General features: G+C 72.0%; 108 protein-coding genes and 3 tRNA genes (1 of these 111 only partly in view). 46 read left to right on the top strand and 65 right to left on the bottom strand.

What is annotated here, in order from left to right; translation table 11 throughout:
- On the bottom strand, window positions 1-1,640 hold the 5' portion of the coding sequence (locus AC07AW_RS32435) for an ABC-F family ATP-binding cassette domain-containing protein (RefSeq protein ID WP_478819041.1). 166 nt of this gene lie to the left of the window's left edge; the window shows 1,640 of its 1,806 coding nt (coding positions 1-1,640); the start codon lies at window positions 1,638-1,640; its stop codon lies off the left edge, out of view.
- Window positions 1,641-1,873: 233 nt separating this feature from the next.
- On the opposite strand from AC07AW_RS32435, the gene AC07AW_RS32430 reads away from it, so the two are divergent.
- Window positions 1,874-2,851: an SMP-30/gluconolactonase/LRE family protein gene (locus tag AC07AW_RS32430; protein WP_478819040.1), complete on the top strand. Its 978-nt coding sequence runs from the start codon at window positions 1,874-1,876 to the stop codon at window positions 2,849-2,851.
- Between the two features lie 13 nt (window positions 2,852-2,864).
- Here AC07AW_RS32430 and AC07AW_RS32425 read toward each other — a convergent pair whose 3' ends face one another.
- The 6 genes from AC07AW_RS32425 to rsmI all read right to left on the bottom strand — a co-directional run bounded on the left by AC07AW_RS32425 (window position 2,865) and on the right by rsmI (window position 8,640).
- On the bottom strand, window positions 2,865-3,761 hold the full coding sequence (locus AC07AW_RS32425; protein WP_478819039.1) for a 4-(cytidine 5'-diphospho)-2-C-methyl-D-erythritol kinase: 897 nt from the start codon (window positions 3,759-3,761) through the stop codon (window positions 2,865-2,867).
- On the bottom strand, window positions 3,758-4,633 hold the full coding sequence (gene rsmA / locus AC07AW_RS32420; RefSeq protein ID WP_478819038.1) for a 16S rRNA (adenine(1518)-N(6)/adenine(1519)-N(6))-dimethyltransferase RsmA: 876 nt from the start codon (window positions 4,631-4,633) through the stop codon (window positions 3,758-3,760). Before rsmA ends, AC07AW_RS32425 begins: the two co-directional genes overlap by 4 nt.
- Window positions 4,634-4,852: 219 nt before the next feature.
- Window positions 4,853-6,163, bottom strand: a complete 1,311-nt coding sequence (locus tag AC07AW_RS32415; protein ID WP_478819037.1) for a ubiquitin-like domain-containing protein — start codon at window positions 6,161-6,163, stop codon at window positions 4,853-4,855.
- 106 nt (window positions 6,164-6,269) lie between these two features.
- Window positions 6,270-7,139 carry a TatD family hydrolase gene (locus tag AC07AW_RS32410; protein ID WP_369144709.1) on the bottom strand — a complete coding sequence of 290 codons (870 nt, stop codon included), beginning with the start codon at window positions 7,137-7,139 and terminating at the stop codon, window positions 6,270-6,272.
- Window positions 7,140-7,191: 52 nt separating this feature from the next.
- On the bottom strand, window positions 7,192-7,614 hold the full coding sequence (locus AC07AW_RS32405; protein ID WP_478819036.1) for a hypothetical protein: 423 nt from the start codon (window positions 7,612-7,614) through the stop codon (window positions 7,192-7,194).
- A 138-nt stretch (window positions 7,615-7,752) separates the two neighbouring features.
- Window positions 7,753-8,640 carry a 16S rRNA (cytidine(1402)-2'-O)-methyltransferase gene (gene rsmI, locus AC07AW_RS32400; protein WP_478819035.1) on the bottom strand — a complete coding sequence of 296 codons (888 nt, stop codon included), beginning with the start codon at window positions 8,638-8,640 and terminating at the stop codon, window positions 7,753-7,755.
- A gap of 52 nt (window positions 8,641-8,692) precedes the next feature.
- Here rsmI and AC07AW_RS32395 point away from each other — a divergent pair, with 52 nt between their 5' ends.
- The 4 genes from AC07AW_RS32395 (at window position 8,693) to AC07AW_RS32380 (ending at window position 13,637) form a co-directional block, all read left to right on the top strand.
- Window positions 8,693-10,447 carry a dolichyl-phosphate-mannose--protein mannosyltransferase gene (locus AC07AW_RS32395; protein WP_478819034.1) on the top strand — a complete coding sequence of 585 codons (1,755 nt, stop codon included), beginning with the start codon at window positions 8,693-8,695 and terminating at the stop codon, window positions 10,445-10,447.
- Between the two features lie 146 nt (window positions 10,448-10,593).
- The gene (locus AC07AW_RS32390; RefSeq protein WP_478819033.1) at window positions 10,594-12,237 is read left to right on the top strand and encodes a penicillin-binding transpeptidase domain-containing protein; all 1,644 of its coding nucleotides are present in this window, start codon (window positions 10,594-10,596) and stop codon (window positions 12,235-12,237) included.
- Window positions 12,238-12,303: 66 nt separating this feature from the next.
- Window positions 12,304-12,789: a YbaK/EbsC family protein gene (locus tag AC07AW_RS32385; RefSeq protein WP_478819032.1), complete on the top strand. Its 486-nt coding sequence runs from the start codon at window positions 12,304-12,306 to the stop codon at window positions 12,787-12,789.
- Window positions 12,786-13,637, top strand: coding sequence for an EamA family transporter (locus AC07AW_RS32380; RefSeq protein ID WP_478819031.1), 852 nt, complete (start codon window positions 12,786-12,788; stop codon window positions 13,635-13,637). The genes AC07AW_RS32385 and AC07AW_RS32380 overlap by 4 nt, the downstream gene beginning before the upstream one ends.
- A 21-nt stretch (window positions 13,638-13,658) precedes the next feature.
- On the opposite strand, the gene AC07AW_RS32375 is transcribed toward AC07AW_RS32380, so the two are convergent.
- Window positions 13,659-14,444 (bottom strand): SDR family NAD(P)-dependent oxidoreductase, encoded by a 786-nt coding sequence (locus tag AC07AW_RS32375; protein ID WP_478819030.1) that lies wholly within the window; start codon window positions 14,442-14,444, stop codon window positions 13,659-13,661.
- Between the two features lie 165 nt (window positions 14,445-14,609).
- On the opposite strand from AC07AW_RS32375, the gene AC07AW_RS32370 reads away from it, so the two are divergent.
- Entirely contained in the window at window positions 14,610-14,903 is a 294-nt protein-coding gene (locus AC07AW_RS32370) for a 2OG-Fe dioxygenase family protein (protein WP_478819029.1), read from the top strand.
- A gap of 74 nt (window positions 14,904-14,977) precedes the next feature.
- Window positions 14,978-15,595: a LysE family translocator gene (locus AC07AW_RS32365; RefSeq protein ID WP_478819028.1), complete on the top strand. Its 618-nt coding sequence runs from the start codon at window positions 14,978-14,980 to the stop codon at window positions 15,593-15,595.
- A gap of 55 nt (window positions 15,596-15,650) precedes the next feature.
- Here AC07AW_RS32365 and AC07AW_RS32360 read toward each other — a convergent pair whose 3' ends face one another.
- The 6 genes from AC07AW_RS32360 to AC07AW_RS32335 form a co-directional block, all read right to left on the bottom strand.
- Entirely contained in the window at window positions 15,651-16,145 is a 495-nt protein-coding gene (locus AC07AW_RS32360) for a YbaK/EbsC family protein (RefSeq protein WP_478819027.1), read from the bottom strand.
- A 319-nt stretch (window positions 16,146-16,464) separates the two neighbouring features.
- A complete protein-coding gene (locus AC07AW_RS32355; RefSeq protein WP_478819026.1) occupies window positions 16,465-17,667 on the bottom strand; it encodes a serine hydrolase domain-containing protein in 1,203 nt (400 codons plus the stop codon).
- 56 nt (window positions 17,668-17,723) lie between these two features.
- On the bottom strand, window positions 17,724-18,221 hold the full coding sequence (locus AC07AW_RS32350; protein WP_478819025.1) for an allene oxide cyclase barrel-like domain-containing protein: 498 nt from the start codon (window positions 18,219-18,221) through the stop codon (window positions 17,724-17,726).
- A 139-nt stretch (window positions 18,222-18,360) separates the two neighbouring features.
- Window positions 18,361-19,101, bottom strand: a complete 741-nt coding sequence (locus AC07AW_RS32345) for an energy-coupling factor ABC transporter ATP-binding protein (protein ID WP_478819024.1) — start codon at window positions 19,099-19,101, stop codon at window positions 18,361-18,363.
- On the bottom strand, window positions 19,098-19,859 hold the full coding sequence (cbiQ, locus tag AC07AW_RS32340; RefSeq protein WP_478819023.1) for a cobalt ECF transporter T component CbiQ: 762 nt from the start codon (window positions 19,857-19,859) through the stop codon (window positions 19,098-19,100). The genes AC07AW_RS32345 and cbiQ overlap by 4 nt, the downstream gene beginning before the upstream one ends.
- Before the next feature lies 1 nt (window position 19,860).
- Window positions 19,861-20,886, bottom strand: coding sequence for an energy-coupling factor ABC transporter permease (locus tag AC07AW_RS32335; protein WP_478819022.1), 1,026 nt, complete (start codon window positions 20,884-20,886; stop codon window positions 19,861-19,863).
- A gap of 177 nt (window positions 20,887-21,063) precedes the next feature.
- Here AC07AW_RS32335 and AC07AW_RS32330 point away from each other — a divergent pair, with 177 nt between their 5' ends.
- Complete coding sequence (locus AC07AW_RS32330) at window positions 21,064-21,423, top strand: SsgA family sporulation/cell division regulator (protein ID WP_478819021.1); 360 nt, start codon at window positions 21,064-21,066, stop codon at window positions 21,421-21,423.
- 28 nt (window positions 21,424-21,451) lie between these two features.
- Here AC07AW_RS32330 and AC07AW_RS32325 read toward each other — a convergent pair whose 3' ends face one another.
- On the bottom strand, window positions 21,452-23,611 hold the full coding sequence (locus AC07AW_RS32325) for an MMPL family transporter (RefSeq protein ID WP_478819020.1): 2,160 nt from the start codon (window positions 23,609-23,611) through the stop codon (window positions 21,452-21,454).
- A 105-nt stretch (window positions 23,612-23,716) separates the two neighbouring features.
- Complete coding sequence (locus AC07AW_RS32320) at window positions 23,717-24,289, bottom strand: TetR/AcrR family transcriptional regulator (RefSeq protein WP_478819019.1); 573 nt, start codon at window positions 24,287-24,289, stop codon at window positions 23,717-23,719.
- 163 nt (window positions 24,290-24,452) lie between these two features.
- Between AC07AW_RS32320 and AC07AW_RS32315 the strand changes: the two genes are divergently transcribed.
- Window positions 24,453-27,779 carry a S41 family peptidase gene (locus tag AC07AW_RS32315; RefSeq protein WP_478819018.1) on the top strand — a complete coding sequence of 1,109 codons (3,327 nt, stop codon included), beginning with the start codon at window positions 24,453-24,455 and terminating at the stop codon, window positions 27,777-27,779.
- On the opposite strand, the gene AC07AW_RS32310 is transcribed toward AC07AW_RS32315, so the two are convergent.
- Window positions 27,776-28,273 (bottom strand): GNAT family N-acetyltransferase, encoded by a 498-nt coding sequence (locus AC07AW_RS32310; protein WP_478819017.1) that lies wholly within the window; start codon window positions 28,271-28,273, stop codon window positions 27,776-27,778. The genes AC07AW_RS32315 and AC07AW_RS32310 overlap by 4 nt on opposite strands.
- A 109-nt stretch (window positions 28,274-28,382) precedes the next feature.
- On the opposite strand from AC07AW_RS32310, the gene AC07AW_RS32305 reads away from it, so the two are divergent.
- Window positions 28,383-30,521, top strand: coding sequence for a hypothetical protein (locus AC07AW_RS32305; protein ID WP_478819016.1), 2,139 nt, complete (start codon window positions 28,383-28,385; stop codon window positions 30,519-30,521).
- A 55-nt stretch (window positions 30,522-30,576) separates the two neighbouring features.
- Here the strand turns inward: AC07AW_RS32305 and AC07AW_RS32300 are convergent, their stop codons facing one another.
- The 4 genes from AC07AW_RS32300 to AC07AW_RS32285 form a co-directional block, all read right to left on the bottom strand.
- Window positions 30,577-30,759, bottom strand: a complete 183-nt coding sequence (locus AC07AW_RS32300) for a hypothetical protein (RefSeq protein ID WP_478819015.1) — start codon at window positions 30,757-30,759, stop codon at window positions 30,577-30,579.
- Window positions 30,760-30,871: 112 nt separating this feature from the next.
- Window positions 30,872-31,762 carry an SDR family oxidoreductase gene (locus AC07AW_RS32295; protein ID WP_478819014.1) on the bottom strand — a complete coding sequence of 297 codons (891 nt, stop codon included), beginning with the start codon at window positions 31,760-31,762 and terminating at the stop codon, window positions 30,872-30,874.
- Window positions 31,759-32,667 (bottom strand): alpha/beta fold hydrolase, encoded by a 909-nt coding sequence (locus tag AC07AW_RS32290; protein WP_478819013.1) that lies wholly within the window; start codon window positions 32,665-32,667, stop codon window positions 31,759-31,761. The genes AC07AW_RS32295 and AC07AW_RS32290 overlap by 4 nt, the downstream gene beginning before the upstream one ends.
- Window positions 32,664-34,202 (bottom strand): flavin-containing monooxygenase, encoded by a 1,539-nt coding sequence (locus AC07AW_RS32285; protein ID WP_478819012.1) that lies wholly within the window; start codon window positions 34,200-34,202, stop codon window positions 32,664-32,666. Before AC07AW_RS32285 ends, AC07AW_RS32290 begins: the two co-directional genes overlap by 4 nt.
- 223 nt (window positions 34,203-34,425) lie before the next feature.
- Between AC07AW_RS32285 and AC07AW_RS32280 the strand changes: the two genes are divergently transcribed.
- From AC07AW_RS32280 to AC07AW_RS32255, 6 genes are all read left to right on the top strand, one after another.
- A complete protein-coding gene (locus tag AC07AW_RS32280; protein ID WP_478819165.1) occupies window positions 34,426-35,055 on the top strand; it encodes a MerR family transcriptional regulator in 630 nt (209 codons plus the stop codon).
- A 78-nt stretch (window positions 35,056-35,133) separates the two neighbouring features.
- Window positions 35,134-35,742, top strand: a complete 609-nt coding sequence (locus tag AC07AW_RS32275; protein WP_478819011.1) for a hypothetical protein — start codon at window positions 35,134-35,136, stop codon at window positions 35,740-35,742.
- A gap of 5 nt (window positions 35,743-35,747) precedes the next feature.
- Entirely contained in the window at window positions 35,748-37,148 is a 1,401-nt protein-coding gene (locus tag AC07AW_RS32270) for a peptidoglycan-binding protein (protein ID WP_478819010.1), read from the top strand.
- A complete protein-coding gene (locus AC07AW_RS32265; protein WP_478819009.1) occupies window positions 37,145-37,846 on the top strand; it encodes an ABC transporter ATP-binding protein in 702 nt (233 codons plus the stop codon). The genes AC07AW_RS32270 and AC07AW_RS32265 overlap by 4 nt, the downstream gene beginning before the upstream one ends.
- Window positions 37,843-39,072: an ABC transporter permease gene (locus AC07AW_RS32260; protein ID WP_478819008.1), complete on the top strand. Its 1,230-nt coding sequence runs from the start codon at window positions 37,843-37,845 to the stop codon at window positions 39,070-39,072. The genes AC07AW_RS32265 and AC07AW_RS32260 overlap by 4 nt, the downstream gene beginning before the upstream one ends.
- Window positions 39,073-39,458: 386 nt before the next feature.
- Window positions 39,459-39,824, top strand: a complete 366-nt coding sequence (locus AC07AW_RS32255) for an SH3 domain-containing protein (protein WP_478819007.1) — start codon at window positions 39,459-39,461, stop codon at window positions 39,822-39,824.
- Here the strand turns inward: AC07AW_RS32255 and AC07AW_RS32250 are convergent.
- Together AC07AW_RS32250 and AC07AW_RS32245 are read right to left on the bottom strand one after the other, a co-directional pair.
- The gene (locus AC07AW_RS32250) at window positions 39,800-41,479 is read right to left on the bottom strand and encodes a HAMP domain-containing sensor histidine kinase (protein ID WP_478819006.1); all 1,680 of its coding nucleotides are present in this window, start codon (window positions 41,477-41,479) and stop codon (window positions 39,800-39,802) included. The two genes, AC07AW_RS32255 and AC07AW_RS32250, sit on opposite strands and share 25 nt — an antisense overlap.
- Window positions 41,476-42,180, bottom strand: coding sequence for a response regulator transcription factor (locus AC07AW_RS32245; RefSeq protein WP_478819005.1), 705 nt, complete (start codon window positions 42,178-42,180; stop codon window positions 41,476-41,478). The genes AC07AW_RS32250 and AC07AW_RS32245 overlap by 4 nt, the downstream gene beginning before the upstream one ends.
- Before the next feature lie 181 nt (window positions 42,181-42,361).
- Between AC07AW_RS32245 and AC07AW_RS32240 the strand changes: the two genes are divergently transcribed.
- Window positions 42,362-43,897 (top strand): recombinase family protein, encoded by a 1,536-nt coding sequence (locus tag AC07AW_RS32240; protein WP_478819004.1) that lies wholly within the window; start codon window positions 42,362-42,364, stop codon window positions 43,895-43,897.
- Window positions 43,898-44,417: 520 nt separating this feature from the next.
- Here the strand turns inward: AC07AW_RS32240 and AC07AW_RS32235 are convergent.
- Window positions 44,418-46,046: an ISL3 family transposase gene (locus AC07AW_RS32235; protein WP_478819003.1), complete on the bottom strand. Its 1,629-nt coding sequence runs from the start codon at window positions 46,044-46,046 to the stop codon at window positions 44,418-44,420.
- 247 nt (window positions 46,047-46,293) lie between these two features.
- On the opposite strand from AC07AW_RS32235, the gene AC07AW_RS32230 reads away from it, so the two are divergent.
- A complete protein-coding gene (locus AC07AW_RS32230) occupies window positions 46,294-46,497 on the top strand; it encodes a hypothetical protein (protein ID WP_478819002.1) in 204 nt (67 codons plus the stop codon).
- A gap of 59 nt (window positions 46,498-46,556) precedes the next feature.
- On the opposite strand, the gene AC07AW_RS32225 is transcribed toward AC07AW_RS32230, so the two are convergent.
- Window positions 46,557-47,027: an NUDIX domain-containing protein gene (locus tag AC07AW_RS32225; protein WP_478819001.1), complete on the bottom strand. Its 471-nt coding sequence runs from the start codon at window positions 47,025-47,027 to the stop codon at window positions 46,557-46,559.
- Between the two features lie 5 nt (window positions 47,028-47,032).
- Entirely contained in the window at window positions 47,033-47,773 is a 741-nt protein-coding gene (locus AC07AW_RS32220; RefSeq protein WP_478819000.1) for a helix-turn-helix domain-containing protein, read from the bottom strand.
- Between the two features lie 117 nt (window positions 47,774-47,890).
- On the opposite strand from AC07AW_RS32220, the gene AC07AW_RS32215 reads away from it, so the two are divergent.
- Window positions 47,891-48,085, top strand: a complete 195-nt coding sequence (locus AC07AW_RS32215) for a hypothetical protein (protein WP_478818999.1) — start codon at window positions 47,891-47,893, stop codon at window positions 48,083-48,085.
- Between the two features lie 263 nt (window positions 48,086-48,348).
- Here the strand turns inward: AC07AW_RS32215 and AC07AW_RS32210 are convergent, their stop codons facing one another.
- Window positions 48,349-49,152 (bottom strand): exodeoxyribonuclease III, encoded by an 804-nt coding sequence (locus AC07AW_RS32210; RefSeq protein ID WP_478818998.1) that lies wholly within the window; start codon window positions 49,150-49,152, stop codon window positions 48,349-48,351.
- A 50-nt stretch (window positions 49,153-49,202) separates the two neighbouring features.
- Here AC07AW_RS32210 and AC07AW_RS32205 point away from each other — a divergent pair, with 50 nt between their 5' ends.
- Window positions 49,203-49,682 carry a GNAT family N-acetyltransferase gene (locus AC07AW_RS32205; RefSeq protein ID WP_478818997.1) on the top strand — a complete coding sequence of 160 codons (480 nt, stop codon included), beginning with the start codon at window positions 49,203-49,205 and terminating at the stop codon, window positions 49,680-49,682.
- A gap of 102 nt (window positions 49,683-49,784) precedes the next feature.
- Here AC07AW_RS32205 and AC07AW_RS32200 read toward each other — a convergent pair.
- The 7 genes from AC07AW_RS32200 to galU all read right to left on the bottom strand — a co-directional run bounded on the left by AC07AW_RS32200 (window position 49,785) and on the right by galU (window position 55,097).
- Window positions 49,785-49,858: transfer RNA gene (locus AC07AW_RS32200), tRNA-Ala, on the bottom strand.
- A gap of 96 nt (window positions 49,859-49,954) precedes the next feature.
- Window positions 49,955-50,986 carry a divisome protein SepX/GlpR gene (gene sepX / locus AC07AW_RS32195; RefSeq protein WP_478818996.1) on the bottom strand — a complete coding sequence of 344 codons (1,032 nt, stop codon included), beginning with the start codon at window positions 50,984-50,986 and terminating at the stop codon, window positions 49,955-49,957.
- Window positions 50,987-51,123: 137 nt separating this feature from the next.
- The gene (locus tag AC07AW_RS32190; protein WP_478818995.1) at window positions 51,124-51,735 is read right to left on the bottom strand and encodes a GNAT family N-acetyltransferase; all 612 of its coding nucleotides are present in this window, start codon (window positions 51,733-51,735) and stop codon (window positions 51,124-51,126) included.
- Window positions 51,732-52,166 (bottom strand): MogA/MoaB family molybdenum cofactor biosynthesis protein, encoded by a 435-nt coding sequence (locus tag AC07AW_RS32185; protein WP_478819164.1) that lies wholly within the window; start codon window positions 52,164-52,166, stop codon window positions 51,732-51,734. The genes AC07AW_RS32190 and AC07AW_RS32185 overlap by 4 nt, the downstream gene beginning before the upstream one ends.
- 128 nt (window positions 52,167-52,294) lie before the next feature.
- Window positions 52,295-52,780, bottom strand: coding sequence for a cyclic pyranopterin monophosphate synthase MoaC (gene moaC / locus AC07AW_RS32180; protein WP_392157883.1), 486 nt, complete (start codon window positions 52,778-52,780; stop codon window positions 52,295-52,297).
- A 57-nt stretch (window positions 52,781-52,837) separates the two neighbouring features.
- Window positions 52,838-54,205, bottom strand: a complete 1,368-nt coding sequence (gene glp, locus AC07AW_RS32175) for a molybdotransferase-like divisome protein Glp (protein ID WP_478818994.1) — start codon at window positions 54,203-54,205, stop codon at window positions 52,838-52,840.
- Window positions 54,186-55,097: a UTP--glucose-1-phosphate uridylyltransferase GalU gene (galU, locus tag AC07AW_RS32170; protein WP_478818993.1), complete on the bottom strand. Its 912-nt coding sequence runs from the start codon at window positions 55,095-55,097 to the stop codon at window positions 54,186-54,188. Before galU ends, glp begins: the two co-directional genes overlap by 20 nt.
- Before the next feature lie 104 nt (window positions 55,098-55,201).
- On the opposite strand from galU, the gene AC07AW_RS32165 reads away from it, so the two are divergent.
- A complete protein-coding gene (locus AC07AW_RS32165) occupies window positions 55,202-55,801 on the top strand; it encodes a 5-formyltetrahydrofolate cyclo-ligase (RefSeq protein ID WP_478818992.1) in 600 nt (199 codons plus the stop codon).
- Here the strand turns inward: AC07AW_RS32165 and AC07AW_RS32160 are convergent.
- Complete coding sequence (locus AC07AW_RS32160) at window positions 55,785-58,538, bottom strand: penicillin acylase family protein (protein ID WP_478818991.1); 2,754 nt, start codon at window positions 58,536-58,538, stop codon at window positions 55,785-55,787. The two genes, AC07AW_RS32165 and AC07AW_RS32160, sit on opposite strands and share 17 nt — an antisense overlap.
- A 215-nt stretch (window positions 58,539-58,753) precedes the next feature.
- Between AC07AW_RS32160 and AC07AW_RS32155 the strand changes: the two genes are divergently transcribed.
- From AC07AW_RS32155 to mscL, 6 genes are all read left to right on the top strand, one after another.
- Window positions 58,754-60,322, top strand: coding sequence for a potassium/proton antiporter (locus tag AC07AW_RS32155; RefSeq protein ID WP_478819163.1), 1,569 nt, complete (start codon window positions 58,754-58,756; stop codon window positions 60,320-60,322).
- Window positions 60,323-60,574: 252 nt separating this feature from the next.
- Entirely contained in the window at window positions 60,575-61,855 is a 1,281-nt protein-coding gene (locus AC07AW_RS32150) for an MFS transporter (RefSeq protein ID WP_478818990.1), read from the top strand.
- Between the two features lie 68 nt (window positions 61,856-61,923).
- Window positions 61,924-62,259: an FmdB family zinc ribbon protein gene (locus AC07AW_RS32145; RefSeq protein WP_478818989.1), complete on the top strand. Its 336-nt coding sequence runs from the start codon at window positions 61,924-61,926 to the stop codon at window positions 62,257-62,259.
- Between the two features lie 87 nt (window positions 62,260-62,346).
- Window positions 62,347-63,192 carry an S-methyl-5'-thioadenosine phosphorylase gene (locus AC07AW_RS32140; RefSeq protein WP_478818988.1) on the top strand — a complete coding sequence of 282 codons (846 nt, stop codon included), beginning with the start codon at window positions 62,347-62,349 and terminating at the stop codon, window positions 63,190-63,192.
- Between the two features lie 180 nt (window positions 63,193-63,372).
- Window positions 63,373-63,882 carry a hypothetical protein gene (locus tag AC07AW_RS32135; protein ID WP_478818987.1) on the top strand — a complete coding sequence of 170 codons (510 nt, stop codon included), beginning with the start codon at window positions 63,373-63,375 and terminating at the stop codon, window positions 63,880-63,882.
- A gap of 114 nt (window positions 63,883-63,996) precedes the next feature.
- Window positions 63,997-64,518, top strand: a complete 522-nt coding sequence (gene mscL / locus AC07AW_RS32130; RefSeq protein ID WP_478818986.1) for a large conductance mechanosensitive channel protein MscL — start codon at window positions 63,997-63,999, stop codon at window positions 64,516-64,518.
- A 19-nt stretch (window positions 64,519-64,537) separates the two neighbouring features.
- Here the strand turns inward: mscL and AC07AW_RS32125 are convergent, their stop codons facing one another.
- From AC07AW_RS32125 to AC07AW_RS32095, 7 genes are all read right to left on the bottom strand, one after another.
- Window positions 64,538-64,762 carry a hypothetical protein gene (locus AC07AW_RS32125; RefSeq protein ID WP_116160477.1) on the bottom strand — a complete coding sequence of 75 codons (225 nt, stop codon included), beginning with the start codon at window positions 64,760-64,762 and terminating at the stop codon, window positions 64,538-64,540.
- Window positions 64,763-64,804: 42 nt separating this feature from the next.
- Entirely contained in the window at window positions 64,805-65,218 is a 414-nt protein-coding gene (locus tag AC07AW_RS32120; RefSeq protein WP_478819162.1) for a hypothetical protein, read from the bottom strand.
- A 5-nt stretch (window positions 65,219-65,223) separates the two neighbouring features.
- Entirely contained in the window at window positions 65,224-65,898 is a 675-nt protein-coding gene (locus tag AC07AW_RS32115; protein WP_478818985.1) for a QcrA and Rieske domain-containing protein, read from the bottom strand.
- Window positions 65,895-66,542, bottom strand: a complete 648-nt coding sequence (locus AC07AW_RS32110) for a 4Fe-4S dicluster domain-containing protein (protein ID WP_478818984.1) — start codon at window positions 66,540-66,542, stop codon at window positions 65,895-65,897. The genes AC07AW_RS32115 and AC07AW_RS32110 overlap by 4 nt, the downstream gene beginning before the upstream one ends.
- A 7-nt stretch (window positions 66,543-66,549) precedes the next feature.
- Complete coding sequence (locus AC07AW_RS32105; RefSeq protein ID WP_478818983.1) at window positions 66,550-68,862, bottom strand: molybdopterin oxidoreductase family protein; 2,313 nt, start codon at window positions 68,860-68,862, stop codon at window positions 66,550-66,552.
- A complete protein-coding gene (locus tag AC07AW_RS32100) occupies window positions 68,863-69,996 on the bottom strand; it encodes an MFS transporter (protein ID WP_478818982.1) in 1,134 nt (377 codons plus the stop codon). It lies immediately after the preceding gene.
- A 112-nt stretch (window positions 69,997-70,108) separates the two neighbouring features.
- The gene (locus AC07AW_RS32095; RefSeq protein WP_478818981.1) at window positions 70,109-71,530 is read right to left on the bottom strand and encodes a NarK family nitrate/nitrite MFS transporter; all 1,422 of its coding nucleotides are present in this window, start codon (window positions 71,528-71,530) and stop codon (window positions 70,109-70,111) included.
- Window positions 71,531-71,827: 297 nt separating this feature from the next.
- On the opposite strand from AC07AW_RS32095, the gene AC07AW_RS32090 reads away from it, so the two are divergent.
- The 6 genes from AC07AW_RS32090 to AC07AW_RS32065 all read left to right on the top strand — a co-directional run bounded on the left by AC07AW_RS32090 (window position 71,828) and on the right by AC07AW_RS32065 (window position 79,363).
- A complete protein-coding gene (locus tag AC07AW_RS32090) occupies window positions 71,828-73,006 on the top strand; it encodes a low temperature requirement protein A (protein WP_478818980.1) in 1,179 nt (392 codons plus the stop codon).
- Window positions 73,007-73,056: 50 nt separating this feature from the next.
- Window positions 73,057-75,621: an ATP-binding protein gene (locus AC07AW_RS32085; RefSeq protein WP_478818979.1), complete on the top strand. Its 2,565-nt coding sequence runs from the start codon at window positions 73,057-73,059 to the stop codon at window positions 75,619-75,621.
- A complete protein-coding gene (locus AC07AW_RS32080) occupies window positions 75,618-76,151 on the top strand; it encodes a P-loop nucleotide/nucleoside kinase family protein (protein ID WP_478818978.1) in 534 nt (177 codons plus the stop codon). Before AC07AW_RS32085 ends, AC07AW_RS32080 begins: the two co-directional genes overlap by 4 nt.
- 396 nt (window positions 76,152-76,547) lie before the next feature.
- On the top strand, window positions 76,548-77,333 hold the full coding sequence (locus tag AC07AW_RS32075; protein WP_478818977.1) for an SDR family oxidoreductase: 786 nt from the start codon (window positions 76,548-76,550) through the stop codon (window positions 77,331-77,333).
- A 38-nt stretch (window positions 77,334-77,371) separates the two neighbouring features.
- On the top strand, window positions 77,372-78,448 hold the full coding sequence (locus AC07AW_RS32070; protein ID WP_478818976.1) for a P1 family peptidase: 1,077 nt from the start codon (window positions 77,372-77,374) through the stop codon (window positions 78,446-78,448).
- Between the two features lie 72 nt (window positions 78,449-78,520).
- Entirely contained in the window at window positions 78,521-79,363 is an 843-nt protein-coding gene (locus tag AC07AW_RS32065) for a DUF6227 family protein (RefSeq protein WP_478818975.1), read from the top strand.
- Between the two features lie 28 nt (window positions 79,364-79,391).
- On the opposite strand, the gene AC07AW_RS32060 is transcribed toward AC07AW_RS32065, so the two are convergent.
- The gene (locus tag AC07AW_RS32060; protein WP_478818974.1) at window positions 79,392-80,465 is read right to left on the bottom strand and encodes a tetratricopeptide repeat-containing glycosyltransferase; all 1,074 of its coding nucleotides are present in this window, start codon (window positions 80,463-80,465) and stop codon (window positions 79,392-79,394) included.
- 315 nt (window positions 80,466-80,780) lie between these two features.
- Here AC07AW_RS32060 and AC07AW_RS32055 point away from each other — a divergent pair, with 315 nt between their 5' ends.
- The gene (locus AC07AW_RS32055; protein WP_478818973.1) at window positions 80,781-81,809 is read left to right on the top strand and encodes a hypothetical protein; all 1,029 of its coding nucleotides are present in this window, start codon (window positions 80,781-80,783) and stop codon (window positions 81,807-81,809) included.
- A gap of 86 nt (window positions 81,810-81,895) precedes the next feature.
- Here AC07AW_RS32055 and AC07AW_RS32050 read toward each other — a convergent pair whose 3' ends face one another.
- From AC07AW_RS32050 to AC07AW_RS32035, 4 genes are all read right to left on the bottom strand, one after another.
- The gene (locus AC07AW_RS32050) at window positions 81,896-83,965 is read right to left on the bottom strand and encodes a PTS fructose transporter subunit IIABC (RefSeq protein WP_478818972.1); all 2,070 of its coding nucleotides are present in this window, start codon (window positions 83,963-83,965) and stop codon (window positions 81,896-81,898) included.
- Window positions 83,962-84,915 (bottom strand): 1-phosphofructokinase, encoded by a 954-nt coding sequence (gene pfkB / locus AC07AW_RS32045; protein ID WP_478818971.1) that lies wholly within the window; start codon window positions 84,913-84,915, stop codon window positions 83,962-83,964. Before pfkB ends, AC07AW_RS32050 begins: the two co-directional genes overlap by 4 nt.
- Complete coding sequence (locus AC07AW_RS32040) at window positions 84,912-85,673, bottom strand: DeoR/GlpR family DNA-binding transcription regulator (RefSeq protein ID WP_478818970.1); 762 nt, start codon at window positions 85,671-85,673, stop codon at window positions 84,912-84,914. The genes pfkB and AC07AW_RS32040 overlap by 4 nt, the downstream gene beginning before the upstream one ends.
- A gap of 181 nt (window positions 85,674-85,854) precedes the next feature.
- Entirely contained in the window at window positions 85,855-87,384 is a 1,530-nt protein-coding gene (locus AC07AW_RS32035; protein ID WP_478818969.1) for an MFS transporter, read from the bottom strand.
- Window positions 87,385-87,446: 62 nt separating this feature from the next.
- Between AC07AW_RS32035 and AC07AW_RS32030 the strand changes: the two genes are divergently transcribed.
- A complete protein-coding gene (locus AC07AW_RS32030) occupies window positions 87,447-88,406 on the top strand; it encodes a helix-turn-helix transcriptional regulator (RefSeq protein ID WP_478818968.1) in 960 nt (319 codons plus the stop codon).
- Window positions 88,407-88,804: 398 nt separating this feature from the next.
- On the opposite strand, the gene AC07AW_RS32025 is transcribed toward AC07AW_RS32030, so the two are convergent.
- Entirely contained in the window at window positions 88,805-89,806 is a 1,002-nt protein-coding gene (locus tag AC07AW_RS32025) for a sigma-70 family RNA polymerase sigma factor (RefSeq protein WP_478818967.1), read from the bottom strand.
- A gap of 514 nt (window positions 89,807-90,320) precedes the next feature.
- On the opposite strand from AC07AW_RS32025, the gene AC07AW_RS32020 reads away from it, so the two are divergent.
- The gene (locus AC07AW_RS32020) at window positions 90,321-91,328 is read left to right on the top strand and encodes a questin oxidase family protein (RefSeq protein ID WP_478818966.1); all 1,008 of its coding nucleotides are present in this window, start codon (window positions 90,321-90,323) and stop codon (window positions 91,326-91,328) included.
- Window positions 91,329-91,401: 73 nt separating this feature from the next.
- On the opposite strand, the gene AC07AW_RS32015 is transcribed toward AC07AW_RS32020, so the two are convergent.
- Window positions 91,402-92,190 carry a dioxygenase family protein gene (locus AC07AW_RS32015; protein ID WP_478818965.1) on the bottom strand — a complete coding sequence of 263 codons (789 nt, stop codon included), beginning with the start codon at window positions 92,188-92,190 and terminating at the stop codon, window positions 91,402-91,404.
- An 81-nt stretch (window positions 92,191-92,271) separates the two neighbouring features.
- On the opposite strand from AC07AW_RS32015, the gene AC07AW_RS32010 reads away from it, so the two are divergent.
- A complete protein-coding gene (locus AC07AW_RS32010; protein WP_478818964.1) occupies window positions 92,272-92,778 on the top strand; it encodes a MarR family winged helix-turn-helix transcriptional regulator in 507 nt (168 codons plus the stop codon).
- 124 nt (window positions 92,779-92,902) lie between these two features.
- On the opposite strand, the gene AC07AW_RS32005 is transcribed toward AC07AW_RS32010, so the two are convergent.
- Together AC07AW_RS32005 and AC07AW_RS32000 are read right to left on the bottom strand one after the other, a co-directional pair.
- The gene (locus AC07AW_RS32005; RefSeq protein ID WP_478818963.1) at window positions 92,903-94,432 is read right to left on the bottom strand and encodes an MFS transporter; all 1,530 of its coding nucleotides are present in this window, start codon (window positions 94,430-94,432) and stop codon (window positions 92,903-92,905) included.
- Between the two features lie 92 nt (window positions 94,433-94,524).
- Window positions 94,525-95,310: a TetR/AcrR family transcriptional regulator gene (locus tag AC07AW_RS32000; RefSeq protein ID WP_478818962.1), complete on the bottom strand. Its 786-nt coding sequence runs from the start codon at window positions 95,308-95,310 to the stop codon at window positions 94,525-94,527.
- A 292-nt stretch (window positions 95,311-95,602) separates the two neighbouring features.
- Here AC07AW_RS32000 and AC07AW_RS31995 point away from each other — a divergent pair, with 292 nt between their 5' ends.
- A complete protein-coding gene (locus AC07AW_RS31995) occupies window positions 95,603-96,886 on the top strand; it encodes a M6 family metalloprotease domain-containing protein (protein WP_478818961.1) in 1,284 nt (427 codons plus the stop codon).
- Here AC07AW_RS31995 and AC07AW_RS31990 read toward each other — a convergent pair.
- Entirely contained in the window at window positions 96,873-98,519 is a 1,647-nt protein-coding gene (locus tag AC07AW_RS31990; protein WP_478819161.1) for a class I adenylate-forming enzyme family protein, read from the bottom strand. The two genes, AC07AW_RS31995 and AC07AW_RS31990, sit on opposite strands and share 14 nt — an antisense overlap.
- Window positions 98,520-98,676: 157 nt before the next feature.
- Between AC07AW_RS31990 and AC07AW_RS31985 the strand changes: the two genes are divergently transcribed.
- Window positions 98,677-98,749, top strand: a tRNA-Arg gene (locus tag AC07AW_RS31985).
- 71 nt (window positions 98,750-98,820) lie between these two features.
- Here the strand turns inward: AC07AW_RS31985 and AC07AW_RS31980 are convergent.
- The 12 genes from AC07AW_RS31980 to AC07AW_RS31925 form a co-directional block, all read right to left on the bottom strand.
- A complete protein-coding gene (locus AC07AW_RS31980) occupies window positions 98,821-99,966 on the bottom strand; it encodes a tyrosine-type recombinase/integrase (RefSeq protein ID WP_478818960.1) in 1,146 nt (381 codons plus the stop codon).
- On the bottom strand, window positions 99,966-100,169 hold the full coding sequence (locus tag AC07AW_RS31975; protein ID WP_402316204.1) for a helix-turn-helix domain-containing protein: 204 nt from the start codon (window positions 100,167-100,169) through the stop codon (window positions 99,966-99,968). The genes AC07AW_RS31980 and AC07AW_RS31975 overlap by 1 nt, the downstream gene beginning before the upstream one ends.
- Window positions 100,170-100,171: 2 nt before the next feature.
- Entirely contained in the window at window positions 100,172-101,569 is a 1,398-nt protein-coding gene (repSA, locus tag AC07AW_RS31970) for a replication initiator protein RepSA (RefSeq protein ID WP_478818959.1), read from the bottom strand.
- Complete coding sequence (locus tag AC07AW_RS31965) at window positions 101,566-101,805, bottom strand: hypothetical protein (protein WP_478818958.1); 240 nt, start codon at window positions 101,803-101,805, stop codon at window positions 101,566-101,568. Before AC07AW_RS31965 ends, repSA begins: the two co-directional genes overlap by 4 nt.
- A gap of 5 nt (window positions 101,806-101,810) precedes the next feature.
- Window positions 101,811-101,993, bottom strand: a complete 183-nt coding sequence (locus tag AC07AW_RS31960; RefSeq protein ID WP_478818957.1) for a hypothetical protein — start codon at window positions 101,991-101,993, stop codon at window positions 101,811-101,813.
- Between the two features lie 91 nt (window positions 101,994-102,084).
- Complete coding sequence (locus tag AC07AW_RS31955) at window positions 102,085-102,630, bottom strand: GGDEF domain-containing protein (protein ID WP_478819160.1); 546 nt, start codon at window positions 102,628-102,630, stop codon at window positions 102,085-102,087.
- A 5-nt stretch (window positions 102,631-102,635) separates the two neighbouring features.
- On the bottom strand, window positions 102,636-102,965 hold the full coding sequence (locus tag AC07AW_RS31950) for a SpdD-like protein (protein WP_478818956.1): 330 nt from the start codon (window positions 102,963-102,965) through the stop codon (window positions 102,636-102,638).
- A 12-nt stretch (window positions 102,966-102,977) separates the two neighbouring features.
- The gene (locus tag AC07AW_RS31945) at window positions 102,978-103,133 is read right to left on the bottom strand and encodes a hypothetical protein (RefSeq protein WP_314619884.1); all 156 of its coding nucleotides are present in this window, start codon (window positions 103,131-103,133) and stop codon (window positions 102,978-102,980) included.
- A 20-nt stretch (window positions 103,134-103,153) separates the two neighbouring features.
- A complete protein-coding gene (locus tag AC07AW_RS31940; protein ID WP_478818955.1) occupies window positions 103,154-103,342 on the bottom strand; it encodes a mobile element transfer protein in 189 nt (62 codons plus the stop codon).
- Window positions 103,343-103,361: 19 nt separating this feature from the next.
- A complete protein-coding gene (locus AC07AW_RS31935) occupies window positions 103,362-104,069 on the bottom strand; it encodes a DUF2637 domain-containing protein (RefSeq protein ID WP_478818954.1) in 708 nt (235 codons plus the stop codon).
- 75 nt (window positions 104,070-104,144) lie between these two features.
- Complete coding sequence (locus tag AC07AW_RS31930) at window positions 104,145-105,494, bottom strand: FtsK/SpoIIIE domain-containing protein (RefSeq protein WP_478818953.1); 1,350 nt, start codon at window positions 105,492-105,494, stop codon at window positions 104,145-104,147.
- 2 nt (window positions 105,495-105,496) lie between these two features.
- Window positions 105,497-105,829: an SCO3933 family regulatory protein gene (locus AC07AW_RS31925; RefSeq protein ID WP_478818952.1), complete on the bottom strand. Its 333-nt coding sequence runs from the start codon at window positions 105,827-105,829 to the stop codon at window positions 105,497-105,499.
- Window positions 105,830-105,982: 153 nt separating this feature from the next.
- Here AC07AW_RS31925 and AC07AW_RS31920 point away from each other — a divergent pair, with 153 nt between their 5' ends.
- Window positions 105,983-106,777: a GntR family transcriptional regulator gene (locus AC07AW_RS31920; RefSeq protein ID WP_478818951.1), complete on the top strand. Its 795-nt coding sequence runs from the start codon at window positions 105,983-105,985 to the stop codon at window positions 106,775-106,777.
- Window positions 106,774-107,454, top strand: a complete 681-nt coding sequence (locus tag AC07AW_RS31915; RefSeq protein WP_478818950.1) for a YdcF family protein — start codon at window positions 106,774-106,776, stop codon at window positions 107,452-107,454. Before AC07AW_RS31920 ends, AC07AW_RS31915 begins: the two co-directional genes overlap by 4 nt.
- Window positions 107,455-107,934: 480 nt before the next feature.
- Here the strand turns inward: AC07AW_RS31915 and AC07AW_RS31910 are convergent, their stop codons facing one another.
- On the bottom strand, window positions 107,935-108,294 hold the full coding sequence (locus tag AC07AW_RS31910) for a DUF732 domain-containing protein (RefSeq protein ID WP_478818949.1): 360 nt from the start codon (window positions 108,292-108,294) through the stop codon (window positions 107,935-107,937).
- Between the two features lie 650 nt (window positions 108,295-108,944).
- Here AC07AW_RS31910 and AC07AW_RS31905 point away from each other — a divergent pair.
- The 5 genes from AC07AW_RS31905 to AC07AW_RS31885 all read left to right on the top strand — a co-directional run bounded on the left by AC07AW_RS31905 (window position 108,945) and on the right by AC07AW_RS31885 (window position 111,323).
- Window positions 108,945-109,340 (top strand): hypothetical protein, encoded by a 396-nt coding sequence (locus tag AC07AW_RS31905; RefSeq protein WP_478818948.1) that lies wholly within the window; start codon window positions 108,945-108,947, stop codon window positions 109,338-109,340.
- A 101-nt stretch (window positions 109,341-109,441) separates the two neighbouring features.
- Window positions 109,442-109,530: transfer RNA gene (locus tag AC07AW_RS31900), tRNA-Arg, on the top strand.
- Window positions 109,531-109,592: 62 nt separating this feature from the next.
- Entirely contained in the window at window positions 109,593-109,976 is a 384-nt protein-coding gene (locus AC07AW_RS31895) for a BlaI/MecI/CopY family transcriptional regulator (RefSeq protein WP_478818947.1), read from the top strand.
- 4 nt (window positions 109,977-109,980) lie between these two features.
- A complete protein-coding gene (locus AC07AW_RS31890; protein ID WP_478818946.1) occupies window positions 109,981-110,901 on the top strand; it encodes a M56 family metallopeptidase in 921 nt (306 codons plus the stop codon).
- Window positions 110,902-110,957: 56 nt separating this feature from the next.
- On the top strand, window positions 110,958-111,323 hold the full coding sequence (locus AC07AW_RS31885; protein ID WP_478818945.1) for a hypothetical protein: 366 nt from the start codon (window positions 110,958-110,960) through the stop codon (window positions 111,321-111,323).
- Window positions 111,324-111,414: the final 91 nt, after the last annotated feature.

Here is a 111,414-nt window from a genome sequence, read left to right as displayed (position 1 = left end):
CGCTCGACCTTCTGCAGCTCCTTCTTCGCGGCGCGGGCGTCCGCGGCGGAGACGCCGGGCTTCTGCTGCGCGGGCGCGGCTGCGGGCGCCGGGACCGACGCCTCGATCATCTTCTGACGCCGCTCCAGGTACTCGTCGATGCCGCGCGGCAGCATCCGCAGGGTCCTGTCGCCGAGCAGCGCGAACGTCCGGTCCGTGGTGCGCTCGATGAAGAACCGGTCGTGGGAGATGACGACCATGGAGCCCGGCCAGCCGTCGAGGAGGTCCTCCAGCTGGGTCAGGGTCTCGATGTCGAGGTCGTTGGTGGGCTCGTCGAGGAAGAGGACGTTCGGCTCGTCCATCAGGAGACGGAGCAGCTGGAGGCGGCGGCGCTCACCACCGGAGAGGTCGCCGACGGGCGTCCACTGCTTCTCCTTGGAGAAGCCGAACTGCTCGCACAGCTGACCGGCGGTCATCTCGCGGCCCTTGCCGAGGTCGACGCGGTCGCGGATCTGCTGCACGGCCTCCAGGACGCGCAGCGTGGCGGGGAGTTCGGTGACGTCCTGCGAGAGGTAGGCGAGCCGGACGGTCTTGCCGACGACGATCTTCCCGGCGGCGGGCTGCTGCTCGCCCTGGCTGACGGCCGCCTCCGCGAGCGCCCGCAGGAGTGAGGTCTTGCCCGCGCCGTTGACGCCGACGAGGCCGATGCGGTCGCCGGGGCCGAGCTGCCAGGTGAGGTGCTTGAGCAGCTCCTTGGGGCCGGCGGTGATGCTCACGTCCTCCAGGTCGAAGACCGTCTTGCCGAGGCGGGCGTTGGCGAACTTCATCAGCTCGGACGTGTCGCGCGGCGGCGGCACATCGGCGATCAGCTCGTTCGCGGCCTCGATGCGGTAGCGCGGCTTGGAGGTACGGGCGGGGGCGCCGCGCCGCAGCCAGGCCAGCTCCTTGCGCATCAGGTTCTGCCGCTTGACCTCCTCCGTGGCGGCGATCCGCTCCCGCTCGGCCCGGGCGAAGACGTAGTCGGAGTAGCCGCCCTCGTACTCGTGGACGTCACCGCGCTGCACGTCCCACATGCGGGTGCAGACCTGGTCGAGGAACCAGCGGTCGTGGGTGACGCAGACGAGCGCCGAGCGGCGCTCCTGGAGGTGCTTGGCGAGCCAGGCGATGCCCTCGACGTCGAGGTGGTTGGTGGGCTCGTCGAGGACGATCAGGTCCTGGTCCTCGATGAGCAGCTTGGCGAGCGCGATGCGCCGCCGCTCGCCGCCGGAGAGCGGGCCGATGATCGTGTCGAGGCCCTGCTCGAAGCCGGGCAGGTCGAGCCCGCCGAAGAGGCCGGTGAGCACGTCGCGGATCTTGGCGCTGCCCGCCCACTCGTGGTCGGCCATGACGCCGATGACCTCGTGCCGGATGGTGGCCTTCGGGTCGAGGGAGTCGTGCTGGGTGAGCACCCCGAGGCGGAGCCCGCCGCTGTGGGTGACGCGGCCGGTGTCGGCCTCCTCCAGCTTGGCGAGCATCCGGATGAGGGTGGTCTTGCCGTCGCCGTTGCGTCCGACGACCCCGATCCGGTCCCCTTCGGAGACGCCGAGCGAGACCCCGTCGAGCAGGGCACGGGTGCCGTACACCTTGCTGACGGCCTCGACATTGACCAGGTTGACGGCCACGTTCACTCCTGTACGGGGGATCGATCGACGTTCAAGGGTACGTCGCCGCACGGACCGCCCCGGGCGCCCGCCGCCACCCGGTGCGGGCGCCGCTCCCCCGCCGCGCCGCGCGCTGCCAACCGGCCCCATGGCGTCGGCCACGTGGGCGACCTCCCGGCCACGGCTGCCGTGCTCCCCGGCCGGCGAACCGCGAGCCTCTCCTCAGGTCACCCGCACCCCCACAGGAGAAGCCCATGTCGAGACGCCCGCGTCTGGCCGCCGTCGCCGTCGCCACCGCCGCCCTCACCGTGCTCGCCACAGGCCCCGCGTCGGCCGCCGATCCGACCGTGTCCGATCCCCGGATCGTCGCCCACTTCGACTTCGACGCCGGGGAGACCCCGGAGAACATCGCCCTCGAACCCGACGGCTCGGCGGTCATGACCTTCGCCTTCGCCCACAAGGTGGTGCGGGTCGGCAGGGACGGGTCCGGGCCGACGGACCTCGCGGTCCTCCCCACGGTGACCGACCCGCCGGGGGCCCTGGTCACGGGCCTCGCCCGCGCCCACGACGGCACCCTGTACGTCAACTACGTCACCGGCACCGACGAGGAGAACGGCATCTGGCGCATCCGCCCCGACGGCAGCGCGCCCCAGCGGGTCGTGAAGGTGCCCGTCGACGGCTTCCCGAACGGCCTCGCCCTCGACGAGAAGTGCGGCACCCTGTACACCGCCGACTCGGCACGCGGCGTCGTGTGGAGCGCGCCGGTGCCGAACGGGGACACGGAGGTGGAGGCGACGCTCTGGGCCACCGGAGCCAAGCTCCAGCCGTCCGAGGAGATCCCCTACGGCGCCAACGGCCTGAAGGTCCACGACGGTGCCGTCTGGGTGTCCAACTCCGCGCAGAGCACCCTGCTCCGCATCCCGTTCAAGAAGGACCGGACCGCGGGCCCGATCCAGACCAGGGCGACCGGAATCGGCGGGATCGACGACTTCGCCTTCACCGGGCACGGCGACACGGTCCTGGCCGCGCGGGTCACGGAGAACAAGCTCGAACTCGTCCGCCCCGACGGCACCCACAAGACCGTCCTCACCGGCACGGACGGCCTCGACAGCCCGACCTCGGTGGCGGTCCGCGCCAAGACCGTCTACGTCCCCAGCGCGGCCTACTTCGACACCACCGAGACCCCGGACCCGAACCTCCTCCTGGCCCGTATCTCCAGGAACAAGCTCTAGGTCCCGTCCGCCCCTAGCCCAGGACGACCGCGCCCGGCGCCGGTGACGTCGCCACGCGGGCCGTGCGGCAGGTGCCGGATGCGGTGAGGGCGGCGGCGACCGCGGCCGCCGTCTCCGCGTCCTTCACCAGGAACGCCGTCGTCGGGCCCGAGCCGGAGACCAGGGCCGCGAGCGCACCCGCCTCGGTGCCGGCCGTCAGGGTCGCGGCGAGCGAGGGGCGCAGGGAGAGCGCCGGTGCCTGGAGGTCGTTGGCGAGGGTGGTGGCGAGGGCGGTGGTGTCGCCGGTCGCCAGGGCCTCCAGGAGCGCCGCTGAGGCGGCGGGCTCGGGGACCTCGACGCCCTCGGCGAGACGGTCGAACTCGCCGTACACCGCCGGGGTGGAAAGCCCGCCGTCGGCGACGGCGAACACCCAGTGGAAGGTGCCCCCGACCGGCAGCTCCGTCAGCTTCTCGCCCCGCCCGGTGCCGAGCGCCGCCCCGCCGACCAGGCTGAACGGCACGTCCGAGCCGAGCTCGGCGCAGATCTCCAGGAGTACCTCGCGGGGCGTGTCAAGGCCCCAGAGCGCATCACAGGCGAGCAGCGCGCCCGCGCCGTCCGCGCTGCCGCCCGCCATGCCGCCGGCGACCGGGATGTCCTTCTTGATGTGCAGGTGCACGTCCGGGGAGACGCCGTGCCGGGCGGCGAGCAGCTCGGCGGCGCGCGCGGCGAGGTTGCTGCGGTCCAGCGGCACCTTGTCGGCGTCCGGGCCCTCGCAGGTGATCGTCAGCGCCTCGGCGGGGGTGGCGGTCACCTCGTCGTACAGGGAGACGGCGAGGAAGACGTTCGCCAGGTCGTGGAAGCCGTCGGGGCGGGCCGCGCCGACCGCGAGCTGCACATTGACCTTGGCGGGGACACGTACGGTCACGCTCACTGCTGCTTCGCCTCCGCGATCCGCGCGAACTCCTCCACCGTCAGCGACTCGCCCCGCGCCTGCGGCGAGATCCCGGCCTTCACCAGGGCCTCCTCGGCGGCGGCCGGCGAGCCCGCCCAGTTCGCGAGGGCCGCGCGCAGGGTCTTGCGGCGCTGTGCGAAGGCCGCGTCGACGACCGCGAAGACCTCCTGCCGGGTGGCGGTGGTCGCGAGCGGTTCGGTGCGGCGGACGAGGGAGACCAGGCCGGAGTCGACGTTCGGCGCGGGCCAGAAGACGTTGCGGCCGATGGCGCCGGCGCGCTTGACCTCGGCGTACCAGTTGGCCTTGACGGAGGGGACTCCGTACACCTTGTTCCCGGGCTTCGCGGCGAGCCGGTCGGCGACCTCGGCCTGGACCATGACGAGGGTCCGCTCGATGGTCGGGAACCGCTCCAGCATGTGGAGCAGGACGGGCACGGCCACGTTGTACGGCAGGTTCGCGACGAGCGCGGTCGGCGGCGGGCCCGGGAGCTCCTCGACGTGCATCGCGTCGGAGTGGACGAGCGCGAAGCGGTCCTTCTTCTGCGGCATGCGGGCGGCGATGGTGGCCGGGAGGGCGGCGGCGAGGATGTCGTCGATCTCGACGGCCGTCACGCGGTCCGCAGCCTCCAGGAGGGCCAGGGTGAGGGAGCCGAGTCCGGGCCCCACCTCCACGACCACGTCCTCGGGCCGCACCTCGGCCGTGCGGACGATCCGCCGGACGGTGTTGGCGTCGATGACGAAGTTCTGGCCCTTCTGCTTCGTGGGGCGCACGCCGAGGGCGGCGGCCAGCTCACGGATGTCGGCGGGGCCGAGGAGGGCGTCGGGGCTTTCGGGGCCGGTGGTGGTGCTCACCGGTACAGCGTACGGGGCCCGGGTGGGGCCGACCTACGGCTCACCGGTCCGGCCCCGCCCCGCCGGCCCGTGTGCTCACCGCTCCCGCCCCGCCGCAGCCAGCCCCGCGTCCTCACCGGTCCGGTCCCGCCTCGCCGACCCCGCGTACTCACCGGTCCGGCCCCACCCCGCCGACCCCGCGTGCTCACCGGTCCGGCCCCGCCCCGCCCGCCCGCGTGCTCAGCTGTACAGCCGCCGCCCGCAGTGGGGCCACGGGCTCGCCCCCCGCTGCACGTACAGCTTCTTCGCGCGGAAGGTCTGCTCGGCGGCGGACGCGTTCTGGGCGGTGCCGCTGCCGCCGAGGGCCTGCCAGGTGCCGGGGTCGAACTGGTAGAGCCCGCCGTACGTCCCCGAGGGGTCGACCGCGTTCGGGCGGCCGCCGGACTCGCAGGCGGCGAGCGCGCCCCAGTCCAGGCCGTCGGCGCCGGCGACGGAGGTGGGCAGCGGCCGGGTGCCGATCCGCACCTTGCGGCTGACGGGCTCGCGGACGATCTCCTCGCCGGTCCTGCGGGGCCGCTGACTGACGCCGTTGACCGTGCGCAGGCTGTACGTGACGCGGCGGACGCCCGGGACGCCCTGCCGTTCGACGACCTCGGTGCCGGCGAACAGCTCGGGGTCGCGGACCTGCTCGACGGCGTACGGGACGGACTCCTCCCGCACCTGCCGGGAGCCGGTGATCCGCAGCACGTTCACGGTCTGGCCGTCGCGGGGGAAGGAGCCGGCCGGGACGGAGGTGGTGTCCTGCCCGGAGAGCGTGATCCCGGCCTCGGCGAGGGCCTCCCGGACGGTGGCGGCGTTCGTACGGACTGTCCGCTCGCGCCCGTCGGCCAGGAAGGTGACGGCCCGCTCGGTGCGGACGTCGAGGGCGAGGCCCTGGCGGGAGATCGTGGCCCCGCGGGAGGCCGAGAGGTAGGCGCCCTCGGCGCGGACGCCGAGCTGGCGCAGCGCCCCCTCGACGGTCCCGGCGGTCGTCCAGACCTGGCGGCGCTGCCCGTCGAGGGTGAGGGCGACCGGCCGCCCGTACCGGACGACGATCTCGTCGCCGCTGGCCAGGGCCTCGCCGGGGGCGGGGGCGACGATGTCGTGCTCGCCGACGGCGACGCCCTCGTCGGCGAGGAGTTCCCGCACGTCGTCGGCGAAGGTGTGGAGGGTGCGGGGGGTGCCGTCGACGGTGAGCTCGACGGCCTTGTCGTCGGCGACGAAGGCGCTGGTGCCGCCGGCGAGGAAGGCGACGACGAGGGCCTGCGGGACGAGTTTCCGCAGGCCCTCGCCCGTACCGCCGGATGTCTTGCGGCGGCGGGCGGCCCGTCGGCCGCCGCCGCGGGAGCCCTGACCGGGGACGGCGGCGGGGGCGGGGGCGGGGGCGGGGGCGGGGGCGGGCACAACGCTTGGCACCACGAGGGGCGCCGCCTGCGTCGGCTGCTCGTGCACGGGCAGGGTCGCGGCCGCGCCCCGCCGCCCGGCTCGGTGACTGCCCTGGGAAGTACTCACGAGGCCGGGACCCTAGTCCCGGCCGCCGTCACTCTCCCGAACGACCCGACTACGACACGTAACCGTTATGGATCGGTAATGCGCGGTGGCCGGCTCGGCGGTCGGCTCAGTAGTCGAAGGCGCGGGCCGTGTTCACGGCGATCGCCTCGGCCAGCTCGTTCTCCCCGATCCCGCGGACCTCGGCCATGGCCCGGACGGTGACCGGGATCAGGTACGGGGCGTTCGGGCGGCCCCGGAAGGGCGCCGGGGTGAGGAAGGGGGCGTCGGTCTCGACGAGGACCAGCTCCAGGGGGGCGATCGCGAGCGCGTCCCGCAGCGGCTGGGCGTTCTTGAAGGTGACGTTGCCGGCGAAGGACATGTAGTAGCCCTTGGCGGCGCAGATCTCGGCCATGGCGGCGTCGCCGGAGTAGCAGTGGAAGACGGTCCGCTCGGGGGCGCCCTCCTCGTCCAGGACGCGCAGCACGTCGGCGTGGGCCTCCCGGTCGTGGATGACGAGCGCCTTGCCGTGCCGCTTGGCGATCTCGATGTGGGCGCGGAAGGAACGCTCCTGCGCGGCGATGCCCTCGGGTCCCGTACGGAAGAAGTCGAGGCCGGTCTCGCCGACGCCGCGGACGTACGGCAGGGCCGCGAGCCGGTCGATCTCGGTGAGGGCGTCGTCGAGGGCCGCGTCGCCGCCGCCCTGCCGGGCGCCCTGGCGGGACCAGCCGTCGGGGTCCCCGAGGACGATCCTGGGGGCCTCGTTGGGGTGCAGCGCGACGGCGGCGTGCACGTTCTCGTGGGCGGCGGCCGTCTCGGCGGCCCACTGCGAGCCCTTCACGTCGCAGCCGACCTGGACGACCGTGGTCACGCCGACGGCGGCGGCCTTGACGAGGGCCTCCTCGACGGTCCCGGACTGCAGGTCCATGTGGGTGTGCGAGTCCGCGACCTCCACGAGGAGGGGTTCGGGCAGCGGGGGCGGGGCGTCCTTGGCACTCATGGCCCCGATCGTACGAGGGCCATGAGTGCCGGCGCGCGGGGTCGGGCGTGGACTACTGGTGACGTCTGAAGGGGTGGAAGAGGTCCGACAGGTGCCAGTGATGCGGCACCGGCGGCTTCTCGGGGACGTCGTCCTCGGTCAGCTCCTGGCCGATGGGTCCGGCCGGTGAGACGGGCTTCGTCGCCCGCGCCCCCTGGTGGTGCTTCTCGGTCGCGGCGATCAGGTCGATGACCGACGACACCTGCCCCGCCCGCATGATGCGGACGACGTGCCCGCCGCAGTTCATGCAGGTGGGGCTGGACAGCGGGGACGGAACCCGCTCTCCAGCGGCCTTGTAGACGACGAATTCCTGGCCGGCGGCGTCGACGTGGTGCTCGATGTCGTACGCCTGCTCCCAGCCGTATCCACAGCGCATGCAGGCGAAGGCGTACGCCTCATGGGCGACGGATATGCCGGTGCCGGTGATCTCGCTCATGCCAGCTCCTCTCCACTGATCAGTGGACGCCTTTTCGGGCCGGAGCGCATCAGCGGGGGACGAACCATGGAAGGCTCTTTGGCGTTCCCTTGCCAAGCGCCCTAGGAAGAGTCCCGGCGCCGGGTTCGGCTTTGCTTTTTAGATTAGTCCTTTACCGATTCCGGGGCCCGACGCAGCCGCGTTCTTTGCCGCGACCACGGCATCGAACACCTCCCGCTTGGGAAGTCCCGCCTCCGCGGCGACGGCGGCGATCGCCTCCTTGCGGCGCTCCCCCGCCTCCTCGCGCACCCGCACCCTGCGCACCAGCTCCTCCGCGTCGAGCTCGGCGGGGCCGGTCTCCGGGGCACCCTCGACGACGACGGTGATCTCGCCGCGTACGCCCTCGGCGGCCCAGGCGGCCAGCTCGGCCAGCGGGCCGCGCTTGACCTCCTCGTACGTCTTGGTCAGCTCGCGGCAGACGGCGGCCCGGCGCTCGCCGCCGAAGACCTCGGCCATCGCGGCGAGGGTGTCGTCGAGCCGGTGCGGGGCCTCGAAGTAGACGAGGGTCCGCCGCTCGTCCGCGACCTCGCGGAGGCGGCCAAGGCGCTCGCCGGCCTTCCTCGGCAGGAAGCCCTCGAAGCAGAAGCGGTCCACGGGGAGACCGGAGAGGGCGAGCGCGGTGAGCACGGCGGACGGGCCGGGGACGGCCGTCACCTTGATGTCCTGCTCGACGGCGGCGGCGACCAGCCGGTAGCCGGGGTCCGAGACGGACGGCATGCCCGCGTCGGTCACGAGCAGCACCCGCGCCCCGCCGACCAGCGCCTCGACCAGTTCGGGCGTACGGGCGGACTCGTTGCCCTCGAAGTACGAGACGACCCGGCCCGTGGTGTGGATGCCGAGCGCCCGGGTGAGGCCGCGCAGCCTCCGGGTGTCCTCGGCGGCCACGATGTCCGCGCTCTCCAGTTCGGCGGCGAGGCGGGGCGGGGCGTCCGCGATGTCACCGATGGGGGTCCCTGCGAGTACCAGCGTTCCTGTCACACGGGACATCCTCCCAGCCCGGACAGGCGACTCGCACAGGCACAGTCCCTACGATGGCGCGGTGACCAGTACCGCACCCGAGGCCCTGGAGGGCCAGCACCCCATGGCGGCGCCCGTGGCAGAGCCCTCTTCCTGGCAGCAGAGGCTGCGGCGCTTCGGCTACACGCCGCCCGGCCCGGACGCCGCGCCGATCGGGCTGCGCGAGCGGCTCGTCCCCTCGTACACCCGGCCGTCCGAGCGGACGTGGTCGCTGCTCGGCATCGGCCCCGGCGGCGCCGACCGGCTGTGGCGGCTGATGGCCTGGGGCGGTCCGCTCCTGGTCACGGCGGTCGCGGGCCTGCTGCGGTTCTGGAACCTGGGCAAGCCGCACGCGGTGATATTCGACGAGACGTACTACGCCAAGGACTCCTGGGCCCTGATCAACCAGGGGTACGAGGGCGCCTGGCCGAAGGACATCGACAAGACGATCCTCACCGACCCCGGCTCGGTCCTGATCCCGACCGACCCGGGCTATGTCGTGCACCCGCCGATGGGCAAATGGGTGATCGGCGTCGGCGAGAAGCTCTTCGGCTTCGAGCCCTTCGGCTGGCGCTTCATGGTCGCGCTCCTCGGCACGCTGTCGGTGCTGATGCTGTGCCGGATCGGCCGCCGCCTGTTCCGCTCGACGTTCCTGGGCTGTCTGGCGGGCCTGCTGCTCGCCGTCGACGGACTGCACTTCGTGATGAGCCGCACCGCGCTGCTCGACCAGGTGCTGATGTTCTTCGTGCTGGCCGCCTTCGGCTGCCTGGTCCTGGACCGGGACCGGACGAGGAAGCGGCTCGCGGCCGCGCTCCCCGAGGACGAGGAGGGGGTCCTGCGGCCGGACGCGGAGATCGCGGAGACCCTGCGCCTGGGCTGGCGGCCGTGGCGGATCGCGGCCGGCGTGTCCCTCGGCCTCGCGGCGGCGACCAAGTGGAACGGCCTGTACGTGATGGTCGCCTTCGGTCTGCTGACGGTGCTGTGGGACGTGGGCGCCCGGCGCACCTCGGGCGCGGTCCGCCCGTACGCCGCCGTGATCAAGAAGGACCTGGTCCCGGCGTTCGTGTCGGTGGTGCCGGTGGCGATCGGGACGTACCTGGCGACGTGGACCGGCTGGCTGGTCACCGACAAGGGCTACTTCCGCCACTGGGCCGAGGACCACGACAAGGCGGTCGGCGGCGGCACCTGGGGCTGGCTCCCGGACTGGCTGCGCAGCCTCTGGCACTACGAGTCCGAGGTGTACACCTTCCACGTCGGCCTGACCTCGCCGCACACCTACCAGTCGAACCCCTGGTCGTGGATCGTCCTCGGCCGCCCCGTCTCGTACTTCTACGAGTCCCCGGCCCCCGGCACGGCCGGCTGCCCGGTCACGGCGAAGGAGAAGTGCGCCCAGGAGGTCCTGGCCCTCGGCACCCCGCTCCTCTGGTGGGCCGCCTACTTCGCGATCCTCTACGTCCTGTGGCGCTGGGCCTTCCGCCGCGACTGGCGCGCGGGCGCGATCGCCTGTGGCGTCGCGGCCGGCTGGCTCCCCTGGTTCCTCTACCAGGAACGCACCATCTTCCTTTTCTACGCGGTCGTCTTCGTGCCTTTCCTGTGCCTGGCGGTGACCATGATGCTGGGCGCGATCATCGGCCCCCGAGGCTCCTCGGAAAGACGCCGCACTTTCGGCGCGGTGGCGGCGGGCTGCCTGGTCCTGCTCATCGTCTGGAATTTCATCTACTTCTGGCCCATCTACACCGGGACCCCGATTCCGATGGACCAGTGGCGGGCGCGTATGTGGCTCGACACCTGGGTGTAGCGGGGGAATTGCACGAGGAGGGCGCGACCGGTGGTCGCGCCCTCCTTCGTCTGTGGCGGGAGTGACGGATATGGCGAAAGTTGCTCGACACATGCTCTCCGTGACTGCTTGACTCGTCGGTCCACCTGGGGAGGGGAGGCGCAGTCATGCGCAGTGGAGTCAAGGTCTCGATCGTCGGGGGCGTGTTCCTCGTCGTGGCGAGCGGGGTCGGGTACGGGGGGTACAACCTCTGGAACGGGATCACCGGCGGCGGCTCGGGCGTGGAGAGCCGTTCCGAGTCCGCGCCGAGAACGGGGCCCGTCACCCCCGACGAGGTCACGGCCACCGCGAAGGACTTCCTGGCCGCCTGGGCCGCCGGGGAGTCGGACCGGGCGGCCCAGCTGACGAACGATCCGGTCTCGGCGGGGACCGCGGTCGCGGGCTACCGGGAGGGGGCGAAGGTCTCGAAGGCCGTCATCACGCCGGGGGCGGCCGTCGGGGCGACGGTGCCGTTCACGGTACGGGCGACCGTCACGTACGAGGGCGTGTCCAAGGACTGGTCGTACGCCTCCGAACTGACCGTGCTGCGCGGGCAGACCACCGGCCGCCCGCTCGTGAAGTGGCAGCCGGCGGTGCTGCATCCGAAGCTGACCGCGGCCGGCACCCTGCGGACGGGCGTCGCGAAGACCGCCGAGGTGAAGGCCGTCGACCAGGACGGCGTGGAGCTGACGGCGGCGAAGTACCCCTCGCTCGGGCCGGTCCTGGCCGAACTCCGCAAGCGGTACGGGTCGAAGGTCGACGGCACCCCCGGTGTCGAGACCTGGATCGACTCGGGGAGCGAGGGCGTCGCCGACACCCCCCTCCTCGTCCTGCGGAAGGGGAAGCCCGGCACCCTGAGGACCACCATCGACGCGGACGTCCAGGCGGCGGCCGAGAAGGCCGTCAAGCAGTACGCCCGCGCCTCGGTCGCCGCGATCGAGCCGTCCACGGGGGCGATACGGGCGGTCGCCAACAGCCCGGCCACCGAGTTCAACACCGCGCTCCAGGGCCAGCAGGCCCCCGGCTCCACGATGAAGATCGTCACGGCGGCGATGATGATGGAGCACGGTCTGGCCACCCCCACCACCAAGGTCGAGTGTCCGCCCGACGTCGTGTCGCGGAGCAGGACCTTCCAGAACCTCGACCGGTTCAGCATCGCCGACGGCACCCTCACCGACGCGTTCAGCCGCTCCTGCAACACCGCCTTCATCAAGGCGATCACCAAGCTCAGCGACAAGAACGTCGCGGACACCGCCCTCGGCACGACCGCACGCCGCTGGTTCGGCATCGGCGAGGAGTGGAACATCGGGGTCGGGGCCTGGGACGGTTCCGTCCCCGAGTCGGCCGGGAGCGAGACGCCCGCCTCGTACATCGGCCAGGGCAAGATCACGATGAGCGCCCTGAACGTCGCCTCGCTCTCCGCGACCGCGAAGAACGGCCGGTTCCTCCAGCCGTACCTGGTGGCGCGGGACCTCGACGACCGCGAGTTCGCCAAGGCGGAGCCGCTCCCCGGCGAGGTCGCCACGGGGCTGCGCCGGATGATGAAGGCCGCGGCGACGACGTCGCAGGGCACCGCGACGAACGCGATGGCCGGGGTCCCCTCCCCGAAGGGCGCGAAGACCGGCTCCGCCGAGCTCGACGGCCAGTCCACCTCCAACAGCTGGTTCACCGGCTACTCCGGCGACCTCGCGGCGGCGGCCGTCGTCCAGGCCGGCGGCCACGGCGGCGACGCGGCGGGCCCGGTGGTGGCGCGGGTCCTGAAGGCGGGGTGACCGGGGGCGCGGACAGGCCCGGAACCCGGTCGCGTGCCCCGTACACGGACCGCTAGCGTGCGGGGCATGACGACACACGCCGATGCGCACCCCCAGTTCGCCGCCGCGCTCCGGGACTTGGGTCTCGACGTCGAGATCCGCCGTTTCCCGGACGAGACCCGCACCGCCCAGCAGGCCGCCGAGGCCATCGGCTGCGCGGTCGGCGAGATCGTGAAGTCGCTGATCTTCGCGGCCGACGGGGTGCCGGTCCTCGTCCTGATGGACGGCGCGTCGCGGGTGGACGTCGAGCGGGTACGTCAGGAGCTGGGCGCCGGGAAGGTGACCCGGGCGGACGCGAAGGTGGTCCGGGAGACGACGGGGTACGCGATCGGGGGCGTGCCGCCGTTCGGGCACCGCACCCGGACGCGGGTCCTCGCCGACCGCGGCATCCTCGACCACGCCGCGGTGTGGGCGGCGGCGGGCACCCCGTACACGGTCTTCGCGATGGACCCGAAGACGCTGGTCACGCTGGCCGGCGGCACACTCGTGGACGTCCGCGAGCCCGCCGAGTGACCCCGCTCGTCACGCTCGCGGTCCTCGTCGCGGCCGTCACGCACGCCGGCTGGAACGCGATCGCGCACCACATCAAGGACCAGCTCCTCTCCTTCACGCTGATCTCCGGCGGCGGGGCGCTGATCGGCATGGTCGTGGCCTGCTTCGTGCCGCTGCCGGCGGCGGGGGCGTGGCCGTACCTGATCGCGTCGGCGCTGCTGCACATCGGCTACTACGCCCTGCTGATGCGGTCGTTCACGCTCGGGGACTTCGGCCAGATGTACCCGATCGCGCGCGGTACGGCCCCGCTCGTCGTGACCGTCATCGCGGCGGTCTTCCTCCACGAGGTGCCGGGCGGCTGGCAGTTGCTCGGGGTGGCGGTGGCCTGCGCGGGCCTGACGGGCCTGGCGCTGTGGGGCATCCGGGGCAAGGACGCCCGCCCGCACTGGCCGGCGCTGCTCGCGGCGGGCGCGACGGGTCTGTCGATCGCCCTGTACACGGTCGTCGACGGCGTCGGCGTCCGCGCCTCCGGCACCCCGCTGGGCTACATCGGGTGGCTGATGATCCTGGAGGGCCTCGCGATCCCGGCGTACGCCCTGTGGGCCCGCCGCGGGGCCCTCCTCCCCCAGCTCCGCCCGTACGCGGCCCGGGGGCTGCTCGGTGCGGCCCTCTCGGTCGCGGCGTACGCACTCGTCCTCTGGGCCCAGACCAAGGCCCCGCTGGCCCCGATCGCCGCCCTCCGCGAGTCCTCCATCATCGTGGGCGCGGCCATCGGCGCCCTGTTCTTCAAGGAACGCTTCGGCGCCCCGAGGGTCGCGGCGGCGGGTCTGATGGTGGTGGGCATCGGGCTGATGCTGCACGCGGGGTGACGGGCCGTCCCCCGGGAGGCCTCAGCCGTCCGCCAGCACCTCCGCGAAGTGCGTGTTCACCGCCAGGAGGCCGCCGTCCACGCGGAGGGTCGTGCCGGTGATCCAGGAGGCGTCCGTGGAGGCCAGGAAGGCGACCGCCGCCGCCACGTCCTCCGGGGTGCCGACGCGGCCCAGGGGGTAGACGCGGGCGGCGAGGGCCGAGAGGTCGGTCTCCCGGCCCGCCCAGGCCGTCGTCGCGATCGTGCCCGGGTTGATCTGGTTGACCCGGACCCCGCGCGGCGCCGCGTCGCCCGCCAGCGTCCGGGTCAGCGACGCCAGGCCCGCCTTGGCCGCGCTGTACGCGTGGCCGCCGAAGTCCGCCTCCGCGTTGACCGAGCCGATCGTCACGATCGCCCCGCGCCCGCCGGCCGCCGCGAGGTGCGGCAGCGCCGCCCGTGAGCAGCGGACGGCGCCCATCAGCGTGACGTCCAGCTGGCCGGTCCAGCCCTCGTCGGGTTCGTCCTCGAAGCGGTCCCGGTCGGCGGCGACGGGGGCCAGGGCGTTGTTCACGAGGACGTCCAGGCGGCCGAAGGTCGCCACCGCGTACGCGACGGCCTCGTCCACCGACGCCTGGTCGCCGACGTCGCAGCGCGCCGCCAACGCCCCGGGGAGTTCCTCCGCCGTCCGCCTCGCCGCCGCCTCGTCGATGTCCGTCACGAGGACCCGGGCGCCCTCCGCCGCGAGCCGCCGGGCGGTGGCCGCGCCGATGCCGCGCGCCGCGCCCGTGACCAGTACCGCGTACCCCTCGAAGCGTTTCGTGAGATCCATGGGCAGATCCCAGCATCCCGTGAAACCTTTTCGCAACACAGCGTTCATCGAATTCACGGACGAATACCCAGAGATGGCCAGAGAACGCGGACTCGCGGCCATTCGGCCAGGGCCGAAACTCTTTGACACCCGTCCGCCGCCGAGAGCACGATCCACCCCGACCATTTGCTTTTTGACCCAGGGGGAAACAATGGCTTCGCAGCAGCACGGGGGCGCCGCGACGGCGTCACCTTCGTCCTGATGGCGATGATCGGCCGCTCGAACGCCACCGGCGGCGAGAGCACCGTCTTCAACCTGGACAAGCAGCCGATGGAGAAGTTCTCCCTCACCGACGTCCTCGACGTGGCGCTCGTCAACGACGAGCGGGTCCACCACGGCGTCACGCCCATCGAGCAGATCGATCCCGCCGTCCCGGCCTCGCGCGACGTGCTCGTGATCACCTACCGTCACAAGCCGTAAGTGTCCGGTGCGCGGGGGGCGGCCACCACGGCGCCCCCCGCGCCCGTTTACCACCTGAGTGAGAAGACGGGAAAATGGGTCAGCTAATCGCCGTAGCGGTCATCACCATTCTGGCAGTCATCAGCCCCGGCGCGGACTTCGCGATGACCGTCCGGAACAGCTATTTGTACGGGCGGACCGCCGGCGTTCTCGCCGCCGTCGGTATTTCCCTGGGCGTTCTCGTGCACGTCGCCTACACCATGCTGGGCGTGGGACTTCTGGTGACCCGGACCCCGATGCTTTTCACGGCGATGAAACTGATCGGCGCCGCGTACCTGGTCTACATCGGGTACAAGACCTTCGTCACCAAGGCCCAGGTGGACATCGACCTGTCGAGCGACGCCGGCCTCTCGAAGGCGGGGGCGCTGCGCACCGGATTCCTGACGAACGCGCTCAACCCGAAGACCATGCTCTTCGTGCTGAGCACCTACACCCAGGTCGTCAGCGCCGACACCCCGCTCTTCCAGCAGATCGGCTACGGCCTCTTCATGTCGCTCGCGCACCTGGTCTGGTTCGCGCTCGCCGCGGTGCTCTTCTCCAACCAGTCCCTGCGCACCCGGCTGTTGCAGCGGCAGAGCGTCCTCAACAAGGTCATCGGGACCGTCCTCGTCGGCCTGGGCATGGTGCTCGCCCTCACACCGTCCATGGCCTGAGACGCGGTCGGGGAGAGACGGGGCCAGGAGGAGACGGGGCCGGGAGGAGACGCGGTCAGGAGGAGACCCGCTCCACCCGCGGCTCGGCGATCGTCCGGTAGTCCTCCGTGGCCAGGGCCAGCGAGCGGTCGAGGCGGGCGGCGTTGAAGAAGAACTCCGGGTGGACCAACAGGTCCGGGTCCACGATCAGTTCGAGGCGCTCGTCGAAGGCGAACGGCAGGATCGTGCCGCTCGGCGAGCCGGCGAGCTCCTCGGCGATCTCCGGGGAGGCGAAGGAGACGTACGTGCCGCCGTACAGCGCCTTCACGGCATTGAGGTCGATGCGCCGGTCGCCCGGTACGACGACCAGCGCGAAGCGCTTCTCCTTCTTGCCGATCTTCACCATGGCGATGATGCACTTGGCCGCCCGGTCGAGCGTGTGGCCGCGCAGCGCGCTGACCGCCTCGGTGGCGCCCTCGGGGGCGTGCTCGATCACCCGGTAGGCCGCGCCGCGCTCGTCGAGCAGGGCGAGCAGCTTCTCGTACGTGTCACCCGTGACGTCCGTGGTCATTCGGTTCCTCCCGCTTTCAACTGGTTTGGTTCTCCGGCGCGTTGACCCTACGCCTTTTGTCCATGTGCCGGAGCAGCGCGACACCCGCGCCGCGAGGAGAGCAGCCCGATGCTGCCGTACGTCTCCCAGAGCCGGCTGTCGGCTGTCCGGACCGTCCCGTATCCGGACCGCCGCAGCGGAATCTCGATCACCACGCACCCCCGTGCCCGCTCCACCGATCGGTGGAGCGGGCACACGGTATCGGCCAGCTGGCCGGGGAACGGCCCGGCGGTCGTTCACAATGTCAAGTCGCCGCCCGGGAGTTGACGAACTGCTCCGGTCAGCCCGTCACCGAGCGCACCGCGCGCACCAGGGCCTGGGCGCGCGGGTCGGCCGTGACCGTCTTGCGCATGCCGTTGGTGACGTACCCGAAGGCGATCCCGGCGTCCGCGTCGGCGAAGCCGAGGGAGCCGCCGCGGCCGGGGTGGCCGAAGGAGGAGGGGCCGAGGAGCGGGCAGGCCGGGCCGTGCAGCATGTGGCCGAGGCCGAAGCGCGTGCCGACGAGCAGCACCTTGTCCGCGCCCGCGGACTCCTCGGTGCGGGCGAGGGTCAGGGTGGCGGGGGCGAGGAGGCGCTCGGCGCCGTCGACGGGGCCCAGGGTGGCGGCGTAGAAACGGGCGAGGGCGCGGGCGGTGGCGACGCCCGCCGAGCCGGGCAGTTCGGCGGCCCGGTAGACGGGGTCGTTCTCGTCGGGCTTGGGGTCGATGACCCCGAAGGCGCGCCGGGTGAGGGAGGCGGGGTCCTGGTAGGCCTCGGTGACGGAGCGCTTGGGGCGGAGCTTGAGGGCGCCGCTGCCGGGCGGGTCGATCTCCTCGACGGGGCCGAGCCGGCCGACCCGGTGGGCCTCGGCCTCGGGCAGGCCTATCCACAGGTCGAGGCCGAGGGGGCCGGTGATCTCCTCGGCGACCCAGCGTCCGATGGTGCGGCCGGTGACCCGCTGGACGAGGCCGGAGAGCAGCCAGCTGAAGGTGTGGGCGTGGTAGCCGTGGGCGGTGCCGGGCTCCCAGACGGGGGCCTGGGCGGCGATCGCGGCCGTCGCCGTCGGGAGGTCGACCGCTTCGGCGAGGCTGAGGGGCCGGTCGAGGACGGGCACTCCGGCCCGGTGCGCGAGGAGCTGCCGTACGGTGACCCGGTCCTTGCCGTGGGCCTTGAACTCGGGCCAGTACGAGGCGACGGGGGCGTCCAGGTCGAGCAGGCCGCGCTGGTGCAGGAGCAGGGGGACGGCGGCGGAGACGCCCTTGGTGGCCGAGCGGACGACCTGGGCGGTGTCCGCCGTCCACGGGTCGGAGCCGTCGACATCCTTCATGCCCGCCCACAGGTCGACGACCTGCACGCCGTCCCGGTGGACGGCGACGGCCGCGCCGTGCTCGCCCCGCTGCTCGAAATTGCGCAGGAACGCGTCCCTGACCGGCTCCCAGCCCGCCGCCACCGTGCCCTGGACGTCCACCTGACCCACACTTCCTTTCGTACGACCGGCTCCCATGGTGCAACGCGAGGGGGAACGGTCGGATTCCGGGGTCGGGTGGACGTCGGGGGACGTCAGACGAGGTTGATCGTGAACGTCCTCACGCCATTCAGCAGCTCGGCGTGGACCGAGCCACGAGCCTTGTCGTACCTCCCGGTGCCGCCGGTGATCGCGTTGTCGAAGGAAGCGTCCGGGTCGAGGTAGTTGTAGAACATGCCCGCCACGACGAGCTGGCCGTCCGCGAGGGTGTAGGTCACGAGGCACTGCTCGGCTTCATCGTTGCCGCCCCGGGTGGTGGTGCAGGTGCCGTTGGTCTCGCCGACCTCGTTGCCGTCCAGGTCGGAGAGGATCGAGCGGACGACGACCCGATCGCCCTGCGAGACGACGCCGGGGGTGGTCGATACGGGGAAGCGGTGCACCTCCTGCACCACGCCCGTGAGGGTGATGACCCGGGCTTTGCCCGTGGTCTGGGCGGAACCGGTGTCCGTCGCGGCGCCGGCCGCGACAGAAGTGCAGGTGAGAAGGGTGACCAGCGTGGCCGCGCCGAGACAGGCGGCTCTGGTGGGGCGCATTATGCGACTCCTGAGGGTGATGTCCATGAAGGGGATCGAACGACGAACTGTCATCCGATTCCCTTCATAACCTCGGCTCCGCCGCCGCACGGAGCACCCCGGCACGACCCACCGGCATATCCAGCCGGTCGGACCAAGGTCAGGCCACGGAACTCGGGACGAAGCCGAACGGCAGCTCAAGGCGGTGCCGGGCCATCAGCTCCTCGTCCGAGAGGATCGCGGCGGTCGGGCCGTCCTCCGCGATCACGCCCTCGCTGAGGATCACCGAGCGGGGGCAGAGTTCCAGGGCGTACGGCAGGTCGTGGGTGACCATCAGGACGGTGACGTCGAGGGTGCGGAGGATGTCGGCGAGCTCGCGGCGCGAGGCGGGGTCCAGGTTGGAGGACGGCTCGTCGAGGACGAGGATCTCCGGCTCCATGGCGAGGACGGTCGCGACGGCGACCCGGCGGCGCTGCCCGAAGGACAGGTGGTGCGGGGGCCGGTCGGCGAACTCCGCCATCCCGACCCTCTCCAGTGCGCGCAGGACGACGGCTTCCAGCTCGGCGCCCCGGATCCCGGCCGCCGCAGGGCCGAAGGCCACGTCCTCGCGGACGGTCGGCATGAACAGCTGGTCGTCGGGGTCCTGGAAGACGATGCCGACCTTCCGCCGGATCTCGGCCATGTGCTTCTTGCCGACCGGGAGCCCGGCGACGGTGACGGTGCCCGCGCCGCCGGTGAGGATGCCGTTGAGGTGGAGGACGAGGGTGGTCTTGCCGGCGCCGTTGGGGCCGAGCAGGGCGACGCGCTCGCCGCGCCCGACGGTCAGGTCGACGCCGAAGAGGGCCTGGTGGCCGTCGGGGTACGCGTACGCGAGGCCGCGCACTTCCAGCGAGGCGGTCATAGGGTCCATCCCAGGAGGCAGATCAGGAGTGCGGTGAGCGGCAGCGCGGCGGCGTACGCCCACTGGGCGCGGGTGGCGGTCACCTCGTCGATGACCGGCATGGTGCCGCTGTAGCCGCGGCTGACCATGGCGAGGTGGACGCGTTCGCCGCGCTCGTACGAGCGGATGAAGAGCGCGCCCGCGGACTTGGCGAGGACGCCCCAGTGGCGGACGCCCTTCGCCTCGAAGCCGCGCGAGCGGCGGGCGACGGACATGCGGCGCATCTCGTCGGTGATGACGTCGCCGTACCGGATCATGAACGAGGCGATCTGGACGAGCAGCGGCGGCAGCTTGAGCCGCTGGAGTCCGAGGATCAGGGCCCGCAGTTCGGTGGTGGAGGCGAGGAGCACGGAGGCGGCGACGCCGAGGGTGCCCTTGGCGAGGACGTTCCAGGCGCCCCACAGGCCGGGGACGCTCAGGGAGACCCCGAGGACCTCCGTCTGCTCGCCGGGGACCACGAAGGGCATGAGCAGCGCGAAGGCGACGAACGGGATCTCGATGAGCAGCCGCTTGAGCAGGAAGCCGGCCGGGATCCGGGCCTGCGCGGCGACGGCCGCGAGGAGCGCGGCGTAGAGGGCGAAGGCCCAGACGGCCTCGCGGGGCGTCGAGACGACGACCACGACGAAGCCGAGGACGGCGGCGAGCTTGGTGTGCGGGGGCAGCTCGTGGACCGGCGAGTGCCCGTGCCGGTAGAGCTTGTGGGCGTGCCCCGCTCCCATGTCAGGCCTCCACGGCGGCGGCCTTGCGGCGGCGGACGACCCAGAAGGCGCCGGTGCCGGCGGCCAGGGTCGCGCCGACGCCGATGACACCGGCGAGGCCGCCGGAGAGGCGGGGGGCGTCGACGCCCTTGACGCCGTAGTCGGCGAGCGGGGAGTCCGCGGCGGCGTGCTCCTCGACGTTCTTGTCGATGCCCTGGTCGGCGGCGACCTTCTCCAGGCCGTCGGGGCTGGCGGAGGCGTAGAAGGAGACGAAGCCGGCGAGGACGAGGGCGGTGACCACGCCGCCGATCCACAGCTTCTTCGGGGAGCGGGCCGTGACCGGCGCCGAGGCGGGGACGGTGTCGACCAGTTCGCCGTCGACGCGGAGCTTGAGCGGCGCGGTCAGGCCGCGGGCGCCGTACACCAGGTCGGGGCGGACGGCGACGACGGCGCCGACGGTCAGCATGGTGATGACGGCCTCGCCGACGCCGATGAGGACGTGCACGCCGACCATGGCGGTGAGGACCTTGGAGACGGGGACGTCGGTGGTGCCGCCGATCGCGTAGATGAGCGTGAAGACGGCGGCCGCGGCCGGTACGGAGACGAGCGCGGCGGCGAAGGAGGCGAGGGTCACCGAGCGGCGGGTGCGCGGCAGGACGAGGACCAGGCCGCGGAAGAGGGCGTAGGCCACGACGACGGTGACGACGCCCATGACGGTGATGTTCACGCCGAGGGCGGTGAGGCCGCCGTCGGCGAAGAGGATGCCCTGCATGAGCAGGACGACGGCGATGCACAGGACGCCGGTCCAGGGCCCGACGAGGATCGCGGCGAGCGCTCCGCCGAGGAGGTGTCCGCTGGTCCCGGCGGCGACCGGGAAGTTCAGCATCTGGACGGCGAAGATGAAGGCCGCGACGAGGCCGGCGAGCGGGGCCGTCCTCTCGTCGAGTTCCTTACGGGCTCCGCGCAGGCCGACGGCGACGGCGCCGGCGGCGACGACACCGGCGGCGGCCGATACGGGGGCGTTGATGAATCCGTCAGGTACATGCACGTTCGGAATGATAAGGCGCTCCTGCAAAGAGCTTGCAAGAGCGCATCGGTCACAGGACGGCGGCGCTCGGATGCACGTGACCCCGCGCACACCTTCCGCCGCACACGCATGCGCCGCGCCGGTGACGGGAAGGCGTGGGACATTGGTAGAGAAGAGGACAAAGGTGAGGAGTCACCCATGGCCGCCGTAGACGATCGCGTAATCGACGACCATGCGAAGGGGCGGATCATCAGCGACGCCCCCCTCTCCCGCCCCGTCCCGGTGGCCCTCCGCTACGACCCCGGCTTCTCCCCCGCGACGGTCCGCTTCGTCTTCCCCGGCGCCGTCGAGTGGTCCTTCCCGCGCGCCCTCCTGGAGACGGGGATGCGCACGCCGACCCGCCGCGGCGACATCGGCGTCTGGCCCTGCGGCCGCGTCCAGACGGTCGTCGAGCTCCACCGGGACGACGGGGTGACGGTCGTACAGTTCGACACCACGGCGCTGCTCCGCTTCCTGAAGCACACGTACGCCGCCAGTACGTCGATGACGACACACTGACGGCGTACGGAACTCAGGCGCGAGGAGCTCAGACCTTCACGAGGTCCGGCTTCGCGGCGCCGGGCTCACCGGTGGACCCGGCGAGGCCCTCGCCCTCCACGTCCACGTTCGGCAGGACCCGGTCCAGCCACTTCGGCAGCCACCAGGCCTTGCGGCCGAGCAGCGCGAGGACGGCCGGGACGATCGCCATGCGGACCACGAAGGCGTCGAAGAGGACCGCCGCCGCGAGGCCGAAGCCGATCATCTTGACCATCTGGTCGTCCATGCCGATGAAGCCGGAGAAGACCGCGATCATGATGACCGCTGCGGCGGTGACCACCCGGGCGCTGTGCCGGAAGCCGGTCACGATCGCCTCGCCGGGACGCTCGCCGTGCACGTACGCCTCGCGCATCCGGGTGACGAGGAAGACCTCGTAGTCCATCGCCAGGCCGAAGACGACACCCACCATGAAGATCGGCATCATCGACATGATCGGGCCGGTCTGCTCGACCCCGAAGAGGCTGCCGAGCCAGCCCCACTGGAAGACCGCGACGACCGCGCCGAGGGCCGCGACCACCGAGAGCAGGAAGCCGAGGGCCGCCTTCAGCGGGACGAGGATCGAGCGGAAGACCAGGGTCAGGAGCACGAAGGCGAGGCCGACGACGAGCGCCAGGTACGGCACGAGCGCGTCGTTCATCTTCTGCGAGAAGTCGATGTTCATCGCGGTGGCGCCGGTGACGAGGACGTCGTCACCCGTGGCGTCGCGGATGTCGTGCACCAGGCCCTCGGTGGCGGTCGAGGACGGCCGGTCCTTCGGGACCACGGTGATCATCGCGGCGTCGCCGGCCTTGTTCGGGGTCGCCGGGGTGACCGCCGCCCAGCCGTCGAGGCCCTTGATCGTGGAGACCGTCCGGTCGGCGGTCGCCTTGTCGCCGTCCACGACGACGAGCAGCGGGCCGTTGAAGCCGGGGCCGAAGCCGTCGGACAGCGCGTCGTACGCCCGGCGCTCGGAGGTGGAGGTCGGCTTCACGCCGTCGTCCGGGAGGCCCATCTCCAGGGAGGCGGCGGGCACGGCGATCGCGCCGAGGCCGAGGACGCCGACGATCAGCACCATCAGCGGGCGGCGGATGACGAAGCGGGCCCAGCGGGTGCCGCCGTTGGGCTTGCCCTCGTCCTTCACGAGGCCCTTGCGCTGCTTGCGGCTGACGACCTTGTCGCCGGCGAAGCCGAGCAGGGCCGGGATGAGGGTGAGCGCGATGAGGACGGCGATCACGACCGTGCCGGCGGCGGCGAAGCCCATCTTCGTCAGCATCGGGATGTTGACGACGGCCAGGCCGACCAGGGCGATGACGACGGTGAGTCCGGCGAAGACGACGGCGGAGCCGGCGGTGCCGACCGCGCGCCCGGCGGCGTCCTCCTTCTCGCGGCCCTCGGCGAGCTCCGCACGGTAGCGGGAGACGATGAAGAGGGCGTAGTCGATGCCGACGGCGAGGCCGATCATCGACGCGAGCGTGGACGTGGTGGTGCCGAGGTCCAGGACGTTCGCGAGCGCGGTGATCGAGGAGACGCCGATGCCGACGCCGATGACGGCGGTGAGCAGCGGGAGCCCGGCCGCGACGAGCGAGCCGAAGGTGATGACGAGCACGATGCCCGCGAGGACGATGCCGATGGCCTCGCTCGCGCCCTGCTCGGGCATGGTCTGGAGCGCGTCGCCGCCGATCTCGACGGTCAGCCCCTTGCCCTGCGCGTGGTGCCCGGTGTCCTTGAGGGCCTCGCGCGTCTCGTCGGTCAGCTCCATGGCGTTGACCTTGTAGGAGACCGAGACGTAGGCGGTGGAGCCGTTCTGCGAGACGGCGTGCGCGGTGTACGGGTCGGTGACCTGGACGATCTGGTCCGAGCCGGACTTGAGCGCGGCGACGGTCTCCTCGACGACGGCCTTGTGCGCCGGGTCGGTCATCTTCTCGCCCTCGGGGGCCTTGAAGACGACGCGGGCGGTGGCCCCGTCGGCTCCGGCGCCCGGGAAGCGCTCTTCGAGCAGGTCGAAGGCGCGCTGGGCCTCGGTGCCGGGGATCGAGAAGGAGCTGGAGGTGGCGGTGGGCGCGGTGGCGGCACCGACGCCGGCGATCGCGAGGAGCGCCACCCAGAGGAGGGCGACGAGCCGTCGGCGCCGGAAGGCGGTGCGGCCCAATGTGTAGAGGAACGTGGCCACGGGGGCGTACTCCCAGTGTGGGGCGGGACAGGGCATGGGGAGCCGGCCCGACGGCGTGAGCGGTTCGTCGTCAGGTGGAGAAGGTGGAGCAGGGGTGGAGCGGGGTCAGGCGCCGAGTGAGGGGAGCACCACGGCGTCGAAGTAGGCGCTGAGGAAGGCGCGGTCGACCGGCCGATCGTCGATCAGCGGGCGGGCGATGAACGCACCGATCAGCATGTGCGGGACGAGCTTCAGCGCCGGGTTGTCGGCGGGGATCTCGCCCCTGCGGACCGCTCGGCGCAGCACCTCGTCGAGGCCGTTCATCTCGGGTTCGATGAGCAGCTCGCGCAGCGCCCGGTGCAGTTCGGGGTTGGTGTGGACGGCATGGGCGAGACCCCGCATCAGCGCGGCGTCCTTGTCCATCTGGCAGTCGTCGGTCCGGTCGAGCATCGCCTCGATGTCGCCGCGCAGCGAGCCGGTGTCGATCTCGTTGAGGTCGACGGGCTTGTTCGCGCGCAGCGCCCGGGCGACCAGCTCGGGCTTGCTCCCCCACTGGCGGTAGAGGGTGGCCTTGCTGGAGTGGGTGCGGGCGGCGACGGCGTCCATGGTGAGGGCGTCGTAGCCGACCTCGCGGAGGAGGTCGAGCACGGCCGCGTACAGCTCGGACTCCCGCTCGGGAGTGAGTCTGCTGCGTGCCATGGCCGGTCTCCGATCCGAACGAAACGGTTTCGTACACCAAGACGATATACCCATCCCCTCAGCGAAACGAAACCGTTTCGTACGTGTCCTGGGCCACACCCCACAGGACGCCCGCATACACGTACGAGTTGCCTCACCCCCTCCGCGCGGAAAGCATGAACAGGTGAGTGACGACGTCGCGTATCTCCGTTTTCCGCACCTCCACGACGACCTGCTGTGCTTCGCCGCCGAGGACGACCTGTGGCTCGCCCCGCTCGTCCCCGAGGGCCATCGCCCCGGCCGGGCCTGGCGCCTCACCGTCGACCGGACGCGGGTCGGACACCCGCGCTTCTCGCCGGACGGGCGGCACATCGCCTACACGAACTGGCGCAGCCTCGACCCCGAGATCCATCTCGTCCCCATCGACGGCGGCGCCGCCCGGCGCCTCACCTACTGGGGCTCCACCGACACCCGGGTCTGCGGCTGGACGCCCCCCGACAAGGACGGCCGCTCCGACATCCTCGCCGTCTCCTCGCACGGGCAGCCCTTCTCGTACTACTCCTGGGCCTACACCGTCCCCACCGACGGCTCCCCCGGCCTCCGCATGCCCTGGGGCCCCGTCTCCGACATAAGCGTCACCGACGACACGGCCGTCACCGGGCACGAGGGCGAGCGCCGCACACTCCTGCTCACCGGGAAGCCGCCGCACGAACCGGCCTCCTGGAAGCGCTACCTGGGCGGCGCCACCGGCCGCCTCTGGCTCCACGGGGAACGACTCCTCCCCGACCTCGGCGGCCACATCGACGCCCCCATGGCCGTCGGCGGGCGGATCGCCTTCCTCTCCGACCACGAGGGCATCGGCAACCTCTACTCCTGTCTGCCCGACGGCACCGACCTGCGCCGCCACACCGACCACGCCGACTTCTACGCCCGGCACGCCTCCAGCGACGGCCACCGGATCGTCTACCAGTGCGCCGGCGACCTGTGGATCGTCGACGCCCTCACCGCCGACTCCCGCCCCCGCCGGCTGGAGGTACGGCTCGGCGGCCAGCGCGTCGGCCGCCGCTGCTACCAGGTGCCGGCCGCCCACCACGTCGACGCGGTCTCCGTCGACGAGACCGGCCGGGCCTCCGCCGTCTCCGTACGCGGCAGCCTGTACTGGCTGACGCACCGCGACGGCCCCGCCCGCACCATCATCGACACCCCCGGCGTCCGGGTCCGGCTCCCCGAGATGCTCGGCAGCGGCGGCCAGGTCGCGTACGTCACCGACGCCGAGGGCGAGGACGCCGTCGAGGTCGCCTATCTGCCGCGCGCCAGCGGCGACCGGCCGCCCCGCAGGCTCGCCTCGGGCGACCTCGGCCGGGTCGAGGAAATGGTCTCCGACCCGGCCGGCGAGCGGCTCGCGATCGCCTCCCACGACGGCCGGCTCCTCCTCCTGACTGCGTCCGAAGATGCGGCTGCCGCCGCGGGCACAGAGGACTCCGACGGCGAGGTCACCGAACTGATCCGGTCCGTCAACGGGCCCGTCCGCGACCTCGCCTTCTCCCCCGACGGCGACTGGCTGACCTGGTCCCACCCCGGCATCGGCCGCTCCCTGCGCTCCATCAAGATGGCCCGGATCTCCGGCCCCGGCGCCCGCACCGTCGTCGACGTCACCAACGGCCGCTTCGAGGACGAGAACCCCGTCTTCACCCGGGACGGCCGCTACCTCGCCTTCCTCTCCTGGCGCGGCTTCGACCCGGTGTACGACGTGCACACCGGCGACCTGTCCTTCCCGCTCGGCTGCCGCCCCTACCTCGTCCCGCTCTCCTCCGCCACACCCTCCCCCTTCGCGCTGCTCCCCGACGGGCGCCCGGCGGCCGGCGGCCTCGACCCCACCGACGACGACACGGAGACCGGCGACGGCACGGTCACCGTCGAGATCGAGGGGCTCCCCGACCGGGTCACCCCCTTCCCGGTCGCCGCCTCCAAGTACTCGGCGCTGCACCCGGTCAGCGGCGGCGGCCTGGTCTGGCTGCGCTGGCCCATCTCCGGCGCGCTCGGCGAGACCTTCGCCAACCCGGCCGACACCTCGGGCAAGCCCACCCTGGAACACTTCTCCATCACCAAGGCACGCAAGAGCGAACTCGCCAAGGACCTCGACTGGTTCGCGGTCAGCGGCGACGGCACCCGGCTCGTCGTCGCCGACGACGGCGAACTGCGGGCCGTACCGGCCACCGAGTCCGGGGACGGCGACTCCACCGTCTATCTGGACCTGCGGCGCATCCTGCACGAGATCGACCCGGGCGCCGAGTGGCGACAGGCCTTCGACGAGGCCGGCCGGATCGTCCGCGCCTACTTCTGGGAACCGGACATGGGCGGGGTCGACTGGACGGCCGTCCTCGACCAGTACCGGCCGCTCGTCGAACGGGTCGCGTCCCCCGACGAGTTCGCCGACCTCCTCCGCGAGGTCATGGGCGAGCTCGGCACCTCGCACGCGTACGTCACACCCGCCCGCCGCAACGAGGGACCGCCGCACTACCAGCGGCCGATGGGCCTCCTCGGCGTCAACCTCGTGCCCCGGGAAGCCGGATGGACGGTCAAACGCATCCTCCCCGGCGAGTCCTCCGACTCCAAGGCCCGCTCCCCGCTCGCCGGCACCGGCATCCGCGAGGGCGCCGTCCTCACCCACGTCGACGGCCGGCCCGTGGACCCGGTCACCGGCCCGTACCCGCTGCTCTCCGGCACCGGCGGCACCACCGTCGAGCTCACCTTCACCCCCGCCGAGGGCGAGGGCCACGCCCGCCGCGTCGCCGTCGTCCCCCTCGTCGACGAACGGCCGCTGCGCTACCAGGACTGGGTCGCCAAACGCCGTGCGGTGGTCCGCGAGGTCAGCGGCGGCAAGTGCGGCTACCTCCACATCCCCGACCTGGGCGGCTCCGGCTGGGCCCAGTTCAACCGCGACCTGCGCATGGAGGTCTCCCGTCCGGCCCTCATCGTCGACGTACGCGGCAACGCCGGCGGCAACATCAGCGAACTCGTCATCGAGAAACTGACCCGCAAGATCCTCGGCTGGGACCTCACCCGCAACGCCCAGCCGGTCAGTTACGCCTCCAACGCCCCGCGCGGCCCCGTCGTCGCCCTCGCCGACGAGGCCACCTCCTCCGACGGCGACATGATCACCGCCGCGTTCAAGCTCCTCGGCCTCGGCCCGGTCGTCGGACAGCGCACCTGGGGCGGGGTCGTCGGCATGACCGGCCGCCACCGGCTCGGCGACGGCACCCAGATCACCGTGCCGATGAACGCGGCCTGGTTCCCCGAGTACGGCTGGTCCCTGGAGAACCACGGCGTCGAACCGGACCTCGCGATCCTCCGCACCCCCCTCGACTGGGCCGAGGGCCGGCACGCCCAGCTCGACGACGCGGTCCACGTCGCCCTCGCGCTCCTCACCGAGACCCCGGCGGCGAGCCCCCCGGCCTACGAGTCCCTCCCGGACCGCTCGCGCCCGAAACTGCCGCCGAGACCGTCCTAGACGGTCGTCAGGTCCAGTTCGTACGCGGTGCCCGGTTCGCCGTCGTCGAGCGTCACACCGCCGACGGCGCCGAACCCGGCCCGGGCGAGCACGGCGCTCGACGTGCCGTTGCCCAGCGCCACGAAGGCGGTCAGCCGGCTGAGCCCGTACTCCTCCACGGCCAGCCGGCAGACCTCCCGCACGCCCCGGGTGGCGAGCCCCCGCCCGGTCGCCTTCTCGGCGAGCCGGTAGCCGAGCTCGGCGCTGCCCGCGGCGGCGTCCACGCCGACGAGGTTGACCCGCCCGACGATCTCCCCGCCCTCGGCGACGAGCACATGGAAGTGGATCTCGCCCGCCTCCTGCGCCTCGATCAGCTCCCGGTGCCGGGCGTCGAACGCCGCGAAGTACGCGTCCCCCCGGTCGGGCACGCGCGCGGCGAAGAAGGCCCGGTTCTCCCGCTCGAAGGCGAGCAGGGCGGGTGCGTGGTCGGGGCGGAGACGCTCGAGTACGGCCATGGTGATCACCGTACGAAAATCAGCCACCCGGCACGTACAACTTTTCGGTCGGTCGCCTGTCTGACCGGGTGTGGCGCGCAGTGCGCCAATGCCTGGGAGGAAAACGACCGTGCCTCACGCCCGCTCGAACCACCGGCGCCTCGTCGCCGCCGTCACCACCGTTCTCGCCGTGACCCTCGGTGCGGGCGCACTGGCCGTGCCCGCGACGGCCGCCCCTTCGACTCCGGCGACCGTCACGGCGGACACCGCCGCGACCCCGTTCGCCTTCCCCAAGAACTCGCTCCTGGTCGACGCCGGGGTGAAGGGCTTCCTCACCCAGACCGTGGGCAGCACCACGAAGCGCTTCGCCTGGTACGGACAGGACACCGGGACCGGCTACGGCACCCGCACCTCCCTGCACTCGACGCGGACCGACGACTACCTGGTCCTCGTCGAGCACTACAAGGTCACGCTGCGGGACCTGACGACCATGTCGGTCCTCGAAGTCGCCCTCGACCCGCTGACCGGCTCCCCCGTGTACGTCGGCTCGGCCGCCGACGCCCTGTTCACCACCGTCGGCCCGGACCTGCGCAAGCACACCAAGGCGGGCGGCACCGTCCCCGTCGCCGGCCTGCCGACCGGGGCCACCTCGATCGCCGTCACGCCCGGCACCCCCGACGACGCCCTGGTCCAGTTCACCGTGGACGGCGTGAAGAAGTGGGGTCTGCTGAACCTCGCCACCGACACGATCGGCGGGATCCACGACCTCCCGGCGGGCGCCACCATCGGCGCCGTCTCCGCCACGCACGTCGCCTGGACCGTCGGCACCGGCACCAACGGCGAGGTGCCCGCGCTCTTCCTCCTGGACCGCGCCTCGGACACCGTCCAGGAGATCCCGGTCGTGGACGCGCCCGGCAGCCTCCGGGTCGACCTCGTCGGCGGCTGGGTGGTGTACGGCGACCCCGGCGCCTCCACCGCCGGCGCCCCGAGCCCGCTGTACGCCCTCACCGCGTACAACCCCGCCACCGAGGAGACGGTGAAGCTCCTCGACCACCTCACCTCGGCCGCCCCGGCCGGCGACGGCAGCCTGCACGTGCGGGGCGGCAGCCTGGCGCAGGGCGAGGGCATGTACAGGATCACGGCCGCCGGGAACGAGACCCCGGTCGTCACCCTGGAGGCGACCACCGGCGAGCCCACCGACCTCCGGATCACCGGCAACGACGTCCCCGCCCTGGTCGACCTCGACAAGAACAGCGGAAAGGCGAGGTTCACCTGGAACCTGTCCCGGCCGAACGCCGAGGTGAACCTGACCCTGCGGCACACCCGGACCGGGGAAGCCGAGATGTTCAACGACTACACGACGGACCGGCTGGCCACGGCCTTCGACTGGCAGGGCGAGTACAACGGCGCCTATACCTGGGAGCTCACCGCCCGCCCGCTCAACGGCATCGGCCCGACCGCGACCGCGACCGGCTCGTTCACGGTGACCCGCACGCCCAAGCCGCACGACTTCGACGACAACGGCGCACCCGACATCCTCCTCCGCGACGGCGCCGGCAACCTGTGGCGCGTGGACACCTCGTACGGCACCCGGCTCACGGCCGACCCCCGTCGGCTGATCGGCGGCGGCTGGCAGATCTACGACCGGATCGAGGCCACCGGGGACGTCGCGGGCTCGCCCGTCGGCGACCTCGTGGCCCGGGACAGGACGGGCGTCCTCTGGCTGTACCAGGGCAACGGGACCGGCGGCTTCGCCACCCGTACGAAGATCGGTGCCGGCTGGCAGATCTACAACCAGCTCGCCGGCGGCAGCGACCTCACCGGCGACGGCCGCGCCGACCTCGTCGCCACCGACAAGGCCGGCGACCTGTACCTCTACAAGGGCACGGGCAACGCCTCCGCCCCCTTCGCCGCCCGCAAGAAGATCGGCTTCGGCTGGGGCATCTACAACCAGCTGACGGCCGTCGGGAACATGGCGGGCGGCCCCGGCGGAGACCTCCTCGCCCGGGACGCGGCCGGTGTCCTCTGGCTGTACCTCGGCAAGGGGGACGGCACGTTCGCCTCCCGTACGAAGGTCGGCGCGGGCTGGAACGCGTACCAGCACCTCGTCGGCATCGGCGACGTCAACCGGGACAGCCGGGCCGACCTGGTCGCCTTCGGCTCGCAGGCCACGACCTTCTACCAGGGCACGGGTGACTGGGGTAACCCGATGTACGGCCCCCTGCCCACGACCCTGCCCCTCGGCGGCCCGTACAACAGCATCGCCTGACGCACGGAGGCGCACCCGGTCTCCCGGGTGCGCCTCCGTCAAGGACGGGCCGACGTCAGGCGTCGTAGTCCATGTCCATGCGGTCCTGGGCCTCCTGCTGGGCCCGGCGCGTCTCGTCCTCGGAGCGTTCACGGCCCTTGGAGGCACGCTCGGACGCCTCGTCCTTCGCCCCCTGCATCTTCTGCTTCGCCTGCTTCGCCTGCTGTGCCTTGTTCTGCATCTCGTCCTTGATGCCCATGCGGATTCACTCCTAGAAGGGTGTGAGGGGAACGGGGCGGGACTCCGCCCCTAGGGCCTCGATCAGACTGACATGTCAGGACATCGCACGCATGTCGATCGGTCACGGACGGCTACCGCGGGGAGGAGCCCTCCGCCCGCGCCTGCTCGTCCGCCGCACCGCCCGCGCCCACCAGGCCCCTGGAGACCGAGCTCAGGCGCGGCTCGAAGCGCCGCATCTCGCGCTGCCCGACCGTGGCGATCAGGCTCGGCAGGTAGCCGCGGACCGACTGCATCCCGCGCAGCCACCACTGCGCGTACACATGGGCCGAGCGCCGCTCGATGCCCGCCACGATCCGGTCCACCGCCGGGCCGAGGGGGTACGTGCGGTTCGAGGGCCACGGCAGCCGCTGCCGCAGCTCCTTCATCACGTCGTCCTGGTCCGCGCCCCGCACCATGTCGGTGTCGGTCCACGACAGATAGCCGACGCCGACCTTCACGCCCTTGTACGCGACCTCGGCGCGCAGGCTGTGCGCGAAGGCCTCGACGCCCGACTTGGAGGCGCAGTACGCCGTCATCATCGGGGCCGGGGTGATGGCCGCGAGCGAGGCGATCTGGAGGAAGTACCCCCGGGACTCCATGAGGACCGGCAGGAACGCCCGGCCCGTCACCGCGCCGCCGATCAGGTTGACCTCGATGACCCGCCGCCAGGCGTCCGGGTCGGAGTCGACGAACGGGCCGCCCGCCGCGACACCGGCGTTGGCGACGACGATGTCGACCTTCCCGAACCGCTCCTTCACCTCGGCCGCGACCCGGGCCATCGCCTCGTGGTCGGTGACGTCGGCGTGCCACCAGTCGGCCTCGGTGTGCAGCCGCCCGGCGACCTCCTTGAGCTGCTCCGGCTCCAGGCCGACCAGCGCGATCTTCGCGCCGCGCGCGGAGAGCTTGCGGGCGAGGAGCTCCCCGACACCGCGAGCCCCACCGGTGACGACCGCGACCTGCCCTTCCAGGCTCACCCTGCTCATGCCCCTGCCTCCTCGTTCTCCTTCACGCCCAGGTACGTGAGGGTCAGTTCACGGATCTGCGCGGTGACGGCCTCGGGGGCCTCCACCGGTGTCATGTGGCCCATGCCCGCCAGCTGGACGAGGCCCGTGCAGTGCGGCAGCGCCTCCGCCATCACATGGGAGTGGACGGGCGGGGTGAGCCGGTCGGCGGTGCCGACGAGCACGGCCACCGGCAGCCGCAGCTCGCGCAGGCCCGCTTCGAGGTCGAGGCCCGCCAGGACCTGCGACCAGCCGTGGCGGGCGCCGCGCGGGCAGGCGTGCACGATCCGGGCGCAGGCCTCGACCCGCTCCGGTGCCGAACCCGGTCCCATCGTCGCGTACTTCAGGATCTTCTTCGAGACGGCGTTGACCGGGCCGAGCGGTGCCTTCGCGCCGAGGACGGCCTTGGTCAGCCGGGTGCGAAGCCCGCCGGGCCGGAGCGGTACGACGGTGGCCTCGGCGGTCAGCCGGGAGGGGCCGGTGGAGCAGAGCAGGACGGCGGCGGCGTGCTGGCGGAAGCCGGGCCGCGCGGCGGCCGCCATGATCGTCATGCCGCCCATGGAGTGGCCGGCGAGGACGGCCCGCTCGCCGGGGCCGAGGGTGGCCGCGAGCACGGCCTCCAGGTCGTCGGCGAGCGCGGTGGTCGCATAGCCCCCCGATGCGGGGGCGGGCGACCGGCCGTGGCCGCGCTGGTCGTAGGCGATGACCCGGTGGTCGGCGGCGAGGGCCCGTATCTGCTCGGTCCAGAAGGCGATCGAGCAGGTCCAGCCGTGCGAGAGGACGACGGCGGGCGCGCCTTCGGGGCCGTACACCTCGACGTGGATCGGGGTGCCGTCGGCGGAGACGGCGGTCAGCGCGCGGGGGGCGGGAAGGCTCTGGAGCGTCACTTGGCGGTCTCCTTCTTCCGGGTGGTACGGGCGGGCTCGGGGGCCGGCTTGGGGGCGCGGATCACCTCGTACTCGGAGAGGTCGACCTGCCGGGTCTCGCGCCGGAACTCGGCCGTGGTGCCGGGCCACAGGGTGGTGTTGCGGCCACTGGCGTCGAGGTACCAGCTGTTGCAGCCGCCCGACTTCCACACGGTCCGCTCCATCCGGGTCTGGACCTTGCGGTTCCAGGCGCCGACGGCGGAGGGCCGGACGGCGAGGGCGGTGCGGCCTCCCAGCCCCGTGGGAGTGAGCAGAGCCAGCTGGCGGAGGTAGTCGGCCATGTAGTTCAGCTGGGACTCGATCATGAGGATCATGGAGGAGTTCCCGAGGCCGGTGTTCGGCCCGATGATCATCATGAGGTTGGGGAAGCCGCCGGCCGTGGCCCCGCGCAGCACCTGGACCCCGTCCTTCCAGGACTCGGCGAGCGTGTGCCCCTCGGCGCCGACGACGCGTTCGGCGATCGGGATGTCGGTGACGTGGAACCCGGTGCCGAAGACGATCGCGTCGACCTCGGTCTCGGTGCCGTCGGCGGCGACCACGGTCGAGCCGCGGACCTCGCGGAGGCCGGCGGCGACGACGTCCACATTGGGCTGGGCGAGCGCCGGGTAGTACGTGTTGGAGAGCAGGATCCGCTTGCAGCCGATGCGGTACGAGGGCGTCAGCTTGGCCCGCAGCTCCGGGTCCTTGATGGAGCGCGCGATGTTGGCCTTGGCGAGCTTTTCGACGAGGCCGAGTTCGTTCGGGTGCTTGGTGAAGGCGCCGACCTGGAGCTCGCGGATGCCCCAGAGGATGCCCCGGCGGAGGGTCGCGGTGGCCGGGAGCGTGCGGTGGAGCCAGCGCTCGGGGCCGCTGATGGCGCGGTCCATGCGGGGCATGACCCACGGGGGCGTGCGCTGGAAGAGGGTGAGCTTCCCGACCTCGCGCTGGATCTCGGGCACGATCTGGATGGCGGAGGCGCCGGTGCCGACCATGGCGACGCGCTTGCCGCGCAGGTCGTAGTCGTGGTCCCACTGCGCCGAGTGGAAGACCTTGCCGGGGAAGTCGGCGAGGCCCGGGATGTCGGGGATCTTCGGGTCGGAGAGCGGTCCGGCGGCGGAGACGAGGACCTCGGCGCTGAAGGTGCCGCCGCTGGTCTCGATCTCCCAGCGCAGCGTCTCCGCGTCCCAGCGCGCCTGGAGCATCTCGTGGTTGAGGCGCAGGTGCGGGCGGATCCCGAAGGTGTCGGTGACGTGCTCCAGGTAGGCGCGGATGTGGCGCTGTCCGGAGAAGGTCCGGGGCCAGTCGGGGTTGGGCGCGAAGGAGAAGGAGTAGAGGTGGGAGGGGACGTCGCAGGCGCAGCCGGGGTAGCTGTTGTCGCGCCAGGCGCCGCCCACGGAGTCGGCCCGCTCCAGGACGACGAAGTCGGTGATCCCTTCGCGGCGGAGCCGGACGGCGGCTCCGATGCCGCCGAATCCCGACCCGATCACCGCCACCCGTACGTGCTCGTGCTTCGCCATGCCGCCTCCCGTGCGCCCGGCCATGATTCCGCCAGCAATCACTGGCACAGTCGGGACTGTAGAGCAGCTCCATACCGAGCGGTAGGGGTACGACGAGGGAAAGTTACCGGCGGTACAACATAGGCTGGCGGGTGTGGCAGAAGGATCACGTCCCCAGACGGGCGCACAGGACGGCCCCCGCGAGGCGCCGAACGACGGCGCGCCCGCGCACCGCGAGTACCGCATGGAGGAACTGGCCTCCGCCGCCGGCATCACCGTGCGCACCCTGCGCTTCTACCGCGAGCGCGGCCTGATCCCGCCGCCCCGCCGCGAGGGCCGCATCGCCTGGTACGACGACAACCACCTGGCCCGGCTGCGCACCATCGCCGCCCTCCTGGAGCGCGGCCACACCCTCAACGGCATCGCCGACCTCACCACCGCCTTCGAGAGCGGCCGGAACGTCCGCGAGGTCCTCGCACTGCCCGCCCCCTCCGAGGAGGAGCCGGTCCGCCTCACCCCCGAGGAGCTCGCCGACCACTTCGCCGGCGAGGTCACCGCCGAGAACCTCGCCGCCGCGCTCGACCTCGGCTACCTCGTCACCGACGGCGAGGAGATCATCCACATCAGCCGCCGGCTGCTCGACGTCTCCGCCGCCCTCGTCCGCGAGGGCGTCCCGCTCGCCGAGGTCCTCAAGGCGGGCGCCCGCGTCCGCGAACACGCCGACGCCCTCGCCGAACTCTTCACCGAACTCCTGCGCACCCACGCGAAGGACGACGACCTGTGGCGGCTGCGCCCGCTCGCCAAGAGCGTGGTGGAGGCGGAGCTGTCGATGGCGCTCGACCGGCGGCTCAACCCCCAGGAACCGGCCTCATGATCGCCTGACAGGTTCTTCAAAAGTTCTTCATCACCCCCGTCCTACGGTCGCTCCACCTACCGAGGAACGGGAGAACCGATGAGGACGAACCGGGTGCTGCTGGCCGCCGCCGCGGCGGTCACGGTGTTCGCGCTGACCGGCTGCGGCGGTGGCGGAGGCGAAGGGGCCGGGAAGATCCCGACGGCCGGCGACGGCACCCCCTCCGCCGGTACGGGCAAGGGCAAGGCCGCGACCGGGAGCGGGAACAGCGGCGGCAAGGACGAGGTCGCCGCGTACGTCGAGTCCCAGCGGGCCTGGGTGAAGTGCCTGCGCGCCGGCGGCATCGACGCCCCCGACCCCGATGAGAACGGCCAGGTGGAGCTGCCCGACGGCCGCGCGATCAAGAACAGCCCGACCCTCCGCAAGACCCTGGAGACGTGCAGCAGGAACCAGATGGCCGTCCCCGAGGAGATCGAGCGCCGGACCGCGCCCAAGCTCACCCCCGAACAGATCAAGCTGCGCTTCAAGTTCGCCGAGTGCATGCAGAAGAACGGCGCGCCCGACTTCCCCGACCCCGAGCCCGACGGCAACAACTACGGCGACGTGCAGTGGAACCAGGACTCGGCCGGCGCCAAGCAGGCCGGGCGGATCTGCCGCCCGGTCATCGGCGAGCCCGCCGATGAGGACCTGGGCTCGGGCAAGGGCTGAGAGCGATGAGCGGAGCCGGTACCGAGACGGGCGCGAAGGCGGTGAACCCGGTGGAGCCGACGGATCCCGTGGATCCGGTGCAGGAGGGGACGGCTCCCCCGCGGAACCCGGGACGCCGCCGGCGGAACCGTACGATCCTCGTCGCGGCCGTCGCGGTGGTGGCGGCGGTCGCCGCCGCGGGCCGGCTGGGCCTCGGCGGCGGGGAGGAGAAACCCCCGTCCGCGCCCCCGCGCGCGGGCTCGACCGTCGCCGTCACCCGCACGAGCCTCGCCGAACGGACCTCGGTCGAGGGCACGTTGGGGTACGGGGCCGAGGTCCCGCTGCCGGTCAAGGCGACCGGCACCGTCACCTGGCTCCCCGAGCCCGGCGCGACGGCCGAACGCGGCGACACCCTGCTGCGGGTGGACGACCGGCCGGTGGTGCTCCTTTACGGCACGCTGCCGATGTACCGCGACCTGGGCATGACGCCCGGCACCCCGCCCCCGGACACCACGGGGACCACGGGGACCACGGGGACCACGACCCCTCCGGCGTCGGGGGGCGCCGGAGGCAAGACCGGAGGCACGGACGGCGGTACGACCGGCGGTACAGACGGCAGTACGGACGGCGGTACGGACGGCGGTACGGACGGCGGTACGGACGGCGGTACGACCGGCGGCAAGGGGAAGAACACCGACACGCCCCCGCCCTCCCCTCCCCCGCAGCCGATGCGCGGCATGGACGTCCTCCAGTTCGAGTCCAACCTCGCCGCGCTCGGCTACACCGGCTTCACCGTCGACGAGAGGTTCACCTCCGGCACCGAACGGGCCGTCAAGCGCTGGCAGAAGTCCCTCGACCTCCCGGAGACCGGCCGCGTGGGCCTCGGGGACCTCATCTACTCCACCGGCCGGGTCCGCCTCGGCCAGGCCGGCGTACGGCTCGGCGGCCCGGCCGGCGAGAACGCGCTCACCTACACCGGCACGAGCCGCAAGGTCGTCGTCAACGCCTCGGCGGCGGAGGCCTCCTGGGCCGTGCGCGGCACCGAGCTCACCGTCAAGCTGCCCGACGGGAACCCCGTGAAGGGCGAGGTGGCGTCCGTCGGCAGACAGGCGACCGCCCCCGGCGGCGACGGCGGGACCGGCGGAGGCGGCGCGCCGACCGTCCCGGTCACGATCACCCTCGCCGACCAGCGGGCCCTCGGCCGCCTGGAGAGCGGCCCCGTCACCGTCGAGTACGTGGGCCGGAAGCGCGAGAACGTGCTCGCCGTGCCGGTCGCCGCGCTGGTGGCACTGGCCGAGGGCGGGCACGGCCTGGAGACGACCGACGGCCGCTTCGTCACGGCGAGGACCGGGCTCTTCGCCGACGGCCTGGTCGAGGTGAGCGGCCCGGCCGTCCGCGAGGGCCTGAAGGTGAGGATCCCCCAGTGAGCGAGGCGGTCGTGGAGTTCGACGCGGTCTCGAAGACCTACCCGGGCGGCGTGGCGGCCGTCCGGGACGTGAGCCTGCGGATCCACCGGGGCGAACTCGTCGCGATCGTCGGCCCGTCGGGCTCGGGCAAGTCCAGCATGCTCCACCTCATGGGCAGCCTGGACGTGCCCACGGCCGGCCATGTCCTGGTCGACGGCCACGACGTGGCGGAGCTGACCGACCGGGAGGTGGCCGCGCTGCGGGCCACCCGGATCGGCTTCGTCTTCCAGCAGTTCCACCTGGCGGTCGGCGTCCCGGTCCTGGACGCGGTCGCCGACGGCCTGCTGTACGCCGGGATCCCGCTGCGCCGCCGCCGGGCGCGCGCGGCGGCGGCCCTGGCCCGGGTCGGGCTCGGCCACCGCGTCCACCACCTGCCGCACCAGCTCTCCGGCGGCGAGCGCCAACGGGTGGCCATGGCGCGGGCGGTGGTCGGCGGACCCGCGGTCCTGCTGGCCGACGAGCCGACGGGGAACCTGGACTCCGCGTCGGGGGCGGCCGTCCTGGCGCTCCTGCGGGAGCTGCACGCCTCGGGCACGACCGTCGTCGTCATCACCCACGACCGGGAGATCGCGGCCGCCCTCCCCCGCCGTATCGAGATGCGCGACGGCCGGGTGGTCGCGGACACCTCCACGGAACCCGCGATCGGAGCGCACGGATGATCCCCGCCCCCCGAGGCCGGCGCACCGGGCGGCGGAGCACCGTCCTGCGTCCGGCCCGGCTGCGCCCCGCCGACGTCGTCCGGCTCGGCGGCACCGGCCTGCGGACCCGCCCGCTGCGGGTGTTCCTCTCCGCGCTCGGCATCGCGATCGGCGTCGCCGCCATGATCGCGGTGGTCGGCATCTCCGGCTCGGGCCAGGCGGAGGTGGACCGCCGGCTCGACGCGCTCGGCACCAACCTCCTGCGGGTCGAGCCCGGCGTCACCGTGGGCGGCCGGGAGACGAAGCTCCCGGCTGAGGCCGTGCGCATGATCGACCGCATCCCGCCGGTCCGGGAGGTGGCCGCCACCGGCGCGATCGACGCGAAGGTCTACCGCAACGAGCGGATCGCGGTCGGTCGCACCGGCTCCCTCGCCGTCCTGGCGGCGGACGACGGCCTGCTCCCGGCGGTCGGCGGCCGGGTGCGCCGGGGCCGCTGGCTGGACGCGGCGACCGAGCGCTACCCGGCGGTCGTGCTCGGCGCGACGGCCGCCCAGCGGCTCGATGTGTACACGCCGGGGACCCGGCTGTGGATCGGCGGCCGCTGGTTCTCCCTGGTCGGCGTCCTCGACCCCGTACCGCTGGCTCCGGAGCTGGACGGCGCGGCGCTCGTCGGCGAGCCGGCGGCCCGGACGTACCTGCGGTTCGACGGCCATCCCTCGACGGTCTACGTCCGCACCGAGGACAGCGCCGTCGCGGCGGTACGGGCGGTGCTGCCGGCCACGGCGAACCCGGCGAAGCCCGCCGAGGTGCAGGTCTCACGGCCGTCGGACGCGCTCGCGGCCCGCGAGGCCACCGAGTCGACGCTGACCGGTCTGCTCCTCGGCCTCGGCGGCGTCGCGCTGCTCGTCGGCGGGGTCGGCGTCGGGAACACGATGGTGATCTCCGTCCTCGAACGCCGCCCGGAGATCGGGCTGCGCCGGGCGCTCGGCGCCACCCGGGGCCAGATCCGCACCCAGTTCGTCACGGAGTCCCTGCTCCTGTCGGTGATCGGCGGCCTCGGCGGGACCGTCCTCGGGACGGTGATCACCGCCGCGTACGCGGTGAGCCGGGGCTGGCCGACGGTCGTCCCGGTGTGGGCGACGGCGGCCGGGGTGGGGGCGACCCTGGTGATCGGGATGATCGCGGGGCTCTATCCGGCGGTACGGGCGAGCCGTCTGGCGCCGACGGTGGCCCTGTCCGGCACCTGACGCGCGCGGCCCGCCGGAAGCGGCCAACCCGGCCCGGGGACCGTCCCGGACCGGGTTGGCCGCTTCCCGCCGTTTCCCGCCGTTTGCCTCAGGGGACGGATTCCGGAATTCCGGCGGACCGGAAGCGAATTACCCGCTCCCCAGGTCCCCGTCACGCGCTCCGCGAGCCCGGCGACCGGAGGACGGAAGGCCCTCCGGGCGCCGCCCGCATTACTCCCGAAATACTGCGTCGTCCCCGCCGGATATCCACCACCGAAAAGAAGCCGACACCGTGTCCGCCCATTGAACGATTTCTCCCCGCCGGGCAATTCTTTCCCCGCACTCGAACGAACCCGCCCGTCCGGCGCACCGCCGGGCGGGAACGACCACGAGTTCAGGAGAGATCGATGCCTCTTCGGACGAAACTCGCCGCGGTGGCCCTCGGCGCCGTCGCGGCCACCGGCGGCCTGGTCCTGCCGGCCACGGCGGCCGTGGCCGCCCCGGAAGGTGCCGCCGCCTGCTACAACCCCGGCTGGTCCAACAGGGACGGCCGGGCCGGCGGCACCAACACCGACTACGTGAACATCCGCAGCGGCCCGACGACCGAGTGCGTCGCGCTCGGCCAGGCGCAGGCGAGCCACGGCCTCACCCTGCACTGCTGGGTGGCCGGCCAGGACGGCACGTGGTCGCACGTCCGCGACAACACCACCGGCATCTCGGGCTGGATCAAGGACAGCCTGCTGAACGGCTACGGGTCCAACGTCCCGTGCTGATCCCGCACCCCGCCGCCGGCCCCGCCCCGCGGGGCCGGCAGCACCACCGTGAACACGGACCCCACGCCCACCTCGGACGTCACCTCGACGGCGCCGTGGTGGTCCGCCACGATCTGCCGGGCGATCGAGAGTCCGAGCCCGCTGCCGCCGGTGGCCCGCCCGCGCGCCGCGTCCGCCCGCCAGAAGCGGTCGAAGAGGTATGGCAGATCGGCGGCCGGGATGCCGCTGCCGGTGTCCCTGACGGCGATCCGCACCCTCTCGTCCCGCTCGTCCAGTTCGAGCCGCACACGGCCACCGGGGGCCGTGTGCCGCACCGCGTTGCCGACGAGGTTCCCGAGGGCCTGGCGCAGCCGGTCCGGGTCCCCGTCCAGCCGTACGGTGGCGGGGCCGGGTCCCGTCACCTCCAGGGCGACCCCGGCCGCCGCGGCCCGGGCGCTGTGCGCGGTCCGGCAGGCCTCGACCAGCTCCCGCGCGTCCAGGGGCCTGCGGTGGTACGTGAGGGCGCCCGCCTCGGCGAGCGCGAGGTCCTGGAGGTCGTCCACGATCCGCTGCTGGAGCAGCACCTCCTCGTGGAGCGAGTCGAGCAGCTCGGCGTCGGCCTCCAGGACGCCGTCCCGGAGCGCCTCCAGATAGCCGCGCAGGTTGGCGAGGGGGGTGCGCAGCTCGTGGGCGATGTCGCCGACGAGCCGGCGCTGCCGCTCCTCGCTGTCCTGGAGGGAGCCGGCCATCCGGTTGAAGGACCGGCCGAGCTCCGCGATCTCGTCCTTGCCGGCGGCGGGCACCCTGCGCCCCAGGTCGCCCTCGCCGAGCCCCTGGGAGGCCGCCGTGAGGGCGCGTACGGGGCGCAGGACGGCCCGGCCGAGGAGCAGCGCGCTGGCGAGCACGGCGGCGGCCACTCCGGCGGCGACGAGCGCGGTGGGGCCGGCGGCGAGGGTCTGCCCGGCGTCGTCGACGGCGCCGAGCCGCACGGTCAGCGGCTGCGGGCCGACGGCGGCGGTGCGCTCGGTGAAGACCCGGCGCAGGCAGGCGAGGGCTTCGGTGTTCGCCGTGGCGCGGCAGGACTGGGCCGCGTCGATGTCGGCCCGGCTCGGGGCCCCCGAGCCGCGGTCGGCGCAGGGCGTGCCCGCCGGGGTGTTCCCGCCGCTCTGGTAGAGCGGCATGCCGAACTTGCCGCGCAGGACGGTGACCTGCTGTCCGAGCCGGGTCAGGCAGGCCGCGTAGGTGACGTTGGCGCCGTAGCTCGTGATCACGGAGGGCGTCACCTTGCGCATCGAGCCGGCCTCCCAGGCCGCGGGGAACTCCAGCTCGGGCCTCGGGTCGACGAGGAGCGCGGGCGCGGTGCTGCCGGGGCGCGGGTCGCGGCCGAGGAGGGTGTCGGAGTCGGCGATCTGGCCCTGCCGGTCGGTGCTGATCCGGATGCGCTGCCCGGTCTCCTCGGCGAGGGTGCGGACGGTGGCGGCGACGCCCTCCCAGGTGCCGTGGCCGGCGCCGTAGGCGCGCAGCCGCTCGGTGATGGCGGCGATGGACTGGCGGTCGGCGGCGGCGGACTCGCGGACCTGTCCGGTGAGCTGCCGCAGGGTCAGCCAGGCGGTGGCGCCGCTGGCGGCCACGGCGACGAGCAGGACGAGCGAGAAGACCCGCAGCCGGAAGCTCACGCGGTCGGCTCCCCGTCCGCGAGCCGGTATCCCCGCCCGTACACGGTCTCCAGATGCCGGGGCCGGGCCGGATCGGCCTCCATCTTCAGCCGGAGGTTGCGGACGTGGACGTCGACCGTGCGCTCCAGGACGTCGCTGTCGAAGCCGAAGACCCGCTCGATGATCTGCGCGCGGGTGAAGACCCGGCCCGGCTCGCGGGCCAGGACCTCCAGGAGGGAGAACTCCTTCGAGGTCAGGGCCACCGGCCGGCCGGCGACCCGGACCTCGAAGCGGGCGGTGTCGAGTTCGACCTCGCCGACCCGCAGCAGCTCGTCGCGGGCGGCCGCGCCGGTCGCCCGGGACCGCCGGAGCAGGGCGCGGACCCGGGCGGTGAGCTCTCGGGGGCTGTACGGCTTGGTGAGGTAGTCGTCGGCGCCGAGGTCGAGGCCGAGGAGCATGTCCTCCTCGGTGCTGCGGGCGGTGAGCAGCAGGATCGGGACGTCGGATCCCTCGGAGCGCAGAATGCGGCACACGTCGAGCCCGTCGACGAAAGGCAGCATCACGTCGAGGACGACGAGATCAGGCCGGACGGAACGCACCCGTTCCAATGCGGAACGCCCGTCGGCGACCACCTGGACGGTATTCCCCTCCCGCTCCAGATAGATCCGAATCAGCCGTGACTGCTTTTCGTCGTCCTCGGCGATGAGAATGCGCGCGCTCAACGATGCCCCCACCCGGTCCCGTCAATGGCACAGCACCGTACCGCGTACTAGACCTCGTAAACGGCGGTCACGGGCGCGTGATCGCTCCACCGCTCCTCGTGGACTAGTGAGCAATTTGATAGTCGACCCACAGTACAGCCGACATGAAGATACAGTTAGCTCCGAAAGGGGGGCAATCCGTATGATTAATACGAATAATGACTGCTCGGGGTTACGGGCACTCATCGCGGTCCGACTGAGCGTCAGGTCCGACGAATCGACATCACCCAAGCGCCAGCGGGAAGCCGGTCTGGCGGAGGCCAGACGCCTGGGGGCCGAGGTCGTCGGCTACGCGGAGGATCTGGACGTCTCCGCCACCAGGACGACTCCGTTCGAACGGCCGGAACTGGGCGAGTGGCTGGCCAGATCCGACGACTTCGACGTCATCATCTGGTGGCGGCTCGACCGCGCCGTCCGCTCCATGGGAGACATGGCCGAGCTGACGCGCTGGGCGAAGCGCCACGGCAAGCGCCTGGTCTTCGCGGAGGGCCCGGGAGGCAGCTCCCTCGAACTGGACATGACCTCGATCATGTCCGAATTGATCATCATGCTGCTGGCCTTCGCCGCTCAGATGGAGAGCCAGGCCATCAAGGAGCGCGTCACGAGTGCCAATGCGGCGCTGCGGGCCATGGGGCGGTACTCCGGAGGGATCCCTCCGTACGGATACATGCCCGTGCAGCGTCCAGCAGGCGAGGGGTGGACCTTATCCCAGGACTCGCAGCGCGTCGAAGCCATCGAGACGATGATCCGGATGCTGCTGGACGGCGGCGCCCCGAACGCCATCGCGTTCCATCTGAACAGCGAGGGCATCCTGACGCCTCGCGACTGGAACGACGTTCGGCAGGGGCGGACCCCGAAGGGGCGCAAGTGGGTCGGCCAGACCGTCAAGCGTGTACTTCTGTCCCCGTCACTCCTCGGCCACCAGACCTACGCGGGGTCCGTCGTCCGGGACCGCAACGGCCTGCCGGTGAGCATTACCGCCGACCCGATCCTGACACGGGACCGGTTCGAGGAGATCACGGCTGCCCTCGGTGAGCGCCCCAAGGGGGCAGCCGGGACCCGAAAGGACTCGGGCGCGCTCCTGCTCGGCGTCCTGCACTGCGCCTCCTGCAAGGGCCGCATGTACCGGGTCCCCGCACACAGCTACTCGGTGTACGTATGCCGGGCCCGCACCAAGGGACTCCCCTGCGAGGCTCCGGCAGCCATCAAGACCGACTGGGTGGAGGATTACGCGGAACGGGAGTTCCTGAAGGAGTGGGGAGGCTTCCCCGTGCTGGAGCAGGTGACGTACCCCGGCTACGACCCCCGCCCCGAACTGGAGGAGATCACCACCGAACTCCGTGAGCTGTACGCCGTTCGCGAATCCAGGCGATCACGTGTGGGCCTCGCCATCTGGCAGGAGCAGGTGGACGCTCTGGAGGGCCGCGCCGAGGTCCTCGAAGCGACTCCGGTACAGAAGGAACGCACGGAGCTGGTTCCCACAGGAAAGACCTACGCCGACTACTGGAGGATCGCCGACGCCCGGGAACGGCGCTTCATGCTGCTCGACACCGGAACCCGCCTGGAGTGCGCGAAGGGCCAGCGAGGGGGACGCCCGGCGGACATGAAACGCCGTGCACTGGAACGTCTGTCGATCGACTTCCCTCGGTCGAGAGAACGGCAGCGGCGGACGGCCTGAGCACCACTCGCGACTCCCACACAGCGGCGGAGTGATGACGGAGTGAGTTCATCGGGTCGTTTGGGTTCAGGCACGGATTCCGTGAAGGTGACCAAGAGTCGGTTACGGTCTGTGGTCGGCCGGAGTCTTGCTCGGAGGCTGTGCTGGGCGGATCTCTGTGCGCGAGAATGCTCGGCATGACGACTTGAAGAGCACCGGCCGGGCGACAACATTGGCGAAAGGTCGGGAGCTGGGACACGTTTCCCGACGGCGATCGACGCCTCTGCGCGGTCTGCGGAACGCCGGTCTGTTCGTACCAGTACCGCTTCCATCCGCCCGAGTCCTCGATGTTCGAGCGGTGCATAGGACTCGTCTGGTGTTCCACTTGCCGGATCTACTCCGGCAACATGGTGTACGTCCCGCGGAAGCGAGTCCTGGTCGACCTCCTCGCGTCTCTTCCTCCTGAGCAGCGAGAACGGCTTCTACGTTTGGAGACGCGACTGATCGAGTTCCTGGACCGCCAGGCCCGAGGCGCCAGAGGTTAGGGTCGGCGGCTGGCCGCGATCAGAAGGAGCCGCTTGCGCAGTAGCGGAAGTTTTGCTCTGCCGAACATGCTGCGCTTGAGGGCTTTCAGGTCGTTGACGCGGCCTTCGACGGGGCCGGAGGACCACTCGGTACTCATGCCGAAGACGACGGCGTCGAGGTCGGTGATCAGCCCGGCGGCGAAGGAGGCCAGGCCGCACTCTTCGTCGGCGCAGACATCGGCGATCCATCCGCGCAGCCGTTCTCCTTCACGGTTGGTCATGACGGTCGCGAACGTCCGGACGTGGGTGGTGGCGGCTGTGAGCTCGGGCGAGCGGGCCAGCAACGTCTTGAGCCGCAGTTGGTCGTCGTTGCGTAGATGGTTGGGGTGGCTCATGATCCAGCGGGTGGCTTCGCGGGGCGAGGGCGGCCGGGCCATCGGCGGACGGTTGGCTGCGGGTCGGCGTCCGGGACGCAGCGGATGGACATAGTCGCGGAGGGTGCTGTAGGCGCAGCGGGCCCAGAGTTCTTGCAGCTCGCGGTGGAGGCTCGACAGGTTCGTGCAGCCCTCGGCGATCCGTTGCTCCAGGTAAGGCCGGTAGCGGTCGAGTTTGCTGGTCCGGTCTTGCCATTGGCCGTGCAGCATCGCCTCCGGGCTGGCGGCGCGAGCGTACTTCCGCACCGTGTTGCGGCCCAGCCCGAGCCGGCGGGCGACTTCGCGCAGGCTCAGGCCCTGCTCGACCTGGGCCCGGACCGCGGCGTGGGTGTCGCGGAGCCGGTCGAGGAACTTCCCCGCTGGGTAGGGCTCGGATGGCTCCTGGCCGACGGAAGTCGGCACAGGCCCGGGTTCGGGTTCGGGTTCGGGCGAAGGTTCCGGTTCGACGAGGTCGCGGAGGAGAACGCGGTGGTGGGAGACCAGGCGTTCGACGGCTTCGCCGAGGTTGTGCCACACATGCCATTTATCTGCGCAGTGCTGGGCCTGCGGGGCGCCGGTGCGAGCACCCTCGGCGAAGAACGCCGCGCGGTCGCGGCAGACAATCTCGACGCCGGGGTGCTCGCGCAGCCATGCGGCCAAGGTCTCGGCCTCGCGGTCGGGCAGCAGGTCCAGGGGCTGGTGGGTCTCGCAGTCGATCAGGATCGTGCCGTACCGGCGGCCCTTTCTGGTCGCGAACTCGTCCACTCCCAGCACCCGCGGCACCGCCCAGACCGGCTCCGGCAGCGCCATCACCACGCGCAACACGGTCATCCGGCTGACCATGCTGCCCAGCACCAGCCCCAGCCGGGCCACCGCGCGAGCAGCCAGAACGACACCAAGAGCACCGATGATCCGCTGCAGGACGGGCGTTCGCCGACCATAACGGCTGGTCAGCCCCTCGACCTGCTCGGCGAAGGTCACCCTCGCGCAGGCGCTGTTGTCGCAGAACAGCCGGCGCACCGACAACTCGATGAGTACCGGCTGGGTGCCGACTGGAGCATCGGCGATCCTGCGTCCGTAGCGGCTGTGCACCCGCATCGACGATGCCCCGCACCCCGAACAGGCGGCCGTTGTCCCGTCCTTCGTGCTCGCCGCGATCCGCAGCACGCCGCTCTCCACCACCACGCGTTCCACCAGCACCGTCACCAGGTGCGGGAACACCAACTCCAGCAAGGTCTCACACGACCGAAGGATGATGCCCAGAATGACGGAGCGTCACCGGCGCATGGAAGCACGATCCACTTCACGGAATCCGTGCCTGAACCCATTCACCCCGATAAAAACATGACGGAGTGACGGTTCTCCCTACCTTTTTGATTGCGCATAGAAAAGTAAGAGAAAAACAGATCAGGGGGTTTCTGTGGGGAGCTATCCCATGCCCCAGAGGTTGGCCATCCATGCCGGGTAGGGTCACGGCACCATGGAGCATCTGCGCGAGAGTCTGGACCGCGACATCCTGGAGCAACGGATCACCTCTGCGCTCATGCCGATCCGTGAAGCATTGGACTGCACGCTTCATGAAGCGATCGACATCTTCGCGCGGCGATACGAGGAGCTTCGTCGTGATCGTCCGGACGACTTCACTCTGAGGCGGGAGGACTACGGCCAGGGCTTCTACTCCTGATGAACCGCTGGCCGGTGCACGTAGTCGGCTGGGCAGTGACGCCACCGCAACCGGTAGCCCTACCCCAGGTACGGGGCGGCGCGGTGCTCCAGGAAGTGCCTGAGTCGTAGCCGCTGCGTGTGGTGCATGGGAAGCGAGTCGAGTTCTTCGGGCGCCACGAAGCGGAGTTCCGTGCTCTCGTCCGAGATGGCCAGGGCGCCGCCGACGGCTCGGGCGGTGAAGCAGACGTTGAACTGTCGGCGTACCTCTCCGTCGCTGTACGCGATGACGTGGCGGGGGTCGGTGTACGTGCCGACGAGTCCCGTGATCTCGACGTCCAGACCGGTCTCCTCCTTGACCTCTCGCACGGCCGTGCCGGGCAGGGAATCGTCCATGTCCATGGCTCCGCCCGGCAGCGCCCACAAGTCGTTGTCCCGGCGCCGCTGGAGAAGAACGCGCCCGTCCCCGTCGGTCACGACGGCGGAAGCTGCCACGACAAGGCTGTTCGGCCGGGGGGCGTTCGGATCGTCGTAGTACTCGGTTCGGGCCACGACGCTCAGCCTTCCACGGGGCGGGCCGTTTCCCATACGGCGTCGAAGCTCCCCGCGTAGGTGTCGAACATGCCCCCGTCGCCGTGGTGCCGGAGGTGCCACACGGGCGCGCCGTAGGCGTTGACGCCCCACACGTGAGCGTTGACCAGCATCTGATCGTCGGCGCGGTACAGGCTGTTGTAGAGGGTCGTTCCGTGGGTGCGCAGCTCGATGCCCGGTACGTCCGCGAGGGGCTGGTAGTGCAGGAGCGCGAGTCGGCAGCGGGATTCGATGCCGTGGCCGAATCTCTCTTCCCGTCCGCGCTGCTGGACGTTGGGGTCGTCGGCGTCACCCACCACGATGCGGACTGCGCATCCGTCGTCGGCCCGTTCGCGCAGGAGGTCGTTGAGGCGGGGGTACGCCTCGTGCAGGAAGACGGCCGCGTACACCAGCACGTCGATTCGCTGCCGTGCCTGAGAGAAGAGATCGACGAAGACCGACACGGGAAGATCCGCCCGTTGTCCGTACAAGGCGACGAGTTCGGGGCTCACGGCGCGTGCGGCACGCGCCTGCCGGAGTGCCGGCCACAGGGCATGCACGTCTTCTCCGAGCGCTTCCGCTGCCGCCAGTGCAGTTGCCCGGCGCGGAGTACGACCGAGGTTGACCCACCGTTCCACGGACTTGGGGTCGACGCCCGTGACATCGGCCAGAGCAGCGTGCGTCCAACCGCCAGCCTCCATGACGGCTCGAAGTCGCTCGTTCTGCATACTTTCGCCCCCTCGACTCCCGGACATCCCGAGGGACGTTCTACACGCGATGGGACGTCCCGAAGTGGGAAACGTACGAGGTTCCCCCGTCCTGATGACCGGCGCGACGATCGCGCCATGAGTGAGCCCACGCGCTACAGCACCCCACCGATCGAACTGCCGCTGGGCCTGGAGCGGGAACCGGACCCCGCCGAGGGGTGTGCGGGTTGCGCTGAGCTCGCCGCAGTGCGGGGCCGTGCTCGCGTCGTGGGCGACTGGTCGACCATCAGCGACTGCAACATCTTCATGCGGCGCCACCCCGAGGGGCACTGATGGTCACCTCGGCGGACATCGGGCAGCGTGTGGAAGACCGCGCGGGACGGGTCGGCATCCTGCGGGACGTGATCCTGGACTACGAGGACCCCGCCCGGCTCCCGAGCGAGCGCCAGAAGCGCCCTACGGCGTTCTTACGCCCCGAGAGCGGGGGCCGTGAGTGGCTGGTCCCGCCAGAAAGCGTGAACCGCGCTTAGCGCCCCCATGCGGCCCCGTCCGGCGGCGAGCAAGACAGCCGGGCGGGGCTTTTCCGCTGGCGGTGCCTACACGTCGAACACGGCGGTCACGGGCGCGTGATCACTCCACCGCTCCGCATGGCTCGCCGCCCGCTCCACGTACGCCTTCATGCAGCGCTCGGCCAAGCGAGGCGAACTGACGATCAGGTCAATCCGCCAGCCGCTGTCGTTGTCGAAGGCGCGCCCGCGGTAGGACCACCAGGAGTAGGGCCCCTCCTGCTCGGGGTGGAGCTGCCGGACGACGTCGACGTACCCCCCGTCCCCCTCCTCGAGAACCCGGCCGAGCCACTCCCGCTCCTCGGGCAGGAAGCCGGCGTTCTTCTTGTTGGCCTTCCAGTTCTTGAGGTCGGCCTCGCGGTGGGCGATGTTCCAGTCGCCGCAGACGACGACCTCGCGCCCGTCGGCGGCGGCGCGGGTCCTGAGCTCCTTGAGGTACGGCAGGAACTCGCCCATGAACCGGTACTTCTCGTCCTGGCGCTCGGTGCCGACCTCGCCGGAGGGCAGGTAGAGGCTGGCGACGGTCACACCGGGCAGGTCGGCCTCGACGTACCGGCCGCTGGAGTCGAACTCGGCGGACCCGAAGCCGATCCGTACGGCGTCGGGCTCGCGCCGCGTGTAGAGCGACACACCGGCACGGCCCTTGGCGGCGGCGGGGGCGTGGACGGTGAACCAGCCCTCGGGGCTCCGCACCTCCTCGGGCAGCTGCGCCTCCTCGGCGCGGACCTCCTGGAGGCAGACGGCATCGGCGGAGGTGCCGGCCAGCCACTCGACGAAGCCCTTCTTGGCGGCGGCACGGAGACCATTGACATTCACGGACGTCACAGTGAGCATCCCGGGAGAATACCGACACCCAGTGGCCGCATACATGTACGATCCACCGCATGAACATCCAGCCCACGCCCTATGACCACCCCGACGCCGTCAAACTCGACGACGCCGTCCAGGCGGAGTACGCCGTCCGCTACGGCGACGAGGGCGATGTCACACCGCTGGACGCCGGGATGTTCGTCCCGCCCCACGGCCTCTACCTCCTCGCGTACGACCCCGAGGGCCGGCCGGTCGCCACGGGCGGCTGGCGCACCCAGGACGCGAACGACGAGGGCTACGCGGACGGCGACGCCGAGCTGAAGCGCATGTACGTGATACCCGAGGCCCGCGGCCTCGGCCTGGCCCGCCGCATCCTCGCGGCCCTGGAATCCGACGCCCGCGCCGCCGGCCGCACCCGCATGGTCCTGGAGACCGGCACCGAGCAGCCGGAGGCCATCGCCCTCTACACCTCCAGCGGCTACGAGCCCTGCGCCAAGTTCGGCCACTACCGCCACCACGAACTGAGCCGCTGCTTCGCGAAGCCGCTGGTCTGACACCCCCGCTGACCCGCGCTCAGGAGGCGCGGGTCGGCACCCCGGTACCGGGAAAGCGAAAATCCCGCCCGATCTTGCGATCGGACGGGATTCCCGTGTCTGTGGACCTGTGGGGATTTGAACCCCAGACCCCCTCGATGCGAACGAGGTGCGCTACCAGACTGCGCCACAGGCCCTTGCGACGTGTGAAACATTAGCATCCCGATCGGGAAGAACAAAAATCGCTTCCCTCGCAGGTCAGCCGGGGGCCGTCGCGGGCCCCCGGCCGGGGGTCATTCGTTGGCCGCCCGGGGGCGGTCGTCGTCCGCGTACTGGTCGAAGAGCGGGGTGCGGCCGTGGTCGCGGCCGCGGCGGGGCGGGGTGGTGCGCTGGCGGGGCGCCGGGGACGGCGTGGGGGCCGGGTCGGCCACCGTGGAAGAGCGGGCCGCGCTCCAGGTCTCCGGGTCCGTGATGTCGATGCCGCTCGTGGCGCGCGGGGCCACCGGGGCGGTGACGTACGTGGGGAGCGGCACCGGGACCGGGTCCCAGCTGTCGCCGCGGGCCGGGCCGCGCTCGCGCTGCTGGTCCACCCACTCCGCGTGGTCGGTCTGCTCGACCAGGGCGCGCCGGTCCGCCTCCTGCGGGGAGACCGCCGGGACCGCGGGGGCCGTGTCGGCCTCCGGCTCCGGGGTCGGGGCCGGGCGCCGGCTCTCGCGCAGCCGGGCGGCGGCCGCTTCGGCGCGGCGCCGGTCCATCACGTACACGAAGCGGCGTCGTTCCTGGATCCGCAGGTGGACGATGTACGCGCTGAGGAGCAGCGCGGGGACCGCCGGGGCCCAGAGGAAGGCGACGCCGCCGACGGCCGCGACGACCGCGCCGAGGGTGAAGCCGGCGAAGAGGAGCGTCGTGGTCCGGCGGCGCCGGGCGAGGACCTTGCCGCGGCGGGCGCGCTCGGCGGCGGCTCCCTGGGCGGGCCGGGCCGGCGCGGGCGCCGGTTCCGGCTCGGGTTCCGGGAGTTCCAGGCGCGCTTCCGTCCTGGCCGCGGGCGCGGAGAAGGCCCGGACGTCGACCGAGCTCAGATGCTCGGTCTCCGCGTCCGGGTCCACGTCGGGCGTCGGTCCCTCCGCCGCAAGGTCCCGTTCCTTGAGCTCCTTGGCGTACCGGCGCTCCATGCCCGCCCGTCCGGAAAGCAGCCGGATGGCGGTGCTGAAGCGTTCCGTCGGACGGGCTTCGTTCAGCTCGTCCTGCCTGCGGAGCCACATCGGCACCAAGTAGGCGGCCCAGGCCCCGACGATGACTGCGTAGATGAGGCCGCTGCTGCTCACGCCTCACACGGTAGAGGGGTTCTGTAACACGCATCGGCCAATTGGCCCGGTGTGTCGCACGATCTGGCTGATATCACTGAACTTTTTTGTGATTGTTCCGATCGATTGACCGCCAACTGGCGATTAAATTCGAACACTTATTGCATTCTCGCGTGATGCCAGCGGCGCAGCAGCCCCTCCGGCACCTCCTCCGCCGTCAGCGCGAACACCAGATGGTCCCGCCACGCGCCGTCGATGTGGAGATAGCGGGGCCGGAGACCCTCCTCGCGGAAGCCGAGCTTCTCCACCACCCGGCGCGACGGCCCGTTCTCCGGGCGGATGCACACCTCCATGCGGTGCAGCCCCACCGCGCGGAAGCAGTGGTCGACGGCGAGCGCGACCGCCGTCGGCATCACCCCGCGCCCGGCCACCTCGCTGTCCACCCAGTACCCCACGTGCCCCGAGCACATCGAGCCCCAGGTGATCCCGGCGACCGTCAACTGGCCGACGAGCCGGCCCCGGTACTCGATCACGAACGGCAGCATCCGGCCGGCGTTCGCCTCCGACCGCAGATGGCGGACCATCTGACGGTACGTCGGCCGGTGCGCGACCGGGCCGCCCGGAGGCGCCGGCGGAACCGTCGCCTCCCAGGGCCGCAGCCACTCGCGGTTGCGCCGGTTCACCTCGCGCCAGGCCGCCTGGTCGCGCATCCTTATCGGTCGGAGCAGTACGTCGCCGTCGACGAGCACCACCGGCCAGGACGGGATCACGACGCTCTCGGGTGGTCGCCGCCGCGGATCTGGTCGACGGCGTGGCGCAGCAGCGGCTCCAGGACGGCGAGCCCGTCGCGCACCCCGCCCGGGGACCCCGGCAGGTTCACGATCAGCGTGGCGCCCGCGACCCCGGCCAGACCGCGCGAGAGCGCCGCCGTCGGGACCTTCTCGCGCCCGTACGCGCGGATCGCCTCGGGGATGCCCGGGATCTCCCGCTCCAGGACCCGGCGGGTCACCTCGGGCGTCTCGTCGGTGGGCGAGACGCCCGTACCGCCGGTCGTGACGATCACGTCGTACCCGGCGGCGACCCCGGCACGCAGGGCCGCCTCCACCGGCGCCCCGTCCGGCACGACCTGCGGGCCGTCCACGGCGAAACGCATCCGGGTCAGGCCCTCGGCGATCAGCGGACCGCCCTTGTCCTCGTACACCCCGGCCGAAGCCCGGTTGGAGGCGGTGACGACGAGCGCGCGGTAGGCCGCGGCCGGGACCTCCTCGGGCCCGGCGGACGGCTCCCGCTCCTCGTGCTCGTGGACGCCCGCCACCCGGCCCGCGCGCGTCACTTCTCGTCCCTCGTCCAGTGGCCCGACTTGCCGCCCGTCTTCTCCTCCACCCGTACGTCGGAGATGACCGCGCCCTTGTCGACCGCCTTCACCATGTCGACGACGGTCAGGGCGGCCACCGAGACCGCCGTGAGGGCCTCCATCTCGACGCCCGTGCGGTCCGTGGTCTTCACCGTCGCCAGGATCTCCACCGCGTCGTCCGTGACCGCCAGGTCCAGGGTGACGCCCGAGACGGCCAGCGGGTGGCAGAGCGGGATGAGGTCCGGGGTCTTCTTGGCGCCCATGATCCCGGCGATGCGGGCGGTGGCCAGCGCGTCGCCCTTCGGGACGCCCTCGCCACGCAGCAGCTCGATCACGCGCGGCGAGACCAGGACCCGCCCGCTGGCGCGGGCGGTGCGGGACGTGACGTCCTTCGCCGATACGTCGACCATGCGGGCCGCGCCCGCCTCGTCGATGTGGGTGAGACCTTGCTGCGTGCTCATGGCCGTGACACTCCCGGTCGCTGTGTGGGACTGCACCGTACCCCCACCCTGGCCCCCTCAGCCGAGGAGGACCACTTCCAGCTCGGCGCCCGGCTCCACGCTCTCCGTCTCCTCCGGGACCACGAGCAGGCAGTCCGCGTGCGCGAGGGCCGCGATCAGGTGGGAACCGGCACCGCCCACGGGTGTGACGGTGCCCGCCTCCCGGTCGTACGTGCCGCGCAGGAACTGGCGGCGGCCGGCCGGCGACGACAGGGCCTTGTCGGCGGCGAGGACCGCCCGCACCGTGGGCCGGTGCAGGTCCTCGACGCCCATGAGGGCGCGGATCGCGGGGCGCACGAACAACTCGAAGGAGACGTACGAGGAGACCGGGTTCCCCGGCAGGGCGAGCAGCGGGATCTGCTCGGCGCCGACCGCGCCGAAGCCCTGCGGCTTGCCCGGCTGCATGGCCAGCTTGCGGAAGTCGACCTGTCCGTCGGCGGTCAGCGCCTCCTTCACCACGTCGTAGGCGCCGACGCTCACCCCGCCGGTGGTCACGATCAGGTCGGCCCGGATGAGCTGGTCCTCGATGGTGGCGCGCAGCGACTCGGCGTCGTCGGCGACGGCCCCCACCCGGTAGGCCAGGGCGCCGGCGTCCCGCGCGGCGGCGGCGAGCGCGAAGCTGTTGGAGTCGTGGATCTGGCCCTCGCCCAGCGGCTCGCCGGGCTGGACGAGCTCGCTGCCGGTGGAGAGGACGACCACGCGGGGGCGGGGGCGGACCTTCACGCTGCCCCGGCCGATCGCGGCGAGCAGGCCGATCTGCGGCGGCCCGAGGACCGTGCCCGCCGCGAGGGCGAGCTCCCCGGCCCGGACGTCGCTGCCCGCCCTGCGGACATGCGCGCCGGCCTCGGCGGACCGGTGGACCCGGACCTCGCCGCCCGCGCCCTCGGGGGCGGTACTCGCGGCGGTCATGCCGGTGGCCGCGCCCCCGCCCGTACCGCCGTCGGTCCACTCGACGGGGACGACGGCCTCGGCGCCGGGCGGCAGCGGGGCGCCGGTCATGATCCGGGCGGCCTGGCCGGGGCCGACCTCGGGCAGGCCGCCGGCGCCCGCGGCGACGTCGCCGATGACGGTGAGGACGGCGGGGAACTCCTCGGTGGCCCCGGTGACATCGGCGACCCGGACCGCGTACCCGTCCATGGAGCTGTTGTCGAAGGGGGGCAGCGCGGCCGGCACCGTCACGTCCTCGACGAGGACGCAGCCCTGGGCGTCGAGGAGTTGCAGCTCGATCGGTTCGAGCGGGGAGACCGTCGCGAGGATGTCGGCGAGGTGCTCGTCCACCGACCACAGGCCGCGGGCCGGGCCCGCGCAGGGGTCCGCCGCGCCGCCCTCATGGTCATGGTCGTGTGCCGCGCTGCTGCTCAAGGTGCTACATCTCCTCGCTGACATATCTCCGGAGCCAGGCCCGGAAGTCCGGTCCCAGATCTTCACGTTCGCACGCGAGTCTGACAATGGCACGCAGATAGTCCCCGCGGTCGCCGGTGTCATAGCGGCGCCCCTTGAACACGACGCCGTGCACCGGGCCGCCGATCTTCTCGTCCCAGGCGAGTTTCTGCAGGGCGTCGGTCAGCTGGATCTCGCCGCCGCGGCCCGGTTCGGTCTCCCGCAGGGTGTCGAAGACGGCCGGATCCAGGACGTAACGGCCGATGATCGCGTAGTTGCTGGGCGCCTCGCCCGGATCCGGCTTCTCGACCAGGTCCGTCACCTTGACGACGTCCGAGTCGCCGGTGGGCTCCACCGCCGCGCAGCCGTAGAGGTGGATCTGGGAGGGCTCGACCTCCATCAGGGCGATGACGCTGCCGCCCTCCCGCTCCTGCACCTCCACCATCCGCGCGAGCAGCGGGTCGCGCGGGTCGATCAGGTCGTCGCCGAGGAGCACCGCGAAGGGCTGGTCGCCGACGTGCGGGGCGGCGCAGAGCACGGCGTGGCCGAGGCCGCGCGGGGCGCCCTGGCGGACGTAGTGCATGGTGGCGAGGTCGCTGGACTCCTGGACCTTGGAGAGGCGCTCCTCGTCGCCCTTCCGGATCAGAGCTTCCTCCAGCTCGTAGTTCCGGTCGAAATGGTCCTCCAGGGGCCGCTTGTTCCGGCCGGTGATCATCAGAACGTCCGAGAGCCCGGCCGCGACGGCCTCCTCGACGACGTACTGGATGGCCGGCTTGTCGACGACCGGCAGCATCTCCTTGGGGGTCGCCTTGGTCGCCGGCAGGAAGCGGGTGCCGAGACCGGCGGCGGGGATGACAGCCTTGCTGATCCGACCGAGCCTGGGGAACGACTGATTCATGCGGTGCACCTTAGCCGTTCGGAATGAGAGGAAGATGTGGCTTCGGTTAACTTCCTTCACATAAAGACAGTTACAAGAATTTCGTACATATACATGAGGCTGCCATGACACCTGAGATGTCCGAAAAGACCCTGCTGCGCAGCCGACTTCTGGCCGCCCGCGCCGCGCTGACCCCGGATTCCCTCACGGACACGGCCGAATCCCTCGCCCGGCAGGGAATGGAACTGGCCGAACTCGCCGGGGCGGCCACCGTCGCCGCCTATGTGTCGGTCGGCCGCGAACCGGGCACGCGCGCCCTGCTCGACGCCCTCCACGCGCGCGGGGTGCAGGTCCTGCTCCCCGTCCTGCTGCCCGACAACGACCTGGACTGGGCGGCGTACGAGGGACCGGAGGCGCTCGCGAAGGCCGGCCGCGGCCTGCTCGAACCGACCGGGCCCCGGCTCGGCCCCGAGGCGGTGTGCGCCGCCGACACCGTCCTGCTGCCGGGCCTCGCGGTCGACGGGCGCGGGATGCGGCTCGGGCGGGGCGGCGGCTCGTACGACCGGGTCCTCGCCCGGCTCGCACGCGCGGGCGTGGATCCGGCCCTGGTGGTGCTCCTCTACGCGGACGAGGTGGTCGCCCGGGTCCCGGAGGAACCGCACGACCACCCCGTGCACGCGGTGGTGACCCCGGAGGGGGTCACCCGCTTCAGGGCTTCAGCGTGAGCGTGTCCTTCGCCGCCGCGTCGACCGCCGCCTTGCCGTAGGCCCAGTCGTACAGCTCGCCCTTCGCCCAGGTGTCCGTCTGGTCGGTGTAGTTCGAGTGGAAGGCGTGCCCGGAGGCGCCGGTCAGGTTGACCCACCGGGACTTGTCCCAGTCGCCGACGTTCACGACCATCCGCATCGACGGCACCCAGATGACCTCGTAGCCGCCGGCGGCGTTCCAGCCGGTGGCGTCGACGGCCGCCTCGCCGCCGCCCAGGTTCCACGGGCCGCGGTTGAGGAGCTGCTGCACGACGCCGGGGCCCGCGGTGCCGAGGGTCTGGTTCTTCAGGGTCAGCTGGTGCAGCCGGCCCCAGCTCCAGGTGGAGACGTCCTTGCCGAGCTTGGCGGTCAGCTCCCAGCGGGCGTCCTTCATGGCGCGGGCGAGCAGCTGGTCACGGGTGTCGGTGGCCGGGTCCAGGCGGTCGGCGGGGGTCTTCCACCACTCGCTCTTCTCCTGCTTGAGGAGCGGGCGGACCACCTCGTACCAGCGGTCGCCGCCGTCCGGCTGCGCCGAGTCGGGGTCGCGCTGGCCGCACTCGCGGACGAGCTTGTTCTGCTCGTCGACCGGGCCGGTGGCGTCGGCCGGGCGGACGCTGATGCAGTCGCCCTCGGCGCGCACCTCCTTGGGCAGCTTGTTCCCGAAGGCGAGCTTGAGGACGTTGCGCCAGACCGCGTTGAAGTAGGCGGCGGCGGCCGAGTCGGGCTCCTGGGTGTAGTCCCAGCCTTCGAGGAGCTTCTGCGCCTCGCGGACGTACGGGTCGGAGATGTCGATCTTCAGCAGCAGCGGGTTGAGCAGGGTCGCGATCTCGCTGCGGTTGTCGGTCTGCATGGTCCGCATGTCGTCCGGCGAGATCTTGCCGCCGTCCTTGATCTTCGACTCGATGAGGTCGTTGATCCGCTGGCTGCGCGAGCCGTAGCCCCAGTCCTTGGTGAGCAGGTCGGGGTAGGTCTTCTGGTCGATCACGGCCTGGTTGGCGGTGACGATGTAGCCGCGCTCAGGGTTGTACTCGTAGGGCAGCTTCTCGAAGGGGATGTAGCCCTTCCATCGGTACGAGGAGTCCCAGCCGGGTGCGGGCAGGGTGCCGTCGCCCTTGGTCCGCTGCGGGATCCTGCCCGGGGACTGGTAGCCGATGTGGCCCTCGGTGTCGGCGTAGATCAGGTTCTGGGACGGCACCTCGAAGTACTTGGCGGCCGCCCGGAAGGTGGTGAAGTCCTTGGCGCGGTCGAGGGCGAAGATCGCGTCCATCGAGTGGCCGGGCTGGAGCGCGGTCCACTGGAGGGAGACGCCGTAGCCGGTGCCGCGGTCGGGAGCGGAGTTGCCGACGGGGGCCTTCTGGCCGACCTTCTCCAGTTCGGAGGCGCGGTCGGAGACGAGCGGGCCGCGGTCGGTGGAGCGGACGGTGATCCTGCGGTCCTCGCCGCCGGCGACCTTGATGATCTCCTCGCGGCTCTTGTAGGCCTTGACCTTGCCGTCGACGAGGTAGCCGTCGGGGCCGATCTTCTCCAGGTAGAGGTCGGTCACGTCGGCGCCGAGGTTGGTGAGGCCCCAGGCGATCTTGTCGTTGTGGCCGATGATCACGCCGGGCATGCCGGAGAAGGTGTAGCCGGCGACGTCGTAGCGGCAGGTGGCCGAGACCGAGCGGCAGTGCAGGCCCATCTGGTACCAGAGGGACGGCAGCTGGGGCGCGAGGTGCGGGTCGTTGGCGAGCAGCGGCCTGCCGGAGGTCGTGTACTTCCCGGCGACGACCCAGGAGTTCGAGCCGATGCCGTTGCCGTTCGGGCCGAGCAGGGCGGGGACGGTGTCGAGGACCTCGGAGAGCGCGCCGAGCTGGGAGGAGACGCCGCCGGAGGAGGAGCCGCCGGGGCCGGTGCCCGGGGTGTCCCCGGTGCTCGTCCCGTCGCCCTCGGTCGCGTCGGCCTTCGGGTCGAACTTCCCGGTGGACTCGTCGACCGCGCCCTTGTCCAGGATCGGCTGGTGGAGCGCGTACGGGTACTCCGGGTACAGCTCCTTGATCTGCTTGGCGCTCAGCCGGCTCGTCATCAGCGAGCGGTCGATCTCGTCCTGCATGTTGCCGCGCAGGTCCCAGGCCATCGCCTTGAGCCAGGCCACCGAGTCGACCGGGGTCCACGGCTCGATCGTGTAGTCGTTGGTGAGGCCGAGCGCCGCGTACTCGACGGAGATGTCCTTCGGGGCGCGGTCCTTGAGGTAGGCGTTGACGCCCTCCGCGTAGGCCTGGAGGTACTTCTTCGTCTCCGGCGACAGGACCGTGTCGTACTCCTGCTGCGCGACCCGCCGCCAGCCGAGGGTGCGCAGGAAGGCGTCGGTGTCGACCTGGCTCTCGCCGAACATCTCGGAGAGCCGGCCCGCGGTCACGTGCCGGCGGACGTCCATCTCGTAGAACCGGTCCTGCGCCTGGACGTAGCCCTGGGCACGGAAGAGGTCCGTCTCGTTGTCGGCGTAGATCTGCGGGACGCCGTTCGCGTCCCGCTTCACCTCGACGTCGGCGGAGAGCTTGTCGAGGCGGATCTCGCCGGTCGTCTGCGGGAACGAGGCCCGGACGGTGCTGACACCCCAGTAGCCGCCGAAGCCGATGCCCGCGACCAGTGCGAGGACCAGGACGACGAGGATCAGGCGGGCGCGCCGCCCTTTCTTCTTGGCGGTCTTCTTGTCGGGGGGCGCGGTCGTGTTGGAGGGCATCGCTGTCCTTCGAGGGGCAGGGTGGTCCTGGAGTACGGGAGCAACCTTAGGCGCAGCGTCCGGACGGCCCGGACGCGGTGTCAGGAAGAGAACCGTACTGATGAGCGAGGAGAAGCAAAGAGGGCGTCAAGAAAGCGTTAAAGATTAGGTAAGGTAACGAAGTACCTTGCCGCTGGAGGAACGATCCAGCCGCGCGTGAGGGGAAGGAACGGCCACTGACTGTCCACCAGCTCAACGAACTTCTGCTCGTCTGCTCCCTCGTCCTGCTCGTGGCCGTCGCGGCCGTACGGATCTCCTCCCGCAGCGGGCTCCCCAGCCTCCTGCTCTACCTGGGCATCGGCGTCGCCATCGGCCAGGACGGCATCGGCAACGTCGCCTTCGACAACGCGGAACTCACGCAGGTCATCGGCTACGCGGCCCTCGTCGTGATCCTCGCCGAGGGCGGTCTCGGCACGAAGTGGAAGGAGATCAAGCCGGCGCTGCCCGCCGCGGTCGTCCTCTCCACCGTCGGCGTCGCCGTCAGCGTCGGCATCACCGCCGCCGGCGCCCACTACCTCGTCGGCCTCGACTGGCGGCAGGCCCTGATCATCGGCGCCGTCGTCTCCTCCACCGACGCCGCCGCGGTCTTCTCGGTCCTGCGCAAGGTGCCCCTCCCCTCACGGGTCACCGGCGTCCTGGAGGCCGAGTCCGGCTTCAACGACGCCCCCGTCGTCATCCTCGTCGTCGCCTTCTCCACCGTCGGACCGGTCGACCACTGGTACCTGCTCATCGCCGAGATCGCCCTCGAACTCGCCATCGGCGTCGCCGTCGGCCTCGCCGTCGGCTTCGTCGGCGCCTACGGCCTGAAGCACATCGCCCTGCCCGCCTCCGGCCTGTACCCGATCGCCGTCATGGCCATCGCCGTCGTCGCGTACGCCGCCGGCGCCATGGCCCACGGCTCCGGCTTCCTCGCCGTCTACCTGGCCTCGATGGTCCTCGGCAACGCCAAGCTCCCCCACGCGCCCGCGAACCGCGGCTTCGCCGAAGGACTCGGCTGGATCGCCCAGATCGGCATGTTCGTCCTGCTCGGCCTGCTCGTCACCCCGCACGAGCTCGGCCACGACTTCTGGCCCGCCGTCGTCATCGGCCTCGTCCTGACCGTCGTCGCGCGGCCCATGGAGGTCCTGGTCAGCCTGCTGCCCTTCCGGATCCCCTGGCAGGAGCAGGCCCTGATGTCCTGGGCCGGCCTGCGCGGAGCCGTCCCCATCATCCTCGCCACCATCCCGCTGGTGTCGAAGATCGAGGGCAGCGAGCGGATCTTCAACATCGTCTTCGTCCTCGTCGTCGTCTACACCCTCGTCCAGGGCCCGACGCTGCCCTGGCTGGCCAAGGCCCTCAAGCTGGGCGACTCCGCCGAGGCCGCCGACCTCGGCGTCGAGTCCGCACCCCTGGAACGCCTCCGCGGACACCTGCTCTCCGTCACCGTCCCCGAGAGCTCCCGGATGCACGGCGTCGAGGTCGCCGAGCTGCGCCTCCCGGCCGGAGCCGCCGTCACCCTCGTCGTACGGGACGACGCCAGCTTCGTCCCCGGCCCCGCGACCGTCCTGCGGCACGGCGACGAACTCCTCGTCGTCGCCACCGACCCGGTGCGGGACGCCACCGAGCGGCGGCTGCGGGCCGTCGGACAGGGCGGCAAGCTCGCCGGCTGGCTCGGGACCGGGGGCGCCACGGCGGCCTCGGAACCCACGGCCACGAGCCGCTTCCACCTGCCGGGCAGCGGGCACCACAAGAAAACTCCCGGTTAATCCCAGGCATTAATTCAGGTGCGGGAGCGTTTTCCCAGGCGGGAAGACGCTCTTCCCTGTACCATGAAGGCACACCTGATCGAACCAACTCTGCCTGACGCAGAGCTGGCGCGACCGTATGGCGGCCGTGGCGCCCCTCCGCAGTGGGGCCGACCCGGTATCTACCGCAGTAACGCGCATGAGGACAGCTCTCGGCGACACCCGCACCACCGTGCAGGGAGCGCGCTACCAGGCGGCAGAAAGGCAAGGACCGTGGCGTCCACGGTCATCACGGACAAGCGGCCCGGCTACGGGCAGCTCCTGCGCACACCCGGTGCACTGTCCTTCCTGCTCCCCGGCTTCGCCGCCCGGCAGCCCTTCGCGATGCTGACCATCGGCATCGTCCTGCTCGTCCAGCACACCACCGGCTCCTTCGGCAGCGCCGGCGCCGTCGCCGCCGTCACCGGCGTCTCCATGGCGCTCTTCGCCCCGCAGAGCGGCAAGCTCGCCGACCGCTTCGGCCAGCGCGCCGTCCTGATCCCCGGCGTCCTCGTCCACACCGCCGCCGTCTCCCTGCTCGTCGCGCTCGCCCTGGCCGGCGCCCCGCTCTGGGCGCTGTTCCTGGCCGCCGTCCCCGCCGGCGCCTCCGTGCCCCAGGTCGGCCCGATGGTCCGCGCCCGCTGGGCCGCCAAGCTCGACGGCACCCCGCTGATGCCGACGGCCGCCGCCTTCGAATCCGTCACCGACGAGTTCACCTTCGTCGTCGGCCCCGTCCTCGCCACCGCCCTGTGCACCGGCGTCCACCCGGCCGCGGGCCTGATCGCCGAGGCCGCCCTCACCCTCGTCGGCGGCCTGTTCTTCGCCGCCCAACGCGCCACCCAGCCCGCGTACGGCCTGACCGCCGCCGCCGGACACCACGGCGGCGAGCCCCACCGCTCCGCCCTGTCGATCCCCGGCGTCCGCGTCCTCATCGTCGCCTTCCTCGGCATCGGCTCCGTCTTCGGCGGCATGCAGGTCTCCCTCACCGCCTTCACCGAGGAGATCGGCAACCCCGGCGCCAACGGCCTGCTGTACGGGATCTTCGCCGCCGGCAACATGCTCGCGGGCATCGCCATGGGCGCCGTCGCCTGGAAGACCGGCCCCCGCCGCCGCCTGATCCTGGGCTACGCCGGCCTCACCGTCGCCGCCTCCCTGCTGTGGACCGCCCACTCGGTGCTGCTCCTCGGCGCCCTGGGCCTCGTCGTCGGCCTGTGCATCGCCCCCGCCCTGATCACCGGCTACACCATCGTCGAGACCCTCATCCCGGCCTCGGCCCGTACCGAGGCCTTCACCTGGCTCACCGGCGCCGTCGCGCTCGGCCAGGCCGCGGCCGTCACCGTCGCCGGCCGCCTCGCCGACGCCCACGGCGCGAGCACCGGATTCCTGGTGCCCATGGCCGGTACCGCCCTCGCCCTCGCCACGCTGCTCGCCCTCCGCTCGCGGCTGAAGCCGCGCGAGGCGAGCCGGGTCGCCGCACGTGGTATCGGTCACCGCGTGCCCGTGGCGGTGGACTGAGCCCACGGAATACGTCACTATGGATCGTCGTTAGCACTCGATGAGTGTGAGTGCCAGGAGGAAGTCAAGTGCCGACCTACCAGTACCAGTGCACCGAGTGCGGCGAAGGCCTCGAGGCGGTGCAGAAGTTCACCGATGACGCCCTGACCGTGTGCCCCAGCTGCCAGGGACGCCTGAAGAAGGTGTTCTCGGCCGTCGGCATCGTCTTCAAGGGCTCCGGCTTCTACCGGAACGACAGCCGCGGCTCGTCGTCCAGCAGCTCGCCGGCCTCGTCGAAGTCCTCGACCACGTCGTCGTCCTCTTCTTCGTCGTCCTCTTCGTCGTCCTCGGACGCGAAGCCGGCCGCGTCGACCGCTTCCTCCTCCTCGACGTCCTCGTCGAGCACCGGAAGCTCGGCCGCCTAGCTCTTCCCTGTTTTTCGGCCGAGGGCCCCGTCGCCGCACGCGACGGGGCCCTCGGTGTTTCCGCACACCCTGCGTAGGGTGACCGGCATGGCCAACCATGACGTGTACGCGGACATCGGCGTGATCGGCGGCTCCGGCTTCTACTCGTTCCTCGAGGACGTCACCGAGGTGTCCGTCGACACCCCGTACGGCAGCCCCAGCGACTCCCTCTTCCTCGGCTCCCTCGCCGGCCGGCAGGTCGCCTTCCTCCCCCGGCACGGCCGCGGCCACACCCTCCCGCCGCACCGCATCAACTACCGCGCCAACCTCTGGGCCCTGCGCTCCGTCGGCGTACGGCAGGTCCTCGGGCCCTGCGCCGTCGGCGGACTGCGCGAGGAGTACGGCCCCGGCACGCTCGTCGTACCCGACCAGCTCGTCGACCGCACCAAGAGCCGGGCACAGACCTACTTCGACGGGGAGCGGCGGGCCGACGGGGCCCTCCCCCACGTCGTCCACGTGACCTTCGCCGACCCCTACTGCCCGGACGCGCGAAGGGTCGCGGTCAAGGCCGCCCGGGGACGCGGCTGGGAACCCGTCGACGGCGGCACCATGGTCGTCGTCGAGGGCCCCCGCTTCTCCACCCGCGCCGAGTCCCGCTGGCACGCCGCCGCCGGCTGGTCGGTCGTCGGCATGACCGGCCACCCCGAGGCCGTCCTCGCCCGCGAGCTGGGCCTCTGCTACGCCTCGCTCGCGCTCGTCACCGACCTGGACGCGGGCGCCGAGACCGGCGAGGGCGTCTCGCACACCGAGGTGCTGCGGGTGTTCGGCGAGAACGTGGGCCGGCTGCGGGAGGTCCTCTTCGACGCGGTGGCAGCACTGCCGTCGACGGTCGACCGGGACTGCCTGTGCACGCATGCGCACGACGGCTGGGACCTGGGGATCGAGCTGCCATAGGCCCCTGGGGGCGCTGCGGTAGGCCCCGGGGGTGCTGCCGTAGGTCCCCGGGGGCGCTTCCGCAAACCACCCCTGGGGGCGCTGCCTTAAACCACCCCTGGGGGTGGGGGAGTTGTCCACAGGTACGGAGTGATCCCCAGGCCGGAGCGGGGTCGTGGCGCAGCCGGGACAGTGGGCCGCATGACGACGAACCTCTCTTCCTCCGTCCCCGCACCCTGTACGGTGCCGCCCTTCGAACCGCTACGGGTGCGGGGCGCCCGGCACCGGCTGCGCAGGGCCCTGCGGCGGGGGCGACGCCTGCCGGCGCTGCTCCTGGCCCTGACCGCGGGCGCGCTGGCCCTCGCGCACACGAGCGCCCCGGCCGCACCCCCTCCCCCGGCGCCCGCCCGCGCGCGACCGCCCGCCGCCGTACCCCTGGTCTCCGCACCGGTACGGATCGCCGACGCCGCGACCGTACGGCTGCTGCGGCCCGGCGACCGGGTCGACGTCATCGCCGCGCCCAACTCGCCGCTGGGCGGGGAGGCTGAGGCCCGGGTGGTCGCGACGGGCGCCCGAGTGGCCGACGTTCCACGGCCGGGCGAGACTCGATCGGACGGAGGGGCGCTCGTCGTCCTGTCCGTACCCCGGTCGACGGCGGCGGCGCTGGCAGGTGCCGGTGTCACGTCCCAACTGGCGGTGACGGTGTGCTGATTCGCACTGACTCGCTGTCAAGTCACCGTCCCGTGTGTACGGATTGGACGCCTCTGCGCCGTTCACGGCCTAATGGCTCCGCACACAGCAGTACACGCGACGAAAGGCACCTCGGTGGCCGAGAAGAAGGAAAGTCTGCTGGGAGGCTTCAAGGCCTTCCTGATGCGGGGCAACGTGATCGACCTGGCGGTGGCGGTCGTCATCGGTGCCGCGTTCACGAACATCGTGAACTCGGTGGTCAAGGGCATCATCAACCCGGTCGTCGGCGCCTTCGGCACGAAGGACCTGGAGGGCTACGCGTCCTGCCTCAAGGACCCCTGCACGGTGGTCAACGGCGAGATGCAGGGCATCCAGATCCAGTGGGGCCTGGTCCTCAGCGCGGTGCTGAGCTTCGTGATCACCGCGGCCGTCGTCTACTTCCTCATGGTCCTGCCGATGGCGAAGATCCTCGCCAAGCGCGCCGCGCAGGAGAAGGCGAAGGAAGGCGTCGAGGAGGTCCTGGAGGTCAGCGAGCTGGAGGTGCTCAAGGAGATCCGCGACCACCTGGTCTCCCAGCGCGGCCCGTCCGTGAACAACTCGCACCCGGGCTCCGGGGTCGCGGGCGGTGGCAGCGCCGGGGCGCACTCCACCTCCTGACCGGCGCGGTAGGCCGGCTTCAGAGGTGGTGCGGCGGCTTCTCGTCGAGGAAGCGCGCGAGGTCGGCGGCGCTGTCGCCGCCGGCCGGAGGCCGCTCGCCCCACCCGCGGTCCGTGTCGTCCGCGGATTGCTGGTCCAGCGGATCGTCGAAGACGAGTACCGGCTTCTTCGGAGTGTTCTCGGGGCTGGACTTCATGCCGGGCTGCTTCGCGTCTCGCGGTCCGTGGGCGGGGGCGGTGCTCATCTCTCCAGACTACGCCCGCTCACCCGCCCCGGACCCCGCTGATCAGCGGTCTTTCGGGTCGATCAGCCAGAGGCCGAGGACCACCAGGAACGACAGGACGAGGAAGCCCGCGCCCCACCAGGCGGTGCCGGTGTCTCCCGTCATCCACTCGTCCACGACGATCGTCAGGCCCCACAGCTGGCCGATGATGACGGTCAGCGCCAGCGCGAGGCGGGCCGAGAGCTTCGAGGAGCGTTCCGGCTCCTGCTCCGTTCCCGCCCCGGGCCCCGGCCCGGTGTGCCGGATCCGGGGATCCCCGTACCCACTGGTGGGCCGGATCTGGGGGTACCGCTCGTGCACGGGCCGATTGAGCCGGGGCTGAGCGCTGCCCGGGGTGTAGGCGGGGCGAGGGGGGAGGGGGGCGGAGGGGGAGGGGGAGGGCCCCCCTGGGCTCTCCGGGTCCTTCGGGAACGGCATGTCGGTCATCCGCGCTCGCTCCTCTCGGGCCCGCGCCGCGTCTCGGAGGCCGCGCTCTCGCGCGTCTCCGCGTTCGCGCCCAGTCGGTCGCAGAGGGGGCTGCCCACGCCGCGCTGGCGGCAGTAGCCCTCCTGGAGGCTCTCGCCGGAGCGGGCGGTGCCGATGGCCCAGACGCTGCCGTCGACCTGCTCGATCAGGATCACCTTCGGCAGGCCGCGCGGGGGCGGTCCTGCGGTGACCTCTCCCGTACGGGCGTCGAAGATGCCCTCGTGGCAGGGGCAGTACAGCTCGCCCTCGCTCCCCCGTTCCTTGCGCCACAGGACGGCGCAGGCGAGGTGGGTGCAGACGGCGGAGTATCCGGCGAGGGTGCCGTCGTCCATGCGGACGGCGATCGCCCGGTCCTCGTCGCCGGGGTAGCGGAAGGCGAGCGACTCGCCGGGTTCGATCCGGTCGGCGATCTTCTTGATCTCGGGGAGGCCGTCGGGGTCGCCGTGCCGGTGCAGGATGCCGGAGGCGACGCCGATGCCGCCGACGGCGAGGCCGCCGGAGACGGTGGCGACGATCCGCAGGTAGTCGCGGCGGGTGGTCAGGGAGTCGGCGGCGATCCGGTCGTGGAGCGCTTCCTGGGCCGCGTCGGCGCGGGTGTCCGGCGCGGGCGGCTGGGGGTCGGTGACGCTCAACGGACGCCCTCCCGTCGCCCGCCGCCACCCTTGTTCGAGTTCGCTGCGCTCACATCCCTTCCGTTGATCTCGACGACGGGGAGGCCGCCGGGCACCGGCCACTGGACCTTGTCGGCGGGGACGACCATCGCGACTCCGGTGGTGACGGTGGTGCTGCCGAAGGTGAAGGAGTCGGCGACCTGGACGCCGGGGCGTTCGGCGCGGAGCTCGTCGAGGGTTCCGTAGAAGAGGGCGCCGGTGGGGCAGACGGTGGCGCACATCGGGGCGAGGCCGTAGGCGGTGCGGTCGTAGCAGAGGTTGCACTTCATCTGGAGCTTCGCCTGGAGGTCGATCTTGGGGACGCCGAACGGGCAGGCGTTGACGCAGTTGGCGCAGCCGATGCAGCGGGTGGTGTCGGCCTGCTGCACGACGCCGTCGGCGGTGACGAGGATCGCGTCGGCGGGGCAGACCTCGGCGCAGGGGGCGACGGGGTCCTCGCAGTGCATGCAGACGGTGGGGAGGGAGGCGACGGAGTGGCCCTCGTCGGGGTAGTCGAGGTGGATCATCGACTTGCCGCGGTGCGAGTCGCATTCGCGGCAGGCGGAGACGCAGGCCTGGCAGCCGATGCAGCGGCCCGGGTCGATGAAGATCGTGCGGCCCATCATGTGCGGGTCAGCTCCTCTCCGAGGTGCCGCGGCCCTGGGGTGCGGTGGGGGGCAGCGGGTCGGTGCGGGAGACCTGGGTCTCGGGGTAGGCCTGGTGTCCGGGGGCGGTGGGCGGGGCGGGGACCTCGTCGATGTGGTCGGCGGCCTCGATGCGGGCGGCGCACACCTTGTACTCGGGGATCTTGGAGCGCGGGTCGAGGGCGTCGATGGTGAGGGCGTTCGCCGCGGTGGGGACGGGCCAGTGGTAGGGGACGAAGACGGTGTCGGGGCGGATGGCCTCGGTGACGAGCGCGGGGAAGACCTCGCTGCCGCGGCGGGTGACGACGCGGACGGGGTCGCCGTTGCGGAAGCCGTGCGAGGGGTGGACCTCGACCCAGGGGCGGGGGGTCTGTTCGACGAGGGCGCCCAGGCGGCGGGTCTGGTTGCCGGAGAGGAAGTGGGCGACGGTGCGGCCGGTGGTGAGGGAGAGGGGGTATTCCTCGCTGTACGGGTCCATGGGCGGGTGCCATTCGACGACCTGCAGGTGGATCTTGCCGTCGGGGTGGTAGGTGCGGCCGTCCTCGAAGAGGCGGGGGGTGCCGGGGTGATCGGTGCTCGGGCAGGGCCAGGCGATGCCGCCGGTCTCCTCCAGGCGCTCGTACGTGATGCCGTAGTAGTCGTTGACCGTCCCGGCGGAGGCGGTGCGGAGCTCCTCGAAGACGGAGCGGGAGTCGGGGAAGGCGAACTTGTCGCCGGCGCCGAGCCGCTTGGCGAGTTCGCAGATGACCCAGGTGTCGGTGCGGACGCCGGCCGGGGGTTCCTGGGCCTTGTTGTGTTTGACGACCCGGGCCTCGGCGTTGGCCATGACGCCCTCGTCCTCGGCCCACACGGTGACGGGGAAGATCACGTGGGCGTTGGCGGCGGTCTCGGAGAGGAAGAAGTCGAACTGGGCGTGGAATTCGAGGGTGTCGTAGCCGTCCTTGACGGTGGCGTAGTTCGGGAGGGAGACGAAGGGGTTGTTGCAGATGCCGACGAGGCCGCGGATCTCCTGGCGCTGCATCTGCCAGACCATCTCCATCATGGAGGTGCCGGCGGGTGGGAGTTCGGCCTCGTCGATGCCCCAGATCTCGCAGATCTGGCGGCGGTGCTCGGGGTTGGTGATGGAGCGGCCGCCGGGGAGGAGGTCGGACTTCTGGCCGTGTTCGCGGCCGCCCTGGCCGTTGCCCTGGCCGGTGATGGTGCCGTAGCCGGCGCCGGGCTTGCCGATGTTCCCGGTGGCGACGCAGAGGTTGATGATCGAGAGGCAGTTCTCGACGCCCTGGGAGTGGTGCTCGACGCCGCGGGCGTGCCAGGCCATGGCGTTGCCGGCGTCGGCGAACATGCGGGCGACCTGGACGATCTGTTCCTCGGGGACGCCGCAGATCTCGGCGGACCGGGCGGGCGGGTAGTCGGCGGCGGTCCGTCTGACCTCGTCCCAGCCGGTGGTGTGGGCGGCGAGGTAGGCCTCGTCGGTGAGGCCTTCGGCGACGACGACGTGCAGGACGGCGTTGAAGAAGGCGGAGTCGGTGCCGGGTTTGAGGGCGACGTGGACGTCGGCGGTGCGGGCGATCGCGGTCTCGCGGGGGTCGACGACGACGAGGGTGGCGCCCCGGTCGCGGGCTCCCCACAGGTACTGGGTCATGACGGGGAAGCATTCGCCGACGTTGGAGCCGGCGATGAGGAGGCAGTCGGTGAGGAGGATGTCGGAGAAGGGGTTGCCGGCGCGGTCGATGCCGAAGGCGAGCTTGTTGGCTCCGGCGGCGGAGACCATGCAGAGGCGGCCGTTGTAGTCGACGTGCTTGGACTTGAGGGCGACGCGGGCGAACTTGCCGACGAGGTAGGTCTTCTCGGAGAAGAGGCTGGCGCCGCCGAGGAGCCCGAAGGAGTCGTTGCCGTGCTCGCCCTGGATGCGGCGGATCTCGGCGACGGTGTGGTCGAGGGCCTCCTCCCAGCTGACCTCCCGGAACTCCTCGTCGCGGTTGCGGCGCATGAGGGGGGCGGTGAGCCGGTCGGGGTGGTTGACCTGCTGGTAGGCGTTGATGCCCTTGGGGCAGAGCCGCATGCGGTTGATGTCGTGGTTGCGGGGTTCGACGCCGAAGACCTTGCCGTGGCGGTCGACGCGGAGGTACATGCCGCACTGGACGCCGCAGAAGCAGCAGTGGGTGGGGACGAGGGTCTCGCCGTTCTGGTCGGCGTGCCAGCGGTCGGCGGGGATGCCTCCGGCGTCGCGGAAGTTGCGGGTGCCGGGCGGGGCGAGGGAGGGGTCGAGCGGCAGCGCGCGGGAAGGGTCGGTCGCGGTCACTTACTTGAAGCCCTTCTTCACGTGGTCGAGGTAGGCGGTGCCGCGCAGGACGCGCTTGCAGCGGGGGCAGTACTCGGCCCACTCGTCGAAGCCGAGGTCGAGGTCGCGCATGGTGCCCTGGAGGTTCTCGACGTACGGGGCGGTGTCGATGGGCTCGTGGCAGCGGCGGCAGGTGAGGATCTCGTCCTCGTCCTTGCGGCGGGCGGTGTACTTGAACAGCTGCATGCCGACGGCGGCGGGCCGCTGGACGATGTGGAAGAACTTCCCGAAGGGGATGTAGATGAGGGTGAAGACGACGGACACCATGTGGAGGATCGCGAGGAACTCGTAGCCGCCGCCGTGCAGGAAGATCGACGAGAAGGTCAGCAGCAGGCCGGTCACCGAGATGACGATCAGGGCGATCAGCGGGACCAGGTCGTAGGCGAAGCGCTGGCCGGTGATGGCGCCCCGGTCCTTCATGCGGCGCCACAGGAAGTAGGAGGTGCCGGCGATGACGAGGACGGCGGCGATGTCGAGGCCGTGGAACATGAGCCAGCCGACGGCGTTGAGCGCGTCGAAGCCGATGATCTTGAAGCCCCAGATCCGCATCTCGTAGCCGGGGCCCGAGCCGGTGGAGGAGGTGAAGGTGAACCAGCCCCAGGTGAGGGGGAAGGTGATGGCGGCGGCGAGCAGACAGCCCCAGAAGATGAGCTGGTGGGCGGCCCAGCGGGCGTGCGAGCGGGCGCCGAGGAACTTCTGGAAGCCGAGGTAGGTGGCGATCATCCTGGGCAGGGCGGTGGGCGCCGTGCGGAAGTTCGCGGCGGAGAAGAAGGAGCGCCAGCCCTGGCGGAAGAGGCGGCGGGCGCCGGGTGCGGAGATCCAGACCGTGTAGCGGTAGGCGACGCCGAAGGCGAGGAAGACGGTGGCCACGGCGTAGGGCAGGAGTGCCGAGTCGAAGTCGCGGAGCAGGCGGCTGCCGAAGACGATCGCGAGGATCAGCAGGACGGAGACGGCGGTGCCGGCGAGGACGGCGCGGCGGCGCACGGCGGCGGGGGTCTGGGGTGCGGGGCCGTGGGCTGCCGGGAGGCCGGCCGCGGGGCCCGGGGCGGGGCCGGATTCGGGGGTCGGCTCGGCTGTCTTCGGTGGCTCGGTCACGCGGCCACGGTAAAGCCGTATGACCTATTTAGTCCTGTTTTGCCTGCTGCGGGGGTGACGCGTCGTTCAGACGGCGCGCAGCGGGGCGGGGCCTTTCTTCGAGGGAGCCGGTCTAGCTGGGCGCCTCGGCACCCCTGCGGGCGTAGAACCACCAGGTCACGACCGTGCAGCTGAGGTAGAAGGCGACGAATCCCCACATCGCGCTGGTCACGGCCACCGAGCCGAAGAGGGCCGGGATGAAGAAGAAACCGTAGGCGGCGATGGCCGAGGTGAAGCCGGTGACCGCGCCGGACTCCCTTTCCGCCTGCTTCAGGGCCGCGGCGTATTCCGGGGTGCCTTCGGTGAGGCCCTTGAGGTGGGTGCCGCGGAAGATGACCGGGATCTGGCGGAAGGTGGAGCCGTTGCCGATTCCGGAGAAGAAGAACGCGGCGAGGAAGCAGAGGAAGAAGCCGTGGAAGGAGCCGCCGTCACCGCCCGAGGGCAGGAAGGCGATCACTCCGACGATCGAGACGGCCATGCCGACGAAGGACAGGATCGTGACCCGGGCACCGCCCCACTTGTCCGCGATCCAGCCGCCGCCCCAGCGGGCCAGGGCGCCGACGGCGGGGCCCATCCAGGCGTACGTGGCGACCGAGTAGTCCGGGAACGTGGTCTTGATCAGCATCGGCAGGGCGGCGGCGAAGCCGATGAAGGAGCCGAAGGTGCCGACGTACAGCCAGGTCATCAGCCAGTTGTGCTTGCGCCTGAAGATGATCTTCTGCTGACGGAAGGGGGTCGACGCCACCTTCAGGTCGTTCTGGCCGAACCAGGCGACCGCGGCGAGGACGAGCAGCACCGGGACCCAGAGGAACGCGGCGTTCTGCAGGTGGACGGGGGTGCCGTCGGCCTTGTGCTGGGCGGAGCCGATCGCGATGGTCGACCAGGTGATGACGATCGGGGTCAGGAGCTGGACGACGGAGACGCCGAGGTTGCCGAGACCGCCGTTGATGCCGGTCGCGCTGCCCTTCCTCGCCTTCGGGAAGAAGAAGCCGATGTTCGCGAGGGAGGAGGCGAAGTTCGCGCCGCCGATGCCGCACAGGGCGGCGATGGCGACCATCACGGCGTACGGGGTCGTCGGGTCCTGGATGGCGATGCCGAGCCAGATCAGCGGCACGACGAGGACGGCCGTCGACAGCGCGGTGAAACGGCGCTGGCCGATCATCGGGCCGAGGAAGGTGTAGAAGATCCGGGCCGTGCCGCCGGTCAGGCCGGGGATGGCCGTCAGCCAGAACAGCTGCGAGGTCGAGAAGCCGAAGCCGACGTCCTTCAGGTTGGTCGCGGTGACCGACCACACCTGCCACACGACGAAGGCCACGAGCAGCGCCGGCACCGCGATCCACAGGTTCCGGGTGGCGACCTTCCTGCCGATGGACTTCCAGAAGAGCTCGTTCTCCGGCTCCCAGTCGGTGATCGGCCGGCCGGGACGGTACTGCTCCGTGTCGTACGAGGCGGATGACCGCCCGCCCGTTCTGCTGTCCTGGACTACGGAACTCATGGCGCTTCCCTGATGTTTCGGGACCGTGCTTCCTTGCCCTTCCAGGCTGCGCCGCCGCATCAGGGCGAGGTGAGTGCCGATGGTCGCCGGACGGGCGGGCCTTGGTCCCCTCAGCGGGAGGCCGGAGGAACCGGCAGCAGGCCGCTCCACCCGCGCCCTGGCCGCCGTACCGGACGCCCGGGCCGTCACGGAGCCCCTCGCCGACCGTCCCCGCGTCGCGGAGCTCGTGGCCGCGCGGTACGAGGAAAGGCGTGGCTTGCGAGCGGGCCCGCCGCCCGCTCTGCTGTGCTGGGGCGCATGACACAACCGTTCCTGCCCCTCACCGCCCGCTCCCGCGAGGAGTCGCACCGGGTCGCCACGTCCCTGGAGCTCTTCTTCGACCTGTGCTTCGTCGTGGCCGTCGCCCAGGCCGGCGCCGAACTCGTCCACGCGATCGCCGAGGGCCACGCGGGCCAGGGCATCCTCAACTACGCGATGGTCTTCTTCGCCATCTGGTGGGCCTGGATGAACTTCTCCTGGTTCGCCTCCGCGTACGACAACGACGACGTCCTCTACCGGGTCATCACCCTCGTCCAGATCGCCGGTGTGCTCGTGCTCGCCGCCGGCGTCTCGCGCGCCTTCGAGGAGCACGACTTCCTCGTCGTCTACCTCGGCTACCTCGTGATGCGCCTCGCGATGGCCTCGCAGTGGCTGCGCGCCGCCCACCACGCCACCGACCCGGCCGAGCGGACGATGTGCCGCCGGTACGCGGGCGGGGTCATCGCCGTCCAGGTCGGCTGGCTCGCGCTGGTCCTGGCGCCCGAGCCGGCCCGCCCGTGGGTCTTCCTGGTGATGGTGTTCGCCGAGCTGGCGGTTCCGCTGTACGCGGAGAAGGCCGTGGTCAGCGCCTGGCATCCGCACCACATCGCCGAACGGTACGGCCTGTTCACCATCATCGTGCTCGGTGAGACCGTCGCCGCCGCGACCGTCGCCGTGAAGACGGGCATCGCCGAGAACGACGCCCTCGGCGAGGTGCTCCCGATCGCCGCGGGCGGTCTGCTGCTGGTCTTCGCCGCCTGGTGGATCTACTTCGTCGTGCCCGCCCACGACCGGCTGACCTCCAGCCGCCAGGCCTTCCTGTGGGGCTACGGCCACTACGTGATCTTCGCGTCGGCGGCCGCCGTCGGCGCGGGTCTGGAGATCGCCGTGGAGCAGGCCGTGGGCGAGGCCCACATCTCCACGCTCGCCGCCTCCGCCGCCGTGACGATCCCGTCGGCCGTGTTCCTGCTGTCGGTGTGGCTGCTGCACGCCCGCTACTTCAAGGTCGGCATCGCCCAGCAAATGGTCCTTCCGGTCTCGTCGTTCCTGATCCTGATGTGCACGTTCGCGGGCCACTGGGCGGTGCTCGCGGCCGGGCTCGTCGCGGCGGCGACGGTGGCCGTCGGGGTCACCCTGACCGCCCGCAACCCCATCACGCGCACGCGGGCGACGGCCTGAGAGGCCCGGGAGGCTGGAGGATCCACCGTCCGCCGGGACACAATCCCCTCATGATCTTCCGCCTGCTCGGGCCGCTCACGATGGCCGACGCCACGGGCGTCCCGATCCCCGCCGTCGGCGGCCCCAAGGTCCGCGCCCTGCTCGTCCGGCTCCTCCTCGACGCGGGCAGGACCGTCCCGGTGGAGCGGCTCGTCGACGGGCTGTACGGGGACGAGCCCCCGGCCGGCGCCCAGGGCGCGCTCCAGGCCCAGGTCTCGCGGCTGCGCCGGGCCCTCCCGACGGGCGTGGCGGTGGAGTTCTCACCCGCCGGGTACCGGCTGGCCGTCGGGGATCCCGCGACGGACGTGGACGTCCTGCGGTTCGAGGCGCTGGCCCGGGAGGGTGCGCGGGCGGGCGCGGCGGGCGACCCCGGCCGCGCGGCCGGGCTGCTGCGGGAGGCCCTCGGACTCTGGCGGGGGCCGGCGCTGGCGGACGTACGGGACGCGCCGTTCGCGGCGGGCCAGGCGGCCCGGCTGGACGCGCTGCGGCTGGACGCGGTGGAGGAGTGGGCGGCCGCCGAGCTGACCGTCGGTGGTGACTCGGCCGTCCTCGTACGGGAGTTGGAGTGGTCGACCCGGGAGCAGCCGCTGCGGGAACGGTTGCGGGGCCTGCAGATGCGGGCGCTCGGCGCGGCGGGCCGGCAGGCGGAGGCGCTCGCCGTGTACGAGGAGGTGCGGGCGGCCCTGGCCGAGGAGCTGGGGGCCGATCCGTCGCCGGAACTGTCCGCCGTACATCTGGAATTGCTGCGGGGCGGGGGGTCGCCCTCGCCGTCGGCGTGGGCGTCGGCATCGGCATCGGCATCGCCCTCGCCCTCGCCGTCGCCGTCGCCGTCGCCGGAGTGGAAGTCCCCTCCGCTCCCCACGCCGCTGACGGACTTCGTGGGCCGCGGGCGGGAACGGGAGCGCCTGACCGGCCTGATGGCGGCCGCGCGGCTCGTGACCCTGGTGGGCCCGGGCGGCGCGGGCAAGACGCGCCTGGCCCTGGAAGTGGGAGCGGGGCTGCCGGGGGAAGTGCGGTTCGTGGACCTGGGGGTGGTGGGGGGCAGGGGCGACGCTGACGGTTCGTCCGGCGAGGTCGCGGAAGCGTTCGCCGCCGCGCTCGCGGTGCGGGGTGCGGCGCGGCTCGAAGCGGCCCTCGCCGGGCGGCCGGTGGTGCTGATCGTGGACAACTGCGAGCACGTCGTCGTGGAGACGGCCGTGCTCGTACGGCGTCTGCTGGCCGCCTGTCCGGATCTGCGGGTCCTGACGACGAGCCGTGAGGCCCTCGGGATCACCGGGGAGTCCCTGCTGCCGCTCGGCGCGCTGGCTCCCGAGGCGGCGGAGGAGCTGTTCGTACGGCGGGCCGCGGCGGTCAGGCCGGGATTCACGGGGCACGCGCGCGTGGCGGAGCTCTGCGCGGGCCTCGACGGGCTGCCGCTCGCCGTCGAGCTGGCGGCGGCCCGGCTGCGGACGCTGTCCGTGGAGGAGCTGGCGGACGGGCTCGGCGAGCGGTTCGAGCTGCTGTCGCGCGGGGACCGCACCGCGCCGGAGCGGCACCGCACGCTGCGGGCCGTGGTGGAGTGGAGCTGGTCGCTCCTCGAACCCGGCGAACGGGAACTGGCGGCGCGGCTCTCGGTGTTCCGGGGCGGGGCGACGGCGGAGGCGGTGAGCCGGGTGTGCGGGGCGGGCGCGGGAGCGCTGGCGTCGCTCGTGGAGAAGTCGCTGGTGGAGGTACGGGACGACGGCCGGTACCGGATGCTGGAGACGATCCGGGCGTACGCCGCCGAACGGCTCACGGCCGGGGACCCGGCGCCGGCCGCGCACCACGCGTACTACCGGGAGCTCGCCGAGGCCGCCGATCCCGAACTGCGCGGCCCCGCCCAGCTGGAGTGGCTGGCGCGGCTCGACGCGGAGGACGCGAACCTGCGGGCGGCGCTGCGGCGGGGCACGCCGGAGGAGGGGCTGCGGCTCGTGGCGGCGCTCAGCCCGTACTGGTGGCTGCGCGGGCTGCGGGGCAGGGTGGCGGCGCCGGTCGCGGAGCTCCTGGACCGGGTGGAGCCGACGGCGGAACGGGGCGAGGAGTACGCGCTGTGCGTCCTCGCGGCGGGCCTCCGGGAGGGCGAACACGTCGACCGGGCCCGGGGGTTCCTCGCCGCGGGTACGGCTCCGCTGCGGCAGCCGTACACGGCGTTCCTCTGGTCGACGTCCGTGGGCCCGGTGGAGGGCCTGCGGCTCGGCGAGGACGCCTGGTCCCGGTCGCTGGGGCTCGTGGGCCGCGCCCTGCTGACGGCGGCGCCGGCCGAGGCGGAGACGCTCCTGACGGAGGCGCTTGCGGGGTTCCGGGCGCTCGGGGAGCGGTGGGGGACGGCGACGGCGCTTGAGGGTCTCGCGGGTCTCTCGGCCGAGCCGTTGCCCCTGCTCGGGGAGGCCCTGGCGCTCTTCGAGGAACTGGGAGTCGCCGAGGACGTCGTGGACCTGCTCCGGCGACGGGCGGCCGTCCACGAGGCGGCGGGTGACCGGGAGGCGGCGGCGTCCGACCGCGCCCGCGCGGAGGAGACGGCCCGCCGGGCGGGGCTGGCACCCGGGGCGCGCGCATGACCGACCGCGCCTTCGTGATCGTCTCGGGCCTGCCCGCGAGCGGGAAGAGCACCCTGGCCCGCGGGCTCGCCGCCGGGCTCGGCCTGCCGGTCGTCGACAAGGACGTGATCCTGGAGTCGCTGTACGACTCCCTGGGCGTCGGCGACCAGGCGTGGCGGCACCGGCTGAGCCGGGCCGCCGACGACGTCCTGTACGCGCTGGCCGCCGACGCCGGGCGGGCCGTCCTCGTGAACTGGTGGCACCGCGACGCGGCCCCGGGCCGCCTCCGCGCGCTGGGCGCCCGTCTCGTCGAGGTGCACTGCGCCTGCGACCCGGCGCTCGCCGCCGAGCGGTTCCGGGCCCGGCGGCGCCACCCGGGCCATCTGGACCAGGACCTCTCCCCCGCGGAGCTCGCCGAACGAGTCGCCGCGTGGTCGTCCCGGCCGGGTCCGCTCGGGCTCGGCGGACACACGGTGGTCGTCGACACGAGCGGGCCTGTCGCGGGGGACGCGCTCACGGCGCTGGTGACGAAGACGGCGACGCTCCTCTAGGCCAGCCACCCGCCCGTGTGGGCATGCGTCCCGCTGGGGCGGGACGGGTGGGCACACGGGACGGCGCGTTTGGCCGCGCCCCCGCCTTCCGTGCCTGGACCCGCACCCCAGCGGCGGCGCACAAGTCGGTGCGGGTCAGGGCGCGGAAGCCTCTGGCGCCGGCAGGGCGCGGGTCCGTTGTGCCCACCCGTTCCGCCCCTTGCGGAACGCCTGCCCACAACGGGGGCGGGTGGGCACCGCCCCGGCGGAACGGCCGCCCACAACGGGGGAACGCAGGCCCACCAACGGGGCCGTCAGGGCCTGTCAGTCGGTTGTCAGTGGTTCGTCAGCGCGCCGCGCGAATGTTCTTCCCGTGCCCCGGGGAGACGCCCCCGGGCCCCACCCGAGGAGACCACCATGGAGCAGCCCACCACCACCCGCACCGCCCTCGTCACCGGCTCCTCCCGGGGCATCGGGCGGGGCATCGCCCGGCGGCTCGCCCGTGACGGGATGGTCGTCGCCGTGCACTACGGGCAGGACGCCGCCGCCGCGCAGGAGACCGTGGACCTGATCGTCCGGGACGGCGGGCGGGCCTTCTCCGTCGGGGCCGACCTGACCACGCACGACGGGGTGCTCGCGCTGGTCGAGGGCGTGCGGGCCGGGCTCGCCGCCCACACCGGGGAGGCGGCGCTCGACGTCCTGGTCAACAACGCCGCCGCGACGACCTCGGGCGGGCACCTCGCGGACGAGACCCCGGAGGAGTTCGACCACGTCTTCGCGGTCAACGTGCGGGCCCCGTACTTCCTCGTGCAGGGTCTGCTGCCGGTGCTCCGGGACGGCGGCCGGATCATCAACATCGGGTCCGCCGTCACCCGGATCGCCCTCGCCGACGAGCTGGCGTACGCGATGACGAAGGGGGCCATGGAGACCTTCACCCGCACCCTCGCCAACGTGGTCGGGGAGCGCCGGATCACCGTCAACACCGTCGCCCCCGGCCCGACGCAGACCGGCGGCCTGACCGCCGCGATGGCGGCGATGCCGCAGCTGGAGCAGATGCTGATCGGCGGTCAGGCGCTGCCGTGGGTCGGGCAGCCGGAGGACATCGCCGACCCGGTGGCCTTCCTGGCCTCGGAGGACGGCCGCTGGATCACCGGCACCGTGATCGACGCCTCGGGCGGCACCTACCTCGGCCCGAAGCGTTGACCCGAGCGGCGAGCCAAGGGCCGTGGTAGGGAGGGGACATGACACTCCCCGAGGAGAGCGGCCGTCAGGACTCGATCACCGACGTGGACGGGCTGCGCGTCGGCCACGCGCGCGTGGCCGGGCCCGGCGCGCTGAGCGGCACCACGGTCGTCCTGGCCCCGGAGGGCGGGGTCGTCGCCGCCGTGGACGTACGGGGCGGAGGGCCGGGCACGCGGGAGACGGACGCCCTGGACCCGCGGAACGTGGTCCAGCGGATCGACGCGGTCGTCCTGACCGGCGGCAGCGCGTACGGCCTGGACTCCGCCTCCGGGGTGATGGCCTGGCTGGAGGAGCGGAACCGGGGCGTGCGCGTGGGCCCCGACCCGTCCCATGTCGTGCCGGTGGTGCCCGCCGCGTGCGTCTTCGACCTGGGCCGGGGCGGCGACTTCACGGCCCGCCCGGACGCGGGGACGGGCCGGGCGGCGGTGGAGGCGGCCGCCGCGAGCGGGGACCACGCGCGCGTGGAGACGGGCGCGGTCGGCGCGGGCACCGGGGCCGTGGTCGGCGGCCTGCGGGGCGGGGTGGGGACGGCGAGCACCGTCCTGGAGTCGGGGATCACGGTCGGCGCGCTCGTGGTGGTGAACGCGGTGGGCTCGGCCGTCGACCCGACGAACGGCGTCCCGTACGGCGTCTACTACGGCGCGGGCCGGCTCGCCTTCCCGGACACCTCGGTCCACAAGGCGGCCCGGCGGCGCCTCGCGGAGGCGCGCGAGGCGTCCACCCGGCCCCCGCTGAACACGACGCTCGCCGTCGTCGCGACGGACGCGGTGCTCACCCGGGCCCAGGCGCTGAAGGTCGCCGGCACCGCGCACGACGGCATCGCGCGCGGGGTGCGCCCGGTGCACCTGATGAACGACGGGGACACGGTCTTCGCCCTCGCCACCGGGGCCCGGGAACTGCCGGAGGAGCCCGGCCCGCTCGCCCTGAACGAGATCCTGGCGGCGGGCGCGGACCTGGTGACCCGGGCCATCGTCCGGGCCCTCCTCGCCGCCCCGGGCGGTCTGCGCGGCCCGGGCGGCGACTTCCCCTCGTACCGCGAGCTGTACGGGGCGGAGGCGGACGCGTACTCCCGGTAAGCCCAAGGGAGTTGAAAGAACGGGGCGGGAACTTCCCAGGCGGGCCCTTCGTTTTCCCGAACCCCGGACACGATGTCAGACCCAGGGACTACGTTAAGCAAGCACCAAGTGACATGCGGCGACGGCCTGGAGACCCTCTTGAACGATCCGCAGGATCCTCACGATCCGTACGAGACGACCGAGACGCACCTTGAGCGGCTCCTCGGCCGGGCCCTCAACTCCTTCGACCTGCCCGACTCCACCGTCGAGCGCCTCGGCACGGCGCTCGCCCACTCCAGCGCGCTGCACTCCTCGCACCACAGCGCGTCGCTGCACCGCACGACCCACCGCCACACCTATCTGCTCGCCGACGGCAGCGCGCTCAGCCTCTGGGAGCTCGCGCACAACGCCGGCCGGGACGGCGCCGAGCAGCACGAGCTGTACGCGGAGGAGTCGGAGGCGCGGCTCGCCGCATCCCGCCTCCCGACCGGGCCGCTGCCGGGCTGGACGGCGGAGCACTCCGACGGCCGCGTCCTCGACGAGGACGACGACCTGGAGCTGCTGAGCGCCCTGCTCGCCCGCCCGATACCCGCCCAGCCCCGGATGTACGTGCCGGACAACTCCGCCGACCACGCGCGCCGCGTCCTGCGCCGCGCGGAGAACGCGGACCGGCCGGGCGAGCGCACGGCCCGCCGTCTCCGGCTGGCCTTCGCGCACCACATCACCCAGGCCTTCGGCCGCCACTGCCCGGTGGAGGGCGGCCGGGACACCGGCTTCACCCTCTACGAGCACCAGTTCCTGCTGCTCGACGGCAGCGAGGTCAGCCTCTGGGAGGTCGAGCACACGGCGACGCCGGACGGCCGACACATGTGCGAGGTGTACGAGGACGAGCACGCGGCCCGCGGGGCGATGGAGTCCCGCTCCCGGGTCCGCTGACGCACCGCCGTCGCCCCGCCCCGTCCCTTCAGGGGGCGGGGACGGCGGCGGTGCCGGTGAGGCGCTCGACGGCGAACGCCCGGTTGGCGCGGGTCTGTTCGCGGTAGCTCTCCGGCAGGTCCGGCAGCGCGAGCAGCCGGTCGCAGGCGGCGAGCGAGGCGGCGTGGTCGCCCACCCAGTACGCGGTGATCGAGTACTCGAAGAGCAGCCCCCACCGGTACACCCAGGGCTGCGTGAACAGCAGGTCGTCCGGCATCTCCCGGTCCACGACGGCGGACACGATCGCGTGGGCGGCCTGGTGGCGCCGCTGCTTCCGCAGCCGCGCCACCAGCTCGTAGCAGGCCTCCAGGCGTTCCGGCCGCGACTCCCACGCCCGCGTGAGGGCGTCCATCCCGGCCGGCCAGTCCCCGGCGTCGGCCCGGAGGACCCCCGACTGGAGCAGCGAGAAGTACACCTCCTCGACCCAGCCCCCCATGGCCGCGCGCCGTTCGTAGAGGGCGACGGCCTCGTCGGAGCGGCCCATGTCCCGCAGGGTCTGCGCGAGGTAGAAGACCGTGCGGTGGTTCGTCGGGTCCCGGTCGAGCTCGGCGCTCAGGAGCCGGGCGTCGCGCTCGAACTTGTCGTGGCGCGAACCGCCGTCGGCGTGGTCCTCGATGACGAGCGCGTCCAGGTTCTCCTGGACGTGGTCCCGGTCGGCCGTCAGGTACTCGTGGGTGACGCCCTCGTACCGCCACGGCAGATCGCCTCTGACCAGGCGTTTGATGCGGTACTCGACGTTCCCCCGGTGGCGGATCATGTACGCGTCGGCGAGCGGCCCGCCGGCGGCGGGCAGCGGCGCCTCCTGCCGCAGGACGTGGTCGGCGTCGAGGAGCAGCAGATAGTCGGCCCGGCCGCGGGCGTGCGCGATGTTCAGGCTGCGGTTGTGGCCGAAGTTCACCCACGGCTCCTCCCGCAGCTCTCCGGGGACGCCGTCGAGGGCCTTGCGGATCAGGTCCTGGGTGCCGTCCGTGGAACCGGTGTCGGAGATGACCCAGGTGTCCACCAGGCCGCGGACGGAGGCGAGGCAGCGCTCGATCACCGCGGCCTCGTTCTTGACGATCATGCACAAGCAGATGGACGGACGCACGGCAACACCACTTCCGGTGCGGGCGGGGAGGCGCTCGGGGGCCGATGGGGTGGGCGACCCTATGGGCCGCCTCCCCGGCCGCGGCGTCGGCGCGCCGACGGGCCGTCCGAAGTTCGCCGTCGCGTACGCATCCAATCGGCTGTCCGTGCTAGGCCATGGCGCTGAGAGCGCCGAAAAACGGTCAAGCCTTTGCATGCGCGATCCGATGATCCGATCAGGGGAGCGCGCACTCGCTCCCCTCCCTCGACCTCACTCGCACCGGCCGCGGAGCCGGTGGAGGAAGGAGCATGCATGCGTCCTGATACCAGGACCAGGACCCCGCTCGGCCCGCTGCCCCGACGGCGCGGATGGCTCTGCAGCGGCGCCGTCGCCTCCGTCGCCCTCGTCCTCACGGGCTTCGCCTCGCCGGCCTCGGCCGCGTGGGGAACCCCCGGTACGGAGCAGGCGGGGCCTCCGCCCGGCGACCACTGCAAGGACCGGCCCCCGCACCACGAGGACGGCCCGCCGCCGTGGGAGGAGGACGGCCCTCCGTCGGAGCACGAGGACGGCCCGCCGCCCTGGGAGAACGGTGACCTCGCGGCCTACCTGGACCACCAGATCCAGCCGCTGATGGAGGGCCACGACCCCCGCGCGCTGACCGCGGCCGCGCTGAGAGGAGGAGGCGGGGGCGACGACGACTGCCACGCGGGCCCGCCGGGCCCACCCGGGCCGACGGGCCCCGCGGGCCCGACCGGACCTACCGGTCCTACGGGTGCGACGGGCGCCACCGGAGCCACGGGCGCGACAGGTGCGACGGGTGCGACCGGAGCCACCGGCGCGACGGGTGCGACGGGTGCGACCGGAGCCACAGGCGCCACGGGAGCCACCGGCGCGACCGGGCCCACCGGGCCCTGCTCCGACATCGACACGTACAGCCCCTCGAACGAGGAGGACTTCCAGGCGGTGCTCACCGGCGAGACGGCGTACGCCGGTAAGGCATCCGTGCCGGGCGGGACGATCGCCTGGCAGGACCTCACCAACCTGACCGCGACCCCGACCGATCCCGCGAACGGCTCCGTGGCGGACGGGAACGCCTTCCCCGGCAACGCGTGCGGGATCGCCATCGAGGCCCAGGGCAACGACGCGTTCGTCAAGATCGTCAGGACGAACGGCGAGGTGTGGCAGACCCACGGCAACATCAACGGCCAGGTGTTCGAGTGGGAGGAAGGCTGGTACAAGCAGACGACGCCCACCCCGGCGGTCCTGCGCGCCGGCAAGTTCACGCGCGCCCTGCCCCCCGGCACAGCGCGCAACCTCGTCCCGGGCCTGAAGCGCCCCTGACCGACGGGTGACGCGGCTGAGGGGCGGTGCGCTCGCGGTGCGCACCGCCCCTCTCGGACGGCCCCCTCCTGTCCGGGGGGCCGGGCTCAGGCCGCCACGGTCACCTTCGCCTCGACGGCCGGCGCGGGTTCGGCCTCGGGAGCGGGCTTCCGGGTGCTCTTGAGGAGGATCACCAGCCCGGCGCTGACGGCCGTTCCGGCCGCGATCGCGAGCAGGTAGAGGAACGGGTTGCCGATCAGCGGGATCACGAACACGCCGCCGTGCGGGGCCCGCAGGGTGCACTCGAAGGCCATCGAGAGGGCGCCGGTGACCGCGCCGCCCGCCATCGCCGCCGGGATGACCCGCAGCGGGTCGGCGGCCGCGAAGGGGATCGCGCCCTCGGTGATGAACGAGGCCCCGAGGACCCAGGCGGCCTTGCCGTTCTCGCGTTCGGTCCGGGTGAAGAGCCGGCCCCGTACGGTCGTGGCGAGGGCCATCGCGAGCGGCGGCACCATGCCCGCCGCCATCACGGCGGCCATGACCTTGAGGGAGCCCTCGTTGGGGTTGGCGAGGCCGCCGACGGCGAAGGCGTACGCGACCTTGTTGACCGGGCCGCCGAGGTCGAAGCACATCATCAGGCCGAGGATGACGCCGAGGATCACCGCGTTGGCGCCGGAGAGGCCGGACAGCCAGTCGGTCAGCGCCTTCTGGAGCGAGGCGATCGGCTTGCCCACCACCAGGAACATCAGGAAGCCGACGACGATCGAGGACAACAGCGGGATCACGACCACCGGCATGATGCCTCTGAGGACGGCGGGGATCCGCACCCGCTGGATGGCGAGGACCGTGCCGCCCGCGATCAGACCGGCGGCGAGACCGCCGAGGAAGCCCGCGTTGACGGTGAGCGCGATCGCGCCGCCGACGAAGCCGGGGACGAGGCCGGGGCGGTCGGCCATCCCGTACGAGATGTACCCGGCGAGGACCGGTACGAGGAAGCCGAACGCGAGTCCGCCGATCTGGAACATCAGCGCGGCCCAGCTGTCGACCTGGCCCCAGTCGAAGTGCTGGGTGACGGAGGGGGCCTTGTTGATGTCCCAGCCGCCGAGGGCGAAGCCGAGGGCGATGAGGAGACCGCCGGCGGCGACGAACGGGACCATGTAACTGACGCCGGACATCAGCCACTTGCGGAGCTTGGTGCCGTAGCCCTCGTCCGGCCCGCCCGCTCTCTCGACGGGCGTGGGCTTCGCGGTGGAGACCTCGCCGCGTGCGGCCTTGTCCCGGACTTCGGCGATGAGTTCGGCGGCGCGGTTGATGCCGGCCTTGACGCCGACGTCGACGGTCGGCTTCCCGGCGAACCGTTCCTTCTCCCGTACCGGCACGTCGTGCGCGAAGATCACGCCGTCGGCGGCCGCGACGACCGCCGGGTCGAGCCGGGTGAACCCGGCCGAGCCCTGCGTCTCGACGGCGACCTCGACACCCGTGGCCTCGCCCGCCTTCTCCAGCGCCTCGGCCGCCATGTAGGTGTGGGCGATGCCGGTGGGGCAGGAGGTGACGGCGACGATCCGGAAGGGCGTCTCGGCGACCGGAGCCTCCGGAACAGCCTCCGCCGAGGAGACGCCCTCCGACGAGGCGCTCTCCGACGAGGCGCCCTCCCGCGAGGCGCCCTCCGAAGAGACCTCCGCCGAAGGAGCCTCCACCGAGGAGACCTCCGCCGAAGGCGCCTCCTCCGGCGGCGCCTCCTCCCCCGCGATCAGCGCCGCCGCCCCCGCCGGGGACGTCGAGGAGCGCAGCGCGTCCGTGAACGCGGCGTCCATCAGGTGGCGCGCCAGGGAGGACAGGATCGTCAGATGAGCGTCGTCCGCGCCCGCCGGGGCGGCGATCAGGAAGATCAGGTCCGCCGGGCCGTCCGGGGCACCGAAGTCGACGCCGGCGGCGGAGCGTCCGAAGGCGAGCGTGGGTTCGGTGACGTGGGCGCTGCGGCAGTGCGGGATGCCGATGCCGCCGTCCAGGCCGGTCGGCATCTGGGCCTCGCGGGCCGCGACGTCCGCGAGGAAGCCGTCGAGGTCGGTCACCCGGCCGCGTGCGACCATGCGCTCCGCGAGCGAACGGGCCGCCGCTTCCTTGCTGTCGGCGGACAGGTCGAGGTCGACCAGGTCCGCGGTGATCATCCTGCTCATCGCGGGCTCCCATGCTCGCTGAGTACTCGGTCGAGGGGTACGTCGGCGGTCACCGTGACCGCCGACGGGTCCAGGTCGCCCGGGGTGGGCATCTCGCTGCCGGGCAGCTGGACGGCGGCCGCCCCGTGGGCGACGGCGGCCGCGAGGGCCTCGGGGCCTTCGCCGCCGGCCGCGAGGAAGCCGGCGAGGGAGGCGTCGCCCGCGCCGACGTTGGAGCGGACGGCGGCGACGGCTGCGTGGCCGTACCAGACGCCGTCCGCCGAGACGAGGAGCTGGCCGTCGGCGCCGAGGCTGGCGAGAACGGCGCCCGCGCCCAGGTCCCGCAGTTCCTCGGCCGCCTTGACCGCGTCGCCGACGGTGGCGAGCGGGCGGCCGACGGCCTCGGCGAGTTCGTCGGCGTTCGGCTTGACGACGTCGGGGCGGGCGGTGAGCGCCGCGAGCAGGGACGGGCCCGAGGTGTCCAGGGCGATCCGGGCCCCGGCGCCGTGGGCACGGGTGACGAGCCGGGCGTACCACTCGGGGGCGAGGCCGCGCGGGAGGCTGCCGCAGCAGGCGATCCAGTCGGCGGCGGGCGAGTGGGCGCCGACGGCGGAGAGCAGGGTCTCGGCCTCCTCGCCGCTCAGTTCCGGGCCCGGCGCGTTGATCTTCGTCAGGGTGCCGTCCGGTTCCGCGAGGGCGATGTTGGAGCGGGTGTGGCCGGTGACGGGGACGGGGGCGACCTCGATGCCCTGGCCCGCGAGGAGCTGGGCGACGAGGGCGCCGGGGGCGCCGCCGAGGGGGACGACGGCGACGGTGCGGTGTCCGGCGGCGGCGACGGCCCGGGAGACGTTGACGCCCTTGCCGCCGGGGTCGACGCGTTCGGCTGCGGCGCGCAGCACCTCGCCGCGCTCCAGGCCGGGGACCTCGTACGTCCGGTCCAGGGAGGGGTTGGGGGTGACGGTGAGGATCATGCGCGTACGACTTCCGTTCCGGTGGCCTCGATGGCCGCGGCGTCCTCGGGGCTGAGCCCGCTGTCGGTGACGATCAGGTCGACGTCGGTCAGGTCGCCGAAGCGGGCGAAGTGCTCCTGGCCGTGCTTGGCGGAGTCGGCGAGGAGCACGACCCGGCGGGCGGCGGCGACGACGGCCCGCTTGACGGCGGCCTCGGCGAGGTCGGGGGTGGTGAGTCCGTGCTCGGCGGAGAAGCCGTTGGCGCCGAGGAAGGCGACGTCGGCGCGGATCTCCCCGTACGCCCTGAGGGCCCAGGCGTCGACGGCGGCGCGGGTGCGGTGGCGTACGCGGCCGCCGACGAGGTGCAGGTCGATGCCGGGGTGGTCGGCGAGCCGTGCGGCGACGGGGAGGGCGTGGGTGACGACGGTCAGCGTGCTGTCGAGCGGGAACTCGGCGGCGAGGCGGGCGAGCGTCGAGCCGGCGTCGAGGACGACGCTTCCCTCCGTGGGGAGCTCGGCGAGGGCGGCGCGGACGATGCGGTCCTTCTCGTCGGCGGCGGTGGACTCGCGCTCGGCGAGGTCGGGCTCGAAGTCGAGCCGTCCGGCGGGGATGGCGCCGCCGTGGACCCGGCGGACGAGTCCGGCCCGGTCGAGGGCCTTGAGGTCGCGCCGTACGGTCTCGGCGGTGACCTGGAACTCCTCGGCGAGGGAGAGGACGTCGACGCGTCCGCTCTCGCGGGCGATCCGGAGGATCTCTTGCTGGCGCTCGGGTGCGTACATACCTGTCTACGTCCGTTCATGCCCGAACCTGTGGTTTCAGTGTCAGGCTACGCCCGCTTTTCCGCGAAGTAAACGAATCCGGGCATTCAAGCGGGCAGGAACGGACATCGGTCCTGCCCGGGTACGACGAAGGGCCCTGCCCCGGGACGCATCCCGGGACCAGGGCCCTGCCGTCGGAGGGTCAGTGCGCGAGCACCGGCTCCTTCTCGGCCGTCACCGCCTCGCCGGCGTCGTCACCGCCGCCCTCCAGGTGCTGCTTCGGCTTCGCCGGCAGCGCGAACATCACCAGGAAGATCACGGCGAGCACGCCCGCCGCCCAGCCCAGCGCGTTCTGGAAGGCGTCCGTGAACGCCGCCCCGACCTCGGCCGGAGCCTTCGCGAGCCGCGCGTCGTCGATCTGCCCGAAGAAGACCACCGACACCAGGCCGAGTCCGAGCGCGTTGCCCATCTGCCCGGTCGTGTTGATCAGACCCGAGGCCGAACCCGCGTGCTCCTTCGGCACCTCGGAGAGCACCGCGTCCGTCAGCGGCGCCACGATCAGGCCCATGCCCAGACCCATGACCATCAGCGGCGGAATCATCTGCCAGGACTCGATCCCGGTCCCGTACCGCCCCGCCACGAAGAAGTAGAGAAGCACGCCCGCGACCATCGTCAGCGCGCCCGCCTGGAGCACCTTCCGGCCGAAGCGCGGCACCAGCTTCTGCACGGACATGCCCGCGGCCACCGAGACCGAGATCGAGAACGGCACCCCGGTCAGGCCCGCCTTCAGCGGGGTCCAGCCGAGCCCGACCTGCATGTACAGCGTCCAGACCAGGAAGAAGATGCCGAGCACGACACCGAAGGTCAGCTGCACCGCGATACCGGCCGCGAAGCTCTTCACCTTGAACAGCGACAGCTCGACGAGCGGCGAACCGTCCTTCTTCGTCTTGTACTTCTCGTACGCGACCAGGGCCGCGAAGACGACGAGGCTGCCGGCCATCATCAGGTGGCCCCACAGCGGCCAGTCCAGCTCACGGCCGCGCGTCAGCGGGTAGATCAGCATCAGCAGCGCGGCCGTCACCAGGACCACGCCGACCAGGTCGAGCTTGAGCGCCTTCGGCGCCTTCGACTCGGAGATGAACTTCCGGCCCAGGATCAGGGCCGCGACGCCGACCGGCAGGTTGATCAGGAAGATCGGACGCCACTCCAGGTCCGCGATGTTCCACTGGGTGAGCAGCGCGCCGAGCAGCGGGCCCGAGACCGCGCCGAGGCCGATGATCGCGCCGAACATCCCGAAGACCTTGCCGCGCTCGTGCGCCGGGAAGGTGGCGTGCACGATCGACAGCACCTGCGGCACCATCAGCGCGGCCGTCGCGCCCTGCAGCAGCCGGGAGGCGACCAGCATCTCCTGGTTGGCCGCGAAGCCGCAGAGCGCCGAGGCGAGGGTGAAGCCGGCGGTGCCGAGGAGGAACAGGCGCTTGCGGCCGTAGATGTCGCCGAGCCGCCCGCCGGTGATGAGACCGGCGGCGAACGCGAGGGCGTACCCGGCGGTGATCCACTGGATCACCGCGGGCGAGGCGCCGAGGTCCTTCTCGATGCTGGGGATCGCGATGTTGACGATCGTGGCGTCGACCAGGTCCATGAAGGCGGCGGTCATGACGATGGCGAGGGCGATCCAGCGCCGCTTGTCGCTTGCCGCTGCTGCTTCCGTGGCGGCGTCGTGTGAACTCATACGAAGAAGATAGAAGTCATGTAGGTCAGGTCATGTCCTAGATGACCGGCATCCTGGAAACCATGACGGACACCCCGGCACGACTCCTGAATCTGCTCTCGCTCCTCCAGACCCCGCGCGAGTGGCCCGGAAGCGAGCTCGCCGAACGGCTCTCGGTCTCCCCGCGCACCATCCGCCGTGACATCGACCGGCTCCGCGACCTCGGCTACCCCGTCGAGGCGACCATGGGCGCGGTGGGCGGCTACCGCCTCGTCGCCGGTACGGCCATGCCGCCGCTGCTCCTCGACGACGAGGAGGCCGTCGCGATCGCCGTCGGCCTGCGCGCCGGGGCCGGGCACGCCATCGAGGGCGTCGAGGAGGCGTCCGTACGGGCCCTGGCCAAGCTGGAGCAGGTGCTGCCCGCGCGGCTCCGGCACCGGGTCTCCATCCTCCAGAACGCGACGATCCCGCTGACCCGCGGCGACGGCGCCACCGTCACGCCCGCCACCCTGACGGCGCTCGCGGGCGCGGTGACCGGGCACGAGCGGCTGCGCTTCGGCTACCGGGCCGGGGACGGGACGGAGACGAAACGGCTGGTGGAGCCGTACCGGCTGGTGTCGACGGGGCGGCGCTGGTACCTCGTCGCGTACGACCTGGGGCGGGAGGACTGGCGTACGTTCCGGGTCGACCGGGTGACCGACCCGCTCGCGACCGGGGCCCGCTTCACGCCGCGCGAGCTGCCGACGGGCGACGCGGCGACGTACATGGCGCGCTCGATGACGCGGGCGCAGGGCGAGGTCGACCTCGACGTGTCGTTCGCGGCGCCGGCCGAGTTCGTCGTGGCCCGCCTCCCGTCCCACCTCGTCCCGGTCGCCGAGGGCCCGGACCGCTGCCGGCTCCGCGCCCGCGTCGCGGACTCGGTGGAATGGCTGGCCCTACGGCTCGCCCTGATGGACATCGACTTCACGGTCCACGGCCCGGAGCCTTTGATCACGTACATGCGGGACCTGTCGGGCCGCCTGGCGTCGGCGACGTCACGCTGACGCCGTCGCGGGCAACCGTTCCGCCGGGGCGGTGCCCACCCCGTTGTGGGCAATCATTCCGCTGGGGCGGTGCCCACCCGCCCGGACGGCGCCCACCCCGTTGTGGGCAATCGTTCCGCTGGGGCGGTGCCCACCCGCCCGGACGGCGCCCACCCCGTTGTGGGCAATCGTTCCGCTGGGGCGGAACGGGTGGGCACAACGGACGGCGCCCCCGGCCGGGCCTAGGCTTCCGCGCCCCGACCCGCACCTGCTGTGCGGCGCACGCGTGGTGCGGGTCCAGGCTCGGAACGCGGAGGCGCCGCGGAAGGGCGCCGTCCCGTGTGCCCACCCGTCCCGCCCTGCGGGACGATTGCCCACACGGCGGGTAGGCGCGGGCCTACAACGGTTCGCCGGCCGCTCTAGGCCACCGCGTCGAACCCCGTATCGTGCGCCATCTTCTTCAGCTCCAGCAGCGCGTGCTTCTCGATCTGCCGGATCCGCTCGCGCGTCAGCCCGTGCTCCTTGCCGACCTCCGTCAGCGTCCGCTCGCGGCCGTCCTCGATCCCGTACCGCATGCGGATGATCGACGCGGTCCGGTGGTCGAGCTGGCCGATGAGGTCGTCCAGCTCCTCGCTGCGCAGCAGGGTCAGGACCGACTGCTCGGGCGAGATCGCCGAGGTGTCCTCAAGCAGGTCGCCGAACTGGGTCTCGCCCTCGTCGTCCACCGACATGTTCAGCGAGACCGGGTCCCGCGCCCAGTCCAGGACGTCCGTGACGCGCTCGGGCGTCGAGCCGAGCTCGGTCGCGATCTCGGCGGGCTCGGGCTCCCGCCCGTTCTCCCGGTTGAACTCGCGCTGCACCCGCCGGATCCGGCCGAGCTCCTCCACCAGGTGGACGGGGAGCCGGATGGTCCGGGACTGGTCGGCGATGGACCGGGTGATGGCCTGGCGGATCCACCACGTGGCGTACGTGGAGAACTTGAAGCCCTTCGCGTAGTCGAACTTCTCGACCGCGCGCACCAGGCCCGCGTTCCCCTCCTGGATCAGGTCGAGCAGCGGCAGCCCGCTGCGCGGATAGCGCCGGGCGACGGCCACCACGAGCCGGAGGTTGGACTTGATGAAGAGGTCCTTGGCACGCTCGCCCTCGGCGACCAGCGCTTCGAGCTCCTCACGGGTCGCCCCGCCCCCGTCGCTCTCCACCTCTCCGTCGAGGATCTGCTGGGCGTACACGCCCGCCTCGATCGTCTGGGAGAGCTCGACCTCCTTGGCGGCGTCGAGCAGGGGCGTGCGCGCGATCTCGTCGAGGTACATGCCGACCAGGTCGCGGTCGGCGATCTCCCCGCCCACGGCGCGAACGCTGCTTGCCCGTGCGGCCCCGCTCTGGGCGGAGGTCTGACGACGGGCGACGGCACGGGTTGCCATGCGTGCTCCCTTGCTGAGTAGGTCGCGACACCCTTGCGGGTGCCCTGCATCCGACGGAAACAACGACTGGAATCAGGACAGAATTCCCACCCGGCACATGGATTTTCGCGATCATGCAGTATCCTGCGCGGCCGCCGCCCCCACGGGCATACCGCGGGCACCCATGGAGGTGCAGGTCAGACCGGGCACGGAGGGTGAAACGGCGCCCCTCGCGGGAGCACCCGACCACGCTGTCGGTGAGACCGCGATCACATGCGGCGCCACCCCTTCAGACGCCACCGCACGACCCACGGTTGCCTCCACCGCCCCTCGCTCCCAAGCGCCCCTCCATCGCCCCCTCACCCCCAGCACCCCTCCACCGCCCCCTCGCTCCCCCTAAGCACCCCTCCACGGCCCGCTCACTCCCCCCAAGCACCCCTCCACCGCCCCCCTACTCCCCCAAGCCCCCTCCGCCCTGCGGCCTAGGTCCCCAGCCCGTTCCGCCGCGCCGCTCCCCCGGCCTAGCGTCGCCCCCATGACCGACACCACCGGCACCCTCGACGAGGCACTCGAACGGCTCCACACCACGGGGCCCGAGCGCGACGGCTGGCTCACCAACCACGCCCCCATGGCCGTCGAGGCCCTGGTCCGTCATGGCCAGGCTCCGGCCGTCCACCGCTGGCTCGACCACTACGCGCCCAAGCTGGAGGAGGCGCCCGCCCCGCACACCCCGGTCACCCTCGGCACCTGGCGGGAGGCGCTCGGCGATCCGGCCCGGATCACCGACTGGACCCGTTTCTTCTCCCGCGAGCTGGCGGACCGGCCCTGGCGGTCGGTCCTCGCCGAGTGGTGGCCCCGGCTGCTGCCCGGCATCGCGGGCGGGGCGACGCATCCGGTGATCCGCACCGGGCACGCCGTACGGACCCTGCTCACGACGGAGGAGACGGCGCCGCGCCGCGCCGAGCTGGCGCACGCCCTCGGCTACTGGGCGGCCCGCCACCAGCCGCTCCCGCCGCTCACCCCACTGGCCGTGGCACCGACGGCGGCGGCCGCGCTGGACGCCGTACCGCCCGTCCCGGAGCAGGACGGCGGGATCCGCGCCCGGCTCGCGCAGCTGACGGCGTTCCCGGTGTGGGGCGGGGGTGCGGACCCGGACACGGCGAAGGAGCTGCTCACCGAGCTGGTGACGGCGGCGACGCACCGGTACGCCTCCCACGGTCACGGCGAGCCGATCATGCTGGTGCACGCGGCGACCGCGCCGAACGCGGTCCTGCGGGCCCTTCCCGCGCTCCCCCGCGAGCTGTGGGTGCCGAGCGTGGCGGCGGCCTGGGCGGCGACGGCCGCGGTGACGGCGGCCTACACGCCGCGCGAGGCCGCCCCGTACGCCGGGACCGGGCTGAGCGCCGAGGAGATCTTCGAGCGGGCGGCCACGCACGGCGACGACCACACGATCAAGTTCACGGACACGGCGCTCGACGTGGGCGACCCGCTCGCCCTCGCCGCCGCCGTCCGCTCGATCGACCTCAATCCGCCCGTCCTCTGAGGGCTCGGCCGAACCGGACCGACGAGCTCAGCCGATCCGGACCGACGAGCTCAGCCGATCCGGTCCGACGAGCTCAGCCGAACTGGACCGACCGCTTGGCGAGCCCCATCCAGAAGCCGTCGATCACCGACCGCTCCGCGTCGAGGTCGCCGGCGGCGTCCGCCGCGCCCATGGTGACGAAGAGCGGGGCGAAGTGCTCGGTACGGGGGTGGGCGAGGCGGCCCGCGGGCGACTTGTGCTCGAAGTCCAGGAGGGCGTCGACGTCGTGCGCGGCGAGCGCCTCGCTGCCCCAGGCGTCGAACTCGGCGGACCAGCCGGGGACGCCGGGGCCGGTGTGCCGGAGGGCGGCGAGGTTGTGGGTGAAGAAGCCGCTGCCGACGATCAGGACGCCCTCGTCGCGCAGCGGGGCGAGCCTGCGCCCGATGTCCATGAGCCGGCGCGGGTCGAGGGTGGGCATGGAGATCTGGAGGACGGGGATGTCGGCACCGGGGAACATCTCGACGAGCGGTACGTACGCGCCGTGGTCGAGGCCCCGGTCGGGGATGTCCTGCACGGGGGTGCCGGGGGCGCGGAGCAGCTTGCGGACGGCCTCGGCGAGCTGCGGGGCGCCGGGGGCGGCGTACTGGACGCGGTAGTAGTGCTCGGGGAAGCCCCAGAAGTCGTAGACGAGGGGGACGGTCTCGGTGGCGCCGAGCGCGAGCGGGGCCTCCTCCCAGTGGGCGGAGACCATGAGGATCGCCTTGGGGCGCGGGAGGCCGGCGGACCAGGCGGCGAGCTGGCCGGGCCAGACGGGGTCGTCGGCGAGGGGCGGGGCGCCGTGGGACAGGTAGAGGGCGGGCATCCGTTCCTGCGTGGCGTCCATGACGACCTCCATTCTTGAAACTTCAAGCGTTCCGCTTCAGCGTAGACCCAGTTTGTTCAACTTTCAAGAATGAGTCGTACGATGGGGACCATGGGAGACATGACCGAACCCCGCTGGCTGACCGACGAGGAGCAGCACGTCTGGCGCGCCTACCTGCACGCCACCACGCTCCTCGAAGACCACCTCGACCGCCAGTTGCAGCGCGACGCCGGGATGCCGCACGTCTACTACGGGCTCCTCGTCCAGCTCTCCCAGGCCCCGCGCAGCCGGCTGCGGATGACCGAACTGGCCCGGAGCGCCAAGATCACCCGCTCCCGGCTCTCCCACGCGATCGCCCGCCTGGAGAAGAACGGCTGGGTACGGCGCGAGGACTGCCCCTCCGACAAGCGCGGCCAGTTCGCCCAGCTGACGGACGAGGGGATGGAGGTCCTCCGGCAGAACGCGCCCGGGCATGTGGCGGCCGTCCGCCAGGCCATGTTCGACCGGCTCTCCCCCGAGCAGGTGGAGCAGCTCGGCGCGATCATGCGCGTGATGGCCGAGGGCCTCGAACCCACGGACGCGAACGCGGACCTGCCCTGGCTCCGCTGAGCAGCGGAACCAGCCCGTACCTGCCGGGCTGAGCACGGAACCAACGCAGACCTGCCCTGACTCCGCCGAGCAGCGGAACCAGGGCAGGCCGGTCGCAGATCCAGATCCAGATCCAGATCCAGGATCAGTGGGCGACGACGGGCACCTTCACCTCGTCCTCGGCACCCGCACCGGACCCGGCGACCACGCCGGTCTCCGGCTTCCCGGTGTTGATGAGGACCGCGGCGATCGTGGCCGCGAGGACCAGGATGCCGACCGCCCACCAGATGGCCGCCGCGTACCCCTCGACCATGCCCTGGAGCTGGAGCAGCTTCTGCGCGGCCGGGGTGGTCGCGCCGGCGGCGTGGTCGGCCAGGTAGGCGGTGGTCGCCGAGGCGGCGATCGTGTTCAGCAGGGCCGTACCGATGGCACCGCCGACCTGCTGCGAGGTGTTGACCATCGCGGAGGCCACACCGGCGTCCCGCGGGTCCACGCCGATCGTCGCGAGCGACATGGCCGGCATGAACGCCGTACCCATGCCCAGGCCGAGGAGCAGCTGCGCGGGCAGGATCAGCCCGGCGTACGAGGTGCCGATCTCCAGCTGGGTGAGGAGCAGCATGCCGATGCCGGCGGTCAGGAAGCCCGGGGCCATCAGGAACCGCGGCGGGACGCGGGTCATCAGGCGCGTACCGATCTGGGTCGAGCCCGTGATCATGCCCGCGATCATCGGCAGGAACGCGAAGCCCGTCTTGACCGGCGAGTACCCCTTCACGACCTGGAGGTAGTACGTCAGGAAGAGGAACAGGCCGAACATCGCGATGACGGCGAGACCCAGCGACAGGTAGACGCCGCCGCGGTTGCGGTTGGTCACGACGCGCAGCGGCAGCAGCGGGGACTTGACCAGGTACTCGGTGACGACGAACGCGATGAGCAGCACACCGGCGCCGACGAACAGGCCGATCGTGCCGGCGTCGCTCCAGCCCGCGGACTCGGCGCGGGTGAAGCCGTAGACGAGCGAGACCAGACCGAGGGTGGAGAGGATCACGCCGGGGATGTCGAGCGGCGAGCGGTTGCGGCCGCCCTCGGGCTCACGGACGACGAGGTACGCGCCGACGGCGGCGACGATGGCGAACGGGATGTTGACGAAGAAGGTCCAGCGCCAGTTCAGGTACTGGGTCAGGAAGCCGCCGAGGATCAGGCCCACGGCGCCGCCGCCACCGGCGATCGCACCGTAGATGCCGAAGGCCTTCGCGCGCTCCTTGGCGTCGGTGAAGGTCACGGCGAGCAGCGAGAGCGCGGCGGGCGCGAGGAGCGCGCCGAAGGCGCCCTGGAGCGCGCGGGCACCGAGCATCATCGCCTCGCCGGTCGCGGCCCCGCCGAGGGCGGAGGCGGCGGCGAAGCCGATGAGGCCGGTGATGAAGGTCCGCTTGCGGCCCCACAGGTCGGCGATGCGGCCGCCGAAGAGGAGGAGTCCGCCGAAGGCGAGGGCGTAGGCGGTGATGACCCACTGCCGGTTGCCGTCCGAGATCCCGAGGTCCTGCTGGGCGGAGGGCAGGGCGATGTTCACGATGGTCGCGTCGAGCACGACCATCAGCTGGGCGAGGGCGATGAAGATCAGGGCTTTCCAGCGGCCGGGGTCGGCCTGGATCGCGGGCTTCTCGGGGATTTTCGGCATGGGGGTAGCCACCTCTTGGCGCGTACTGGTGAAAAAGGGCGGAAGTCGTAAGGGGTGCGGGTTACGTCAGTTCAGGGGCCCTGGGCGGGGGCTCACGACGCGGAGCACGCGTCGCGCCTCAGGTCCTCCAGGGTCGCGGCCTTGCCCGGCAGCTCGGAGCGGGCGGGCGCCTCCAGGCCGTCGAGGAAGAGCTGCAGATGGCGGTGGACGAACTGGTCGAAGGCCCCGCAGGCGGAGCCGGGCAGCGGACGGGTCAGCTGGGAGATGGCCACCATCAGGTCTCCGACGCCCACGTCGGCGCGGAGCCGGCCGGCCCGCTGCGCCCGGTCGACGAGACCCTGGACGGCCTCCTCCAGGCGCTCGCGTTCGGCCATCAGGTCGGGGTGGTCCTCGTCGAAGGCGCCGTCGAGCATGGGGCACAGGGCTCCGATGCGCTCGTCGGCGGCGGCGTGGGTGAAGCGGCGGAGCGCGACGAAGGGATCGCTCTCGCCCTCGGCGCCCTGCCCGTCGGGACTCCCGACACCCTGCGGGTCGAGGCCCTCGGCGGGACTCCGGACGCCCTGCGGGTCGTGGCCCGCGGCGAGACCCTCGGCGCCCTGCGGGTCGCGGCCCTCCGCTCCCTGCTCGGCGAGCTCGGTGACGCGGGCCATGATCGACAGGACGACCTCGCGGACGAGGTCGGCGCGCTCGGGGAAGTTCCGGTAGAGCGTGGCGTTCCCGACGCCGGCCCGGCGCGCGATCTCGTCGTAGGGCACCTGGGACCCGAACTCGACGAACATCTCACGGGCCGCTGCCACGATCCGCTCACGGTTGCGCAGGGCGTCCGCGCGCGGGCGGGGTACGCGGCGGGCGGGCGCGGTGTCGGCGGTGCTGGTCACGCCGGCCTCCTCACTCACTCAGAACACTCACTACTCACTCAGAACACTCACTCGGACGGGGTATCCGGGGAGGGACTCCCCACTTCGTTGAACACAGGCATAAACGGGGACTGGGTCCCCGGTTATTTCCCACCCTCAATGTGACCTGCGCCACAACCCGGCGATCCCCCGGAATACCCACGATCGGGCCACCCGACGCGCGCACCCGGACCGGTCGACACAGGCTGATCGCACAGCGCGGACCCGCGGTAGGGGTCGCGGCGCCGACCTGCCCCCACCGGAGAGGCGACGCATGGAGCACCCCCGAGAGCACCCCCGCCGACGGATACGCAGGCCCGTCGCCCTGGCGGCGACCACGGCACTCTCCCTCGCCCTGCTCCTCTCGGCGAGCACCACCCTCCCCGGGCCCGCCCCGGCCTCGGCGGGCCCGGTGGCCGCCGCGCCGAGCGGCGCCCAGCTGGGACCGTGCCGCATCGCCACCACGATGGGCGTGCAGATGTCGGAGGGGCTGCCCACGGCCCCGGGATACGTACGCTCCACGGGCCGCGTCAGGGCCCTCAACCTGATGATCGACTTCTCGGACGCCCCTGGGGACGGCGCGGCGATGGGCCGCTTCCGCGAGTTCTTCCCGCAGACCGCGGAATGGTTCCGCACCAGCTCGTACGGGCGCCTCCAGTACGAGCCCGAGGCCCCGATACCCGACTGGCTGCGGATGCCCCGCCCCTTCTCCTCGTACGGGATCGAGCGCGGCTCACCGTACGAACCGGGCTACCGCGCCCTCGTCGAGGACATCGTGAAGGCGGCCGACGTGCGCGTGGACTTCAGCGCGTACGACCTGGTCAACATCCTCGTCACCCCGAACGCCGGGCCCTCCGCGCTCGACACCGTCCTGTCCGTGACGTTCTCCGGCAACGACGACGCCCCGTACGCCGACGGCGTGCCGCTCGCCAACACGTCCTTCGTCTACAGCCGCCAGGACGACGGCTCCGGCAGCTTCGCCGAGACCGGCTACCGCGTCCTGCCGCACGAGAACGGCCACGTCTTCGGGCTGCCCGACCTCTACACCTCGGACGGCGGCGGCACCGTCGGACACTGGGACATCATGTCCGAGGACTGGGGCGCCAACAACGACCTGCTCGGCTGGCACAAGTGGAAACTGGGCTGGCTCGACAACGACCAGGTCAGCTGCGCCGCCACCCCCGGCAGCGGCGACTACAGCCTCACACCGCTCGCGGTCCCCGGCGGCCCCAAGCTCGCGTTCGTCCCGCTCTCCGGCACCTCCGGATACGCGGTCGAGGTCCGCAGCAAGGACGGCAACGACGAGGCCGTCTGCGAGAGCGGCGTCCTGGTCTACCGGGTGGAGTCGGACGTGGACACGGGCCACGGCCCGGTGACGGTGTCCGACAGCGACCGGGCCAGCGGCGGCTGCACCCGCCGGGCCAACGTACACGCGGAACTGTCGGACGCCCCGTACGGCCCGGGAGAGACGTTCACGGACCGGGCGAACGGCATACGGATCACGGTCCTGGACGAGGACGAGGCGGGAACGTACCGGGTGCGCATCACCCGTCGCTGACGAGGTCCCTGAGCTGCCCCTTGAGAAGCTTCCCGGTCGGATTCCGCGGCAGCTCCTCCTCGCGTACGAGAACCCGGGCGGGCACCTTGAAGGCGGCGAGGCGCAGGCCGACGTGTGCGCGCAGCGCCTCGCCGTCGAACTCGGCCCCGTCCCGCAACCGCACGACGGCCACGACCTCTTCACCGAGCAGAGGATGCGGAACACCGAACACGGCGGCGTCGACGACATCGGGATGCCGGTGGAGTGCGGCCTCGACCTCGACGCAGTACACGTTCTCGCCGCCGCGGATCACCATGTCGGTGAGCCGGTCGACGATGCTGACGCGCCCGTCGCCGTCGAGGCGGGCGAGATCCCCGGTCCGGAACCACCCGTCGTCGCCGAAGGCGGCCCGGGTGGCCTCCGCATTCCCCCAGTACCCCCGGACCAGGGACTGCCCACGCAGCCACAGCTCCCCCACCCCGTCGGCATCGGGCCGGTCGATCCGCACTTCGGTGACGGGCGAGGGCCGCCCGACGCTCCCGGGATGGGCCCGGTACTCGGCCCCCACGTTCGACAGCACCCCGCCGCAGGTCTCGGTCAGCCCGTACCCGTTCCGGGGCTCGATCCGCTCGCCGTACGCCTCGGTGATCCCTCCGACGATCCCGGGCGGGGCAGCGGCACCTCCGGTACTGAGCAGAGTGAGACTGTCCAACGGATCACCGGTACTTCGCGCAAGATCGAGCAGCTGAAGCGCGGTGGTGGGAACCCCGGCGTAATGGGTGACGCGATGCTCGCGAATGAGCTCGAGGGCATGCCCCGCATCCCACTTCCGCATCATCACGAGGGTCCCGCCGGCGGCCATGACGGCGTAGAAGGACGTGAACGCGGCGACGTGGAAGAACGGGAACGTGGTCAGGGACACGATCGCCGGCCCGACCCCGGGCACGTCACCGCGGGCGAGGGCAGCGGCGGCGGCGAAGTACCGCGGATTCATGGCGGCCCCGACCTGCGCGAGGTGGGTGGCGACGGCGCCCTTGGGGCGCCCGGTGGTCCCGGACGTATAGATGATGGTGGAGTCGTGCTCGGGAAGAACGTCGACGGGTGGCGGCCCAAGAAAGGGATCGGCATCGGCAACGTAGGAAACAAACCCCTCGCCGTCCCCCTCGGCATCCCCCCGAAAAACAACCCCGGGCACCCCATTCCGCAAGGCCCAGGCCCGAACCCGCCCGACCCGCTCCCCGTCGACGAGCAGCACACCGGGAGAGCAGTCGTCGAGCGCGTAGGCGAACTCGTCCTCGGTCCACCAGGCGTTGAGCGGCACAGCGACAAGCCCGGCGAGCTGCGCGGCCCAGAAGGCGACATGCCACTCGGGCAGATTCCGCATGGCGACAACGGCCCGGTCACCGGGCCGAAGCCCGTACTCCCCGACAAGCCGCCGCGCGAGCCCACAGGCGGCGTCGAAGAACTCCCGATAGGTCATCGAGACACCGTCGGCCACAAGAAACACCCGGTCCCCGAACGCCCAGGTCACCTCGACGAACTCCCGCAGAGTCCGCGGCCCCCCGACGTACACCCCACCCTCGACGGCGAAAGGCGCCCCGGACCCACAGAGCCGCTCGACCCCACCAGCCACCACAAGACCTCCTGAGCGCATACCCACCCACCGGGCGCGGGTGACCGGTCCGGTCAACGAAGCGCATCGTATGTGCTGCCCAACACCCCAGAGCCGCCCCCAGAGGGAAGCCCCCCGGCACGATCCGCGCCGGGAGGCGACCCCGACGAGGCCCATCCGCTACCCTGTCCCTGGCCATGCCTTCGTAGCTCAGGGGATAGAGCACCGCTCTCCTAAAGCGGGTGTCGCAGGTTCGAATCCTGCCGGGGGCACAAGCCGAAGGGCCAGCTCACAGGGGTTTTCCCCCGGAGCTGGCCCTTTCGCATGATCGCGTCCGTGCCACCTACGTGCCAGAAGGCGGCGGATCTCCCTCCCCACGGGCCCGGCGGATCATCTCCCCGAGCTTCCCCGCGATGTGCTGATCACGGTCACTCGTCATGTGCTGATAGATCAGCGCGGCCCGGGTCGTGCTGTGCCCCATCCGCGTCATCAGCTCCCGCGTACTGGCCCCGGCACTGGAAGCCAGGGTGTTCCCGGTGTGGCGGAGGTCGTGGAAGTGCACGTCCCCGGAGACGCCGGCCTCTGCGCGTGCGGTCGTCCAGTCGTCGCGGAAGTTGCTCCGCCGAAGCAGCCCGCCACGGGGTCCTTGGAAGAGGTGGCCGTCCTGCCCGACGGCGGCGAAGTGCTCCAGGTGGTGAGCCAGCTCGGGGACGAGTTCGGCGGGGAAGGCGACCGGCCGGACGCCGGCGGCGGACTTCGGTGCCTTGTCGGCGAGCTTCCCGTTCTGGAGCTCGGACTGGGCCCGGCGGACCAGGACCACGCAGCGGCTCAGGTCGAGGTCCCGGCATCGGAGCGAGGCCAGCTCACCGAAGCGGAGCGTGGTGAAGGCCGCGAGGAGGACGAGCGCCCGGTAGCGGGGCTGGATGGCGTCGGCCATGGCGTACACCTCAGCGACGGTGAGGACGGGGCGCTCCGGCACGTCGTAGTGGTCGGCGCCCTTGATGCGGCACGGGTTGCGGCGGATCAGCTCGTCGTCCACCGCCGTGTTCAGGATCGCCCGCAGGAGCTGGTACGCCTTGACCACGGTGGGCTCACCCACGCCTGATTCGAGCAGGGCAGTACGCCAGGCGCGGACGCGAGGCGTGGTGATCGCGGCCAGAGTGCCGGCGCCGAACGTCGGCTTGATGTGCAGCCGGAGCACACCCTCGTTCCGCTCCCGGGAACGGTCCGCCAACTTGCGGTGCTTCAACCAGTCATCGGCGAACGGACCGAACGCGACCTTGCCCGCGTCCGGTGCCTGGTAGGTGCCCCGGATGATCTCCGCCTCGATGGTGGTCAGCCACACGTCGGCGTCAGTTTTGGTGGCGAAGGTCTGCGGCGCGGACTTCGTCTCGCCTGACAGCGGATCGCGGTAACGGGCCTGCCAACGACCCGAAGCGAGCTGCCGCACCGTCCCGAACCGGCGGCGCCGGCCTGTGCGATTCGCCATCAGGCCACCTTCCCGAAGCGCCGAACGACGGGCTCCACGGTGTGGGTCGCGATGTACGCCTCCACAGCGGGCTCCGGGATGCGGACGTGCCGACCGACCTTGACGAAGGTGATGCGCCGCTCCTCGATCAGTCGGCGCGGGAACCGGACAGAGGTGCCGAGGAGTTCGGCGACCTGGGCGACGGTGAGCAGACGTACGGACATGGTCACCATTCCTGTTCGGGGGACGCTTCGAGCTGGGCGCGGAGTTCGCGTGCGTGTTCGCGGTTGTGCTGGATGTCGCGGCGGATGCTGGCGGCGAGCCAGGACTCGCCGGGGGTGTGGCCGTGGCCGGCGTAGGCCCAGTGCGCGACCGTGAGGACCGTGGCCTCCGGGTGGTCGTCGGGGCCGGGAAGGCCGAGGGCGGCGCGTTGCTGGTGGGCGCGGTAGTCGGCGCGGACCTGGCGTAAGGCGCCGAGGGTGGTGGAGTAGGCGCGGGATTTGGTGGAGAAGTGGCCGCGGAAGCCGAGCATGTGGGCCCAGGCGCGGAGGCGCCGGTCGGGGTAGGCGGCGTCGAGGTCCATGCAGGCTTCCATCAGGCGCCGGGGGTGGTCGGGGACGTCGAGGAGGATCAGGGCTTCCTTGTTGCCGACCGGGTGGTCGACGGTGCCGGTGGTCTCGGCGGCCTTGGTGGCGTACTTCGCGACGTAGGCGGCGACGGCCTGTTCGGTCAGCTCCTCGCCGTCTCCGAAGGCGCCGATGGGCTGGACGTCGAGCTGGGTCCCCCAGGTGAATGTCAGGTCCTGGGCGACGCCGTGATCGGGGGCGGCGGGGACGACGACCCGGACGCGGGCGGCGGCTGCGTGGATGGCGTCGGTGAGGAGGTCGAGGGTGGCCCAGGCCGGGGGCGGGGTGTCAGGGCCCTTGGGTCCGTCGAAGCGGATGACGGCGTGGAAGTGGACGGCGCCGCGCTTTTGGTACTCGGCGACCTTGCCGAAGGAGACGCGGGACTGTTCGCGGGCGGCTTTCTGGGTGAGGCCGGCGCGGGCGGCGATCTCGCGGCGGAGGTAGATCGTGAAGTAGCGCCACAGCTCGGAGGCGTGGTTGTTCCACAGCACCGCCCCGGCGTAGTCGTACGAGGCCGGGTCGAGCGGGGTGCCCAGCTCCGGGTCGTCCTCGGCGTGGCAAATCCCACAGCGGCAGGAGCGCGTGCCGGGCCGGTTGTGGACCGGGCCGAACGACGGGGCGGTGAGCGTGGCGAAGACCCGAGGGTGATCGCGGATGGTATCGGGGGTGCCCTTGTCGCCGATGAGTCCGGCGCGGATGAGGTGGTAGGTGTCCCCGGCGTAGGTCCAGGCGCAGGAGGGGCAGCGGGAGGCCCGCCGGTTGCCGCAGGCGACACGGAGGACGCCGTCGGGTTCGGCGTCGGTGTTGTAGGCGTGGAGGACGGTCTTGGTGGCGGGGTCGAGGAGTTTGGTGCCGCCGGACAGGCGGATGGGGGCGGTGCAGCCGCCGGTGCGGCGGAGTTGTTCGGTGAGGCGGTCGAAGCCGGGGGACCCGGCCAGCCGGAGCAGGTCGCTCAGGGTGGCCGGGTCCAGGCCCGCCGCGGTGGCGGTGTCGGTCACGACAGGGTCACCTCTGCGGCGTCGCCGGTGAGGGCGTCGAGGGCTACGGCGGCCTGCATCGCGGCGGCGGCGAGGGTGCGCAGGGCATCGGCCGAGCCGGGGGAGGCCAGCAGGCTGATCTCGCAGGCGGGGCCCTCGATGCCGAGGCTGACGAAGGGACGGGCGGGGTCGGGGTGGGGGGTGACGCGGACGCGGGTGTCCGGCTTGAGGTGGCCGGTGACGTGGAGACCGTTCATGTCGGTCACCGCCCGGCCGGGGCGAGGGCGGCGCGGATGGCACGGGTGCCGGTGCCCTGGCAGGCCGGGCAGGTGGCGGCGAGGGTGCGGCGCTGGCCGTCCGGGGCGGTGGTGCCGGTGGTGATGTGGACGACGGGGAAGCCGTCGCAGTGGGAGCAGGCGCGCGGGGGCGGGGTCTGGGGCATCATGAGGTTTCCCTTTCGGGTCCGGTGGATCTGGAGGGTGTTCAGGCGCCCGGGGCGGCGGAAGTTTGGCGACCGAGGCCGTCCCGGGGGCCGCTCAGTGTGTGTTGCGCCTGCCGTGGCCCTTGGCCGCGTACATCGACGCGTCGGCGGCCGAGAGGGCGTCGGTGAGAGTGGGGACCGGCAGTTCTGCCCGGTAGCAGTGGCCGACCGAGGCGGAGACGGTCAGGACGTGGCCGTGGTGCTCGACGGGCTGGTCGAGGGCGGTCCAGAGGTCGAAGAGGCTGACCGTGGCGAGGTCGGTGACGATGGCGGCGAACTCGTCACCGCCGAGGCGGGCGGCGATCCCGTGACGCCCGCACCAGGCGGTGAGCCTGTCGGCGGTGGCGGTGAGGACCGCGTCTCCGGCGGCGTGGCCGTGGGTGTCGTTGATGGACTTGAAGTCGTCGAGGTCGACCAGGAGCACGAGCGCGTTCGGGTGCTTGGCGATCAGGTGGTCGGCGCGGGTGGTCCATCCGGCGCGGGTGTGCAGGCCGGTCACCGGGTCGCGGCGGGCGGTGGCCAGGCGACGCAGGAGTAGTCCGCCGTGCAGGGCCCAGCCGAGGGCCGGTAGCCCGGCGGCGGCGAGCGTGTACGTGTCCACGGGGGTCACCGACCCTTCTGCATGTCACGGACCAGCAGCCGCAGCACAACCGCCACGACCGCGATCGAGGCGCCGGTGATGGCGACCGCGAGAAGCATCGAGACCAGGACGGCGCCGACGACCAGGACGACCGCGCCACCGCCGGCGGCGAGGGCGACCGCACTGCCCGGGGTGAGCTGGATCGCGGTGCGGGCCGGGACGACCGGGGCGGGGACCGAGGCCGGGGCGGGGATGTGATCGGTGGTCGGCTCGATGTCGGCCACGGGGGTGGGCTTGAGGAGGGGGATGGTGTGGCCGGTCGGGAGCGGGTTGACCGGGACGTGCGGTCGGAGCATGACGGGGTCTCCCTACTTGGCGATCGGGTCGATGAGCGGGGCGAAGAGGCTGTCGGCGAGGAGGTAGCCGCCGAGGAGGATCACGGCGACGAGCCACCAGGGCGGGCGGATGAGCTTGATGCCGAGGCCGCCGACGACGATCAGTGCGAGCCAGAGCGGGACGTCCATGACGCGGAACTCCTCTGTGGTCAGCGGGGGTTGCAGCGGTGGGTGCGGGCGGCGAGTTCGGCGGCGGCGCGGGTGTGGTAGTCGGCGGAGAAGTCGCAGCCGGGGGCCGTGCACACGGCGGTGTGCTTGGTGCGGCCCCGGCCGTCGTGGTGGTCGCCGACCTGCACCGGGCCGATACGGAGCACGCGGTGGAAGCGGTTCGGTCGCATCTCTTGATCTCCTTTCGTGTCAGACGAGCTGGAGGGCGATGGAGTCGGCGAGGGCCGGGGGCATGCCGTGGCGGGTGCGGAGGGTTTCCGCGTCGATCGGCCGGCCGGTCTGGGCCCGGTGGGCGTCGGCGATCTTCTGGGCGTGAGCCATCAGCGCGGGCGGCACCGCCACGGCAGGCACCACAGCCGGAGCGGGTTCGGGGTGTTCTTCCTGCGGGGCAGAATCCGGCGCGATCGCGACCGATTCGGTTTCGGCCGGCGGGAGTTCGGGAGCCGATTCGGGGGCGCGTTCCACGGTCACCTCGGCGACCGGCTCCGGCACGGTTACGGGTTGGGGTTGCGGGATGTGGGTGGGTTCGGGGGCGGGGTGGGGTGCGTGGGCGAGGAGGGTGCCGCCGAGGAAGGCAAGGGCGGGCCATCCGGCGACGAGGATCCGCAGCCAGTCGGGGACGTCGTTCATGTCGAGGAGTCCGGCGGTGGCGACGTTGGCGCCCAGCGAGGCGATCAGGGCGATGGCGAACCACAGCCATGCGTCGCGGTTGGCGGTGTTGGTGCGCATCCGGCGCCAGGCGGCGACCAGGAGCAGGTCGACGGAGATCGGGTAGGCCCACGCCTTCCATCCGTCCTGCCCGGCCGCGGCCGCGAGGTCGTGCAGGTGGGCGAAGGACAGGGCACCGGCGATGACGGCCTGGATCAGGACGGCGTCGAGACGGAGGGTTCGAAGCACGGTTCACCTCCTTTCGGGCATGGGTCGGTAGGGACCTGGCGTGAGACGGTCACGCCGACCGAGGGGGTGGGGGTGTTAGGCGGTGGCCGGGTTCGGCTTCACGAGCGGGGCCGTGTCCGGCTCCTCGACGCTCACCGGCACGGCGGGGCGGTGAGCCGCGAGGGCGGGCAGGTGCGGGGTGAGGTGGGCGTGGGCGGCGCAGATCGCGGCCGCTTCGGCGGCGGTGAGAATCGGGGTGCGGATGCGGGACCAGCCACCGGAGGTGTCACCGGCCACCGCGACACCGGGCCGGTCCGGCGGGATCGCCAGCACCGTGACCACGGCGTCCGGGGCGATGTCGCCGACGCCCATCTCGGCCGTCTGCTTGTCATTGACGCGGTGGACGGTCCGGCCGGTGAGCTGAGCGCGCAGGGCGGTGGCGCCCTTGCCGAGGTCGGAGCCGAAGCGCTGCCCGCAGACTTCGAGGAAGATGCCGGCGGCGCGGGCGAGCTGGCCGAGGCGGATCAGCTGGGTGACCATCCGGTCCCGGCGTTCCTCGTCCTTCTTCGTCGCGGTCAGGAAGAGCTCCGCGACCTCGTCCACCAGGACCACCACCGGCGCCGGACGGACATCCTCGGGCAGGGCCCAGATGTCGGCGACACCGTGATCACTGAGGAGGTCGAAGCGGTCCTCCATCTCCCCCACCAGGGCGTCCAGGAGGCCATCGGCTTCCTCCGGGGTGGTGGCGAGGGCGGACAGGCGGGGCGCGTAGCCGCGGTGCTCGACCCCGCGCTTGCAGTCGATGCCGACCAGGGCCACCGGGAGGCGGGCGAGTCCGGCGATCAGGTTGCGCTGGTACATCGACTTGCCGGTCTGGTTCGCACCGAGCGTCAGCGCGTGCGGGACCTTGAGGTAGTCCCGGACGAACGCGGTCCCGTCCTCCCGCAGCGCCACCGGCACCGTCATCAGTCCCGTAGGACGCCGGCGCGGCATCCGCACCCGGTTCAGGACGTCGTAGCCGGTCATACGCAGTTCCACGAACCCGGGCTTGGTGACGGTGACGTTGACGGAGTGGACGCCCCAGGCGTGCCGCAGCCGCTCCGAGGCGGCCATCACGTCGGCGGGCTCCAGACCGGCCGGAAGACGGAGGGTGACCCGGAGTCCGGTCGAGGTGCCCCTCACCCGGCGGATCCTCGGGGGTACGGGCTGGACGTCGGGGCGGCGGGCGATGCTGCGGACCATGAACGCCCGCAGGCGGGACGGCTGCACCGTCAGCCCGCACACGTCCATCGTCGCGTGGTACGTCATCGCGAACCGCACCCGCGTGACCGGCAGACCCACCAGCGACCAGAACACCCGAGGCGCACGGACCTTCGCGAAACCGAGGCCACCGGCGGTCCCGGCGAGCGGGAGGCCGACCTCCCATAAGGTCGAAACGTCGGTCATTATCAGGCGCCCATCGAGGTGACCGCGACGGCGCGGAACGAGATGCCGTGCCGGGTCTGGCCGTTGAACGTGTTCTCCCAGTCCCGGGCCTTGAGCCCGATCACCGAAACCATCGTGCCCGGCGCGAGCCCGTCGGGGAGACCGGTCTCCGGCACGGTCACCTGGTAGAGGTTGCCCTCCCCCTCGTCCGAGATCAGCAGACCCACCGTGGACAGCCCGGCACCGGTCTCCCGGTCCATGGACCGCTCACCGGTCTGCTTGCTCACGAGCTTCGGCGTGGGAGCGGTCGCGACGAACACGACGGCGGTAGAAAGGTCGATCTTGAAGGACGGCATCAGAACTCCCTACGTTGTGGGGCAGCCCAAAGAGAACTGCCAGCCCCGCTGTCCTAGGACTGCGAGCGACTGAGTAGATAGTGGCCCGCAGTCCTAGGACTGTCAACAGTCCTAGGACTGTGTTTGACTGGTTCTCGTTGAGAGGGGTTCGAGATGGCGCCCAAGTGGCGGGAGCTGGCAGACAAGCTGGCCGAGCAGATCAGGAGTGGTGAGTACCAGCCCGGCGAGCAGTTGCCGCAGATCAGGCAGCTCGTGGAGGAGGGTGCGGGCTCCAAGGTCACCGTTCACGCGGCGTACAAGGCCCTCGAAGCGGAAGGTCTGGTCACCTCGACTCGCGGCCATGGAACCGTCGTTCGGCAGCAGGTGCCACTCAAGCGTCTCGGCATCGCGCGGTACGACAAGGCGAAGTGGCGAGACGGCGACGAAGTCGCGTTCATCGCCGACCGGGTCGCGTCAGGCCGGACGTACCGCCGCAACGAGCAGACCCAGACCGTCAGCCTTGTCGAAGCCCCTGCCGCAGTGGCCGCAGCCCACGGCCTGGAGACGGGAGCCCCGGTCTACGCACGGGCTCGACTGGTCAAGGAAGGCGAACAGCCGACGCACACCCTGACCAGCTACTACCGCCCCGAACACGTCGAGGGCACGCGCTTGGTCGACCCCACCCCCGGTCCGGCCGGCCGAGGCGGCGGGTACCGCGTCCTGTACGACGCCGGTTACGAAATCGACCACATGAAGGAAGCGCTCTTCGCCCGCACCCCCACTGCGGACGAGGTGAAGCTCCTCCAGCTTCCGCCCGGCGAACCCGTCGTAGAGCTCCACAGAACGACGTACACGGCCGCCGGCACGGTGGTGGAGTTCGCCATCGGCATTCACGCCGCCTCCCGCTTCGCCTGGGAGTACGACTTCAAGGTGCCGGACTCGGCAGCGGACAGGGACGACGCGCAGTGATCTCCACCCAGGACTGGGCCGACACGGAGCTTCTGTGGGACTACCAGCAGATGCACCACACACTCCGGCCCTGCTCGGTCGCCATCGGACTTGGGAGCCACGACCTGGGCGTGGCCGACGCCACCGTCGATCTGTACAAGCGGGGCATGGCCCCACTCCTCGTCTTCACCGGGGCGACCAGCCCGACGACGCGCGAACGGATGCCCCGCGGCGAGGCCGTGCACTACCAGGAGCGAGCGATCGAACTGGGCGTCCCCGCCTCGGCGGTGATGGTCGAGCCGCGAGCCCGGAACACGGGCGAGAACATCCTCTTCTCCCGCGAACTCCTCACCGAGGCCGGCATCGACGTCTCCTCCCTCCTCCTGGTCAGCAAGCCCTACGAGGAACGGCGGGCGTACGCCACGGCGCGCAAGTTGTGGCCGGAGGTCGAGGTCGTCAGCGCATCGGGGCCCATGTCACTCCGGGACTACATCGACTCCATCGGAGACGCCCGACTGGTCATCGACATGCTCGTCGGAGCCCAGCAGCGATTGCTGATCTACCCGGAGCAGGGATTCATGATCAGCCAGCAGACCCCCGCCGACGTGCGCGATGCGTACGACCGCCTGTCCCAGAACGGGTACGCCAGCCGCCTGCTCCGAGATGACGAAGGCAAGCTCCGCGAGCCCACCACCTGAAGGGCCCGCCCCGGGGCAGCTGTTACAGATTTCTCTACCTCATCAAGGCACCCGCCGCGCACGGCGCGGCGCGCGCGGCCCGTCGCCCGGGCCTGCGCTCCTGTCTGCGCCCCGCTCCAGCCCGGGCGCCGTCCGCACGCCTGACGGCTCGGGTTGATGGGTGACGAACCACGATGCGGCCGAGGCGGTACGCGAGTGCGGCTTAGGACGATGCCTCCGGCGGGGGCGCTCAGGCTCCGGGATGGAGGGGCTCGTGGGCGGGTGCCGGCCGGTGGGGTGTGGCGGTGGGGACTCCCATCCCGTCTGCCGTCGACCCAGGCAGAGCCGAGCAGACACGGCACCGGGCGTCCAGGTCGTTCGTACAGTGGCGCGCTCCACCTGGACGCCCGGCACCGCGCCTGCTCCACGGTGTGTGGGTCGACGGCAGACGGGATGGGAGTTGGGGCGAGCTGTGGGCAGGGGCAGTGGCCGGCAATCAGCTCAACCCGTTCCACCCTCCCGGCTGCAAAAGGTGACCTCAGCTGCGGAGACCATGTCTCTCGCGTCATCGGCATCCAGCCCGAAGTGCTCCACGACATTGCGTGCTGCCAAGGCGGGATCCGGGGCCGTCTTGTACTGGGCGCACACCTCAAGTGCTGCGGATAGTGCGTCCTTTTCGGTCGACCCAGCGGACCACTTCAGGTCACGAACAGCTGCCAGGTAACCGTTCTGTTCTGTCGAGTATGCGTGTCCTGTCTCTTCCGGGATGGGGCCGGGCGGCTCGGACTGTTCGCCATCCGAGCACCCTGCCAATACGGCGATGGTGAGTACTGCAACCGACAGGGTGACGCCTATGCGCATGGTGATCCCAGAAGCGTGGACGAGGAGAGCGGCATTCCGCGTCAGGAAGACTGTCAGCTCGCCCGGAAGGTTGTAGGACGTTTCCGTGAAGTAGCCTGATCCGGCCCACGGGCCGTGGGAAGCGTGCGCGCGGTCGGCGCTGGCAGGTCACCTCCTGGCCATCGACGAAGCCCGACCGTCGGTTAGGTCCCGGACGAGTCTCCGGGCCGCCCCCAGACAGGCCGGGGATGCAACCATTCCCTTCAGAGCTGGAACCCCCGGAAGCCGACCGCGCGCTTGAGACCCTAGAGGCCGGCACTGACAACAGCTCTGTCCCGTGATTGGCCGCTGCACGCTGAGTGTCTAACTGCGTGACAACGCCGACGAACAGCGGCGGACGGGCGCGAACGTCTGCGGACCATCCGCGCAGGTGAGAGGCAGGCCAGGCCGAGGCAGGACCCGACCCCGAGTTGCTTCGGGACGAAGAGGTCCACGTGCTACATCCGTGCCAGGTAGAGCGGTGAAGCACGGACAGCGGCGTCCGCCGAGAAGGGGCATACGGCTCGACTCGACGTCCGTTTGCACAGGTCATTGCGAAGGCCGGTGATTCCCAAGCTCATGTCAATCGCGCAGCGTCCTTGCTGTCAGAGGTGCGCTGTACGGTGCGCGCTATGGCTGAGAGACCTACAACGAGCTGGCGCGAGGGCATAGCCCGTGAGGCGGAGCAATTGGCTGCCGGCACGCTGGATCCTGGCTGCGCTTGCATGGCCACCTTGTACCCGGATGAGCTCCTGGTAGCGACCGATTCTGTCCTCGACTCCTTCGATGCTGAGGTAGCCGGGCTGGATGGCGCAGAGGATGTCCAGGTCTTCGCTGCGGTGAAGCGTGTCGTCTTGGCCCTGAACGCCGTGGACGACATCCACTGCGGCTACGAGACGGATGAACGCGAGGCCTTGTGTGAGTACATCGACACGGCTCTGACCGAGCACGGCGTCGATGTGGCGGCTCTGACCGCCCGGCACGGGCTCGGGCGATATGAGCTCACGGATCAGTGGCGCGATTGGTAGGTGCTCCCATCAACGGCTTCACCGTCGTGCCACATCCGTGCCAGATAGGGCGGGGAACCACGGGGAGCGAGGGGTGTTGTCGGGCTCTGGGGTGTCGGTCAGCTCCCGCAGCGTCTATGCAGGTCAGGCACGGCTCCGCCCTCCCGCTCTCCTAAAGCGGGTGTCGCAGGTTCGAATCCTGCCGGGGGCACAAGGACGAAGGGCGCCTGCCGGGTTGGGTGGGTGCCCTTCGGCGTGTGTGGAGGTCGGCGGATGGCTAAGAGCGGGGCTCCGCGGCGGCGGCAGGGGGAGCTTGAGGCGCAGGTGCTGGTCGTTCTGCGGGAGGCGGGCGGGGCTCGTACCGCGGGGTGGGTGCAGGAGCGGCTCGGGGGCGGGCTCGCCTATACGACCGTCATCACGATCCTCACCCGCCTGCACGCCAAGGGCGCCGTCCGCCGGGAGCGGGTCGGTCGGTCCTTCGAGTGGACCGCCGTCGCCGACGAGGCCGGACTCGCCGCCCTGCGGATGCGCAAGGTGCTGGACGGTGAGACCGACCGGGAGGCCGTGCTCGCCAGCTTCGTGACGGGGCTGTCCGCCCATGACGAGCGCCTGTTGCGGGAGCTGCTGGGCCAGGAGGCCGGCGAGGCGGAGGACTGAGCGCGTGGGGGTCTTCGTCTTCCTGCCGCTCGTCCTGCCGCTGACCGCGTGGCCCGTCGCACGGCTCGCCGCGCATCGTCTCCATCCTCGGGTGGCGACCTGGCTGCTCAGCGTTCTGTCCGGCGTGCTCGGCCTGTGCAGCACCCTGTGCCTCGGGCTGCTCGTGGTCGTGGGCACCGCTCAGCTGCCCGGCAATCCCCTTCCGGACGGCTGGTCCGATCCCGAAGTCCGCGCGGCCCTCCCCTACGACGAGATCGCCGGTCCGCTCGCCATTCCCGTGCTCGCCCTCGTGCTCGTCTCCTGCGCCGAGGTGGCTCGGCGGCATCGTCGGGTCCGCCGGCGCGCCTCGCGGGCCCTCGCCGGGCTGCCCGCCACCTCGGTCGTCGTGCTCCCCGACGCGAGTCCCTACGCCTACGCCCTTCCCGGGCGGAAGGACCGCGTCGTCGTCACCACCGCCCTGCTCGCCGCGCTCTCCGCACCCGAGCGCCGCGCCCTCTTCGCCCACGAGCGTGCCCACCTCGACTCCCGGCACCACCGGTTCCTGCTGGCCGTGCAGCTCGCCGCGCGGGCCAACCCGTTCCTGCGGCCCCTCCGTACGGCCGTCGCCTACACCACCGAGCGGTGGGCCGACGAGGACGCCGCCGCCCGGATCGGCAGCCGCCGCACCGTGGCCCGCGCCGTCGGCAAGGCCTCGCTCGTCTCCCGGCGCACCGCGCTCGCCGGCTTCGCCTCCGCCGGGCCCGTGCCGCGCCGCGTGGCCGCGCTCCTCGCCCCCGCTCCCGCCGCCCGCCGCTGGCCGTCCCTCTTCACCCTCGCGGGCCTCGCCACCTGGGGCGCCGCCGTCGGCACCGCCGTCTCCGCGCTCTCCTCGGCGAACTCGGCCGTGACGCTGTTTCTCGTCCTCAGGGCCGCGCCCCCTCTCTGACACGGCCCGCCGGTCCTATCCTGGCCTTCACCTGTCAGGGGGAATTGGGGGGAACGGTGGACTGGTTCTGGTGGGTTCTCATTCTGTTCTGGACCGGTGGCTTCGCCTGGGCCGCCGACAACATCCGTACCGCGCTGCGTCATCGGCACGAGCGGAAGATGGAGCTTCTGGAGGCCGCCAAGCAGGAGCGGCTCGCGCTTGAGGCCGCGCACAAGACGCCCGAGCCCGTGTGCGGGTGCACGCACCACCTCGCCAAGCACGACAAGCAGGGCCGGTGCCACGAGCGGGTCGAGGTGCCCACGGCCTGGGACGAGCACAAGAAGCCGGTCCGTTACGAGGCCGGTGTCTGCAACTGCCAGCAGTACGTGGGGCCGCAGCCCTTGTCCCAGGTGTACGCGGACGAGCTGACGGATCTGGCCTAGTAGTGCTTTGTTAGGTGGTGTCGTAGGGCTGCCATGGGACGGTCTGTCGGCAGGTGGGGCAGGTGCCGGTCCAGGTGGCGATGAGGTGCTG

Source organism: Streptomyces sp. NPDC044003 (assembly GCF_056435185.1).
This window is presented reverse-complemented; position numbering and strand designations above follow the sequence as displayed.

Excerpts from the sequence above, each read along its gene's own strand:
- AC07AW_RS31905 (WP_478818948.1), top strand. The coding sequence starts at position 108,945 with ATGGCTGAGAGACCTACAACGAGCTGGCGCGAGGGCATAGCCCGTGAG.
- rsmI (WP_478819035.1), bottom strand. The coding sequence starts at position 8,640 with ATGTCCCGTGTGACAGGAACGCTGGTACTCGCAGGGACCCCCATCGGT.
- moaC (WP_392157883.1), bottom strand. The coding sequence starts at position 52,780 with ATGAGCACGCAGCAAGGTCTCACCCACATCGACGAGGCGGGCGCGGCC.
- AC07AW_RS32385 (WP_478819032.1), top strand. The coding sequence starts at position 12,304 with ATGACGACACACGCCGATGCGCACCCCCAGTTCGCCGCCGCGCTCCGG.
- AC07AW_RS32230 (WP_478819002.1), top strand. The coding sequence starts at position 46,294 with ATGGAGCATCTGCGCGAGAGTCTGGACCGCGACATCCTGGAGCAACGG.
- AC07AW_RS31975 (WP_402316204.1), bottom strand. The coding sequence starts at position 100,169 with ATGTCCGTACGTCTGCTCACCGTCGCCCAGGTCGCCGAACTCCTCGGC.
- AC07AW_RS32295 (WP_478819014.1), bottom strand. The coding sequence starts at position 31,762 with ATGAGCAGGGTGAGCCTGGAAGGGCAGGTCGCGGTCGTCACCGGTGGG.
- AC07AW_RS32095 (WP_478818981.1), bottom strand. The coding sequence starts at position 71,530 with ATGAGTTCCGTAGTCCAGGACAGCAGAACGGGCGGGCGGTCATCCGCC.
- AC07AW_RS32260 (WP_478819008.1), top strand. The coding sequence starts at position 37,843 with ATGATCCCCGCCCCCCGAGGCCGGCGCACCGGGCGGCGGAGCACCGTC.
- AC07AW_RS32210 (WP_478818998.1), bottom strand. The coding sequence starts at position 49,152 with ATGCTCACTGTGACGTCCGTGAATGTCAATGGTCTCCGTGCCGCCGCC.
- AC07AW_RS32350 (WP_478819025.1), bottom strand. The coding sequence starts at position 18,221 with ATGCGCCCCACCAGAGCCGCCTGTCTCGGCGCGGCCACGCTGGTCACC.
- AC07AW_RS32125 (WP_116160477.1), bottom strand. The coding sequence starts at position 64,762 with ATGAGCACCGCCCCCGCCCACGGACCGCGAGACGCGAAGCAGCCCGGC.
- AC07AW_RS32355 (WP_478819026.1), bottom strand. The coding sequence starts at position 17,667 with ATGGGAGCCGGTCGTACGAAAGGAAGTGTGGGTCAGGTGGACGTCCAG.
- AC07AW_RS31895 (WP_478818947.1), top strand. The coding sequence starts at position 109,593 with ATGGCTAAGAGCGGGGCTCCGCGGCGGCGGCAGGGGGAGCTTGAGGCG.
- AC07AW_RS32020 (WP_478818966.1), top strand. The coding sequence starts at position 90,321 with ATGACCGACACCACCGGCACCCTCGACGAGGCACTCGAACGGCTCCAC.
- AC07AW_RS32120 (WP_478819162.1), bottom strand. The coding sequence starts at position 65,218 with ATGCCGTTCCCGAAGGACCCGGAGAGCCCAGGGGGGCCCTCCCCCTCC.
- AC07AW_RS32285 (WP_478819012.1), bottom strand. The coding sequence starts at position 34,202 with ATGGCGAAGCACGAGCACGTACGGGTGGCGGTGATCGGGTCGGGATTC.
- AC07AW_RS31960 (WP_478818957.1), bottom strand. The coding sequence starts at position 101,993 with ATGATGCCCCAGACCCCGCCCCCGCGCGCCTGCTCCCACTGCGACGGC.
- AC07AW_RS32300 (WP_478819015.1), bottom strand. The coding sequence starts at position 30,759 with ATGGGCATCAAGGACGAGATGCAGAACAAGGCACAGCAGGCGAAGCAG.
- AC07AW_RS32405 (WP_478819036.1), bottom strand. The coding sequence starts at position 7,614 with ATGAGCGAGATCACCGGCACCGGCATATCCGTCGCCCATGAGGCGTAC.
- AC07AW_RS32090 (WP_478818980.1), top strand. The coding sequence starts at position 71,828 with ATGACACAACCGTTCCTGCCCCTCACCGCCCGCTCCCGCGAGGAGTCG.
- AC07AW_RS32330 (WP_478819021.1), top strand. The coding sequence starts at position 21,064 with ATGGCCGCCGTAGACGATCGCGTAATCGACGACCATGCGAAGGGGCGG.
- AC07AW_RS31920 (WP_478818951.1), top strand. The coding sequence starts at position 105,983 with ATGGCGCCCAAGTGGCGGGAGCTGGCAGACAAGCTGGCCGAGCAGATC.
- AC07AW_RS32365 (WP_478819028.1), top strand. The coding sequence starts at position 14,978 with ATGGGTCAGCTAATCGCCGTAGCGGTCATCACCATTCTGGCAGTCATC.
- AC07AW_RS32215 (WP_478818999.1), top strand. The coding sequence starts at position 47,891 with ATGAGTGAGCCCACGCGCTACAGCACCCCACCGATCGAACTGCCGCTG.
- glp (WP_478818994.1), bottom strand. The coding sequence starts at position 54,205 with ATGTCAGCGAGGAGATGTAGCACCTTGAGCAGCAGCGCGGCACACGAC.
- AC07AW_RS32005 (WP_478818963.1), bottom strand. The coding sequence starts at position 94,432 with ATGCCGAAAATCCCCGAGAAGCCCGCGATCCAGGCCGACCCCGGCCGC.
- AC07AW_RS32060 (WP_478818974.1), bottom strand. The coding sequence starts at position 80,465 with ATGATCGTCAAGAACGAGGCCGCGGTGATCGAGCGCTGCCTCGCCTCC.
- AC07AW_RS32065 (WP_478818975.1), top strand. The coding sequence starts at position 78,521 with ATGTCAGACCCAGGGACTACGTTAAGCAAGCACCAAGTGACATGCGGC.
- AC07AW_RS32025 (WP_478818967.1), bottom strand. The coding sequence starts at position 89,806 with ATGGCAACCCGTGCCGTCGCCCGTCGTCAGACCTCCGCCCAGAGCGGG.
- AC07AW_RS32140 (WP_478818988.1), top strand. The coding sequence starts at position 62,347 with ATGGCCAACCATGACGTGTACGCGGACATCGGCGTGATCGGCGGCTCC.
- AC07AW_RS32050 (WP_478818972.1), bottom strand. The coding sequence starts at position 83,965 with ATGAGCAGGATGATCACCGCGGACCTGGTCGACCTCGACCTGTCCGCC.
- AC07AW_RS32030 (WP_478818968.1), top strand. The coding sequence starts at position 87,447 with ATGACGGACACCCCGGCACGACTCCTGAATCTGCTCTCGCTCCTCCAG.
- AC07AW_RS31945 (WP_314619884.1), bottom strand. The coding sequence starts at position 103,133 with ATGGACGTCCCGCTCTGGCTCGCACTGATCGTCGTCGGCGGCCTCGGC.
- AC07AW_RS32320 (WP_478819019.1), bottom strand. The coding sequence starts at position 24,289 with ATGGCACGCAGCAGACTCACTCCCGAGCGGGAGTCCGAGCTGTACGCG.
- AC07AW_RS31940 (WP_478818955.1), bottom strand. The coding sequence starts at position 103,342 with ATGCGACCGAACCGCTTCCACCGCGTGCTCCGTATCGGCCCGGTGCAG.
- AC07AW_RS31930 (WP_478818953.1), bottom strand. The coding sequence starts at position 105,494 with ATGACCGACGTTTCGACCTTATGGGAGGTCGGCCTCCCGCTCGCCGGG.
- AC07AW_RS32160 (WP_478818991.1), bottom strand. The coding sequence starts at position 58,538 with ATGCCCTCCAACACGACCGCGCCCCCCGACAAGAAGACCGCCAAGAAG.
- AC07AW_RS32280 (WP_478819165.1), top strand. The coding sequence starts at position 34,426 with ATGGAGGAACTGGCCTCCGCCGCCGGCATCACCGTGCGCACCCTGCGC.
- AC07AW_RS31950 (WP_478818956.1), bottom strand. The coding sequence starts at position 102,965 with ATGCTCCGACCGCACGTCCCGGTCAACCCGCTCCCGACCGGCCACACC.
- cbiQ (WP_478819023.1), bottom strand. The coding sequence starts at position 19,859 with ATGGGAGCGGGGCACGCCCACAAGCTCTACCGGCACGGGCACTCGCCG.
- pfkB (WP_478818971.1), bottom strand. The coding sequence starts at position 84,915 with ATGATCCTCACCGTCACCCCCAACCCCTCCCTGGACCGGACGTACGAG.
- AC07AW_RS32220 (WP_478819000.1), bottom strand. The coding sequence starts at position 47,773 with ATGCAGAACGAGCGACTTCGAGCCGTCATGGAGGCTGGCGGTTGGACG.
- AC07AW_RS32410 (WP_369144709.1), bottom strand. The coding sequence starts at position 7,139 with ATGAGTGCCAAGGACGCCCCGCCCCCGCTGCCCGAACCCCTCCTCGTG.
- AC07AW_RS32345 (WP_478819024.1), bottom strand. The coding sequence starts at position 19,101 with ATGACCGCCTCGCTGGAAGTGCGCGGCCTCGCGTACGCGTACCCCGAC.
- AC07AW_RS31910 (WP_478818949.1), bottom strand. The coding sequence starts at position 108,294 with ATGCGCATAGGCGTCACCCTGTCGGTTGCAGTACTCACCATCGCCGTA.
- AC07AW_RS32375 (WP_478819030.1), bottom strand. The coding sequence starts at position 14,444 with ATGGATCTCACGAAACGCTTCGAGGGGTACGCGGTACTGGTCACGGGC.
- AC07AW_RS32430 (WP_478819040.1), top strand. The coding sequence starts at position 1,874 with ATGTCGAGACGCCCGCGTCTGGCCGCCGTCGCCGTCGCCACCGCCGCC.
- AC07AW_RS32085 (WP_478818979.1), top strand. The coding sequence starts at position 73,057 with ATGATCTTCCGCCTGCTCGGGCCGCTCACGATGGCCGACGCCACGGGC.
- AC07AW_RS32080 (WP_478818978.1), top strand. The coding sequence starts at position 75,618 with ATGACCGACCGCGCCTTCGTGATCGTCTCGGGCCTGCCCGCGAGCGGG.
- AC07AW_RS32360 (WP_478819027.1), bottom strand. The coding sequence starts at position 16,145 with ATGACCACGGACGTCACGGGTGACACGTACGAGAAGCTGCTCGCCCTG.
- AC07AW_RS32240 (WP_478819004.1), top strand. The coding sequence starts at position 42,362 with ATGATTAATACGAATAATGACTGCTCGGGGTTACGGGCACTCATCGCG.
- AC07AW_RS32010 (WP_478818964.1), top strand. The coding sequence starts at position 92,272 with ATGGGGACCATGGGAGACATGACCGAACCCCGCTGGCTGACCGACGAG.
- AC07AW_RS32390 (WP_478819033.1), top strand. The coding sequence starts at position 10,594 with ATGCGCAGTGGAGTCAAGGTCTCGATCGTCGGGGGCGTGTTCCTCGTC.
- AC07AW_RS31965 (WP_478818958.1), bottom strand. The coding sequence starts at position 101,805 with ATGAACGGTCTCCACGTCACCGGCCACCTCAAGCCGGACACCCGCGTC.
- AC07AW_RS32205 (WP_478818997.1), top strand. The coding sequence starts at position 49,203 with ATGAACATCCAGCCCACGCCCTATGACCACCCCGACGCCGTCAAACTC.
- AC07AW_RS32255 (WP_478819007.1), top strand. The coding sequence starts at position 39,459 with ATGCCTCTTCGGACGAAACTCGCCGCGGTGGCCCTCGGCGCCGTCGCG.
- AC07AW_RS32040 (WP_478818970.1), bottom strand. The coding sequence starts at position 85,673 with ATGTACGCACCCGAGCGCCAGCAAGAGATCCTCCGGATCGCCCGCGAG.
- AC07AW_RS32110 (WP_478818984.1), bottom strand. The coding sequence starts at position 66,542 with ATGATGGGCCGCACGATCTTCATCGACCCGGGCCGCTGCATCGGCTGC.
- AC07AW_RS32035 (WP_478818969.1), bottom strand. The coding sequence starts at position 87,384 with ATGAGTTCACACGACGCCGCCACGGAAGCAGCAGCGGCAAGCGACAAG.
- AC07AW_RS32055 (WP_478818973.1), top strand. The coding sequence starts at position 80,781 with ATGCGTCCTGATACCAGGACCAGGACCCCGCTCGGCCCGCTGCCCCGA.
- AC07AW_RS32070 (WP_478818976.1), top strand. The coding sequence starts at position 77,372 with ATGACACTCCCCGAGGAGAGCGGCCGTCAGGACTCGATCACCGACGTG.
- AC07AW_RS32165 (WP_478818992.1), top strand. The coding sequence starts at position 55,202 with ATGACACCTGAGATGTCCGAAAAGACCCTGCTGCGCAGCCGACTTCTG.
- AC07AW_RS31925 (WP_478818952.1), bottom strand. The coding sequence starts at position 105,829 with ATGCCGTCCTTCAAGATCGACCTTTCTACCGCCGTCGTGTTCGTCGCG.
- AC07AW_RS32310 (WP_478819017.1), bottom strand. The coding sequence starts at position 28,273 with ATGGCCGTACTCGAGCGTCTCCGCCCCGACCACGCACCCGCCCTGCTC.
- AC07AW_RS32015 (WP_478818965.1), bottom strand. The coding sequence starts at position 92,190 with ATGGACGCCACGCAGGAACGGATGCCCGCCCTCTACCTGTCCCACGGC.
- AC07AW_RS32075 (WP_478818977.1), top strand. The coding sequence starts at position 76,548 with ATGGAGCAGCCCACCACCACCCGCACCGCCCTCGTCACCGGCTCCTCC.
- AC07AW_RS31990 (WP_478819161.1), bottom strand. The coding sequence starts at position 98,519 with ATGCGCTCAGGAGGTCTTGTGGTGGCTGGTGGGGTCGAGCGGCTCTGT.
- galU (WP_478818993.1), bottom strand. The coding sequence starts at position 55,097 with ATGAATCAGTCGTTCCCCAGGCTCGGTCGGATCAGCAAGGCTGTCATC.
- AC07AW_RS32270 (WP_478819010.1), top strand. The coding sequence starts at position 35,748 with ATGAGCGGAGCCGGTACCGAGACGGGCGCGAAGGCGGTGAACCCGGTG.
- AC07AW_RS32135 (WP_478818987.1), top strand. The coding sequence starts at position 63,373 with ATGACGACGAACCTCTCTTCCTCCGTCCCCGCACCCTGTACGGTGCCG.
- AC07AW_RS31995 (WP_478818961.1), top strand. The coding sequence starts at position 95,603 with ATGGAGCACCCCCGAGAGCACCCCCGCCGACGGATACGCAGGCCCGTC.
- AC07AW_RS31980 (WP_478818960.1), bottom strand. The coding sequence starts at position 99,966 with ATGGCGAATCGCACAGGCCGGCGCCGCCGGTTCGGGACGGTGCGGCAG.
- AC07AW_RS32275 (WP_478819011.1), top strand. The coding sequence starts at position 35,134 with ATGAGGACGAACCGGGTGCTGCTGGCCGCCGCCGCGGCGGTCACGGTG.